Raw genomic sequence first — 115343 nt, forward strand, 5'->3', positions numbered from 1 at the left:
GAACATATCAAAGGGATGGTCGTTCCCGGTACGCTGTTTGAGGAGCTGGGCTTCAACTACATTGGGCCGGTTGACGGGCACGATGTGCTGGGTCTTATCACTACGCTTAAGAATATGCGTGACCTGAAAGGCCCGCAGTTCCTGCACATTATGACCAAAAAAGGCCGGGGCTATGAACCGGCTGAGAAAGACCCGATCACGTTCCACGCAGTGCCAAAATTCGACCCGACCAGCGGTAAGCTGCCGAAAAGCAGCGGCGGCCTGCCAACCTATTCGAAAATCTTTGGCGACTGGCTGTGTGAAACCGCCGCCAAAGACAGCAAATTAATGGCGGTAACACCTGCCATGCGCGAAGGCTCTGGCATGGTAGAGTTTTCGAAAAAATATCCCGATCAGTATTTCGATGTCGCGATTGCCGAACAACATGCGGTGACCTTTGCCGCTGGGCTGGCGATTGGTGGTAACAAGCCGGTAGTGGCGATTTACTCCACCTTCCTGCAACGCGCCTACGATCAGGTTATCCACGATGTGGCTATTCAGAAGCTGCCGGTACTGTTCGCCATTGACCGTGCGGGCATTGTCGGTGCTGATGGGCAGACGCATCAGGGAGCGTTTGATCTCTCGTTCCTGCGTTGCATCCCTGAGATGGTCATCATGACGCCAAGCGATGAAAACGAGTGCCGTCAGATGCTGTACACCGGCTATCACTATGCCGACGGCCCCAGTGCGGTGCGCTATCCGCGCGGCTGCGGTACGGGTGCGGAGCTTCAGCCATTAGAAGCACTGCCATTGGGCAAAGGGGTGGTGAAACGCGAAGGCGAAAAACTGGCTATCCTTAACTTCGGTACACTGCTGGCGGAAGCCGAAATTGTCGCCGAAAAACTCAACGCGACGCTGGTCGATATGCGTTTTGTGAAGCCGCTGGATGAAAGCCTGATTATTGAGCTGGCTGGACGTCATGAATCGCTGGTCACACTGGAAGAAAACGCCATTATGGGCGGCGCGGGTAGCGGTGTGAACGAAGTACTGATGGCGCATCGTAAAGCCGTTCCGGTGCTCAATCTTGGCCTGCCTGATTTCTTCATTCCACAAGGAACGCAGGAAGAGGCGCGCGCCGAACTGGGCCTCGATGCTACCGGCATTGAGGCGAAGATCGCGAACTGGCTGGCCTAACCTCTCTATCCGCTCCTGCTATGCTTAAGGTTATCAGTGACCAGAAGCAGGAGCGGAACCGTGCAATACACTCATTTAGGACACACCAACCTTCGGGTTTCCCGTCTTTGCCTGGGCTGCATGACCTTTGGCGAGCCGGATCGGGGTAACCACGCCTGGACGCTGCCGGAAGACAGCAGCCGACCGATAATCCAACGTGCGCTGGAAGGCGGCATCAACTTTTTCGACACCGCCAACAGCTACTCTGACGGCAGCAGTGAGGAGATTGTGGGCCGTGCGCTGCGTGACTTCGCCCGCCGGGAAGAGGTGGTGGTCGCCACCAAGGTTTACCATCAAGTTGGCGACCTGCAAGAAGGACTTTCCCGCACGCAAATCCTGCGTTCTATTGACGATAGCCTCCGCCGTTTAGGGATGGATTACGTAGACCTGCTGCAAATTCACCGCTGGGACTATCGCACGCCCATAGAAGAGACGCTGGAAGCGCTCGATGAGGTGGTGAAATCAGGTAAGGCGCGCTTTATTGGCGCTTCGTCGATGCACGCTCGACAGTTTGCCCACGCGCTGGCGCTGCAAAAAGCCAATGGCTGGACGCCATTTGTCACCATGCAGGATCACTATAATTTGATCTATCGCGAAGAAGAGCGCGATATGCTGCCGCTGTGCGCTCAGGAAGGGGTGGCGGTGATCCCGTGGAGCCCGCTGGCACGCGGGCGTCTGACGCGCCCGTGGGGAGAAACGACAGCGCGGTTAGTCTCCGACGAGTTTGGCCAAACGCTGTATAGCTCAACGGAAGAAAACGACGCGCAGATTGCCGATCGGCTGGCGCATGTGGCGGATGATATCGGTGCGACACGAGCGCAAACGGCGCTGGCATGGCTGCTGAGTAAACCCGGTATTGCCGCGCCGATTATCGGGGCATCGCGCGAAGATCAATTGGATGAGCTATTGAATGCAGTGGATTTGACGCTGGAACCGGAGCAAGTCGCGGAGATGGAAACACCGTACCAGCAACACCCGGTGGTGGGGTTTAAATAACTCCGCGCGGCAATACCAGAGGTAAGCCGGATAAGGCCATCCGGCTATGTGCAGCGTGTTGCCGGATGGCGGTTTTACCTTATCCGGCCTACTGTGTGGGTCAGAGAATATAGTGCCCGACAACAAACAAAATCCCCGCCGAAATAACCCCAGCGACGATATCATCGACCATAATTCCCATTCCGCCGTGGACATTGCGGTCAAACCAACGGATTGGCCACGGTTTCCACATATCAAAAATACGGAACACCACAAAACCGGCCAGCACCCACTGCCAGGTTATCGCCGGAATCGCCATGAGCGTTATCCACATGCCGATAAACTCATCCCACACGATGCTGCCGTGGTCATGAGTACCCATATCTCGCGCCGTCCGCCGGCAGATATACACGCCGATACAGATGCCGAACATCACCACCAGCGAGTACAACTGCAACGGCAAGAAAGTCAGCAGATACCAGAACGGGATAGAGGCAAGTGAACCCATCGTACCAGGAACAATCGGGCTAAGCCCGCTGCCGAAACCCGTCGCCAGCAGATGCCAGGGGTTGCGCAAATTAAGACGGCTTTTTGCGATATCGTGCTTAGCCAAAGTGATCGTACCCCTTCCAGTCCAGCGTAATCTCTTTTCCGTCCTGCATGAAGTGCAAGCCTTCAATGTCGGCGCTCATTTGCCCGATGCAGGTAAACGGTGTGCCCAATTGCCCTAAGGCCACTTCCAGCGCGCCTCGGTTCAGTTCCGGGACGGTAAAGCATAATTCATAGTCTTCGCCACCGGAAAGCGCCCAGCGGCAGGCTTGTTCTGGTGTTGCGTGGCGACGCAACGCATCGGAATAAGGCAATGCATCGAGATCGATACGCGCACCGACGCCGCTTGCTTTAATAATATGCCCAAGATCGGAAATCAACCCGTCGGAAAGATCGATAGCCGCACTGGCGAGGTCGCGTAGCGCCTGCCCTTGCAGAATCCTCGGTGTCGGGCGCAAATGACGTTGACGCAAATAGGCCTCATCTTCCGCGACATCAACCGTCAGTTGATTGAGCAATATCGCCAGCCCCGCCGCGCTATCGCCTGGCGTACCGGTTACGTAAACCCAGTCGCCCGGCTTTGCGCCATCGCGTTTCAGCGCCCGGCCCATCGGCACGTAGCCATGAATACCCAGCGTCATCGACAACGGCCCTTTAGTGGTATCGCCGCCTATCAACTGCATATCGTAATAATCAAGCTGCTCAAACAGGCTATCGCTGAACGCCGCCAGCCAGGCTTCATCGATCGTCGGCAACGTCAGCGCCAACGTCAGCCATGCAGGGTCGGCTCCCATCGCGGCGAGATCGCTTACGTTAACGGCCAGTGCTTTATAGGCGAGATCCGCCGGATTGATATCAGGTAAGAAGTGAATGCCCGCGACCAGCGTGTCAGTGCTTATCGCCAGAGTCTGTTTTTCAGGAATGTTGAGTAACGCGCAGTCATCGCCGATACCGGTTTCTACATCAAGACGGGCGTTTCGTACTCGGTCAAAATAACGGGCAATCAGGGAAAACTCGCCACATGCCATGCGTTATGCCTCTGTAGAAGGATAAAACAAGGCCGGGGGGATGGCGTGTGCCACCCGCGCGCCGGCCTGGAGATTACTTTTTGCGGGGACGAATTGCAGGAGCGGCTTTATCCAGTACGCCGTTGACGAACTTGTGGCTATCTTCGGCACCGAAGGTTTTCGCCAGCTCGATAGCTTCGTTGATAGCCACTTTGTACGGCACATCATCACGCTTCGACAGCTCGAACAGCGCGATACGCAGCACTGCTTTCTCTACCTGGCCCAGCTCATCGAGCAGACGGGACAGATAAGGTTTCATTAATCCATCGAGGTACGCGCTGTTAGTCGCTACCCCGGACAGCAGTTCACGGAAGTACACGACGTCCACATCTTTAACGTCTTGTTCCGCCAGGAACTGGTATTCAACATCAGAGATGTCGTTCTGGGACAACTGCCAGGAGTAAAGCGCCTGGACGGCACACTCACGGGCACGGCGACGAGCAGCAGGTTTCACGGATTTCCCCTTACAAAAAATCAGGCCTTGATGGCTTTCAATACATTAATCATTTCAATCGCGGTCAGTGCAGCTTCTGCACCTTTGTTACCGGCTTTTGTGCCAGCGCGTTCGATGGCTTGTTCAATACTTTCAGTAGTCAGAACACCAAAGGCTACCGGGATTCCACTGTCCTGAGCGACTTGCGCCAGGCCATTGCTTGCCCCGCCAGCAACATATTCGAAGTGCGCAGTACCGCCACGGATAACTGTACCCAGCGCAATCACCGCATCGTATTTACCGGTTTTCGCCAGCGCGTCAGCCGCCAGTGGCAGTTCATAAGCGCCTGGAACCCAAACAACGGTGATATTTTCATCTTTAACTTGACCAATGCGCTTCAGGGCGTCAATCGCACCTTCCAGCAGGCTATCATTGATAAAGTTGTTGAAACGCGCGATGGTGATGGCGACGCGAGCGTCCGGGGTAGCAACGTTAGCTTCAATAATGTTCATACTCTTCCTTTGGGTTCATTTGCCCCGCAGGGGGGCGGATTTTATCATAATATTCTGGGCGCTGCTTCTTCTAATTCAGAAAGCCTCACGCAGTCGTTAAATGCAGGCAAACATCCGGGCCTACCTGACGTATCTCATTGAATTTGAAATGGGGGGCGTCGGCTAACTTCTCAAGCCCCAGCAGCGAACATAAACCGCGTGCATCACTTCCTAACAGTTTAGGTGCGATATAGACGATAAGCTCGTCCACCAGACCGGCCTGAATCAGCGCGCCCGCAAGCGTTGGCCCCGCCTCAACCCAGATACTGTTAATTTGCTGTTTGCCCAACTGCATCATCAGCAACACCAGATCAAGATGACCATTGTGCTCTGGCACTTTCAGCGTTTGCACACTTTGCGGCCAGTCGCGCGTGTCGTCGATAGTGCGGGCAAACACCGTTTCTCCCGGCTGCTGCACAATGCGATGCTCTGGGGTGACGCGGTTTTGGCTATCAATCACAATACGCAGCGGCTGGCGCAGATTTTCCTGCGGGTATAACTGCTGGGTATCGGCATTCAGCTCATCCCAGCGCACGGTTAGCGCCGGGTTATCTGCCAGCACCGTCGCGCTGCTGGTCAAAATAGCGTGGCTTTCGGCACGCAGACGCTGGACATCGCGGCGAGCCTGCGGCGAGGTAATCCACTGGCTTTCGCCGCTCGCCATTGCTGTGCGCCCGTCCAGCGATGCGCCCAGTTTCAACTGAATATACGGGAAACCTGTACGCATCCGTTTCAGGAAACCTTTATTCAACGCTTCGGCTTCGCTCATCATCAGCCCGTGGCTGACGTCAATACCAGCTTGTTGCAGGCGATACAGACCGCGCCCTGCGACCTGCGGGTTGGGATCTTGCATCGCGGCGACAACGCGCGCTACGCCAGCGGCAATGAGTGCATCGCAGCACGGCGGCGTGCGGCCATGATGGCTGCACGGCTCCAGCGTCACATAGGCGGTTGCGCCTTTGGCTTTGTCTCCGGCCATCCGCAGCGCGTGGACTTCAGCATGAGGTTCACCGGCGCGGTAGTGATAACCTTCGCCGACGATTTCGCCTTGATTGACAATCACGCAGCCCACCCGAGGGTTTGGGTGAGTGGTGAATCGCCCGCGAGCCGCCAGTTTCAGCGCACGCGCCATGTACATTTCATCGTGCATAGCTTAGTCCTGTAAGCGGGCGATCTCTTCGCCAAATTCTTTAATATCTTCAAAGCTGCGATATACCGATGCAAAGCGGATATAAGCCACTTTATCGAGCTTTTTCAACTGTTCCATAACCAAATTGCCCAGCAGTTTGCTCGGCACTTCGCGCTCGCCGGTGGCGCGCAGGTGCGATTTAATATGGTTGATGGCCATTTCTACGTCATCGGCGCTAACCGGGCGCTTTTCCAGCGCTCTCAGCATCCCGCTACGCAGTTTGTCTTCGTTGAACGGTTCACGCACATCATTGCTTTTCACCACGCGCGGCATCACCAGTTCCGCCACTTCAAAGGTGGTGAAACGCTCGTTGCATACCAGGCATTGCCGACGGCGGCGAACGGAGGAACCTTCTCCCACAAGACGGGAGTCAATCACTTTAGTGTCTACGGCGAAACAGAATGGGCAGTGCATACGACGTCCTGACGATGAGGGTTAATGAAATCTATTTTACCCTGAACTGTCGAGACAACAAAGGAACAGCGCTTTTGAGACAATGGATCGATGCCAGATGCCCCATTGAGCGCTACCATTGCGTTATCCCGAAAAGAAGGAAACAGACAGAATGACAAGACGTTACCTAAGAATTGCCCTGCTGGGAAGCCTCGTCAGCCTGACCGCCTGCGCCCCGCAGTCTGAAGTGAAGCAGATGCATCAGAATATCCGCACGCTAAGCAAAGAGATGACGCAGCTAAACAAAGAAACGGTGAAGATCACCCAGCAAAATGCGCTGAATGTGAAATCGACCCACGGCGTTTACCTTCTGCCGGGGGCCAATACGCCCGCGCAGTTAGACAGCCAGGTCGGTACGCTGCGCATGTCTTTGCGCAATATTGCCGCCAACGCGCAGGGCACGGCGCTGACGCTACGAATTCAGAGTGAATCTACCAATCCGCTTCCCGCCTTTACCGGGACGATTGAATGGGGGCAGATTGAGGGCACAACCGAGCAATATCAGGAGGTCAACGTGCAAAATCAGTTGTTCTCCGCCCCCGCGAGCCTGCTGGCTCCCAGCGATGTGGATATTCCGCTACAGCTAAACGGCGTAACGCCAGAGCAGTTGGGCTTTGTGCGCATTCATGATGTCCAGCCTACAGATGTAAACTAGTCTTTTTTTTGCGCCGCAGAACCGCACCTGGCGGCGCATATCTCTTCCTTAATCCTCTCGTTTTCCGTATGTGAAAATTTGCAATAATTCACTCCATGAGTACAATCGCCGCGTCTAAACTGCGCAAACGTGAACGCAATCGATTACGCACTTGAAAAATGTGTGAAGTGTGACTGATTTTCGTGAGCAATGATTCATATAATAGGCGCGCAGAAACACGAAACATTTAGAAAAACTTCGGTGATAAATATCACTCTCTTTCGAATTTCTTTATTAGTGGCATAAATATGAAAAAAACATTACTTGCAGCCGGTGCCGCGCTGGCGCTTTCCGCATCTTTCACCGCGAATGCCGCAGACGATTCGCAACCGCAATACGTTTCCGACTGGTGGCATCAGAGCGTTAACGTGGTAGGCAGCTACCACACGCGCTTCGGGCCACAGATTCGTAACGATACCTATCTGGAGTACGAAGCGTTCGCCAAAAAAGATTGGTTCGATTTCTACGGCTACATGGATGCGCCAGTATTCTTCGGTGGTAACACCGATGCCAAAGGTATCTGGAACCACGGTTCTCCGCTGTTTATGGAAATTGAACCGCGTTTCTCTATCGATAAGCTGACCGGTACTGACCTGAGCTTCGGCCCGTTCAAAGAGTGGTATTTCGCGAATAACTACATCTACGATATGGGTCGCAACGCCGATGGTCGCCAGAGCACCTGGTACATGGGTCTGGGCACGGACATCGACACTGGCCTGCCGATGAGCCTGTCTATGAACGTGTATGCGAAATACCAGTGGCAGAACTATGGCGCAGAAAACGCCAACGAATGGGACGGCTACCGTTTCAAAGTGAAATACTTCGTGCCAATCACCCAACTGTGGGGCGGTAACCTGAGCTATATCGGTTTCACCAACTTTGACTGGGGTTCTGACCTGGGCGATAAAGGCTTCCTCGACCAGAATGGCCGTAAATCGCGTACCAATAACTCTATCGCGTCCAGCCACATCCTGGCGTTGAACTACGATCACTGGCACTACTCTATTGTTGCCCGTTACTGGCATAACGGTGGTCAGTGGAATGATAACGCTGAGCTGAACTTCGGTAACGGTAACTTCAACGTCCGTTCTACCGGTTGGGGTGGTTACCTGGTCGCAGGTTACAACTTCTAAGCCTTCTCTTTGCCGCACGGCGCGACCGTGCGGCAAATATCGATAGTCATTGCGCATAAACCTCCCCTCTCTCCTGAAAATATCGTCAGATATATACGCCATTTATATGCTTTCTCTAAAACATATAAATAAAACAAACATAAAATCACCTCATATCTATATTTTAAAGCCATTAAATTCACCCCATAAATACAATAAAAACACTCAAATACCTGTCGGATCACGCTTTTATTTAAATTATATTAAAAGCCTGTGATCTATTTATCATTGCAGATTAATACAAATAGGAAAACGTTTTCCTTCTCCATATACTAAACCCCGTTCAAGTTTGCAGATAGAAAAATGCCTAAACAAAAAAATAATAGTAAGAGTTTAACAATTAAGGACATTGCTAAAGCTGCTGGGGTTAGCATAAGTACCGTATCAAAAGTAATGAATAGCACCGGCTCAATAAGCCAGAGAACAAGAGAAAGAATTTCTGCTGTTATTAGTGAATTAGATTACAGGCCCAGCGAAATAGCACGTTCGTTACAACAGAAAAAAACGTACACCATCGGTCTGGTATCCACCGACGATTACGGTCGCTTTAGCCTGCCGATTCTGAAAGGCATAGAAAATGCCTTGCTTGAAGCACAAATTTCAGTATTTCTTTGTAATGCGAGCGGTTCATCGCAGGAATTGGAAAGACACGTTAATTCACTACTGGCAAAACGCGTTGACGGCATTATCGTCACAGCAGATAAAACGAATACCCGCACACCGCTTGAACTGTACGGAACGCCCGTGGTGTATGCCTATACCAACGTGGCTGACGAAAATGAGCTGTGCGTGCTGCCAGATGATTACAGCGCCGGAGTTCTGGCCTGTCGCCATCTGCTTGAACAAGGGTGCAGAAATATCGTGCATATTAGTGGCCCAGCCCATTATCTGGCGGTACAGCAGCGCGATGAAGGCTACCGGCAGACATTCGGCAAAGAGAGGTTGCCTGCGGGATTAACCCGATGTGGCCCCTGGACATCAATCCACGGCTACACCGCAATGCAGGCCATGCTGAAGCAGTTTCCTGGCCTTGACGGCGTCATAACCGGCAATGATTTGATTGGTCATGGCGCTTTGCAGGCGCTTTATGAGGGCGGTAAATCCGTTCCCGGCGATGTCGCCGTGGTGAGCTTCGATAACTGGCAGATTATTACCGAGTTATGCCGTCCCACACTGAGTAGTATAGATTTTTGTTTAACTGAATTAGGCCAGATAGCAGGAAAATGCTTAATAAAGAAAATAGATGGAGAGAATCTCAAGGGAAAAATAATAGTCCCTTGTTACTTACAAATCGGAGAGTCAAGTTGTCGCCGTTCTCAAAATTAATGAAACAGAGGTGTTTATGTTTTCCAAATTTATACATACCACCGTGGCTGCTTGTATTATATCCACATTGCTAAGTCAGTTCGCCATAGCTAAAGAAAAAATCACTTTCTGGGGCCGCTCTAATCAAACCTCACTGGAACTATTAGTCGATGCTTACAATAAATCCCAGGATAAGGTTGATATAAAACTCAATATGATCCCCGGTGAGTCGATGATGACCAAACTCAGCGCCTCCATTGCCGCAGACAGCTCCCCAGATCTCGTTTCGCTTGATGTATCTTTTCTCCCTCAGCTTAATGGCGCAGCGCAACTGACCGATCTCACCGATATTCTCGGCGACCGGGACTACGTTAAGCAGCTCAGCGGCTCGCTGAAAACTATCGGCGTCTATAAAGAGCGCCTGTACGGTATTCCTTTCTCCGCTGAATAATCGCTCCTTTTTTATAATAAAAAGGTTTTCCGCCTTGCTGGACTGGACCCAGAAAGACCGCCAGAAACGCTACAGGAACTGCGCGAATACGCGGAGAAAATTACCAAGCTGGGTGACGGATACTACGGCTACGCAATTCCGGGTACCTGCTCTGGATGCCTGGCATTCACCTTCCTGCCTTATATGTGGGCCAACGGTGGCGATCTGTTTGCGCAAGAAGGCGCGGAATCTATCGTCGTTTCAGAGAGCAACAAAAGAACGCTGGAATTCTTCAATAAGATGTACAAAGACGGGTTGATGTCACCGCTCTCCAAAGCCGACAGTTCGCTTAACGATAGCTTTGCTTCGGGCAAAATCGGCATGATAGGGACTGGCGCATTTACATTTAAAGTGTTTAAAGACAACTACCCGAACCTTGAATATGGCGTCGGCTATTATCCCGGCGAGAAAAAAGGCCAATGGGCCTCGTTTGCTGGCGGTGATGCGCTGGCTATCCCGCTAGGCAGCAAGCACTCGAAAGAAGCCATTGCCTTTATCGACTGGGCGATGTCGAAAGAAACCCAGATTGAGCTAATGGCGAAAAATGGCTTTGTTCCTACTCGCCAGGACGCCAGCGATAATCCCTACAACCGTAAAGACAACCGATTCTTGCTGGCGACGAAAGCATTGGCAAACGGTCGTTCTGTCTATCTCCCCGCCTTTAATGAAGCAATTAGCGCACCGAGTAGTCCGTTTCTGACCATGATTCAGAAATCGGTATTTGACGGGGATATCGATAGTGCCCTTAAAACAGCCGATCAGAAGTTCAAGACAATCATCAGGATGTCTCAGGAATAAAGCCCAACGATAGTTCTCCCCTTATTTCCACGTCAATGGCAGATAGCCGGAATAAGGGAAAGATCGATTAATAATATATCTAACATCGAGAGGGATTTATGGTTTCGAAAACAGTACTAGCAACGGCATGCATTGTTGCCATCTCACTCAGCGGTACGCTCCAGGCAAAAGAACTAGTTAACTTTTGGGCCCGTAGCGAACAATCGTCTCTGGCGATGCTGGTTAATGAATATAATCAATCTCAGGATAAAATCACGGTTAAACTGAATGAAATTCCAAATATTCAGATGCTAACCAAGCTCAGCGCTGCGGTGGCGGTAAATAATCCGCCCGATCTGGTGGCCATTGATTTAGTTTACTTTCCTGAACTCAACCGTTCTGAGCAGTTGATTGATCTCACGGATAAAATTGGCAATATGGATTACGTCAGCCAGTTCAGTGACGCGCTAAAAGCTATTGGTAGCTATAACGGAAAATTTTATGCGGTTCCTTTTGCAGCTGAATCTTCGCTGCTTTTTTATAATAAAAAACTGTTTCGTGAGGCAGGATTAGACCCTAATCGTGGGCCAGAAACACTGGCTGAGTTACAGGATTATTCAAAAAAAATCCGCGCCCTGGGTAAAGACTATTATGGCTTTGCGATCCCAGGCACCAGCTCAGGTGGCCTTGCCTTCACCTTCACCCCCTACTTCTGGGCTAACGGTGGAGATATTATTTCTGCCGATGGTAAACGCTCTGTCGTTAATTCCGAAAATAATAAAAAGACGCTCACCTTCTTCCACAATATGTACAAAGATGGGCTAATGTCCCCTCTGTCACGTACCGATTCTGCATTGAACGATGCCTTTACCTCCGGGAAAGTCGCGATGATCGGCACGGGGGCATTCACCTTTAAGATCTTCAAAGATAACTATCCTAATCTCGACTATGGCGTAACCTATTTCCCTGGTGAGAAAAAAGGTGACTGGGCTTCCTTCACCGGCGGTGATGCCTTTGCACTGCCTGTTGGCAGCAAACATCAGGACGCGGCCATCGATTTTATCAACTGGACGTTGTCAAAGCAGACTCAGGTTGAGTTAATGGCGAAAAATGGCTACGTGCCAACACGCATGGATGCCAGCGATAATCCTTATAGCCAGAAGGATCCTAAATATTTGCTGGCCAACAAAGCGCTGGCAAAAGGACATACGCCCTATCTGGTTCCTTATAACGAAACCTTTAATGCGATCAATAGCCCATATTTGACCATGATTCAAAAAGCTATTTTCGAAGGTGATATTGATGGCGCGCTAAAAACCGCCGATCAAAAAATAAACCAGATTATAAAAATGTCAGAAGAGTAAACACCTCTTATTTTTGGATTAACACAGCGATGAAACCGTCTCCTTTCTAACGCAGGAGACGGTTTATAGAGGTACACGGAATGTTTGCCAAAACGCACCACCCGCAAGCACAATGCTTTCAGCATAAGGCGTTACCTGTATTCAGAAAAAATAACCGTAAAGGATATTTAGGATTTCTGTTTATCCTACCGGTATTGGCTATCGTCCTCTTCTTTTTTATCACACCGCTACTCATGACGGTCTGGATGTCATTTTTTAAATGGCCAATGTTTGGCAAGGCCAAATTCATCGGCTGGTTAAATTACACCAATATTTTCCAGGATGATGTTTTCTGGCATGCGCTAAAATTTACCTTTATATATGCGATTATTATTACCCCGCTGATTTTTATCTTTTCTATGATCCTGGCCTCGCTGGTCAAAGACAGTCAAAGGCCTGGCGTATCCATTTTTCGCAGCATCTATTTCCTGCCCACGGTAATTGGCTTCGGTACAGCCAGCATTTTGTGGAAGTGGCTGCTGGATATTCGTTTTGGCCTGCTAAATCATCTTGCCGTCTCACTGAATCTGGTTGACTCCCCCATGATGTATCAGGACTCTCTCAGTCAGGGTTTTATGGTGGTACTCAGCATGGTGCTATGGAAAACGCTGGGGTTTAATATGATTCTGCTGCTAGTCGGGCTACAGGGAATTAGCAAAGATATTTATCAGGCAGCCCAGGTGGACGGCGCAGTCGGCTGGCGACGTTTACGCTATATCACCCTTCCGCTGATGCGACGCACCTTCATGCTGACGCTGATTCTCTCCGTCTCCGGCTCTCTGCTGGCTTTTGACCAGTTCTATATCATCACCAACGGTGGGCCAATGGATCAAACGATTACCAGCGTATTCTATATCTACAACAACTCATTTATTAATGGCCGCCTCGGCTACGGTGCTGCGCTGTCTATTATTCTGCTACTCATTTTAATGGTGATTAGTATTCTGCAAATCTGGTTATTACGTGATAAAGAAGGGCAGGCATAGAATGAGCATAGATGTCGTTTTACAAATAAAGCGAAAAGAAAATAAGTTAATCACATTTCTCTTTTACGCAATTCATGGCTGCATAATCATCGTATTTCTCTATCCTCTGATTTGTGTAGCGCTAGCATCTTTAAAACCGGCAGCAGAACTAGTATTAATGCCACCAAAATGGTGGCCATCAATATTTACCATAGAAAATTTCAACAAGATGCTATTTTCCAACAGCAATATGTCCCGTGCGATTATGCTATCGGGTATAGTATCTTTCCTAACGGTTATCGGAACAGTCATTCTCTCCACTCTCGCCGGGTATGGTTTCTCCCGTTTTACTTTCCGTGGAAAGCACTTTTTCTTTATTCTTATCTTGCTAACAATGATGATTCCATCACAACCGATACTCACGCCGCTCTTTATCATTATTACAAAAATAGGTTTGCAAAATAACATCCTCGGTCTGGTGCTTGTCTATATCACCTTCCAGCTACCGTTCAGCATATTTATGATGCGTAATACTTTTGACAGTATCCCCAAAGAGATCGATGAAGCCGCGCAGCTCGACGGCTGTTCACCGCTAAAAATTCTTTTCCGGGTTATGCCGAGGATGGTTTCACCGGGTATTGTTACCGTTATTGTTACTACATTTATTGCCGCATGGAATGAATTTCTGGTCGCTCTGATATTTATGACCGATTCGGATAACTACACCATGCCAATATTATTACTGATGACCAGCGCCGGTAAATATGGCACCGTCGACTGGGGGCTACTCCAGGCCTGCACCGTATTTGCGATGCTGCCATGCATTATTATTTTCCTGTTTCTACAAAAACATTATGTCAGCGGTTTAACCAGCGGTGCGACGAAAGGTTAATGACTCATGCTTCATATATTAGAAGGAAATACCGCATGAAGTTAAGTACTGTCTCTGCTATTCCGGGCGCGTTATCATTTATCGCCCCAGGGAAAATTACCCCGCAAGGATGGCTAAAACGCCAGCTCACGCTTCAGGCCCAAGGCCTGTCCGGGCAGCTTGAAACAATCTGGCCCGACGTGGGCAGCAACAGCGGCTGGCTTGGCGGTAGCGGCGAAAGCTGGGAGCGAGGGCCATACTATCTCGATGGGCTTGTGCCGCTCGCCTACTGCCTGCAAAACGAAGCTCTGATCCAACAGTCTCAGAAGTGGATTGAGTGGATGCTGAACAGCCAGGATGACGACGGCTGGTTTGGGCCGCAGAACAATCCTGACTGGTGGCCACGAATGGTGGCGTTGAAGGCGCTGACTCAATACGCCGATGCCACTGGAGACCCCCGTGTACTGCCGTTTGTCCAGTGCTACTGTCACTACCAGCTTCAGCATCTACTGCAACGCCCACTGAGCGACTGGGGCAAGGCGCGCGCCGCCGATAACGTACTGTCCGTGCTGTGGGCATGGAAACAGTTGCCGAAGGATGAAAAACTACCACAACTGGCAAAACTGCTGTTAGAGCAAGGAGATAATTGGCCTGAGTTTATTCTGCATCATCTTCCTACTGGCCCAGTAACCTACTTCTCGCACCAGACTCATGTCGTTAACGTAGCGATGGGTATGAAATACGCCGCCATGCTGGATGATACGCAACAACAGCGTAAATGCCTGGATGAGATAAAACGCTGCTTTGCCGAACTGGATACCTATCACGGCCAGCCGCAAGGGATGTTCTCCGGCGATGAGTTTCTTGCCGGAACGGCCCCGGAACAGGGCGTGGAACTATGCGCTATCGTCGAACTCATGTACTCACTGGAAAATATGCTGCGTATTTATGGCGATGCCCAGTTCGCCGAGCGGCTGGAACGTATCGCTTATAATGCACTTCCTGCTGGCATTAGCGCCGACATCATGTCACATCAATACCACCAGCAGCCCAACCAGATTGCCGCCAACATCGCGCCCCGTAACTGGACATACAGCGGCGATGACTGCAACATCTTCGGTCTGGAACCGAACTTTGGCTGCTGCACTGCCAACTTACACCAGGGGTGGCCTAAATACTGCAACAGCCTGTTTATGCAGGATGAGGGGGATAACATGGCCTGTATGGTCTATGCCCCCTGCCGCGTGACGACCAGCACCTGGGATATCGACGTCCAGACCGACTACCCCTTCAATACCGACCTTAAACTGGCCGTACACCATGCTCCCGAAGCGAGTAAAACGCTGTGGCTACGTATTCCACAATGGAGCAACGGAACAACCCTATCCGTTAACGGTGAATCGCTGACCTGCGACGATAAGAAAGGGTATTTTGCGCTAACCCGAGAGTGGCGGGCGGGTGATGTTATCACTCTTACCTTCGGTCGCCATGTTCGCACTGAGCGACGCATTCACAACGCCGTCAGCGTTTACTACGGTCCTTTACTGATGGCGATGACCCCTGGGGAGATCTGGATGCCGATCCCCGGCGGAGCCGCCAGCGGCGACTGGGAAATTCGCCCTAAAAAAGAGTGGAACTACGCGCTGTATATTCATCCACAGCAGGGGCTGGTGGTTCGCGATCGACAAGAGCAGCATTCCGGCGAACAGCCGTTTGCGCTGGAGGAATCTCCTGTCAAGTTGCGCGTCAGCGCTCACCGTCTACCAACGTGGAAGGTGGTCGATAATTCGGCTGGCCCAATGCCCAACAGCCCGGCTCACGATGCCCTGAGCGTACAGTCCTCAGTGCTGCTGGTTCCCTACGGCTGCGCGCGTTTACGTATCGCCCAGTTCCCGTGGCTGGATGGCCGTCAGAAGCAGACGGACACAGAGTAAAGGGCAAAATCATGGCAACAATACGACTGGAGTCCGTCTACAAGGCGTATTCGGCAAAGCAGATAGTGATAAACAACATCAACCTGACTATCAGCCAGGGTGAGTTCTGCGTGATCGTCGGCCCCTCCGGCTGCGGGAAGTCCACGCTGCTGCGAATGATCGCCGGTCTGGAGGAGATCTCCGCCGGTGAGATGTACATTGACGATAAACGCATGACCGAAGTCCCCTCTTCTGAGAGGGGCATCGCGATGGTATTCCAGAACTACGCGCTCTATCCGCATATGACGGTGGAAGAAAACATGGGCTTCGCCCTGAAAATGGCGAAGATGCCGGAAGAGGAAGTGAAGCGCCAGGTTGCGGCGGCAGCAAAATCGCTACAGTTGGAAGAGTTGCTTACCCGCCGCCCTGCCGCCCTCTCCGGCGGTCAGCGGCAGCGCGTAGCGATTGGCCGCGCCATCGTGCGCAAACCAGGCGCTTTCCTGTTTGATGAACCGCTCTCCAACCTTGATGCCGGGCTAAGGGCCCAGATGCGCCTCGAAATTGGCCGCCTGCATCGGGATTTCGAAAATGTCGCTACCGTTTATGTCACTCACGATCAGATTGAAGCGATGACCCTGGCAGACAAAATCGTGCTGCTCAACAGCGGTGAAAGCGTAAATCAGTACGGCAGCGTCGCGCAAATCGGCTCACCGATGGAGCTGTATGACCACCCCAGGAACAAGTTCACCGCCAGTTTTATCGGCTCACCACAGATGAACTTTTTAAGCGCGCAGGTCATCAAAATCGCTCCTGACCATGTCAAAGTCAGGCTTTCGGGCGGTGAAATCCTCGCCATTAACGTCAACGGAGAACAGCTCTCTGTCAGTGAACACGTTACCGTTGGTATCCGCCCAGAGCACCTTGCGCTGGCAGATGACGAAGAAGAAAACACTCTGCAACGGCATATCTACTTTATTGAACAGTTAGGCGACGCCACATGCCTCTATCTGGAAGGGAGTCTGACCAGCAAGCTGAATGGCTACCACCGGCACCAGCGCGGTAGCACCCTCAAACTGCATATCCCGGCACACCGCTGCCACCTGTTCGATCACAATGAACAGGCGTGTCCACGACAGCACTCACAGGAAACAATTAACCGATGAACATTGAGAACCGAGAATTTATTCAACTATGCGGCGACCGGGTGCGGGACCGGATGGATAACCCCGCTATCGCCGCAATGCTGGAACGGGCGCTGGCGAACACACTGGATACCACGCTACAGCCGAGCGATCAGGGAGTTTTCGTGATTACCGGTGATATCCCGGCGATGTGGCTACGAGACTCCGCCTGTCAGATGCGCCCTTATCTGCTTTTTTGCCAGCACCACCGCGAGCTACAGCAGATGATCTCCGGTGTCATCAAGCAGCAGATATTCTTCATTACCCAGGATCCCTACGCCAACGCCTTTAACCGCCAGCCCAACGGCGCTGGACACCAGACTGACCTGACCGATATGCAGCCGCAGGTTTGGGAGCGCAAATACGAGATTGACTCTCTATGCTACCCGCTTCAGTTGGCCTGGCAATTCTGGAAAATTACCGGGGAAACCGACCATTTTACCCCCACCTTTGCCCACGCCTGCACACTGATTTTGCAACTGTGGGAAACCGAACAGCACCACGATGCGCATTCTCACTATCGTTTTCAGCGCCCCAACCCTCCCGCTCCAACCGACACCCTCAGCCACGAGGGTAAAGGTTCGCCGGTCAGATATACCGGAATGACCTAGTCTGGCTTTCGCCCAAGCGACGACGCTTGCGACTGGGGCTATCTGGTTCCCGCTAATTTTTTCGCCACGGTGGTTCTGGGCTATATGGAGGAAATTGCTCGCGATATCTTGCACGACAACCTCCTCTGCCACAGAGCGGCCGCGCTGAGGGCATTCATTCTCGACGGAATAGAAAAATATGCGGTGGTGCATCATCCCGTATACGGTGAAATGTACTGCTATGAAACCGACGGCGCGAAAAACAATCTCCTGATGGATGATGCCAATATGCCTTCCTTGCTCTCGCTCCCGATGCTGGGCGCGATGGCGAACGACGATCCCCGCTATCTAAATACCCGCCGCTTTATTCTGAGCGTCGATAATCCCAGTTTCCGCGCGGGTCGCTTTGCACAGGGCGTCGGCAGTCCACATACGCCGCCAGGATACATCTGGCCTATCGCCCTGGCGGTACAGGGGCTTACAGCCCGCGATTCAAGGGAAAAACTCGCCATGATTCAGATGATGGTTGCCACTGACGCCGACACCGGGCTGATGCATGAATCGTTTGATCCCGATAATCCGGCTAGCTTCACTCGTCCGTGGTTCTCATGGGCCAATGCGATGTTCTGTGAACTTGTACTGGATTACTGCGACATTCGTCTCGCGGATCTCATAACTAATAAGGAATAGGCAATGACCATCACCGTACGTAATCCGCTGGTTGACGGCTGGTATGCCGACCCGGAAATCCGCTTTTATGAAAATCAGTACTGGATTTATGTCACCCGCTCCATTACCGACTATGAACAACAGCGCAATATTGACGCCTTCTCGTCAGCGGATCTTGTGCACTGGCAAAAGCATGAAGGGATTATCCATATGCCTGATTTCCCGTGGATCTGGCGTGCTGTATGGGCTCCAACCATTATCGAGAGAGAGGGCAAATACTATTTGGTTTTTGCTTCAAACGATATTCAGAGCGATGAAGAAGAAGGCGGCCTTGAAATTGCCGTCGCCAACTCGCCTGCTGGCCCATTTCACGCACTGCTTAACAAACCGCTGATCGACCGTTTTATCCACGGCGCCCAGCCCATCGATGCCCACCTGTTTGCCGATGACGACGGCAAGATTTACCTTTACTACGGTGGCTGGAGGCACTGCAACGTTGCGCAGATGAATCCACAGATGGAAGGTTTTATCCCCTTTGATGACGGTGAAACGTTCCGCGAAATTAGCATTCCCGGTTACGTTGAAGCCCCCTGCATGATTAAACGACGCGGGCGCTACCACTTTATGTGGTCGGAAGGTAACTGGACGGATGGCAGTTATCGCGTTGTCACCGCCGACAGCGACTCGCCTTTTATCTTCAACGGCCCGAAGAGAACGATCCTCACCGCACAGCCTTTGGCTGATGGTCCCGGCCACCATAGCTGCATAGCGCTGAACGGCGATGACGAATGGCTGATAGCCTATCACCGACGGATCCCTGGGGATAATGAAGCTGGCCATCGGATGCTGTGCCTGGAAAAAATGGTCTTCGAGGAGGGGCAGATTCAGCCGGTGATGATGACTGAAGTGGCGGTAATTTAGCTCCGTGCAAAAAGGCCAGAGAAAGACCTCTGGCCCGTTTCACCACGTTCTACATGGCCTAAAAATAAAAAAATCCCAACCTTGCGATCGGGATTTCTGTAACGATGTCCGCGTGACAACACACCTGCGCGTCGGTTACTTCTTTTTGTTCAGCATCGCTTTCAGGTCAGCAAACGGATTATAGGTCGCCTCGCCAACGTCTTTCTGTGCATCTTCACCGGCTACCACCGTGGAGCCGTATTGATCCGCTTCGGTGTATTTTGAATGCTCATGATCATGACAGAACAGGCACAGCAACTCCCAGTTGCTGCCGTCTTCCGGGTTATTGGTATGATCGTGATCCATATGGTGAACCGTCAGTTCACGCAGGTTGGAATAGACGAACTCACGCGAGCAGCGCCCGCACACCCAGGGGAACAATTTCAACGCTTTTTCGCGATAGCCGCTTTCCAGCCGCACGTAGTTTTTCGGGATAATGGCCATGATGACTCGGTATTATGTCGTAGTAAGTATAAGGGAATGCCCCCAGTCTAAAGGCGCAATAAAAAAGCCGCAACACCCTACGGCGTTACGGCTTTTATCAGTACCCTGACAGCGTCAGCTTAAGGCAGAATTGACGGCTGATCCGCCCCTTCTTTCTCAACTTTTTGCTGCAACAGGTGCTCGCGTTTCATACCCAGCTTCAGCGCCAGCGCCGAGGCAACGTAGATAGACGATGCCGTACCGATGGAAACACCGATAAGCATGGTCAGCGAGAAGCCTTCCAGCACTGGGCCGCCGAAGAGATACAGCATCAGGATAACGATTAACGTCGTCCCGGAAGTAATCAACGTACGGTGCAGCGTCTGGGTCAACGACACGTTAAAGATCTCATACGGCGTACCGCGACGGATCTTACGGAAGTTTTCACGAATACGGTCAGATACCACGATACTGTCGTTCAGCGAGTACCCAATAACCGACATCAACGAGGCCACAATGGTCAGGTCGATCTCAATCTGGAACAGCGACAGTACGCCCATGGTAATGATGACGTCGTGCGCCAGCGAGATAACAACCCCCGCCGCCAGACGCCATTCAAAGCGGAACCCAACGTAAACGAGGATACACAGCAGCGCGACCATCAGCGCCATTGCCCCTGTTTGTGCAAGGTCTGCCCCTACGCTCGGCCCCACGAACTCGATACGTTTTACCGCCGCGTTCTGGTTGGTCGATTCGTTAATCACATTCAAGACTTTGCTACCCAGTTCCTGACTGCCGTTGGCGTCATGAACGGGCGGCATACGCACCATAATATCGTGGCTGCTGCCGAAGTTTTGCAGCAACGGCTCGACGAAGCCCGCTTTTTCAAGCGCGCCACGCGTCTGGTCCATATCAATCGGTTTTTCCAGCGTGATTTCAATAACCGTACCGCCGGTAAAATCCAGACCCCAGTTAAAGCCGCGCACACCAATAATAATAATGGATACGATCAGCAGAAAACCTGAGATGCCGAAAGCCCAGTAGTCCCAGCGCATAAAGTCGTAGACTTTACGGCCATGGTTCAATTGTTCAACAGTGTATTCCTGTGCCACAACGCACTCCTCAGATAGACAGCTTTTTAACGCGCTTGCCGCCGTACAGCAGGTTCACGATGGCACGGGTGCCGACAATAGCAGTAAACATCGACGTTGCCACACCGATACCGGTAGTGATTGCAAAGCCTTTGATTGCGCCAGTACCCACTGCGTACAGAATCAGAACCTTAATCAGCGTCGTGACGTTCGCATCGAAGATGGAGCTAAATGCGCCCGCATAACCTTCGTTAATCGCCTGTTGGACAGAACGACCATTGCTCAGTTCTTCTTTGATACGTTCGTTAATCAGTACGTTCGCATCCACCGCTACCGCAAGGGTTAACACGATCCCCGCGATACCTGGCATAGTCAGCGTCGCCCCTGGCAGCAGGGACATAATGCCGACAATCAGCACCAGGTTAGCAATCAGCGCACTGGTCGCGATCAGACCGAATTTCTTGTAGAAGAAAATCATGAACAGGATAGAAACCACCAGACCTGCCAGACACGCTTCAAGACCCTGCTGGATGTTCTGCATCCCAAGCGTTGGGCCGATAGTACGTTCTTCAACAATCTGAATTGGCGCAATCAGCGCACCGGCACGCAGCAGCAGAGAAAGCTGACGCGCTTCATTCGGGTTGCCAATACCGGTAATACGGAAGCTGTTGCCCAGACGAGACTGGATGTTAGCGACGTTAATCACTTCTTCCTGTTTCACCAGAACGGCACGGCCATTCGCATCTTTTTTACCGCTGTCTTTATACTCCACGAACAGGGTCGCCATCGGCTTACCGATATTGTCCTTAGTGAAGTTAGACATGATGTTACCACCCGCGCTATCGAGCGAGATATTAACCTGCGGCTGGTTGTATTCATCCTGGCTGGAAGTGGAGTCGGTGATATGGTCACCGGTCAAAATCACACGTTTGTACAGCACAATCGGCTGGCCTCCGCGGGTGTTTTTCACTTCGGAGTCGCCCGGAACACGACCGGATGCCGCAGCAGCCTGGTCAACGTTGGTATTTACCAAACGGAATTCCAGCGTAGCCGTTGCGCCCAGAATCTCTTTCGCACGTGCTGTATCCTGAATACCCGGCAGCTCAACCACAATGCGGTCTGCGCCCTGACGCTGTACCAGAGGTTCGGCGACACCCAGTTGGTTAACACGGTTACGCAGAATGTTGATGTTCTGCTGTACCGCGTACTCACGGGCTTCGCTCAGACGGGCATCGGTCATCACTGCACGCAGAGCATTGCCGCCCTGGCTGGTGATAACCATATCGCGATGACGCGGCGTCAGATAAGCAATCGCCTGATCGCGAGCATTCGCATCGCGGAACACAATGCTCAGGCCATAGTTATCTTCTTTGCGAACGTTTGAATACGGGATATTTTTCTCACGCAGGTCACTGCGCAGACTATCAATATTTTGTTCCTGGAGTTTACCCAGCGCGGTGTCCATATCCACTTCCATCAGGAAGTGAACGCCGCCACGCAGGTCAAGACCGAGCTTCATTGGCTCTGCGTTAATCGCAGCCAGCCAGCGCGGAGTTGCCGGAGCAAGGTTAAGCGCCACGACAAATTTGTCACCCAGTTCGCTCATCAGCACTTCGCGTGCGCGCAACTGGACATCGGTGGTGTCGAAGCGCGCAAGAATCGCGCCCTCTTCCAGTGCCACAGACTTAGCGGTAATTTTTTCTTCTTGTAACGTTTTCTGGACCTGGATCAGCGTTTGCTCACTGGCGGCGACACCGCGCACGCCAGTGATCTGAACAGCCGGATCCTCACCATACAGGTTGGGAAGTGCGTAAAGCAGGCCGACGACAATCACGACGACCAGCATAATGTACTTCCACAAAGGATAACGGTTTAACACGGCAGTTCCCTTTGGGAAAACAGTAAATTACAGCGCCTTCATGGTGCCTTTCGGCAGAACGGCAGCTACGAAATCACGTTTGATAACCACTTCGGTGGTGTCGTTCAGTGCGATAGCAATGTAGCCAGACTCAGCTACTTTGGTCACACGACCTACCAGGCCACCGTTAGTCAGCACTTCGTCACCTTTCGCGATGGAGCTCATCAGGTTTTTGTGCTCTTTGGTACGTTTCTGCTGTGGGCGCAGGATCATGAAGTAGAAAATCAGACCGAATACCACCAGCATCAGAATCAGAGACATCGGGCTGCCCTGCGCCGGAGCACCTGTTGCCGCTACCGCATCAGAAATAAAAAAGCTCATTAAATTTCCCTCATTATTAAAATTAATCAACGTTCAAAGGTGGAACCGTACGCCCTTGACGTTGGTAAAAATCGGTTACGAAGCTCTCTAATTTACCCTCTTCAATAGCCTTGCGTAAACCAGCCATTAAGCGCTGATAGTAGCGAAGATTATGAATGGTATTGAGGCGCGCGCCCAATATTTCGTTGCAACGGTCAAGATGATGCAAGTAAGCACGTGAATAATTGCGACAGGTGTAGCAATCGCACTCTGCATCGAGCGGGCTTGTATCGCTCTTATGCTTGGCATTGCGGATTTTTACCACGCCATCGGTCACAAACAGATGACCGTTACGAGCGTTACGCGTCGGCATGACGCAGTCAAACATATCGATACCGCGACGAACGCCTTCCACCAGATCTTCTGGTTTCCCGACACCCATCAGGTAACGCGGTTTGTCAGCAGGAATTTGCGGACAAACGTGCTCCAGAATACGGTGCATGTCTGCCTTCGGCTCACCCACCGCCAAACCGCCGACAGCGTAGCCATCAAAGCCGATATCTACCAGACCTTTGACGGAGATATCACGTAAATCTTCGTAAACACTGCCCTGAATGATGCCAAAAAGCGCATTTTTGTTGCCCAGACCGTCAAAACGGTCGCGGCTACGCTTGGCCCACCGCAGCGACATCTCCATAGAGCGCTTGGCGTAGTCCCAGTCTGCCGGATATGGCGTACATTCGTCGAAGATCATAACGATATCGGATCCGAGATCGTACTGAATCTCCATCGATTTTTCAGGATCGAGGAAAATCGGATCGCCGTTGATCGGGTTACGGAAGTGCACGCCCTGTTCGGTGATTTTACGGATATCGCCGAGGCTAAAGACCTGGAAGCCGCCGGAATCGGTGAGGATTGGCCCTTTCCACTGCATAAAGTCATGCAGATCGCCGTGCAGTTTCATGATTTCCTGACCCGGGCGCAGCCACAGGTGGAAGGTGTTACCGAGGATAATCTGTGCGCCGGTGGCTTCAACTTCTTCCGGCGTCATGCCTTTAACCGTGCCGTAAGTTCCTACTGGCATAAAGGCTGGCGTTTCAACTACGCCACGATCAAAAACCAGGCGGCCGCGGCGAGCGCGACCGTCTGTGGTGTCCAGTTCAAATTTCATCTTAACTCCTGCGTCAGAAAAACAGTCTGACGTTAAACACTCATGACGGGGACTTATTCCCCGACACGCTCTGAAATAGCCTGCGGATTGTACGTGATAAACATGGCATCGCCGTAACTAAAAAAGCGATATTTTTGTTCTACCGCAGCCTTATAGGCGTTCATGGTGTGCTGATAACCGGCAAAAGCAGAGACCAACATAATCAGCGTCGATTCCGGCAGGTGGAAGTTGGTTACCAAAGCATCAATCACTTGATATTGATAACCGGGGAAAATAAATATTTGCGTATCGCCAAAGAACGGGGCAATCAACTGGTCTTTCGCCGCCTGAGCCGCGCTTTCCAGCGAGCGTACAGAGGTCGTCCCGACAGCAATCACACGGTTACCACGCGCTTTCGCCGCCAGCACCGCATCGACAACCTCCTGCGGCACTTCAGCATATTCGGAGTGCATGATGTGGTCTTCGATGGTGTCTACGCGCACCGGCTGGAAGGTTCCTGCGCCAACGTGCAGCGTAACGAACGCCATTTCAATGCCTTTCTCGCGAAGCTTCGCTAGCAGAGGTTCATCAAAGTGCAGACCCGCCGTCGGCGCCGCTACCGCACCCGGTTTTTCGCTATACACGGTTTGATACAGCTCGCGGTCAGCGTCCTCGTCCGGACGGTCGATGTACGGCGGCAAGGGCATATGGCCGATAGCGTTGAGGATATCCAGCACGCTGCGCTCGTCATCAAACTCGACTTCAAACAGCGCGTCATGGCGCGCAACCATCGTCGCTTTAATGCTTTCATCGTCGCCCAACAGCAGCTCAGCCCCCGGCTTCGGCGCTTTAGACGCGCGAATATGTGCCAGAATACGTTTATCATCCAGCATACGTTCGACCAGCACTTCAATCTTGCCGCCGCTGGCTTTACGGCCAAACAGGCGGGCTGGGATCACGCGGGTATTGTTAAAGACCAGCAGATCGCCAGGGTTGAGCTTGTCGAGCAAATCGGTGAAAGTACCGTGCGTCAGCGCGCCCGTCGGCCCGTCCAATGACAGCAAGCGGCAACTGCTGCGCTCAGCTTGCGGATAGTGGGCAATCAGGGATTCAGGTAGTTCAAAGGAAAAATCGGCAACGCGCATGACTGTGACTCTGGGCTTAATAATGAGGCGGGTAGTCTAGTGCCGGGGCGTCCTCCCTGCAACCCTTACCCCTCTGGATAAACATCAATCAATGAATTTTCTCGCTCACCTGCACCTCGCTCACCTTGCCAACAGCTCGTTGTCAGGGAATTTACTGGCCGATTTTGTGCGCGGCAATCCGCAACAGGACTATCCCGCGACCGTTGTGGATGGTATTCACATGCACCGACGCATCGACGTGATGACCGATAACCTACCGCAGGTTAAAGAAGCCCGAGAGTGGTTTCGCCCTGCAACGCGCCGGGTTGCGCCAATTACGCTCGACGTCATGTGGGATCACTTTTTATCGCGCCACTGGGAGCAGGTTTCCCCGGACATTTCACTGCCTGACTTCGTGCGCTACGCCCATGCGCAAGTTAGCGCCATTCTGCCGAATGCCCCAGCGCGCTTTGTGACCCTCAACGAACATTTATGGTCAGAACGCTGGCTGGAGCGTTATCGCGACATGGAATTTATCCAAAGCGTGTTAAACGGCATGGCGAATCGCCGACCTAAACTCGACGCGCTGCGCGACTCGTGGCATGACCTTGATGAACATTACGCGCCGTTAGAGACGCGCTTCTGGCAGTTTTACCCGCAGATGATGCAGCAGGCAAAAAACAAAGCGCTTTAGCACTTGCGTTGTGCCACGGAATGGCTCTTAATATCCTTTGCTAAAAATAAAACAATCAATAGCCAAAACCTATCTGATTAATTGTCACAGTCTTTTTGTATTATCAGCAATCTCTGCCTATACTTGCCCGCGTTGCGTTCCATTAACCTTATAAATTCAAAGGAGAACCCCATGGTTCTGGTTACTCGTCAAGCGCCTGACTTCACCGCTGCTGCGGTACTGGGCAACGGTGAAATCGTTGAGAAATTCAATTTCAAACAGCACACCCAGGGTAAAGCCACTGTACTGTTCTTCTGGCCGATGGACTTCACTTTCGTTTGCCCATCTGAATTGATCGCTTTCGACAAGCGTTACGAAGAATTCCAGAAGCGCGGCGTTGAAGTGGTTGGCGTTTCTTTTGACTCTGAATTTGTACACAACGCATGGCGTAACACCCCTGTCGATAAAGGCGGCATCGGTGCAGTGAAATACGCGATGGTTGCTGACGTTAAGCGTGAAATCCAGAAAGCTTACGGCATCGAACACCCAGACGAAGGCGTTGCTCTGCGCGGTTCCTTCCTGATCGACGCTAACGGCATCGTTCGCCACCAGGTGGTTAACGACCTGCCGCTGGGCCGTAACATTGATGAAATGCTGCGTATGGTTGATGCGCTGCAATTCCACGAAGAGCACGGCGACGTTTGCCCGGCACAGTGGGAAAAAGGCAAAGAAGGTATGAACGCGTCTCCAGACGGCGTTGCTAAATACCTGAGCGAAAACGTATCTAGCCTGTAATTGGCTCACGTTTAGCAAAAAGGCTCGCATTGGCGTGATGCTTGTCAGTTAAGAGAGTTTCTACTTTAGTCTCGCTGCCAGTTGCGCTCTTTTCTCTCCATGCCCTAAACATGCTCGGGCGCAAAGAGCGCGCAAGGGGCGGCCAGTCGCCGCCGCCCCCTGCCCCCCCCCAGTCTCCGGCGGCAAAATCGTCGCTTCGCGATTCCCTCTGCTTATCTCTTCCGGCTTTCGGGTCGGGCGCGAGGCAACATCCCTGTAAAGCCGCGCCCTCAGCCCACATCCCTGTGGGCTGCCCCGGCCTCCAGAGAACGCTTCGGCGATTTAGACGCCACCCACGTCAGTGCGGTCTTTGAATGAACATCCAGAACCAGAGTTACTGAAACCGATGAGTCCCCGATGGAAATCGGCGAGCCGGAGAAAGGAAGACAAGGTCAGACCGCCAGGGATGGCGGGCTGAGGCGAACCGAGACAGGAAGTCGAGTTTCGCCGTGCCGCAGGCTGGAGTTCGCAGGTGAGCGTAGTGCGAAGCACCGATTTCCCTGCGGGGCCGCAGGGATTGTCAAGGGGGACTCGGCAGTCCCCCTTGACCCGTTCACAGGTACAGCGGCTTCATGTTCTACAAAACATCAGGTGAACGGAATGTGGCGCTTGACTGACAAGCATTATCGCATTGGCGAGTCTTTTTTGTTGCCTGATGGCAGCACAACGCCGGATTAATGGCCGCGCCAGAGGGTTGCAGACAACGCCGGTAGCGTCAGTACATCGTCTTCATAACCGCCAGCGCCCTCCTGCTGCTGCCAGGCTTTCACCTTCAGTAGCGGCGAGTCTTCCAGCACCACTTCGCAGGCGTCGCCACGGTTAATCGCCACCAGCACCCTTTCTGCGCCCAGCACACGCAGGAATACCACCACATCACCTTCGGCGTACAGCACCAGACAGCCGCCCTGGCGCAATGCCGGAGAGGCTTTACGCAACGCCGACAGCCGCTGATACAGCGCTAATAGCTCGCCATCCTGCTGTTGTTCATCCCACGGGAACGGCTTGCGGCAGAACGGGTCGTTGTCACCATCCAGCCCCACTTCATCACCGTAATAAATACACGGTACTCCGGGCCAGCTAAACAGCCAGACCACTGCCAGCGGCAGCCGCGCCACATCGCGCCCCAGCAAAGATTTAAAGCGCGCGGTATCGTGGCTATCCAGTTGGTTGAACATGCGCAACTGCTGCTGATGCGACAATCCGGCGCGATATTCTTCCATCCACGCCATACAGGTGCGGGCGTCAATTTTCTGCGGATCGTACGAAATGTCCGTGTTCGCGAGGAATCCCCACAGTGGGAAGGTAAAACCGCGATAGTTCATCGCCGCATCTTCAGCATCCTGCTGTAGCCACTGGCGCGCATCGCCAAAATGCTCGCCGAGCACGTAAGCATCGGCACGCGCAGCTTTCGCCGCTTGAGTGATCCCTGAGACATGCTTGAGGTTATTTTTCGCGCCCCCCGCTTCCCCCAGCATATGCACCACATCCAGCCGCCAGCCGTCCATATTCCACGGCGCTTTTAGCCAATGGCGCACGATGCTGTCCTCACCGCGATAAATTTCCTCAACCAGCGCATCCGATTGGTAATCCAGCTTGGGCAGGCTGGAGTAGCCTAGCCAGTCCAGCGCTTTGCCTTCTGGCGAGAAGCTGTAGAAATCACGCCACGGCGAATCAGCATGATGGCAAGCCCCCTGGCTCCCGCGATTATGCCGGTCAAACCAGCCGTGGGTATCGCCGCTATGGTTAAACACACCGTCGAGAATCAGGCGCATTCCCTCGCGCTGAGTGTTGTGACGCAGGCGTAATAGCGCCTCGTTGCCACCAAATTGGGGATCGACCTGGCGGTAATCCTCCGTGTCATATTTGTGGACGCTGGGGGCGGTAAATACGGGGTTGAGATACAGCGCGGTCACGCCCAGTTTTTTCAGGTATGGCAGCTTTTCGCTAATCCCGTCAAGACAACCGCCGTAAAACGTCGAACCGCCCGCCTCGCCGGTCAGCGGTTCGTGCCACTCACGGCGCACAATATCGTGCCCGGCGGCATGATGATGATAAACCTTATCCTGCTGCCCCCCGCGAGAGGCGCTACGGGCAAAACGGTCGGGGAAAATCTGGTAGAAAATCTGCTCGCTCACCCACTGTGGGCCGTTATCCGGGCTGTCATAGGCAAACAGTTCCAGCTTCGCCGGGGGATAGGCGCTAAAACCCTGCGGCGCAAACCATAGCTGGCGGTCAGCCCACAGTAGCTTAAAGCCATAACGCCGACGCGGCTGCCCTTCATGCAGGCTAATTTCCCCACGCCATTGCACCACATCGTGCCCCACGGTTTTGCTGCTGCGGCGCATCGGCAGCGCCATCTCTTCGTTATCCACTTCAGCGCGCATTATCACCCGCTGCGGCAGGTCGTCACCGCGCAGCCACAGCGTAATAATTAGTTTGTCCTGCTGCTGCTTAATAAAGGGAGCAACAGGCAAGTGCCAGGCGTTCAACATCATTTATCCCCTAGGTACAAAATGAATCCACCTTGCCATACGTCTATTTTACCCTACTCCTCTTTTTCACTTTTTTATGAGGGGGAGGACGGGGGCGCAGATTGCAGGGATAAAAAAACCCGGCGCGAGGCCGGGTTTAGCAAAAAATGCAGCGTATTAACGGCGGCGGCTTTTAATCGCCCAACCCACCAGCAGCAGCAAGATCCACGCGAAACCAACGTACAGTGAAATACGGGTATCCGGGTGGTAGCCAATCAGGCCGATGATAAAGACGAGGAAAATCAGGCCAATAATGGTGGTTGTTACCCCGCCAGGCACTTTGAATTTCAGCGCTTTGACTTCATCAGCCGACAGACGGCGACGGAAGGCAACCTGCGACAACAGAATCATAATCCACACCCACACGGTGGCAAACGTCGCCAGCGAAGCAATCACCAGGAAGACGTTTTCCGGCATGATGTAGTTAAGATAGACCGCAAACAGCAGGGCGATAGTCATCACCATGACCGTCACCCACGGAATACCACGGCGTGACGTTTTGGCGAACACTTTCGGCGCGCTGCCCTGCTCGGCCATGCCGTGCAGCATACGACCAACGCCGAAAACATCGCTGTTAATCGCAGAAAGCGACGCCGTCAGCACCACAAAGTTGAGGATGCTCGCCGCAAAAGTGATGCCCAGATGTTGGAAGGTCAGGACAAACGGGCTACCGTCAGTGCCTACCTGGTTCCACGGATAGATGGACATAATGACGAACAGCGTCCCGACATAAAACACCAGAATACGCATCGGCACGGAGTTAATCGCGCGCGGAATGGATTTCTCAGGGTCTTTCGCTTCACCGGCGGTAATACCAATAATTTCAATCCCGCCGTAGGCAAACATCACCATTTGCAGCGACATCACCATGCCAAGCCAGCCGTTGCTAAAGAAGCCGCCGTTGCTCCACAGGTTATGAATCCCTGTCGGTTGCCCACCGTTACCAATACCCCAGATGATGATGCCGAAACCAGCAACAATCATCACGATAATGGTAGCGACTTTAAAGAACGAGAACCAAAACTCCAGCTCGCCGAACACCTTCACGCTCATCAGGTTGATAGCGCAGATAATCAGCACCACGCTGAGCACCCAAATCCAGTGCGGAACCGCCGGGAACCAAACCCCCATATAGATGCCGAACGCCGTCACATCGGCTATCGCCACAATCAGGATTTCAAAGCAGTAAGTCCAGCCGGTGATATAGCCCGCCAGTGGCCCCAGGTTATCCTGCGCATAGCGCGAGAAGGAGCTGGCGGAAGGGTTATGCACGGACATTTCGCCCAGCGCACGCATAATGATATAAGCGGCAACGCCGCCGATAATATAGGCCAACAGAACGCTCGGCCCGGCCATTTTGATGGCATCAGCTGAGCCGTAAAACAACCCCGTACCGATTGCCGAACCAAGAGCCATAAAGCGAATGTGTCGGGTACTTAGCCCGCGCTTCAGCTTGTTGTTTTCCATCGTTTCCAATGCCATGTCATACCAAAAATAAAAAACCACGGAACATGATATCCCGTGGTTGAACACCGTTTTTATACACATCAGGCCATAGTTGGCGCAACCTGAATTTCGCGGTGCAAAAACGAATTAGTGCGCGTTAGAGGCCACTTGTCGGCCCGCTGTGCGATCCCAAATCCCCGCCAGCACGGCCATAATAGCCGTTGGCAGCAGCCAGGCCAGCCCTTGCTCAGACATCGGCAGATGAGACGCCCACGCAGGCAGCACATCAGCAATCGCCGACGCTTTAACGCCATCCATAACACCAAAGACCAGGCTAATGAACATCGCTGGAGCCATCACGCGAGAGCTATTATGCCACCAACCGCGCGTAAAACTTAATACCACCAGTACGATACACGGCGGGTAAATTGCCGTCAGCACAGGGATAGAAATCTGAATCAGGTGGCTCAGTCCCAGGTTGGAAACCGCCATTGAGAACAGACCCATGATAAACACTAACGTGCGATAAGACAGTGGCAGATACTGCGCAAAGAACTCTGCACACGCACAGGTCAGGCCAACCGCCGTCACCAGACACGCGATAAAGATAAGCGCTGCCAGCAGGAAACTACCCGCGCCGCCAAAGGTGTGCTGCACATAAGCATGAAGAATTGCCGCACCGTTGGCTTGCTGATCCACCAGCGTCGCGCTATCAGAACCCAGGCGGAACAGCGCCAGATACAGCAGCGTCAGACCGACACCCGCCATTAAACCAGCCCAAATGGTATAGCGCGTCAGCAGACGAGATTCTGTTACCCCGCGAGAGCGCGCGGCATTCACGATAACAATACCAAAGACCATTGCGCCCATGGTGTCCATGGTCAGGTAGCCGTTGACGAAACCGTTAGAGAACGGGGCTGTCTGGTAGGCTTCCAGCGCGTGGCTAATTGGGCCAGCAGGCCACATAACCGCAGCGATAGACAGAATTGCCAGCGCCACGATTTTCATCGGAGCAAGGAAATTCCCGACCGTATCCAGCAGTTTGCCCGGATACAGTGAAACGAAAATCACCAGCGCAAAATAGATAAGGCTGTAGATAAACAGCGGCATAGCCCCATCACCGGTTAACGGCGCAATACCAATTTCAAACGAAACGGTCGCGGTACGCGGCGCAGCAAACAGCGGCCCAACGGCGAGGTAACACACGGTTGCCAGCAGTACACCTGCTACTTTACCAATCGGGGTGCTCAGGCTATCAACGCCGCCGCCCACTTTCGCCAGCGCAACCACGGTCAGCACCGGTAGGCCAACAGCAGTAATCAGAAAGCCAATCGCGGCAATCCAAACGTTGGAGCCAGCCTGGAGGCCAACCATAGGAGGGAAGATGATATTGCCTGCGCCAACAAACAGCGCAAAGGTCATAAAGCCCAGAGCGATGATGTCGCGAGATTTTAATTGATGGGTCATATATAACTACAGCCTATGGATGTGGTGTTGTAAAACAAATTTATCAAGCTGGTTCCTGCGGAATGATGCTGAGGAAACCAACAATAAACTCAGAGGGAAATGCTCCCTTAGCGGCGTTGAGAAGAATAGTTTTTTGATTTACCGCATATATGCAGTCTGATTACGACTGCATAGGGGCCAATTTAAACGCTTATAACGTTTTAAAGCAACACGGGATCGTAAAACCAGATGATTATATCGATAGTGAAATAACAGCTAGATTTATTAACTGGATTTGCGAAAAACATCCGGCTAATCATGCGAACAAATTTTAACCACACGTTCGTTAATCGGGAACGGTTTACTTGACTGCAAAGCAAACAGACCAGCCGAAGCTGGTCTGTGGAAAGTTAATCTGACAAGCAGCAGATCAGGCGCTTTTTTTGGCAATTAAACGTTCCGGCAGGAGAAAACTAAACCGCGAGCCTTTTCCCGGCTCACTGCTGATATCCAGCCGGCTATCGTGATGGCTAATCGCATGTTTGACGATAGCCAGCCCCAGTCCACTGCCGCCGGTTTGCCTTGAGCGCGCTTTATCCACGCGATAAAAACGCTCGGTCAGCCGTGGCAGGTGCTCTGCCGAAATACCCGGCCCGTTATCCTCAACGCTAAACAGCGCACCGTACGGTGTGCGCTGCCAACGCACGGTAATCAACGTGCCTTCCGGGGTATGGTTTACCGCGTTATACACCAGGTTCGACATCGCGCTACGCAGTTGATCTTCATTACCCAGCACCGTAAGCGTGTCGTCAATATCAAACTGGAACTGATGTTTATGCTGGCTGAGGGTCTGCGCTTCCCGCTCCACAACGCGCAGCATCAGCGGCACATCAATGGTTTCGTTTAACGCCAACACCGGTGATGCTTCAATTTTTGAAAGCGTCAGCAGTTGTTTGACCAGCCCTTCCATGCGCTGGGTTTGCTCGCGCATAGTATGCAACGCTTTCTCGCGCACCATCCCTTCCAGCACCTGCTCTTGCATCATCTCCAGATAGCCCTGCAACACCGTTAACGGGGTGCGCAACTCATGGCTTACGTTGGCAAAGAAGTTGCGCCGTGCCCCTTCTAACTGGTGCATTTGCGTGACGTCACGCGCCACCATCAGCAGTTGGCGGTCGGTATACGGCATAATACGAATTTCCAGATGACGCCCATTATTGAGCACTAAATTGAGCGGTTTAAGAAATTCGCGCTTTTTGAGGTGTTGAGTAAATTCGGGATAACGCAGCAGGTTAAGAATATTTTGCCCGCTATCGTCGGGCCAGCGTAGCCCCAGCAACTGCTGGGCTAAACCATTACACCAGAAAATCGCCCCTTCTTCGGTGGTCAGCACCACCGCATCCGGCAGCGACTCGGCGCCGCTACGAAAGCGTTTAATCAGATTGCCCAACTCACGGCGGCGCTTTTTATTGCGCAACTGCATCTGGTTAAGCCCATACAGCAAAGGCTCCCAGCTTCCCCGACCGGGCGGCGGAGTCATACTTCTGTCAACCCACAGCCACCAGGACAAGCGCAGTAAATTCCAGAAATGCCAGATAAGCAGGCCGGTCACCGCCGCCAGTAAAAACCACGGCAAATAACCCAATACCCATCCCAGTATCAGCGCCGGGAGGCAGCACAATAGCAGCTCCAGGGCCAGCCTTTTCCATGACAGCCGTTCCAGCACGCGTCACACTCCTGTCAAAAATTAGAAACGGGCGGAAAAACGATAACCCGTGCCGCGAACGGTTTGCACCATGCGGTCGTGACCACTGTGTTCCAGCGCTTTGCGCAGACGACGAATATGGACATCGACGGTGCGGTCTTCAACGTACACGTTAGTGCCCCAAACGTGGTTCAGCAGTTGCTCACGGCTGTACACGCGCTCCGGGTGAGTCATAAAGAAGTGTAATAATTTAAATTCGGTCGGCCCCATATCCAGCGGGTTTTCGCCGGTCATGACGCGGTGTGATGTAGGGTCAAGGCTCAGCCCCTGCATCTCAATCACCTCTTCAACTGCCATCGGTGAAATTCGACGCATCACGGCTTTAATTCGTGCGACTAACTCTTTCGGTGAGAACGGTTTGGTAATGTAATCATCCGCCCCGGTTTCCAGGCCGCGAACGCGATCTTCTTCTTCGCCGCGCGCGGTGAGCATCACCACGGGAATATCACGGGTTAGCGCTTCCCGCTTGAGATGCTTAATAAATTGCAGCCCAGAACCGCCCGGTAACATCCAGTCAAGCAGAATAAGGTCGGGCCACGGTTCATTCAGTTTGTTGACCGCGCTATCGTAATCTTCGGCTTCGACCGGCTGAAAACCATTTTGTTCCAGCACGAAACAGACCATCTCGCGAATTGGCGCTTCATCTTCAACGACCAGAATACGTCTTGCCATTATTTGCCCTGTTTTAGACATCAGTAAGATATGCGGCGTCATTATGCGTCAGATTTATGACAGATTTATGAAAAACATGACGGTTAGATGATAGCCCCTTTTCATCGATGACAGCCGCTAAATTTCACCCATCCCCACTCACAGGCAGCGTACGGAATGATGATGTGTATAATCACCGTTACGCCATTTGTTACGGAACTACTATGCGCATTCTTCACACTTCGGACTGGCATCTCGGCCAGAACTTCTACAGCAAAAGCCGCGCCGCTGAACATGCCGCCTTTCTGCACTGGCTGCTTGCCACCGCAGAAGCGGAGCGGGTCGATGCCATTATTGTGGCGGGTGATATCTTCGACACCGGCTCGCCGCCGAGCTACGCGCGCGAACTGTACAACCGATTTGTGGTGAATTTGCAACAGACCGGCTGCCATCTGGTGGTGCTGGCGGGCAACCATGACTCGGTCGCCACGCTGAATGAATCGCGGGACATTCTCTCGTTTCTCAACACCACGGTGGTCGCCAACGCTGGTCACGCGCCATTTATCTTAAACCAGCGAGACGGAACCCCCGGCGCGGTATTCTGCCCAGTGCCGTTTTTACGCCCGCGCGACATCATCACCAGCCAGGCGGGGCTTTCCGGCAGCGAAAAACAGCGCCAGGTGCTGGAGAGCATAACTGACTACTACCAGCAGCAATATCAGCAGGCCTGCGCGCTGCGCGCCGACGCCCCACTGCCGATTATCGCCAGCGGTCACCTGACGACCGTCGGAGCCAGCAAAAGTGATGCCGTGCGCGACATTTATATTGGCACACTGGATGCTTTTCCGGCACAAAACTTCCCACCGGCGGACTACATCGCGCTGGGGCATATTCATCGGGCGCAGAAAATTGGCGGCAGCGAGCATATCCGCTACAGCGGCTCGCCTATCGCGCTAAGTTTTGACGAAACCGGCAAAAGCAAAAGCGTCAATCTAGTGACCTTCACCGACGGCAAGCTTGACGAGGTGACGCCGCTCACCGTTCCGGTCACGCAGCCGCTGGCGGTGATTAAAGGGGATTTTGACGGCATCAGCGCCCAGCTTGCCGAATGGCGCGACCGCAACAACGACCCCCCCACCTGGCTGGATATTGAAATCACCAGCGATGAATACCTGCATGACATTCAGCGCAAAATCCAGGCCATCACCGATGACTTACCGGTTGAAGTGCTGTTGGTTCGCCGCAGCCGCGAGCAGCGCCAGCGCATTCTCGCCAGCCTGGAGCGTGAAACGCTAAGTGAGCTGAGCGTTGAAGAAGTTTTCCACCGCCGCCTGGCGCTGGAAACGCTGGAGCCAGAACAGCAGCAGCGCCTGCACACGCTGTTTAACGAAACGCTGAACAGCCTCGGCGAGGAAGAACAAGCATGAAAATACTCAGCCTGCGCCTGAAAAACCTGAACTCACTGAAAGGTGAATGGAAAATCGACTTCACCCAAGAGCCGTTCGCCAGCAACGGTCTGTTTGCCATTACCGGCCCCACCGGCGCGGGGAAAACCACCCTGCTCGACGCCATTTGTCTGGCGCTGTACCACGAAACGCCACGTCTCAATACAGTTTCTCAGTCGCAAAATGATCTGATGACCCGTGACACCGCCGAGTGTCTGGCAGAAGTCGAATTTGAGGTTCAGGGCGTGGCCTACCGCGCCTTCTGGAGCCAAAACCGCGCGCGTAATCAGCCGGACGGTAATCTGCAAGCGCCGCGTGTCGAGCTAGCGCGCTGTGCCGATGGGCAGATTCTGGCGGATAAAGTCAAAGATAAACTTGAGATGACGGCCTCGCTCAGCGGCCTGGACTATGGGCGTTTTACCCGCTCCATGCTGCTCTCCCAGGGGCAATTTGCCGCCTTCCTGAACGCCAAACCGAAAGAACGTGCCGAACTGCTCGAAGAGTTGACCGGCACGGAGATTTACGGCCAGATCTCCGCGCAAGTGTTTGAAAAACACAAACAGGCGCGCGCCACATTAGACACGCTAAACGCACAGGCCAGCGGCGTCAGCCTGTTAAACGACGAGCAACAGCAGGCATTGCAGCAAAGTTTGCAGGCGCTCACTCATGATGAGCGACAGTGGCAACAGCAGCAAACCCACGCGATGCAACATCAACAGTGGCTGGCGCGTCAGGGCGAACTGGAGCAGGAGCGCCAAAAAACACAACGGGCGCTGGTTGATGCCCAACAGGCACTGGAAGCCGCACAGCCGCAGCTTGCCGCGCTGCAACGTGCGCAGCCTGCCGAGGCATTACGCCCTCGCTGGGCGCTAATGCAAGAGCAGACGGCGACGGTAGCAAAAACCCACCAGCAAGCGCGGCAAGTAAATACTCGCTTACATGAAACACTGGCGCTGCGCGACCGCATTCGCAACGCCGCCGAGCGTCAGTTCTCGGCCTTGCAACAGACGCAAAAACAGTTGCATCAATGGTTGCAGGAACATGAATCTATTCAGCACTGGCACGGTGAGCTAACCGGCTGGCGCGGGGCGTTTGCCCAACAGACCAGAGAGCGCACCCAGCTACAAAATCACCAACAGCGCCTGCATGAACTGGAAAAACAGCTTGCTCAGTTGCCGCCCACGGCACTCACGCTCAGTGCTGAAGAGGTTGCCGCTCAGATAACCCAACACGCCGCCGCGCGCCCGCAACGCCAGCAGTTGAACAGCCTGCACGGCCAGTTTCTCCCGCTGCAAACGCGCCGCCAGCAGCTCACCGACGCGCAGTTGCAGCGTCAGCAACAGTTGGAAAAAATCACCGCCGACCTCAACTCACTTCGCCTGGTCTATAAAGATAAAAAGCAGCAGTTGGCGGATGTGAAGGCACTTTGCGAGCTGGAAGCAACGATTGTGCGCCTCGAAGCCGAGCGCGCCCGCTTGCAGCCTGGCGCGGCCTGCCCGCTATGCGGTTCCACTGAGCATCCGGCGCTGGCGGAATATCAGGCGCTGACCCCCGACATCAATAAATCCCGCCGCGACGCGCTGGAAAAAGAGGTCGCAAAACTTGCGGAGGACGGCGCGGCGCTGCGGGGTCAACAAGAAGCGCTGCAAAAACAGCAGCAGCAAGAAAACGACGAGTTACAGTCGCTTTCCCAGCGCGAGCAAGCACTTACCTCACAATGGCAAACGGTCACGGAGAGCCTGGGGATCGCACTGCAACCCACCGACGATATTGGCGGCTGGCTGGCAGCACAGGAAGATGCCGAACAGCAGCGCTATCAGCACAGCCAACGGCTGGCGATTGAAGGGCAAATTCGCGAATTGCAGGGGCAGCACGCGCATCTGCGCGAGGAGCTGGAACAACGCAGCGCTGCACTCAGCCAAACGCTGGCCAATTTTGCTTTAACGCTCCCGGCAGCCGGTGAGGAAAATAGCTGGCTTGCCGCGCGCGAAGCGGAGACTCAACGCTGGCAGCAACAACAGAAACAGAACCAAGATATTCAGCAACAGCTAGCGCTGATCCAGCCATTATTGGACACGCTGCCAGCGGCGAAACATTCTGACGACGTCGAACCGGTTGCTCTCGACGGCTGGCTGAAAGTGCACCACGAATGCGTATCGCTGGAAAGCCAGTGGAAAACGTTGCAACAGCAAGAAACGCTGGAAAATCAGCGCCTACAGCAGGCAGAACAGGCCTTCGACCAGGCGCTTGCCGACTCCCACTTCACCGATCGCCAGGATTTCCTCGCCGCCCTGCTGGACAACACCGAGCGCCAACGCCTGGAGCAGTTGAAACAGTCGCTGGAGTCGCAACATCAGCAAAGCCAGACGCTGGCAACACAGGTGCAGGACGCCATCGCCCGCCATCTGGCGCAGCGTCCGGCAACGCTTACGCCGGAGTTCACGCTTGCCGAGGCACAAACGCAGCTTCAGCAGATTGCCCGCCAGCTTCGTGAAAACAGCGAGCGCCAGGGCGAAATACGCCAGCAGTTGAAACAAGACGAAGAAAACCGCCAGCAACAACAAGCGCTGTTCCTGGAGATAGAAAAAGCCAACGCGGTGCTGGAAGATTGGGCGCATTTAAATGCGCTAATTGGCTCCAAAGAGGGGGATAAATTCCGTAAATTTGCCCAGGGGCTGACGCTGGATAACCTGGTATGGCTGGCTAACGAGCAGCTCAGTCGCCTGCATGGCCGCTATTTACTGCAACGTAAAGCCAGCGATGCGCTGGAACTGGAGGTGGTAGATACCTGGCAGGCCGATGCGGTACGCGATACTCGTACGCTCTCTGGCGGGGAAAGTTTCCTTGTGAGCCTTGCGTTGGCGTTGGCGCTTTCTGATCTGGTCAGCCATAAAACGCGTATCGACTCGCTGTTCCTGGATGAAGGTTTCGGCACGCTGGACAGCGAAACGCTGGATACCGCGCTCGACGCACTGGACACGCTCAATGCCAGCGGCAAAATCATCGGCGTGATAAGTCACGTTGAAGCGATGAAAGAGCGGATCCCGGTGCAGATTAAGGTGAAGAAAATCAACGGGCTGGGGTATAGCCGCCTGGATAAAATGTTTGCCGTGGAGTAAACCGTCCCTTTCTCCCTCAGGGAGAGACGAGGCTCTGGTACTCAAGAAAAGGCCGGATAGCGCTCGCGCTTATCCGGCCTGCTTATCCGCAAAAATTATCGCCCGTTTTATTACTGTTTTCTGAAAAACTCGTTATACAACATATACAAATGCGCAGCACTCCAGGAAAAGTTCGGTGCGCCCTGCTGGGCTCCGGTCAACGGGTTATAGTTTTCCTGAATAGGGCCATCCGAAGTTAAGCCTTTGGCATGTTTAAAGAACGCATCAGCCAGCTCTAGCGCCTCTTCACGATGACCGTAACGCTCCATACCTTTCAGACCAAACCACAGTTGATCAACCCAAACGCGCCCGCGCCAGTAAATATCCGGGCCAAACGCCGGGTTGGTTAACGCCGCCGTCCCCAACGGCACAAAGGTGTTGAACTCTTTGTTATCGAGCATCACAGAAATCACATCGTCGGCATGTTGCTGCGTCGCCGCACCGTTAAACAGAGGCGACCAGCCCTCCGGCCCTTTGCCACGTTCCACAATGGGCTTACCGGCGCAGCCGTTCGCCAGCGGTTGATCTTCAATGCGGATGTCGTAATAGAACTTGCTCTGCGGATCGAACATGCAGGTATTGATGTAATCCGCCAGTTTCTGCGCCAGCGCCTGATAGCGTTTCGCCTCCTCCGGCTTGCCCAAAATGGTCGCCATTTCCGCCAGATAGTGGTTATCGCTGTACATATAGCTCGCCTGGTCAACCGACTCCTGCATCAGCGAGTAACCGAGCAAATTGCCCTGCCGATCGCGGTTTTCAGCAAACTTCACCGTCCAGTCGCTACGCTTGCCGCCGTTGGCGACATATTTATCTAACTGTTCTTTATCGATAAAACCAAAGACCGCCGCATCATCACGCCCCGATTCCCAGGACGCCGCCACCTGCGCGGGGATCTCCAGGCTGTCGTAATCACCTTTCGCCGTTACGCTTTCATAGGTTTTCAGGCCAGAAAGCGTCTGCTGTTGCGCGCCCTTTTTCAGCGTAAACAGCATCTCGCCGCTGGCGGTGTTATGCGCTTTGTCGCGTGTTGCGCCATATTCCGGCACACCGTTGCCGTTATGGTCGCGGTTGCGCAACCACCAGTCGTGATACGCCACCAGCTTCGGATACATCTCCTGGAGCCAGGCTTTATCTTTGGTGACGTTGTACACCTCCATCACCGACCACGCGGCCAGGCTTGGCTTGGTGTTCCGCTCGTTCCAGTTGCTGCCGTCACCGCCGCGTTCCGGGCTGAGGTTCCAGGCAATCAAATCAGGAACAAATCCGGCGTCCTGCGGGCGTACCTTGTCATCAGGCTTAATCTGCCAGGAGAACACGGCGCGAATATTCTCTTTGGCTATTTCTGGGTTGAAATGCGCCATCGCGTAGGCCTGTTTCCAGGTATCCCACGGCCAGGTCTGGTTGCCTGAGAACCAACGCCCCGTCACCGATGGCGTGACGGTGTTGTGCTGCACTGCCCCGCCGGGTGCGCGCCAGTTACCATTCAGCGTTTCAATGGCTTTTACCGCCACGCGCGTCTGTTCGGCGGTGGCATCCGGGTTGGTCAGCCCTTTTTGCAGATACCCTTCCCAACGCTGCGCGGAGGCGTTCAGGTAATAGACCGGACGCGCCAGAATATCGCGAATCTGCGTTTTCTCGTGCAGCACTTGTTCGGCTGTCAGCAGATGCGAATAGGTGGTGTACAGCGTGGTGGAGCCGTTGATGTGCGCGGTGCTGGTAAAACGGTGGCCTTCAATTTTGGTATTGGTCGCCAGCGAGCGATGAATCTGATACTGGGATTCACCGGAGGTCATCAGCGCGGAGTCGGCGCGCACCTTGCCAAAAGTCACCGTCAGGCCGTCATGAGTCGCCTTCAGGCGGCGTTGATAATCAGGAAACGCCGCGTCGATGGTTTTATCCGACAGCGCTTTTCCCTCTTTGGCTGCCAGTTTTTCCAGCAGTTCACCGTCCCACACCAGTTTCAGCGGCGTGTTGCTGGTGATTTTCGTCTCCAGCAGCGAGGTGTGCGGGCTGGCGAAACGCAGCGTCATCGCAATCTGTACGCCAGGCGCGGAGAGTGTCTGGATTAACGCGCCGGGAATGCTGTACGCCTGCATCGTGAAGGCCAGTTTTTTACCGTTCTGGTACACCGTCAGGCGGTCAAAATTGGTCGCCATAAAATTGATGTACTCTTCCGTCAGCAGCGCAGGACCAGGGAAACCGCCCATCGTCGCGGGGCCATCTGGCAGCAAATGGCCATGCCATGCGCCGAGATCAAAGAACGGGTTAAAGCGCTGGTGATCGTCGTAATCAAAGTCCTGCATGTACTGCGGCGCGCCGGTGCGATTGACCACGTTTTTAAATTCGTCAGCCGTGACGGCGTGGGCGGAAAAACTCAGCAGCAGCGCACAGGCGAGCGGCGTCAGGGTGGAAGTCATATTCATGGTTGTTATATCCCTTCTTACCAGTAGAAATATTGCATCAGGAAAATTTTGTCGCTGGGGTCGCCAGAGGCATTCTGCGTGTAAAAGCGGCTATCTGCGGCGGTGGCGAAGCGGCCATTGCCGTACTCGTACCAAATGCCGAACTGCACAAACGCAGTGGTTTCATCGGCAGCGTGATCCGGGCGATGTTTGGCATAACTGTAGGCGGTAGAGAGATAAAAACCGTTAAAGGCTTCATACATGGCGCTGGCCATAAAGCCCGTTTCGGTTCCGGGAGTCCCCAGCCCTTTCGCCCGTCCGGTGTGATGCCAGGCTCGCGCGCCAAAATTCGGTGATAAAAAGCCGGTAAGGTACATTTCACCTGTACCGTCAGTCACTTCCATCCCATTCATCCAGGTAATATCTTTGGCGATATCGTACTGAATGTAGCCATTAACCATCGCAGGGTAGGTATATTTGTCGTCATAACGGTCATATTTGCCAAGATGTAGCCAAGCCTTGCTTTCATTGTGGTGTCCGGCAGGCGTAGCGGTAACGCTATAGCGGAAGTTACCGTCCAGATTCTGCACTTTTAGCGCGTACTGAATATCGCGGGTATTGGGGATCACATAGCCCAGATCCGGGGTAAAATCCGCCCACCACTGCAAATCATCCAGCGAGGAATCCTGGCGCACGCTGAGCATAATTTCGGTGCTGTTATCAGTTTTATAGCCGCCGTAAAGGCGGTTAATTCCGCCTTCAACGCCGCCCCAGCTGTGATCGGGAACCCAGGCATTACCCTGATTATCGGCCTGCACCGTCCAGCCTTCGCCGTAAATTAAGCCAAACCACGGCCCGTGTTTTATCTCCAGGCCGCCTTCAATATAGGTTCCATCGCTATATTTATGTTTATCCTCGTTTTCTAAATCCATATAACCGCCGACGCCTAATTCGCCATAAAAACGGTATGAAGTGGTATTCAGTTGCGGCGTTTTCGTATCATCATGTTCTGCGGGATGTGCAACCTCAGCGGCAAGCACCGGGCGGCAAAAAACCAGGGCAACGAGTGCCCCGTATAAATAATGGCTATTTTTCATCATGTTTTCAGAGAGTATTATTTTTATGGTAAGGAAAGTGCTGCATTAAGAAGAATGCGCAACCGGCGTCGCTTCTATTTTTTTCTCTTCTGGGGTTAGCCCCTTGAGGTATTTACTGTATTTCCACCAGGCAAAACCGAGGAAAATAACAATACCACCGACGTTATAGAAAATAATCGTCAGAATGTTGCCGCCGGTTGGGAAGGTCGAGGCAATAAAACCGATGGCAAAAATCACAATCAGCATGGAGACAATGGCAATACCGGTTCTTTGCGATCCCATTTTGAAATCACGCGGCAGGTGATCGTATTTACGGCGCAGGTTCAGATACGCCAACATGATAAACAGCGGCGGTAGCATCGAGGCGGCGGCGGTCATGTTGATGATGGTGTTCATTAAATCCTGTACGGTGCTGGAGCCGAGCATAGGAATAATCATCAGTGGAATCACAATCAGGAACTGAATCCACGCCGCACGAGCAGGCACACCATTTTTATTCAGCTCAACGGTTTTCTTACCGAAAATACCGCTCGGAATTTCAGAGAAGAAAATTTTAACCGGTGTGGCTGTCCACATCAGTAGAGAACCAAACATCGCAGTGAAAGAAACCAGCCCAACAAAGCGGTTAATCAGGATCTCCGGCAGGCCAAAATAGACCGCCATACCGTGGAATACCTGCACTGAGCCGCCGGTAAATTTCAGCTCTTTGCTACTGACAAAGACGTTAATCAGCACCGACGAAATAGAGTACAGCACGCCAATAAAAATACCGGCCAGGATAATCACTTTAACGAAAGACTTTGAGCCGCCTTTAACGTCATTGACGTAGACCGCGACCGATTCCGCGCCGCCTGCCGCCATGAAAATCCACGTCGTAATGCCGAGGAATGCCCAGTTAAAGTTAGGGATCATCGCATCTACGGTAATCGGATCTGCCGGCTGAATACCGCCCACCAGCGCCGTGCCGGACAGCAAAATATACGACAGCGTCAGCAGCAGCATTAATGATGAAGTGACCGATGTAATCGGCCCCAGCATTTTCGCACCATTGGTAGACACCCACGTAGATAACGCAAACAGCGCCATACTCAGCACCGTGGTGGCTATTGGCGTCAGGATATACTCATAGCCCAGGAACGCATACGACGCATAGGCAATAACGCGTGGCAGTAATGAAGTGAAAAAGAACAGGTTAACAAACCAGTAGGTATACGCCGTAATAAAGGCCCAGCGCCCACCCAGCGCGCTTTTCACCCAGGCATACACCCCTGCTTCTGAGTTTTTATTCAGTGAAACGAACTCCGCGATAATCAGGCAGAACGGAATAAAGTAAACCAGCGTGGCCAGAAAAAACATCGGAGCCGATGCTAACCCAAGTTCGATATTGTTATTAATGACGTTATTAAAACTGTAAACAGCGGAAAATGTCAGCGATAGCAGGCCAAATTTACCGATGGTATTACGTTTAGAATCAGACATAACACATCTCCACACAGTCTCCTTCAGTGGGTAGCGAGAAGGGTCTGCGTTGTTTGTAGGATATACACTTCATCCTTCAAACCACCCGATGGTCGGCGGCCTGAAGGATGAAGTGTACAGAGGCAGTTAATTATCGATGTTTATTTTAGTAAAATATTTAGTAAAACAAAGGATAAAACTCGATTAGCTTTAACTCGATCACGAAAATGGCTGAATGGTACGTAATGATGAAAGGTGCAACGGCTCGCCAGTCGAGAAACGGCTGGCGAGCAGAGGCTGATTATTTCGCTACTTTAGGAATGGAGTTTGAATCAACGTGTTGACTTTTCTTCTGTTTGTTCTCAAATCGGGTGATCCACCACCAGGCAAGCCCCGAGAAAACAGCGGTCATAAAGACGTTAACAAAGAAGGCGTTCACCAGATCTACCCCCGGCGGGAATGCAGAAGCCGTCATGCTGACCACGAAGATAATCATCAGCATCGATACCACGCACATCCCTACCGTTCGCGAGCCCATGCGGAAGTCACGCGGAGTATCATCGTGTTTCCAGCGGAAGACAAAATAGGCCGCCATAATAAATATCGGCGGCAGCATCGCCGTTCCTGCCGTCAGGTTGATGGCGGTATTCATCATCTGCTGAACGCTGGCAGAGCCAAAACCATTGACAATCAGCATCAGCAGCACAAACACAAACTGCCACCAGGCCGCGCGAACCGGCACGCCGTGGGCGTTCAGTTCGGTGGTTTTCTTGCCGTAAATCCCTTCAGGAATTTCAGAGAAGTGAATTTTGACCGGAGCCGCCGTCCACATCATCATGCTGCCGAAAATGGCAATGAACAGGATAATGCCGACAAAACGCCCCATCAGCGCTTCGGAAATATGGAAATAGGCGCCGAGGCCGGTAAAGATTTCCACCATTCCCGCAGCGTAGGTGAGATCTTCGCGCGCCACAAAGACGTTCACCAGTAGCGAGCCGAGCGCATACATGCCGCCAATCAGCACACCGGCGGTAATAATCACTTTAATAAATGATTTCTGCCCGCCTTTGGTGTCATTCAGGTACGCCGCAACGGTTTCCGCACCGCCTGCGGCCTGGAAAATCCAGCACATAATGCCGAGCGTCGCCCAGTTGATGGTTGGCTCCATCGCCGACAGCGTAATCGGCTGCGCCGGAACGTGCCCGCTGCCCAGCGCCGTCAGCGCGCCCACAACATAAATCGCAAACAGCGCGAATACGCCATAAGCCACGCACTCTGAGATTTTACCCAGCCACGTCGCCCCTTTGGTCGAGATGTGAGTCGCCATTGCGAACAGCACAATAGAGATTAGCGACGTCACCATTGGCGAGAACGGAATGGCGTAACCCATAATGGCGTAGGAGGCGTAGGCCACCACATTCGGCAGCAGCGACAGGAAGAAGAACAGGTTCACAAACCAGTACAGGAACGAGCCAAGATAGGCTGCGCGCGTCCCCAGCGGCTGCTTCAGCCATGCGTACATGCCTGATTCAGAATGTTTATTCGCCGAGACAAATTCAGCGATGATAAAGACGAAAGGAATGAAATAAACCACGGTCGCGAACAAGAAAATAGGCGCAGAACTCAGGCCTAGTTCGATGTTGTTATTCACGATATTTCGTACGTTAAATACCGCGGTAAACGCCATCGACAACAGCGCGAACTTACCTATTTTTGCACGAATTGATGCGGACATACGTCCTCCGAAAAATCACATAACCCCTGGTGGGCTGATACAGGTAAAGGCCAGCGGGCAACGCCGCTGGCCGGGTACTGATAACACGTACCGTTATTTATTCAGGAAATAGCCATCTTCAATCGTGACTCTAAGCACCACTTTTTTTACCCGCTCATCGCAGATAAAACGGTAGGCTTCTTCGGTATCACAAATCACCATTTGCCCTTCATGAACCTGCACCGTTTCCCCAATCCCTTTCAGGTATTCGCGGTCGGTTTCATCGCGATAGCAGGCCACGGTTTGCAGTTGCTCTTTCGGCGCAAACTCAATTTTTTGCTGCCCTTGCAGGTAGTAATGCACTTCAAAATAGCGGCGATTGCCGACAAACAGCGCGTCGGTGGTGCTATCGGTCGTCACGCGGTAAGAGAGCGAATCACCAATGGAATGCGCCACACCGGGGCGAATATTGTCGATATTATTGATGGCTTCCACACAGCGCTGCCATTTACGTCCACTGTGATAAATCTGCTTAAACTGTTCTAAATTATCGAGAACTCTCATTGTTCAGCCTCGCTGTGTGAAACGGGAGAAAAGAAATCAGCGCCGAAATCATGATTCGCGAGCGCCTGCGAGGTGCTGCGCCCGCCTTCCAGCGGCAGCAGCGTAAAACCGTAATTGAAGGGTTGGAGCCACACGCGCCAGCTATCCAGCACTTCGCTACCCCACGAGTTGGAGCCGAGGCCAAGCAGTTGCGCGTCGATATTCAGCGTGATGTCATCGCTGCGTTGCAGCTCATTGCAGTGCTGTGCGGCGTGCAGATTTTCAGCGGTGTAGTGCCAGGCGCTGACGTTAATTGGCTTACGCGGAACCACCAGCAGGCCGCTGCCATGACGGTCAGTAAACGACGCCCAGCGCACATGCTGGCGGTTACCGTTGTTCTGCGGGAACGGATAGTTAACGAACATGTCATCAACGGTGGTATGCCAGAGATCGATAATATTGCTCTGCTGGCTGTCGGCGTAGTTCTCGCCTGGGCCACGGCCATAGTAATCAACCTGCTCAAACTGGCCGTTAATCCCCATCATAAAGCCGATGCACGGTACGATATGCGGATAGTCGCCGTAGCGCTCGCCCTGCAATTCAACGTTAATATGCCCCTGTGGGGTAATCTGCCAGCGATAAGTACAACGCATACCGAAGTCGAATACCGGCGGTGCAATAATCGTGCGAGTTGAGATAACCACCGTGTCGCCGTGCATTTCAGCGTTAAACTCGCGCAAATGCTCTTGCATAATCGGCAGGTGCGCGGGTTCCCACAGCCCTTCAAACTCCTGCTTATGGTTATCAATCATCGGCTTAAAGAAGTTAATTTTCGGCTCACGAGTGACCTGATTAACCCCATTCACCTGCCATTCTGTCAGCTTGCCGCTCACTTTTGAGAACACAGCGTGGAAGTTGTGCCCCGTGATGCGATAGCTCAGACGCTCATCGCTAATCTGCAACGGTGTGGCGCTGGTATTTAGCCACGGCGTTTTCGCCGCCGTCTGCGCCTTCAGCGGGAACTGATACACCGCAATGGCGTGATTCGCCTCGCTGTAGAGAGTGCGGGAATCTTTGGTAACACTGATATTGATAAAAGTTTCGCGCTCATCGAGCGTCGGCAGCGCAAGAGTGACCTCGCGGGCGCTGTTGGCGGCCAGCCCTTCTACTTTCAAACGCTGGCTGGAGAGAGTTTCTCCCTCGGCGCGGATTTCTACATTCAGGGTGTAATCATCAAGGTTAGAGAACCACAGTTTGTTTTCAATGCGCAGGATGCCGCGCGCAAGATCGCTCGCCAGCACTTTCACCGGCGCGATCACCTGTTTGTACTCTTGCAGACCCGGCCCCGGAGTTTGATCGGAGAAGATCAGCCCATCAAGACAGAAGTTGTAGTTGTTCGGGTAGTCGCCGTAGTCGCCACCGTACTTGTACCATACTGTGCCGTTTTCATCGGTGGCCTGAATACCGTGATCGCACCACTCCCAGACATAGTGACCCTGAATGCTGTCGTGCTGATAAAAGACATTTTGATATTCGGTCAGGCCGCCAGGGCCGTTGCCCATCGCGTGGGCATATTCACAGATAATGCGCGGCTTGGCGTGCGGGTATTCACCAAACTCATTCATCAACGGCACACGGGTGTACATCGTGGAGATGATATCGACCACTTCCGCATCGCGATCTTCTTCGTAATGCACAAGGCGGGTGTCATCCAGCGCTTTACAGGCATGATACATCGCGCGGATATTGCAGCCGTAGCCGGACTCATTGCCCAGCGACCAGATGATGATTGACGGGTGGTTTTTCTGCGCATGAACATGGCGAACGATACGCTCGACGTAAATATGTTCCCACTCCGGGTCGTCGGTGATGCGGCTCAGGTTGCCGACGTTGGCGAAACCGTGAGATTCCACATCGGTTTCCGCCATCACAAACAGGCCGTAAATATCACACAGTTCATAAAAACGCGGATCGTTCGGGTAGTGGGCGGTACGTACTGAGTTGATATTGTGCTGCTTCATCAATTGCAGATCTTTTTCGACGCGATCCATCCCTACGGCGCGGCCTTTCAGGTGGTCGTTGTCGTGGCGGTTGACGCCGTGCAACATCACATAGTGGTTATTAACGTAGAACAGGCCATCGCGCACTTTAATATCGCGGAAGCCCACGCGCTGCGGGATGATTTCAAGAATTTCGCCTGCGGCGTTTTTCAGCGTCATCACCAGGTGATACAGATATGGGTTTTCTGCCGACCACTGCTGCGGCGCTTTAACGTCAATCGTAAAGCCGGTATTTAGCTGCTGAGCCACGGTTAATCGCTCGCTGGCTCCTTGATACAGCGCGGTTTCGCCATCGAACAGGGTATATTCCAGCGTGATATCACTGGCCTGCGCCGCCAGGTTTTCCAGCACCAGTTGGCAAGAAAGCGTGGCGTCGCGGTAATCATCGTTAAAATCAGTACGCAGCGTGAAATCCTGAACATGCAGCGGGTTTTTACCCACCAGGTACACGTCACGGAAAATCCCCGCCGTCCACCACATATCCTGATCTTCAATATAGGTCGAATCCGCCCACTGCATCACGCGTACCGACAACAGGTTGTCACCGGTTTTCACCGCCGCGCTAATATCAAATTCCGCCGTCAGACGGCTGCCTTTACTAAAGCCGATATACTGACCGTTAACGTAGACTTCAAAGTAGGTTTCTACGCCATCAAATTTGATAATGGTTTGTTTATCCTGCCAATTTTCACCGAGGGTAAACACTCGCTGATACGCGCCAGTCGGGTTATCGGTTGGCACAAACGGCACATCAATCGGGAACGGAAAACCTTCGTCGGTGTACTGCAACTGGCCGTGGCCTTCCATCTGCCACATGCCCGGCACGGTGATTGGCCCCCACCCTTCGATAAGTTCAGAGGTAAATGCTTCCGGCACCAGCAACGGGTTAGTGAAGAAACGGAAATTCCACTGTCCACTAAGGGACAAAAAGCGGCTACTGCTTTCACGAACAAACGAACGCGCCTGCGCCAGCGAATCGTAGGAGAAGAAATACGCGCGCGGCGGCAGCCTGTTTTCATGAGTGAGTTGAAGATTTTCCCAGCGATTCATATCGCCTCCCTGTACGGACTAAGTTATTGCATCTTATTTTAGTAAAAGTTTTACTAAATAAAATGAGCAGGGGCGATTTACTTTAACTCGATCACAAAATGAGCATACGGGAGAGAGTGGAGGGAGGCAGATCACCTTACACCGGATAACCTCATGTCATCCGGCGCGAGGGAGACGTTAGCGGGTAGTCCCGCGCAGTTTAAGGACGCTAGGAACAAAGACATTCAGCGGCAGCGCGCGGCCATCGCGAGCCTTTTCAATCAACAGGTTAACGCCCTGGCTGCCCATCATTTCAGAGTGGATGCGCACGGTAGAAAGCGGCGGAAAAGTAAAGCGCGCGGTGGGAATATCATTGACGCTGATAAGCGAGATATCCTCCGGGATCGACAGCCCGCGCTCATGAATCGCGCGCAGTACGCCGATGGCGATAGAGTCAGACGCCACAAACAGCGCAGAGGGGAAATCGGCTTTGGCGAGCATCGTTTTCGCCAGTTCATACCCCGATGAACTTGAGAAGCCCCCGCGCCAGATATCGTTCTCCGACACCACGCCCTTCAGGCGACCGTACTCGGCAAAGGCCACCTCGCGGATATCCGCCTTGCCCGGCGTATCTTCGCCGCCAATAAAACCGATGCGCGAAACGCCCTGAGCGATAAAGAAGTCGATAACTTCTTTGGCAATACGCACCAGATCGATATCAACGGCGTCATACTGGCTGCCCGCCTCGTGGAAATCGATAAAACAGATGTTGTCGGTCAGCGCGCTCAACGTCTCGCGTGTTGCTGCGGAAGGCTGGCCGACAATCAGCGCGCCGGTAATCTTTTTCAGCTCCGGCAGGCTGTGGTTGAGATAGCAGTTGGTTAGCTCAATGCCCAGCTTTTCACATTGTGTTTCAATACCATGACGGATCGCCAGGTAGTAAGGATCGTTAATTTCCAGATCCTGTTGATAGCTATAGAGCGCCAAAATATGGTGCTGGCCTACGGCGTGAACCAGCGTTTTGCGGGAACTGCTGCTTTTATATTCCAGTTTCTCCGCAATTTCGAGGATACGGCGCTTGGTTTCTTCTTTCACATTCAACGTGGGATCGTCATTGAGTACCCGTGAAACCGTCGCTAGCGAAACGCCCGCCTCGACCGCAATGTCTTTTAATGTTGCCATCTTTTCCCTTATCGGACGCTGCCCTATGTTTGCCCTCACATTGTAAAGCAAGAGAGGGTTCATGCATCTGTTTTCAGTAAATATTCACGATTTATCCCTCTGATGCAACGGGTCTTATTCGCGCATAAAAAGGTGATGAAAGTAACAGTTTTACGACGATCGTCGTGCCATTCAATAAAACATTGCTATATTTTACTAAAAATTTTACTTGAGGTGAAAAATGGATACGATTACTTATAGTGATTTTGCCAAACTGGAAATGCGCACCGGGAAAGTGGTTGATGTTAAGCGCCATGAAAATGCCGATAAACTGTATATTGCACAGATAGATATCGGCGAGTGCACCCTTCAGACGGTCACCAGCCTTGTTCCCTATTATCGGGAAGATGAACTGCTGGGGAAAACGGTGGTGGTACTGTGTAACCTGGCAAAAGCCAAAATGCGCGGCGAAACCTCGGAATGTATGCTGCTATGTGCGGAAACGGACGATGGTAGCGAGAGCGTGCTGCTCACCCCAGAACGGCTGATGCCTGCGGGCGTGAAAATCGTCTAGGTTAGCCCCCTCTCCTTGCCGGAGAGGGCTGCCTGTAACGCGTTTAAAGCGGCCACAACCACGCAGCGCCGCGCACGCCGCTGGAATCGCCGTGCCGCGCTTTACGAATCGGCGTTTCGCACTCACCGCCGAACACCCACGCCTTCACAAGCTGAGGAACGGTGTTATAAAGCCGGTCGATATTGCTCATCCCGCCGCCCAGCACAATCACATCAGGGTCGAGAATATTCACCACATGCGCCAATGATTTTGCTAACCGCAGCTCATAGCGGCTAAGCGCCAGCTCAGCAAGGGCATCGCCCTCTTCCACCCGCCGCATAATTTCACTGCCTTTAACCGCATTACCGCTTAAACGCTGGTAGTCGGTGGCAAACCCCGTACCGGAAATAAAGGTTTCGATACAGCCTTGTTTACCGCAGTAGCACGGTACTTCGACGCGATAACGCAGCTCGTCATCATCCATCCACGGCAACGGGTTATGTCCCCACTCACCCGCCGTGCCGTTACCGCCAATATGCGAGCGGCCATTGATAGCCACGCCCGCGCCGCATCCCGTGCCGATAATCACCGCAAACACGGTTTGAGCACCGGCGGCAGCGCCGTCCACCGCTTCTGATACCGCCAGGCAGTTGGCATCGTTCGCTAATCGCACTTCGCGATTCAGCCGTACGCTTAAATCTTTATCGAACGGCTGGCCGTTAAGCCAGGTGGAATTGGCGTTTTTGACCCCCCCGGTATACGGTGAAATCGAGCCAGGAATACCGACCCCAACCGTCCCGATTTGCCCTGTCGCTTCTTCAGCTAAAGCAACGAGATGCGCAATATTATCAATCGTTTGCTGATACTCGCGTGGCGTCGGTAAACGGTGGCGATACAGTTGCTCTCCCTGGTCACTGAGCGCAATGACCTCCGTTTTTGTACCCCCAAGATCGATACCAATTCGCATTCATGACTCCTGTTTAAAACAATGCAAGGGCCGGGACAATTCGTTATCATGCCCGCTGATTTAACGTCAACACCGTGGAAATTATCATGCTGTGGTTCAAAAATTTAATGGTTTATCGTCTTAGCCGCGACGTCTCTTTGCGTGCGGAAGAGATGGAAAAACAACTCGCTGAGATGACCTTCACCCCATGCGGCAGCCAGGATATGGCAAAAACCGGCTGGGTTCCGCCGATGGGTTCACACAGCGATGCACTGACGCACACAGCGAATGGCCAGATCATTATCTGCGCGCGTAAAGAAGAGAAGATCCTGCCTTCTCCGGTGATTAAACAAGCGCTGGAAGCGAAAATCCAGAAGCTCGAAGCCGATCAAGGTCGCAAGCTGAAGAAAACAGAAAAAGATTCGCTGAAAGATGAAGTGCTGCACTCATTGCTGCCGCGCGCGTTCAGCCGTTTCAGCCAAACCATGATGTGGATCGATACCGTAAACGATCTGATTATGGTGGATTGCGCTAGCGCGAAAAAAGCCGAAGACACGCTGGCTCTGCTGCGTAAAAGCCTCGGTTCACTGCCGGTCGTCCCGCTGACGATGGAAAACCCTATCGAGCTGACGCTGACCGAATGGGTGCGCTCCGGCTCGGCGGCTCAAGGTTTCCAACTGCTTGATGAAGCTGAACTGAAAGCGATTCTCGAAGATGGCGGCGTGATCCGCGCGAAGAAACAAGACCTGGTGTGCGACGAAATTGCCACGCACATTGAAGCCGGTAAGCTGGTGACTAAACTGGCACTCGACTGGCAGCAACGTATTCAGTTTGTGATGTGCGATGACGGCTCTATCAAACGCCTGAAGTTCTGCGACGAACTGCGTGACCAGAACGAAGATATCGACCGCGAAGATTACGCACAGCGTTTCGACGCCGACTTTATCCTGATGACCGGCGAACTCGCCGCGCTGATTAAAAACCTGGTGGAAGGTTTAGGCGGCGAAGCACAGCGTTAAGCGTGAACTCGCCTTCCTGCCACAACAGGAAGGCGACATTTTACAGATAACGGCACAGATAAGAGGTAGGTTCAGCCACTTCCAGGTGGAACTCGCTGTGGCCGGGCACGTTGAAAACTTCACCCGCAGAAAAGACTTTCCACTCCGTTGCGCCTGGCAGCAATACGTTCAGCGCACCGCTGACAACCGTCATCTCCTCAGGCTGTGCAGTACTGAAAGAGTATTCCCCTTCCGCCATCACGCCCACGCTGGCGCGCCCGGTGCTGCTGCTGGTAAAGCCAATGGATTTCACTTTTCCGTCGAAGTAGTCGTTGCTTTGAAGCATAAACAGGCCCTTATTGTTTTCATGTTAAAAAACCAATATAGGGGGGCGAACAGAAGCCTGTCACGCGAATTTATTTGTTAAACCAATAATTCTGCCGCCAACCTGGCGACCAGAACATTTGACAGTAAAACGGGTACATCCAGCGCTTTTTGTAATAAATCACGGTGACGCTGATGATAACCCAGCGAGTCAAGCACCAGCACATCCGCCCCTTGCTCCAGCAGCGAACTGCCCGCCGAGATCAGGTGTTGATCGGTATCGCGGATAGGGTTCGCCAGCGCGTAATAAGGTGAGTTTGGCAGCATCTGCCACTTTTCCTGCTGAGAATCGAGTATCGCTTCTACAGGAACCAATACGCCAACCTGATGCCCTTCCACAATAGAAGCGACTAACGGCGGAATAATACGCTGTGGCTCCAGCAGCATCGCGTTACGCGCCACCATATTTCGTAGCTTAAATGTATTCAGTAACAGAATGACGTCATACGACTGGTTATCCAGCACCTCGATCACCGCTTGTAGGCTGTGCTCGACTTTCAGGCGGGAAACCTCAGCAAACTGGTTATCGCTTAGTAGAACTAGCAGACGCTCTTCGTCTGCCTCCGGTGCATATTCGGCCATCACATCCGCCCGGCTCATTTTGCCGAGTAGGCTCATGTGGGTAATTTGATCTTCCCTGATGTGCTCGGTTAAAAGCGGCAAGACCTCACTGACGGGCACTACCCCTATCGTAAGAATCGCCATCGTTGCACTCATGTTATCTACCTTTTGATGTGCTATGCGCCAGCCCCTTCTGCGTACAGCCTGAAAGACGATGCGTATAATACTTACTTTACAAATAGCCACCTGGATGGATGAAAAATACCGCTCAGAAGCGTAGCAGCTCATCCGGCCGCTGGAGTGTAAAGATTCCAGTTATTTCCAGTATTCTCCTGATACGCTTTGATTTTAACGTTTTAATAACATTAATGATAAGTTAAAAATGTGATTTACGCCCGATATAACCATTAACTAAGAATGGGTACATCAGGCGAATAATTAGCGGGGGAAAAATAATGCGGGGAATAGGCGAAAAGCGCCCGTTAGCTGGCAGCCACCAGGCGCAGAGCGTCAAGAATCTGAGTAACGACAAGGTCTGGCGCGGCAGACGCATCGACGATGTAATGAGCCGTTTCACGATATAACGCATCGCGTTGGGCCAACACTTCAGCCACTTCTTCACTAATCGGTTTACCGGTAAGCGTTGGGCGCTGGGATTCTTCTGGAAACGCTTCCAGACGGCGCGCAAGTTCCGCCACCGAGGCGTTGAGATAAATCACCACCCCATTCTGGCGCATAAATTCACGGTTCACTGGCGCGAGGATAATGCCGCCGCCGGTGGCGACAACCGTTTCAGGCTGAGTCACCGCCATCAACGTAGCGGTTTCTCGGGCGCGAAAACCCGGCCAACCTTCACTGGCCACAATTTCCGCGACGCTCATACCAGACCGCTGCTGTAAGACCTGATCGGTATCAACAAAACGAAAATCGCAGGCATGGGTAAGCGCTTGACCTATTGTCGTTTTTCCGCAGCCTCTGGCTCCGATAAGAAAAATAGGCTGTGTCATTACCTGGAATTCCCCCTGATGACGCGAAATAGCTGAACGTGCACATGAATGGTGAATGATATCATCAAACTAGTACACAAGTAAGTGTAAACTTAATATTACAGAAAGATACACTTTGAGGCCGTTATCCGCTTTACACACTGATAATAACCTGGCTCAAAGCGTAAAAAAAATATGCCACAAGGCGTCTTGCTAAAAGTACACTAAAGTTTCGATCCCTGGCAAGCCGAGCGACGCGGCAAAAGGTAGCATATTTTTGTGACAGATATCACATTAACCGCGTTTTGCTGCCAACAAGTATTTATCTAATTCAGCGGCAAACTGCTGGCGGTCACGCTGCGATAACGCGCTCGGGCCACCGGTTTGAATGCCACTGGAGCGCATGGTGTCCATAAAATCACGCAGGGTTAGACGCTCGCGAATCGTCGCGTTGCTGTAGCGCTCACCGCGCGGGTTCAGCGCCGCTCCGCCCTTTTCCAACACTTCTGCCGCCAGGGGAATATCGGCGGTAATCACTAAATCACCGGGCTGGCAAAGACGGACAATTTCATTGTCGGCGACATCAAAACCTTTCGGCACGACCATGGCACGAATCACGCGTGACGGCGGGACGCGTAAAAACTGGTTTGCCACCAGCACCAGTTCAATTTGCGTGCGTTCAGCCGCGCGAAACAGCACTTCTTTAATTACGTTCGGACACGCATCCGCATCAACCCAAATTGTCATCATTACTCCGGCCTGAGTTTAATCTCAACGTGCGATTATACGGCAAGCGAGGCTGGCGTCGTAATAATCTACAAAAATGCATTACCCATCGCGATGAATCGCCTATAACAGTAAACTATGAAAAAACAGACAGCGGGAGAGAGATGATGGAGAAGAAAATTGGCTTCATTGGTTGCGGTAATATGGGGAAAGCCATTCTTGGAGGCCTGATTGCCAGTGGGCAGGTTCTGCCTGGGCAAATTTGGGTTTACACCCCATCGCCAGACAAAGTGGCGGCACTGCGCGATGAGTACGGTATTAATGCGGCGCAAACCCCGCAGGAAGTGGCGCAAATCGCCGATATCGTCTTTGGCGCAGTGAAGCCGGGCATTATGGTCAAAGTCCTGAGCGAAATCGCCTCCAGCCTCAACAAAGATTCACTGGTTGTATCAATTGCCGCCGGTGTCACGCTTGAACAGTTGGCGCGAGCACTGGGTCACGACCGCAAAATTGTTCGCGCGATGCCGAACACCCCGTCATTGGTTAACGCTGGGATGACCTCCGTCACGCCAAATGCGCTGGTCACGCCAGAAGATGTCGCCGATGTGCTGAATATTTTCCGCTGCTTTGGCGCCGCAGAAGAAATTGCTGAACCGATGATCCACCCGGTAGTCGGCGTCAGCGGCTCCGCACCCGCCTATGTCTTTATGTTTATCGAAGCTATGGCCGATGCTGCCGTGCTGGGCGGGATGCCGCGCGCGCAGGCGTATAAATTTGCTGCACAGGCGGTAATGGGTTCGGCGAAGATGGTGCTGGAAACCGGTAAACATCCTGGCGAATTGAAAGATATGGTGTGCTCACCGGGCGGTACGACGATTGAAGCCGTGCGCGTTCTGGAAGAAAAAGGCTTCCGCTCTGCGGTCATGGAAGCAATGGCGCAGTGTATGGAAAAATCAGAGAAGATGAGTAAATCCTGAGTTTCTGGCCCGGCAATCGCTGCCGGGCCAGGCTAGCTTGCCGTAAAAATAATGCTATTTTTTCTTCAGGCAGGTACTCATAAACGTTTTACGCTCATCGCCTTTTAAGGTCTTTTGAGCCGCCTGCGCATTACAATCCTTCATTTTTTGCTGCTGCGGCGTCAGCGTTTTGCCGTCAGCGGCAGCGCTTTCCCCTTTCAGACAACTGCTCATAAAGGTTTTACGTTCATCGCCCTTCAGGGTTTTTGACGCCGCCTGTTGATTACAGGTGGTCATACGTTGCTGTTGCGGGGTCATGGTTTTATCTGCCGCAGTGGCGGTCGTTGCCGCAGACGCAGCGGTTGCAGCAAACAGACTACACAGTAGGGTAACCCGTAATATTGTTTTCATTGCACCATCCTTTTGTGAGTAGATCACTGTAAGTCTGGTCGGAGATGGCGATATGTCCAACCCAGCGGCGAAATTTGCCGCCGGGCGGAGGGGAAATTACAGCCCGAGAGCCGCTTTCATGGTGTAGTACAAGTCGGTCTGGTCAGTGAGGCCGACTACATTCGCCGCGTGTGGGCCATAGGCAGCGATACGCAGTTGCGTGCCGGTGTGCTCCATCGACTCTCCTTCCGAGTTGCCGTAGCTCATCACCATTACCGCGCCGTCTTTGGTATTCAGCGCCTGAGTCAGGCCAGGCGCTTTGGTTTTTGGCGGGATAATCTGGCTGGAGTGGGCGTGATCGGCGGTCACAATCACCAGTGTGTTGCCGTCTTTTTTGGCAAATTCCAGCGCCTTTTGCACCGCTTCATCCAGATCTACGGTTTCGCCAATCTGGCCGCAAGGGTTTGCAGCGTGATCTTGCTTATCGATAGACGCGCCTTCCACTTGCAGGAAAAAGCCTTTTTCGTTGCTACTGAGCAGCGAAATCGCTTTATCGGTCATCTGCGCCAGCGTTGGCACGCTGGCATCACGTTTCGGGTTCACCGCACAGGTGACCGCAGGCTGGTCGATATTGCCGTGGAAGGTGGCTTTCGGCCCTTCCCAACGCACCGGCATATTGCCGTCGGAGAACAGCCCCAGCAGCGGTTTATCCTGATTAGCCTGGCTAATTGCCGCCAGCGAAGTGGCATCGCTCACCAGTTGATAACCGCGCGCTTGCGCCTGTTCACGCAACGTTTTGCCCTGCCATTCCCCAGCGGTGGCGGTTTCAGCGAAGGTTTTCGCCCCGCCGCCCAGCGTGACATCAGGACGCGCATTCAGCAGTTGCTCGGTAATCGAGCCTTTACCGCCCTTCTCCAGCGCGTTGGTTGGGCATTTTTCGCTGGTGACGCTTGGGCCGTAGCACTTACGTGACGTCACATGCGATACCTGCGCCGCAGGCGTTGCATCCTGCAATTCGGCGGTAGAGACGTTGCCGGTCGCCAGACCCGCCGCTTTAGCCAACTCCAGAATCGTTTGATGATCTTTTTCGTGAATATCGACGCTCAGCGCGCCGTTATAGGTTTTGACGCCGGTGCTCCAGGCCGAGGCAGACGCTGCCGAGTCGGTGACGTAGTCTGGCTTGCCGGTTTTTTTATCCAGCGAGTAGTGGGTGTACTGGCCGGTCAGCGGCAGCGCATCGATGCCTTTAAAATAGCCGCCCGCCCCTTCTGCGTAGTTACGCGCAGCGGTAATTTCAGAGTCGCCCATCCCGTCGCCAATCAGCAGGATGACGTTTTTAGCCGGTTTATTATTGAGCGATGCGCGAATGGCGTCAGTTTGGTCAGCCGATAAACGGCGAGCACCGCCCGGCTGGGTTATATCACCCTGCGCGGCACGGTTATCAAGCACCGTCGTCGTTGAAGTGTCCGCGTGTGCGGCAGGCAGGCCCAGCAGAGGGAATAATGCGGCAAAAATAGCACTGTATTTCACGTTAGATTCTCCATGTATAAATACTTAAAAATGAAACACGGAGACTGTAGGAAAAGAGCGTGACATTTTAATGACAGTGCTCTGCCAACGATAGCCTATCCCAGTAGGCTCTAATTTTCAGATGCCAGAAATAACCGTTTTACATGGTTATATAATATTTCGTCATGATGATTGGCAGCATGTTGGGCAGGCGCTAATTTATTTAGCGTAGCGGCAATATCGTTTTCTAACGTCTGCTGAGATTCCTGCTTCATATGCTGTAAAAGCGTGGTGACGACCACTTCCAGCGCATCAACCTGAATGCGTAATGCGTTTGCTTCATCTTCCTTTTCGGCCAACTTCACCAGCAGTTCTGCAATGAAATTTTTCATCGCGCGGTTTCCTTGTATGACGTCATGTTCAGGACACACTCCCGAAAGCTAAATAGACCGATAAAACATACGGTTCTATTCCCCTTTGGCAACAAAGAATAGAATTACAATATCTTGACAATTCTGCAAGCGAAACAGCTAAAAATATAATCCTTATGAATATCATGGCATTACTTTGCCATAATGAGAGCGAAACGTTTTGCTCGTATATTAATACGATGAGCAATGGGAAATATGACGAACAAAAATGAACAAGGAGAAATAAAACGCTGTGCCATTATTCTCCTCGTCTAAAAATATCACTGGCGCACTGGATTCGTCCGGCGCAGCATCACCGCTAATTGCCACAGATTAATCAGCACAATCACCGCCGTGACAATAAATACCCAGCGGAATCCGGCCATTGCCGAGACTGACGCGCCAATTAGCGGCCCTGCGACGTTTCCGAGATACATAAACGACTGGTTGTAGCCGAAAATACGCCCGGTAACGCGCTCGCTAATATACTTGAGCAGCAGCGTTTGTACCGCAGGCAGCATTGCACCATCGGCAAACCCAAGAATAAAACGCAGAACCCCAAGCTGTAGCGGCGTGGTGACAAATGACATCGCGAAAAAGAGCACAACGGCGAAGATAAGCGTCGCCAACAAAATACGCGCAGTACCAATTCTGTCGCCCAATTTCCCCAAACGCGGAGCCGAAATCAGCGCCGATACACCGGGCACGGAGGCAATCATGCCGCTCAGAAAAGCAATATTGCTGCTATCTGGCGACATCGATTTAATAAACAGCGCCAGAATCGGGCTAATCGAGCCATTACACAGCTGGATAACCATGGTGGTGACAAACAGGCTAATCACAAGGCCGGGATACGGCAGCGACGCAAATACCGCTTTACCGCTCAGACGCTCACCTTTATTAAGCTGCGGACGCGGCCCTTCTTTAATCAAAAACAGCGTCACCAGAAAACTGACCAGCAGCAAAAAGGCGGTGATGAAAAAGACCATCCGCAGGCCAACGTGGTCAGCGAGAAAACCGCCGAGCAGCGGCCCGCCAATAACCCCGGAGATTTGCGCCGTAGACAGCGTACTCAGCGCCCAACCGCTACGTTCACGCGGGACCTGTGAGGCCACCAGCGCCATCGCATTGGGAATATAACCGGAAGTTAAGCCCATCACCGCGCGCAGGATAAACAACTGCCATACGTTGGTGGCAAACGCCTGAAGCAAAATCGCAATCGCCATGCCCAAAGAGGCGCGCAGTAACATCAGTTTGCGCCCTTTGCGGTCAGCAAGGCTGCCCCACATTGGCGACACAATGGCAGAAACCAGGAAGGTGACGCTGAACGTTAACCCAGACCACATAGAGAGTGATTCATGCGAAGTCACCCCCAACTGCGCCACATACAGCGGCAAAAACGGCAGAATTTGGCTGATTGCCAGCCCGGTAAAAAAACACCCCAGCCAAACGGAAATAAGATTAACTTTCCAGGATTCCATCACCACACACATTGCTTCTATTTACGGGAACAAGTGCACAGGTTAGCAAGTTGCCCTTTGCGCGGTATTGTCAGAGATGCTTAATCAATTATTTCAGGTTTTTATCAGTTGATTAGCCGATTTACGTGATACATATCACGCTAAACAACCTGCCTAACAGAGAGTTATACTTTTGATCTGCCGCTAATTTGCGCCATTGACGATGGAAAAGGCAGATGCCCCGCAGCACCCGTGGTATGTTATGTGTTTTGCGTTTGGAATGGATGGAATTAGAAATGGCAAAGTTGCGGGTCGGGATTGTTTTTGGCGGAAAATCAGCAGAGCACGAAGTCTCATTGCAGTCCGCAAAAAATATTGTAGAAGCGATTGATAAAACGCGTTTTGACGTCGTACTGCTGGGCATTGATAAACAGGGGCAATGGCATATTAGCGATGCGCAGAACTATCTGTTAAACGCTCAGGACCCAGCCCGTATCGCCCTGCGCCCTTCCGACATTACGCTGGCGCACATCCCGGGCAAAGAGCAGCAACAGATGATCAATGCCGCCAGCGGCCAGCCGCTGGATGCCATTGACGTAATTTTCCCGATTGTCCACGGCACGCTGGGGGAAGACGGCTCGCTGCAAGGGATGCTGCGCATGGCGAACCTGCCGTTCGTCGGCTCCGACGTATTAGGCTCCGCCGCCTGCATGGACAAAGACGTCACCAAGCGCCTGCTGCGCGACGCCGGGCTTGCCATTGCGCCGTTCGTCACCTTAACGCGTCGCAACCGCGACAGCGTCTCTTTCGAGGAAATCAAAGCGAAGCTGGGTCTGCCGCTGTTCGTCAAACCGGCAAACCAGGGGTCTTCCGTGGGCGTCAGCAAAGTGAACGACGCCGCGCAGTATCAGCAGGCGGTCGCGCTGGCATTTGAATTCGACCATAAAGTTGTGGTTGAACAAGGCATTAAAGGCCGCGAGATCGAGTGTGCCGTGCTGGGGAACGACGATCCGCAGGCCAGCACCTGTGGCGAAATCGTGCTCAACAGCGAGTTCTACGCCTATGACACCAAATATATTGATGATAACGGTGCGCAGGTCATCGTTCCGGCGAAGATCCCCGCCGAGGTGAATGACAAAATCCGTGAGATTGCGATTCAGGCGTACCAAACGCTGGGTTGTAGCGGCATGGCGCGCGTCGATGTGTTCCTGACCGCCGACAACGAAGTGGTGATTAACGAAATCAATACGTTGCCTGGCTTCACCAATATCAGCATGTACCCGAAACTGTGGCAGGCCAGCGGCCTTGATTACACTTCATTGATTAGCCACCTGATTGAGCTGGCGCTGGAGCGCCATCAGGCCGATAAAGCGCTGAAAAGCGTGATGCACAGCTAATTGATACGACGTTCCCGGCATTGCCTGTTGCGATGCCGGGACACTGCGCGTGAAATCGTTTACTCACTTTCCCGACGACGAATAATAAACCCCGCCAGCCAAAAGCTTATCCCCCACGTCACCAGCCCCACGGCATACGTTTGCCAGCCCTTTGCTTCGAAGCCGAGCAGGCCGACCACCCCGTTAAGAATAAAGATAAGACCTATCGCAAACGCGTAGTAATGCCAGTCGCGGCGGATTTTTACAGGCAGGTTCATAGCGGCTCCAACATAAAAAAATGATGATGCCATACGCCGCCGTCGGCGTCTGTGGTGTAAACAGCAATTAGTGAATGTTAAATAAAAGCGAGAGAAAAACTGACCGAAAAGGCGCGATAAACCAGGACTATTCTTGCGCAAAATTTACCATAAATCCGATATTGACAACCCATTGCAACTGCCACACTCAAAGCTGTAACACGACACGGTCTGCATTCACGTTTTTATGGAGGTCTCAATGACAGATTTCACCTTGTCCAGGCACATGTTCAGTGGCAAAAAAAAGGAGTCCTCCACCTCCGGCAACCTTGCTTACGCGCTCTTCGTTTTGCTCTGCTTTTCGATAGGCGCGCAGCTGTTGACGCTGGTGGTACATGCTCCAGGCGTTTATGAACACCTGATGCAAATACAAAACAGCGGCCGACCACGCGTAGAAATAGGTTTAGGCGTGAGTACGTTGTTTGGTCTGATACCGTTTCTGGCAGGCTGCGCCATCCTTGGCGTGCTATCTCTTATTCATCGCATCCGCCGTCGCGACTAGCGGATAGCCATACATTTAGCCCGACGATCATCAACGCGTTTTGCGAACCACGCCGTGGTTAATTTGCGAGTGATTTTCGGGCTATCTAGCTGAATCCCCGGCAACATTTCTCTGGCGAGCGGCTTACCGGCTTTCTGCTCGGCAATTTTATACACGCCTTTATACAGCGCGGTGGTTTCAAACGCCTGGCTATCCCCTTTTTGCAACTGACGGTGGATTTCGCTATCGCTCATCGATAGTTGATTTGCCAGCTTTCTCACCGCTTTTTCGGTGCTACCAGCTTCATCACTGCCGTAAAGAATCACATCGCCATCCAGCGCCAGTTTAACGCCCGTCGCTTTGCTCACCGCATACTGGAAGGCGGCATTACGGCTGGCGTACCAGCCCGCGTTAAAATCTGCGAAGCGGTAAATAGGTGCGCTGTTGTTAGCCGGATAATTCAGCAGGTGATACGTACCAAACCACAGCCCGCCGCGCAGGGTAAACACTTCCTGGCGTACCGTGCCGTCCATCTCCCACGGATAGTTGTCGCGGTGCGCCTCGGCAAACGCGATGCTCACCTGCATCGGCCCACCGGTATGCACCGGATTTAACGAGCCAAACAGCTTCTGCCCCATAGGCACCATGCCGATGAAATCATCAAAAATAGCGCTCAACTGTTTTTCCGTTTTCACGTTATCCAGCCGCTCGCTGTAGCTTTTGCCATTCGGTGAAGGGATTTTCAGGGCGGTATGCACGAGGAACGCCGGGATGTGCATTTTTTCTGCCCGACGGTCAATTTCCTGCCACGCGATTTTGCTCAACCCCGGCACGGCCGGGTCGGCCTGATAGTTCGATTCCTGTTGCGCCACCGCCAGCACCGAACAGATATTTTCTTCCGTCGGTGCCAGCTTCTGGCTGGCGAATGTTTTCGCCAGCGCCTGCGCCCATGCGTCTTTATCCTTGACGCTGGCGGGCATTTTTTGCCGCACCACGCTTGCCACATCTACCGGTTTTTCCCCCGCTTTCATCTGCGGGGCCTGCTGGCTGGTACAGGCGCTTAACAACACGCTACCCAGCAAAGTAAGAGATAAAGAACGGTAACGCGTGGTGGCAATCGCCATGGGCTATCCTTGTAAAAATAATGGCTTTGTCGTTTAACTCTGCGGCTGAACGACCTCATCTTGCAGCTCTTTATTATCCAGTTCGCGCTCAAAACTACGCAGACGTTTATAGATGGACATTAATTCCACCAGCGTGGTCCAGGAGCTAATCAGATACTGGAAAGAGCCGCGTACCTGGCCGAAAACGTTAGTAATTTGCGTCATCAGGCCGAGCGTAATCGTACCGGCAACAATCGACGGAAACAGCAGGAACAAACCGAAAACATTATCTACCTGCAAATACAGAATACGGGCAATATTAAAATACATGTAGTGGAAATAGAGGCGGAAATAGTTACGACGCACCGCGCTAAACAGCTCGCGCACCGTCGGCGGCGTAGCGCGACTTTCGTCATCTTCGCCATACACCAGCTCTTTACGATAAGCCGCTTCAACGCGCTGGTTTTTAAAGTTAAGCCCAGGCAGCTTAATCCCCACAACCGCCAGCATCCCCGTCCCCAGCAGTGACCAGAGAATAGCCGCAATCACCAGGCCGTAAGGAATATGGCCGACAATCGGCAGATCCGGCACGTGCGCGGAAAGCGAAACCAGCACCGGCAGGAAGGCAATCAGAGTCATCACCGCGTTAATAAAGCTGACGCCCATATCTTCCAGCGTCGAGGCAAAGCGCATGGTGTCTTCCTGCACACGCTGCGCTGCACCTTCAATGTGACGCAGGTGCTGCCAGTGCGCCATATAGTGTTCGTTCATCGCCGTGCGCCAGCGGAAAACGTAGTGGCTCACAAAGAAGTTATTCAACACGCCAATGACTACCGCAATCAGTGCGATACCGAGAAAAACACCGATTTCCTCATAGAACTGGTTAATCGACACCTTATGCGGCGAGGCCAGCGCGGTTTGAATCAGGTCGTAGAACGGGGCATACCAGGCGTTGACCGCCACGCCCACTTCGACCAAAAACCAGGTGACAAAGATAATCAGCGCCGTACCGAGAATAGACCAATACTGCCAGCGGTGCGGGCTATAGACAAACCAGAACCCAGCGAACAGCGCTACACAGAGCAGATAATAGGCATAGAACACAAGATAGTTCAGCGACCAAAAACGGGCAGCGCTAATCGGTACATCATTGCTCGCGCCGGTCAGACGCAGCAGCCAGTCGCCGCCGCCAGCCTGCCAGAAAATGACGGCGATAACAGCCCAAATAAACGCTGAGAGAAAAAATGGCCCCGGCTTGGGGAAAAAAGACTTAAACATGAAGCTCTCCTGCTAACTTCTTATGATTCTTCCACGCCAGACGACACGCCAGCGTCAGGCGCGAAGAATGGTGTATACCTTGTGCTGTAACAATAGAATACCGCCACGGATTATTTTTACCGTAAACAGATATTAAGCAATGTAACTGCGCAATCAGACCAAAAAATACGCTTAGAGTTCTCCGGTCGTTACCCGTCAATATCATACGCGCCGGATCACAGAAGTCTGCAATCATCCTGGTGAATAATCATCGCGTTTACTCTCGGTTACGTTTTTCCCACGATCATTGCGCTTAATAGCACTGCGGCTAATGCCGATTCGATCTATTTCTAGTATAAATACCCGATACTTTCCCATTTCAATTCATGGATGCCTCCGTTGAAACGTAGTCTGCTTTTTTCTGCCGCGCTCTGCGTGGCGTCATTGAGCTCGGTGCAGGCCGCTCAACCTATTACCAGCCCGGCGTTTGCGTCCGATATTGTTGACCGTTACGCCAATCATATTTACTACGGCAGCGGCGCAACCGGCATGGCGCTAGTGGTGATTGATGGCAACCAGCGCGTGTTCCGTAGCTTTGGCGAAACCCGCCCAGGCAACAACGTCCACCCGCAGCTCGACTCCGTTATCCGCATCGCGTCACTGAGCAAACTGATGACCAGTGAAATGCTGGTGAAATTGCTCGACCAGGGCGTGGTAAAACTTGACGATCGGCTCAGCAAATATGCACCTGCGGGCGCACGCGTCCCCACTTACAACGGCACACCCATAACTTTGGTGAATCTGGCAACGCACACCAGCGCCCTGCCTCGCGAACAACCCGGCGGCGCGGCGCATCGCCCGGTATTTGTCTGGCCAACGCAATCGCAGCGCTGGAGCTATCTCTCGACGGCAAAACTACACGCCGCCCCCGGTTCACAGGCTAGCTATTCCAACCTGGCGTTCGACCTGCTCGCCGATGCGCTGGGCAATGCGGCAGGCAAACCCTACCCGCAGTTATTTGAAGAACAAATCACCCGCCCGCTGGGGATGAAAGACACCACCTTTACCCCATCGCCAGACCAATGTGGCCGCTTGATGGTGGCCGAGAAAGGCGCGAGTCCGTGCAATAACACCCTGGCGGCAATGGGCAGCGGCGGTGTTTATTCGACGCCGGGCGATATGATGCGCTGGATGCAGCAGTATCTTTCTTCTGATTTCTATCACCGCAGTAACCAGGCCGACCGCATGCAAACGCTGGTATACAAACGCAACCAGTTGACCCGCGTGATAGGAATGGACGTGCCAGGCCATGCGGACGCGCTAGGCCTGGGATGGGTATATATGGCACCGAAAAATGGCCGACCTGGGATTATCCAAAAAACCGGCGGCGGCGGCGGATTCATCACCTATATGGCGATGAACCCGCAGTCTAACGTCGGTGCTTTTGTCGTCATCACACGCTCGCCGCTTACCCGTTTCGTGAATATGAGCGACGGAATAAATGACCTGGTTAGCGAATTGAGCGGCAATAAAGCAGCAATAGTTCCGGCCTCTTAATAGTCATAAGGCAAACGCGTTATCGCCACGAGTTTGCCTTTTTCCATTTCGATATAGCCGCCTTTGCGCAGCGCAGAGAGCACCTCTGCAATCACTGAACGAGAAATACGTGTACGTTGCTGAATGTAATGCAGCACACCAATTCGCGCCCGAATCCCCTCATCCCAATTCATCATCATTAATAACGTTGAACGAATCTGATGATAATTATTAGCGCCAATCAACTGCTTATCACGCAGCTCTAACATGCGTGTTTGCCAGGTCATCCAATAAAAGGCTTCTCGCCATAATTGATAACGTTCCAGGCACTGCAACGCCTCTTTTGCCGGTAAATAATACCCCCGGCACTCCGTTTCCGCTTTCAGGGAATAGTCATTGAGAATAGGGTTCACCGCCGCAGCGAGACCAAATATCGCAGGCCCTGAGACCAAGCCACACAGGACGTCGTGATGCGTACGGTGCAGCATAAGCGCACCTTTTTGTAGCACCACCGTCATCTCTTTAAGCGAACTCTCGGCGGGCAGCACACACTCCCCTGACGACAGTGAAAAACGGACGCCGCAAGAAGAAAGATGCTTATCGAGAGTATAAAACTCACTAAGCGGTTTACTTGAATAGGGCATATATGCAATCCGTGCAACAAGCCCATCTTTATGACGGGTATTATTCCAATAGAAATACAGAGCAACTGCGCCTCTGCGTGTTTAAGATTCACCAAAATCCGTTCTGTATAATAGAAAAAAACAGCCACAAATCCAGTAAAAATCTCACAAAAAACGTGTCAGATGATAAATAAACTTAATATATAAAAAAGATACCTCAATAATATATATATATTCAGAACAAAGAATAAATATTAATTATTCTTCCCAGGAAAAAAGGATTAAGTAAATTCTTATATACACACAATCAGGATTATCTATCTACCCCAGCCATAACCACCACTTTAGTAAAACATCCTCGCTCTGATTCGGTTACAATAGACGTCCTTGTTTCACAAACATCAGGCATACCATGACAGACTTACTCCATCGCCCCCGCCGCCTGCGCAAATCTGCTGCGCTGCGCGCTATGTTTGAAGAGACAACACTAAGCTTAAACGACCTGGTGTTGCCGATCTTTGTTGAAGAAGAAATCAACGATTACAAAGCCATTGAGGCCATGCCGGGCGTGATGCGCATCCCAGAGAAGCATCTGGCGCGTGAAATTGAACGCATCGCCAACGCCGGTATTCGCTCGGTAATGACTTTCGGTATCTCCCACCACACCGATGACACCGGCAGTGATGCCTGGAAAGAAGACGGTCTGGTGGCGCGCATGTCGCGCATCTGCAAGCAAACCGTGCCGGAAATGATTGTCATGTCCGATACCTGCTTCTGCGAATACACCTCTCACGGCCACTGCGGAGTGCTCTGCGAGCACGGCGTTAATAACGATCTGACTCTTGCCAACCTGGGCAAACAGGCTGTCGTGGCTGCCGCTGCGGGCGCTGACTTTATCGCCCCTTCTGCGGCAATGGACGGCCAGGTGCAGGCGATTCGCCAGGCGCTGGACGCGGCAGGTTTCACCGACACCGCCATCATGTCCTACTCCACCAAATTTGCCTCATCGTTCTACGGCCCGTTCCGTGAAGCTGCGGGAACCGCGCTGAAAGGCGATCGTAAAACCTATCAGATGAACCCGATGAACCGCCGCGAGGCAATTCGCGAATCGCTGCTCGACGAAGCCCAGGGCGCAGACTGCCTGATGGTGAAACCAGCGGGCGCGTACCTTGATATTCTGCGCGATCTGCGCGAGCGCACCGAACTCCCGATTGGCGCATATCAGGTCAGCGGTGAGTACGCGATGATCAAATTCGCCGCTCAGGCTGGCGCAATTGACGAAGAAAAAGTGGTTCTGGAAAGTCTTGGCGCGATTAAACGCGCGGGCGCAGACCTTATCTTCAGCTACTTCGCACTCGACTTAGCCGAGAAGAAAATCCTGCGTTAATCTCGCCCCAATGCCCGATGGCGCTCCGCTTATCGGGCCTACAAATACAACATGTAGGCCCGATAAGGCGTTTACGCCGCCATCCGGCAACACTCTGCTCAATGCCCGATGACGCTCCGCTTATCGGGCCTACAAATACAACATGTAGGCCGGATAAGGCGTTTACGCCGCCATCCGGCAACACTCTGCTCAATGCCCGATGGCGCTCCGCTTATCGGGCCTACAAACGCAACATGTAGGCCGGATAAGGCGTTTACGCCGCCATCCGGCAACACTCTGCTCAATGCCCGATGGCGCTTTGCTTATCAGGCCTACGAATGCGCCATTAACCTGCGCGGTAATACGGCTTATCACCCAAAATGGTTGCGCGGTGCATAATGCGCCGCTGCGGCAGGTAATCGGCATTGGCGTAATGCTGGGTGACGCGGTTATCCCAAATCGCCACATCATTTGGTTGCCAGCGCCAACGCACCTGGAACTCCGGCCTGGTCACGTGGGCAAACAGGAAGCTCAACAACGTCTCGCTCTCTTTTTCGCTCACATCAACAATGCGCGTGGTAAACCCTTCGTTAACGAACAGCGCCTGTTTACCCGTCACCGGATGAGTACGTACCACCGGATGCAACAACGGCGGGTTCTTCGCCACCGCATCCAGCCATCGCTGATGCTCCGCCTCGGTTTTACGATACTTATATTCCTGGAATGATTTACGAAAATCATGCTCCGCCCGCAGGCCGCTCAACAGCGCTTTAAACGGCGCAGAAAGCGCCTCATAAGCCGCTACGCCGCTCGTCCACAAGGTATCACCACCGGTCGAGGGCAGCTCTTTTGCTGCCAGAATCGCTCCGGCGGGCGGCGTTTCGATAAAAGTCACATCGGTATGCCAGTTATCGTTATCCGGCGGATTATCGTCGTGGGTATCCAGCACGATAATTTCTTCTACACCCGGCGCATGAGGGTAAACCGGATGGATATGCAGGTCGCCAAAACGCTGCGCCAGCGCGCGCTGTTGTTCTGGGGTGATCTGCTGCTCGCGCAAGAACACCACCTGGTGGCGCAACACCGCGTGATACAACTGTTCAAACTGGTTATCGCTCAACGGGCGGGTTAAATCCGCGCCGCTAATTTGCGCACCGATATACGGCCCCAACGGGGTAATCGCCAGACGTTCACTCATTGTACTTCTCCATGCCACGGGGTCAGACGGCGCTGAAGCGCACGCAGCCCTAATTCCAGACCGAAAGCGATAATCGCAATCACCGCAATGCCTGCCAGCACCACGTCAGTGGCTAAAAATTCCCCGGCGGATTGCACCATAAACCCTAAGCCGCGTGTCGCTGCGATAAGCTCAGCCGCCACCAGCGTTGACCACCCCACTCCCAAACCAATGCGCAGGCCGGTTAAAATTTCCGGCAACGCGCCAGGCAAAATCACCCACCACAATACCTGAGCACGGTTCGCGCCCAACGACTGCGCCGCGCGAATACGCACCTGCTGAGCGCTTTTCACCCCCGCCAGCGCCGACATCGCGACGGGTGCAAAAATAGCCAGATAAATCAGTAATATTTTCGAGGTTTCGCCAATGCCGAACCAAATCACCATCAGCGGCAAATACGCCAGCGGCGGCACGGGGCGATACAGCTCAATCAGCGGGTCGAGAATGCCGCGCACCGTTGGGCTAAGCCCCATCGCAATGCCCACCGGAATACCTATCAGCGTAGCCGCCAGCAGCGCAACCAGAATACGCGCCAGACTCGCCGCCAGGTGTTGCCACAGCGTGGCATCCATAAAGCCCTGCGGGCTGGCGATAGTCAGCAGTTTTTGCAGCACCTGCCCAGGCGAAGGCAGAAACAGCGGGCTTATCAGCGCTAATGCCGTGACCGTCCACCAGATAGCCAGCAGTACCGCCAGCGTGGTCAGGCTCAACGTCAAATGACGCGATAGCGGCCAGCGCAGTTTCAGCGTGCGCTGGCGCGGTTTTTCGTTCACCACCACGCTCATGAGAAGGCCTCCCGTTGTTCAAACACTCGGCTCAGCACGTACTCGCGCTGCGCAATAAAACGCGGGTCGGATTTAATACTGCGGCAGGATTCCCCCGCCACAAACCGGCGGGCGAAATCGAGCGATAGCCGCTCCAGCACGCGCCCCGGCCCCGGCGACAGCAACACCAGCTCGGTCGCCATAAATACCGCTTCTTCAATATCGTGGGTAATCAGCAGCACTTTCTTGCCCGTCTCATGCCACAGGCGCAGCAACAGCGTTTGCATCTGTTCGCGGGTAAAAGCATCGAGCGCGCCAAACGGCTCATCCAACAGCAGCAACTGCGGGTTTGCCGCCAGCGCGCGGGCGATGCCAACGCGCTGTCGCTGGCCGCCGGAAAGTTGCCAGATAAAGCGTTTTTCCGCGCCTTCCAGGCCCACTTTTTTCAGCATCTGCGCAGCAATTTCCCGACGCTCTACTTTATTGACGCCCGCCACCTGCAAACCCAGCGCTACGTTGTCTTGCACGTTGCGCCACGGCAACAGCCCTTCGTTTTGAAATACCACGCCGCGATCGGCTCCCGGCGCACTCACGCGCTGCCCATCCAGAGTGATGCTGCCGTGCTGATACGGTACAAATCCGGCAATCAGGTTCAGCAGCGTGGTTTTGCCGCAGCCGGACGGCCCCAGCACCACCAGTAGTTCACCGCTATCCAGCGTCAGGTTAATATCCGCCAGCGCCGGTTTACCGCCATAATCAGCACTAAGATGCGAAATTTGCAGCATCATCGCCCCCTTATTTCACAAAACGGTCGGTAACGTACTGGCTGTAGTCCGTCGCCACCGCCGGGACTTTGCCCTGCTCTTTGAGGAACTGCGCGGTGTCGATAATCGCTTTATTCACCGGGCCATTCAGCGCCTGCGCCTGTTGCCCGGCGGTAAGATAAGTGTTGCCCTTCACCAGCCCCGGCACGTCGGCCTCCGGGACGCCGCTCAGACGCGCCAGTTTGCGGATATTGTCCGGCTGCGCCAGCCATTTATCAGGGTTATCGATATAACCACGCTGGGCGTCTATGGCGCTTTGGGCAAAGGCTTTCACGACATCAGGATGTTTGTCCGCGAAGTCTTTACGCACAACCCAAACATCAAGCGTTGGAGCGCCCCACTCGCCCACTTTTGAGGAGTCGGTCAGCACTGTGCCGTCTTTTTCGAGTTCATTCACCGCTGGCGCCCATACATATGCACCGTCGATATCTCCGCGCTGCCAGGCGGCAATAATCGCCGGTGGCTGGAGGTTAAGAATCTGGACTTGCCCTGGCTTAATGCTCCAGTGTTTCAGCGCCGCCAGCAGGCTGTAATGGGTGGTGGAGATAAACGGTACGGCGATACGCTTGCCGATTAAGTCTTGCGGTTTGGTTATCGATTTTTTCACCACCAGCGCTTCGGAATTCCCCAATTGAGAAGCCAGCAGGAAAACTTCAATCGGCACTTGTTGGCTTGCCGCAACCGCCAGCGGGCTAGAGCCGAGATTACCGATCTGTACGTCGCCAGACGCCAGCGCCCGCACAATGCTCGCGCCGCTATCAAACTTGCGCCAGTCGGGTTTTGCGCCGCTCAACGTGGCGAAGGTGTTGTCAGCCTGCGCCACTTTGGCCGGTTCTGCGGAGGTTTGGTAAGCGATGGTGACGTCCACCGCCTGTGCCTGAAAAGCCAACAGCGCGAGGGTGGTTATCAAAGTGAAACGCGATGCGATTGCCATAATGTCCTGCTCCCATGTCTTTTTATAGGGGCAGTATTTCCGGCGCGCTGCGTTTGATAAAGGAATTAAAACTTCTTGTTAATTCCAATTCGTTTTTAGAACAAAAGCGGCAAAAGATAGCCAGGAAGTGAAATAAAACGTAGGCCTGATAAACGCAGCCGCGCGGTCATCGTGCCGGATGGCGGCGCAAGCGCCTTATCCGGCCTACAAACCCACGTAAATGTTGGCGTACAAACCCGCGTAGGCCTGATAAGCGCAGCGCCATCAGGCGATGGCGGTAACCGGCGCAAGCGTCTTGTCCGGCCTACGGGTTGCAGTGCGCTTTTAGCGCGGCAATATCTTTAGGCGTGGTGCGACAGCAGCCGCCAATCAGTTTTGCCCCCGCCGCCAGCCACTGCGGCAGATAGCCTTCCAGCGTGGCGCACGCCTCGCCGTGGTGATGCCACGTTTTACTGACCGCATCATAGTGTTCGCCCGAGTTAGGATAAACCACCAGCGGCAGCGGCGTCAGACGGTGTAGATGCTGCAACGCAGTGGTGGTGTTTTCCAGCGCGATACAGTTGATCCCCACCGCCAGCACCTGCGGACATTCAGCAAGATGCGCCACCACCTCACGCAGCGGCGTGCCGTCGCTCAGATGCTCGGCATCACGCAGGGTAAACGACAGCCACGCCTTTGCCGCCGGAAACTCGCCCAACAGTTGCAGCAAGGCGGTTATCTCGGCAAATGACGGCAGCGTTTCACAGGCCAGCAGATCAACCCCTGCCGCCAGCAGCGCCGCCATGCGTGGGCGGTGGAACTCTTTAAATTCCTGCGCGCTGCGCTGATAGTCGCCGCGATATTCAGAGCCATCGGCCAGATAAGCGCCATAAGGCCCGACGGAACCCGCCACCAGCAGCCCTTGCGCCGCCGGATTTTCTGCCTGATACGTCACCCGCGCCTGACGCGCTAGCTCAACGCTTTTTATGATTAACGCCCGCGATTCATCAGCATCCAGCCCGCGCGCCGCGAAGCCTTGCGGCGTGGCCTGATAGCTGGCGGTAATCGCCACCTGTGCGCCAGCGCGGAAGTAATCGAGATGCACGTCATAAATCCGTTGCGGGTTTTCCATCAGCACCTTCGCTGACCACAGGCTATCGGCCAGGTTACAGCCGCGCGCTTCCAGCTCCGTCGCCATTGCCCCATCAAGCAATACGAAAGGCTGCTGCGCCAGAATGGCGGTTAACGGATTATTCTGCGGCATGTTGCGGCTCCTGAATGGGTTGGCGTGAACGCGTTAAATAATAAGCACCGTAGCACAGCGCCACAAAGGGGATCCCGCACCACAGGGCGATACGTTGCGACGGGTCGAAAGCCAGCCCCACACACGCCACCAGACAGAGGACAAAACCCAAAATCGGCACCAGCGGATACCACGGCGCACGATACTGTAGCTCGCTGAGCGTTTTTCCGGCCTGAAGATGACGGCGGCGGAAGACAAAATGCGAAGCGCAGATGCTTATCCACACCGCCACCACCGCAAAACCGGAAATCGCCGACAGCGCAACAAACACCGTATCCGGGGCAACAATGCTTGAAAACAGCGCCAGCAGCCCGCCGAGCATACTCACCGACAGCGCCACCAGCGGCACACCGTTATTGGTCAGTTGGGAGAAGCAGCGCGGTAGCGTGCGTTCATTAGACAGCGACCACAGCATCCGCCCGGAGGCATATAGCCCAGAGTTCGCCGCCGACAGAATCGCCGTCAAAATTACAAAGTTAAAAATATCTGCCGCATAAGGAAGGCCGACTTTTTCAAACACCAGCACAAACGGGCTTTTCTCAACCCCCGCCTGCTGCATTGGAATCAGCGCCGCTAGCACAAACACCGTGCCAATAAAGAAGATAATCAGCCGCGCAATGGTGGTGCGAATCGCCACCGGAATCACTTTATGCGGGTTTTGCGTTTCACCCGCCGCAATCCCGATAAGCTCCGTGCCAGAGAACGCAAAGTTCACCGCCACCATAGTCATCAGAATCGGCAGCCCACCGTGCGGGAACCAGCCTTCGGCGGTGATATTGCTCAACCCCGGCGCAGGCGAACCGTCTTGCATCGGGATAAAGCCAAAGATAGCCGCGCCGCCAAGCACGATAAACGCCACGATGGTGATCACTTTCACCAGCGAGAACCAGAACTCGCCTTCGGCAAAAAAGCGCGTCGAGATAACGTTCAGACCGAAAATCAGCACACAGAACAGCAAGCACCAGATCCACACCGGCACTTGCGGAAACCAGTACTGCATACAGAATCCAGCGGCAGTAAAGCTGGAGCCCAGCGCCACCGTCCAGGTAAGCCAATAAAGCCACGCCACGGTGTAGCCGGTCGCTGGGCCAAGATAGCGCGACGCATACAGATGAAAGGCGCCGGTTTCCGGCATCGCCACCGACAGTTCGCCCAGACATTGCATCACCAGCCACACCACCAGCGCGCCAATCAAATAGGCCAGCAGCGTCCCCGCCGCTCCGGTGGTCGAGATAATATAGCCGGTGTTAAAAAATAGCCCTGTGCCAATAACGCCACCGAGAGAGAGCATGATCAGATGGCGAGTTTTCATGGTGCGCTTGAGTTGCCCACCTTGTTGTTGTGTCGTTGTTTGCATTATTACCTTCTATACGTATGGACATCTAAACATCCAAAACAGAAGGAAGTTATACAATGATTGTTAAAGAATTGCAAAATGAGGGGGAGCGTCGGGCGGCAGAGTGCGCCCGACGTAAAGCAGGATTATTCGTCGAAGAACCAGTAGCCCTGGTTAATTAAATCCGTCAGTTCCTCGATAAACGCGGGGTTGTTCAGCGCGTCACCAAAATGGCGTTTATCCAGCGTGGTATAGCGGCACAGCGCATCGGCGGCCTGTGGCTCGCAGGTTTCCAGACGCTCGCTATTGATAAAGAAACTGTCGCCCACGTTCAGCACCCGCAGGCCGTTCAGGCGGCACAGGGTTTCGCCGTCTTGCAGCGCGGCGGCGACTTCATCGGCTTCATACGGTGGCTCGGCGGGCGCAATGTCCAGCTCATGGCGCGGCGTGGTCACAAAGCTGCCAAACCACTGTTTGAAATCTGTCGGCTGGCGAATCATATCGATCATCATGGTGCGCAGACGATCCAGCTCGTATTCCTCCACGCGACCGGCGTGATCGCGGCTGGTAAGATCAGGGTCGGTGTAATAGTTGCCGCCCAGATCGTTTTCCAGCGCGTAATCCGCGAAGCTGCTGATCAAGTCACGGCCATTTGGCCCACGGAAACCCACCGAGTAATTCAGCGTCGCTTCGTAGGTGTAGCCGTCATGCGGGAATCCCGGTGGAATATAGAGGATATCGCCCGCCGCCATTTCAACATCAATAATCGGCGTGAAAGGTTCGACGTGCAGCAGCGCGGGATGTGGACAAAACTGCTTTAACGGCAGCGCATCGCCCACTCGCCAGCGACGGCGGCCCATGCCCTGAATAATAAACACGTCATACGGGTCGATATGCGGGCCAACGCCGCCACCGGGCACGGAGAAAGAGATCATCAAATCATCCAGACGCCAGTCCGGCAGGACGCGGAACGGGCGCACCAGCTCAGCGGAAGGCTGATGCCAGTGGTTCACTGCCTGCGCCAGCAGCGACCAGTTTTCTTCCCCCAGATGGTCAAAATCCTCAAACGGGCCGTTGCTGGCCTGCCATTTGCCATCAACGTGGCTGACCAGACGGCTGTCAACGTCCATCTCCATCGCCAGGCCCGCCAGTTCGTCTGGCGTAATCGGGTCAACAAAATTTGGGAACGCATTCTTTAAAACCACCGGTTGTTTCTGCCAATATTTTTCCAGAAACTCCGGCCAGTTGATGTTCAGTTGATACGCCATATTTTCATACCATCAGTAGTGGGGTAGGCTCGATTATAAAGAGCCCCCCCAACGTCCTGCTTTGTGATGAATCAAGTGCAAGCGTACACTGATGAACAACATTCAGAACGGCGTGCCGTTCTGAATGGTTATCCATGCAAATAATGAATCTTTCCCGGCACATCTCTTTGAAAAATAATGCCGCTTTCTCTGGCCGCCTTACGCGGTTTCAACGCGATTTCGCCCCTGCTGTTTCGCCCGATATAACGCCGTATCGCTGCGCTGAATAAGCTCTGCGGCAATTTCCATAACACCTTGAATACTGCACACATACTGTGGAGAATCCCAGGTCATGACCCCCAGACTGATCGTCAACAGGCCGCCCAGCGGGCTGGTTTGATGGCGCAGTTTTAACGCCATCACCCGTTCACGCAGACGCTCTGCCACCACTAACGCCCCGTCAGCGCGGGTGTGCGGCAGCATGAGCAGGAACTCCTCGCCGCCGTAGCGAATCACACAGTCGTCCGGGCGCAGGCCACCTTTTAGCGCCCCGGCAACGTCGCGCAACACTTGATCACCGGCCAGATGGCCGTAGGTGTCGTTGTACAGTTTGAAAAAGTCGATATCCACCATACACAGCGAAAGCGGCGCGCCTTCACGCTGGGCGCGGGTTATTTCATAGTTGATCCGTTCGTCCATATAACGCCGGTTGAATAAGCCGGTTAAATGGTCGCGTTCGGCGTACTGCAATAGCATCTGGTTGGCGCTGGCAAGCTGCTGTTCTGCCAGTTTGCGGTCGGTAATGTCCATCCACGCCGAGGAGATTCCCGCCACGTTGCCGCCTGCGTCGTACACCGCTAGGGGCTTGATGTAGAAATAACGCCCATAGTGAAAAACCTCCCGACTGGCAATGGCTTTGCCGTTATCGAGCTGGATAAAATCTTGCTGAAATAGCAGGTGCCATTCCGGCATGATATCGCGAAGCGATTGGCCTATCAGCGCCTCCTCCGGTTGCCCCAACAGCACGCCCATCGCCTTATTCGCTTTGCTCAACCGCCCGCTGCGGTCAATAACACACAGCGCCAGCGGCGTATCCTGATAAATAGATTCAAGCTGCAATACGCGCTCGCCAAGCTGGGAGATATCGCGGTCAGTACCACGATAACCGCTAAATTGCCCGTGGTTGTTAAACAGAGGGATCGCGCTGGTTTCGATAATCACCACCTGCCCATCGGCGCGGCGGTTACGGTTAATTAACCCAGAGAAAGGTTGCCGTGCGGCGACGGCCTCGGCGAAGGTTTTTTCAAGCCGGGTCACTTCGCCTGGCAGCATAAAATCAAACGGCGTGCGCCCCAGTACCTCTTGCGGTTCATAGCCGAGCAGATTTTTTACCATCTCAGAGACCCACACATAGCGCCCCTGAGCGTCCACTTCCCACACCCAGTCCGTATTGTGATGCAAGAGATCCGCCAGCCGGTCTGAATCCGTGCGATTCTTCTGCGCACAGTGCTTATCCATTGCTATCCTGTCCTTATCTATTACCGGGTCACGGCAACGAGTGGTCATTAATTAACCACCACATCAACCAAAGCATAATGACCCGTCATTCAATAACCCTAAATGCTTTGATGAATCAACTTACTGCTCTATTTTATAACAAAAAAGAGGAGTCATCGCTGTGACTTTAATTCAATATTCATGTCCTAAATGTGCAAGCATTACAGAAATATCTGACATCGAAAAAATTAAAAACGCATCGGAAGAATACCCGTTGCAGTGCCATCACTGCGGTGAGAACTTCAGTAAATCCGCGCTGGTCAAGTGCGCGCGGCAAAAGGCGGAAGAGATGATTAATGTCGCGCTGTCACAGCTAAAAAAACGGTAATCGTAGCGCTAATACTATTTCTAATAATATCTTTCTTTTGCTGAAGTCATTATTTCATCGGTTTTACCAAACCGCTTAGTATTATATTTCCGAGCAATAATAAAAACGGGCGGCATACTTTGCCACCCGCTCGGTTTATTTAATCACTTAAGATTTAAGCTAATGCTTCAACTTCCATCATCACCGGATGAAAACGGCGCTGGAAATAAATAAGTCCGTGGCCTTGTTCTTCCGCCAGCGCAATATTCTGGATCTCCACCAGATACACTAAATGGCTGCCGATGGTCTGCACCTGACGAATCTCCCCTTCAAGGCTTGCCAACGCGCCTTTCAGTACCGGCTGCGCCAACACGCCACGCTGCCAGCCAGCAAGGCTAAAGCGTTCATCCATCGCCATACCGGTCATGCCAGCAAAATGGCGCGCCATGATTTCCTGTTCATGATTCAGCACGTTCACGCACAGTTTGCCGTTGCCCTGAAACACCGGATTCATGGCGCTGTTGGCGTTGATACACACCATCACCGACGGCGGCGTGTCCGTCACCGAACAGACGGCGGTGGCGGTTATCCCGCAACGGCCCGCTTCCCCATCGGTAGTAACGACGTTCACCGCTGCCGACAGGCTGGCCATCGCGTCACGAAAACGCAAACGTTGTTCATCTAATTGCATGATAACCCCTTTATTTCAGCAGCTTATCTAACATATTAATATCCGCATTATTGTGCAGATGCGGCACTGTCCAGCCGTGTTGGTCATATTCCGACAGGCAGCGATCAACCATCGACATCATTTTGTCCATGTTGCCCGAGGTCTGCGCCTGACGCAGGCATTGCAGGCGAATCTCATCCTGGCTGCCGGAGTAGTTGATCTCATACAGTTCGTGGCGGCCACCAAACTCGCTGCCGATGGCATCCCACATCAGCTTGAGGATCTTGATACGCTGGACGTGATCCATACCGTTCGATCCACGAACATATTTCGCCAGGTACTGATCTATCTGCGGATTATTCAGATCGCGCGCGCTCGACGGCAGATAGATCAACCCGCTGGTGACGTTACGTTCGATAATGTTTTTGATCTTGGCGTAGGCCATCGGCGCCATCACACGATAGGTTTGCAGCGCGGCGTGATCCGGCAAATACGCACCGTTGACCCACGGCGTGGCTTCCGAGCACATCGAGTCGCTCAGCGCCCAGAACATATTGCGCCACGCCACCACCTCACCGAGATCTGCCTGCACGCCACGGAACTCCAGCGTGCCAGTGCATTCCAGCGATTTTTTCAGCAGCGCGGTGATGAAATCCAGTTTCACCGCCAGGCGCACACAGGCCTGTAGCGGGTACATGCGGGCAAAACCGCCTTCCATTGTCCAGCGGCGACAGCGGTCAAAATCGCGATAAATCAGCACGTTTTCCCACGGGATCAGCACTTTATCCATCACCAGGATCGCGTCGTTTTCATCGAAACGGCTGGAGAGCGGATAGTCATACGGCGAGCCGGTGGCGCCTGCCACCATCTCGTAAGAGGCGCGAGAAATCAGCTTCACGCCTTCAGCATCCATAGGGGCGACAAACATCAGCGCAAAGTCAGGGTTCTCGCCCATCACCTGCGCGGAGCCAAAGCCAATCATGTTGTAATGAGTCAGCGCCGAGTTGGTGGCTACCACTTTTGCGCCGCTGACGATAATCCCGGCATCCGTCTCTTTTTCCAGTTTGATGTAGACATCTTTGACTTCGTCCGCCGGTTTATGGCGGTCGATAGGCGGGTTGACGATGGCGTGGTTAAAGTACAGGCCGGTTTCCTGAATGCGGGTATACCAGTTGCGGGCGTTCTGTTCAAACTGGCCGTAGAACGCGGGATTCGCGCCCAGCGCTGAGCCGAAAGCGGCTTTATAGTCCGGCGTGCGCCCCATCCAGCCATAGCTCAGGCGTGACCATTCGGCGATGGCGTCGCGCTGTTGGCGCAGGTCATCGGCACTTTTCGCCACGCGGAAGAATTTGTGAGTGTAGCCACCGCTGCCGGTATCGGTATTCCAGCACAGGGCGTCCTGCATATCCGGTTTGTGCAGCGCGTCGTATAACTGCGCTACGGAAGCGGCGGCATTGCGAAACGCCGGATGGGTGGTCACATCTTTAACCCGCTCGCCGTAGATGTAGATCTCACGGCCATCCTGTAGGCTTTTCAGGTACTCTTCGCCGGTTAACGGCCGTTTGGCGTCTGCGCGGAAATCTTCAGGTTTCATTGAGGGCCTCTTCAGTATTATCGGAATTTGTTAATCTAATGTTTTGTTATTGTTTCTTAATTGAAGCGTTTAAAGCGCTTTCGGTGAAGAGACTTTTAGGTCAACGGCGGGTACTTTTCAGGCGGGGTTGGGTTTTGTGAGCAAGGTCGCCCTCTCACCTCTGGGGAGAGGGGAATCAGGACACCGGGACTTTCTGCGTGCGAAACGCACTCGGTGAACAGCCCACCAAGCGATTAAAAAAGCGCGCGAAATAGGCCGGATCTTTAAACCCTAATTGCCAGGCAATTTCGTTCACCGCGCGGTCAGAAAACAGCAGCAGCCGTTTGGCCTCGCGCAGTTGGCGGTCAAAAATCAGCCGCTTCGGAGGCCGGTTAGCAAAACGGCGGCAAATATCAGTCAACCGCGACTCGGTTAAATGCAGTTCCGCTGCGTAATCCGGCACGGTCCAGTGGCGATGATAATGGCTGTCGATCATTTGGTTAAAGCGCTGAAATAGCTTCAGTTCACCGCGCACACCGCTGGCGGCGTGGTCATCCAGCGGCGCGTTACGCAATAACAGCGTGAACACCGCTTGCGCTAATAGCACCAACGTATGCTCACGCCCCGGCAACAGCGAGGTGGACTCACGCTGAATCAACGCCCAGTAATGCGCCAGCGCGGCCAACTCATCCGGCTTGTCGGCAAGCGACAGGCACATCCCCGGCAGGCCGAACGCCTCTCGCGTGCCGGGATAGAGTACCTCCAGCAGCGGCCACACCAGATCTTCCCGCACCGTCAGCACATGGCCATCGCTGTCCGACTCAGTAATAAACGCGTGCGGAACCGACGGCGGCGTCAGCACAAACAGCGGCGCCTGCACCGAGTAGCGGTGGTCATCGAGCTGCAATTCAATCTGCCCAGTATCGAGGAAATGCATCTGAAAATACTGGTCGTGACGATGCGCCTGCATATCGCGGCCAAAAAAGGCCGCCATACGCGCAAACGACTGATAATGCACATCTTCAGTCCCTAAACTTTCATCATATTCCTTGTTGATATCAATATTGGCGATTGAATGCTGGCACATACGGCCTCCTTACGGTGTCTTCTGTGCAGCCAAACCGCCCGCATCGCTGACTTCTTCACTCTGGCTCATCGGAATGCGGGTCAACACCAGCGCGCCAACAATCAGCAGCCCGGCGACAAACCACAGCCCGGAGCTAAAGCTGCCGGTGGCATCACGCAAAATACCAATCAACAGCGGGCTAACGGCGGAACCGACGTTACCAATAGCATTGATCACCGCCAGCGCCACCGCGCGCGATTGCAGGCTGATAGCTCTGTCCGGCGTAGTCCAGAAAATGGCCATCGCGGTAAACGATCCCACCGACGCCATAATAATGCCAATCAGTTGTACCGCACTGTGATGGGTTGCTGAGGCCAATAGCCAACCGGCGGCAGCGAACAGATACGGCAAAATGGTGTGCATTTTGCGCTCTTTGCGCCGGTCGGATCGGCGGCTCCACCAGATCATGCCGAAAATCGTACAAAACTGCGGGATCGCCGCCAGCAGGCCAATCATGATGTTGCTACTGCCGGTGTTAAAACTTTGCAGGATCTGCGGCGTCCAGATGTTAATCGCGCTCAGGGTGTTGGTCAGGCAGAAGTAGGCCAGAGTGTACATCAGCACCGCTGGAGTCAGCACTTCACGCAGGGTCGAGCGTGGCGTCGCGACGGCGGGAACCTGATGCTCCCGGTCACGCGCGATCATCGTTTTCAGCGTCCGTTTTTCTTCATCGTCGAGCCAGCCCGCTTTATCCGGCGTGTCGTTAAGGAAGAACCACGTCACCACGCCGAGGAGAACCGACGGCAACCCTTCCAGCAGGAACAACCACTGCCAGCCTTTCAGGTTGCCAACGCCGTCCAGCGCCAGAATATAGCCCGAGAGAATCGACCCCAGCATCATGGTGACCGGCATCGCAATCATAAACAGCGCGTTAGCACGGGCGCGGTAATACGCCGGGAACCACCAGGTCAGATAGACGAGTATCCCCGGCAGGAAACCGGCCTCGGCAATCCCTACCAGCATACGCAGCAGATACAGGGTGTGCGGGCTAGTGGCGAACATGGTGCAGGTAGAAGCAATCCCCCATACCACCATAATTCCCGCTATCCAGCGGCGCGCGCCAATCTTTGCCAGCATGATGTTGCTCGGAATACCGCATATCACGTAAGTGACATAAAACAGCGTCGCCGCCAGGCCAAACATGGTGGACGTCAGGCCAAGATCTTTGCCCATCGTCAGGCCCGCGAACCCAATGTTGATACGGTCTAAAAACGAAAAGACAAACAGCACAAACAGAAACGTAATCAGGCGACGGAATAACTTTTTGATCACGCGATGTTCTATTTCAACAGCATTATTATCGTTATGTTGCAGGGTAGAGGTCGTCATGATGTGCTCCACATCGTACGTTTAGTAGACGGATTTATTATTCTCTGTTGCTGTCACTGCATCGGTTTTAAAACGTGCCGCGAGCGCTTCCGCACTGCGTGCCAGTAGCGTGGTGTCCACGCCGACGGCGACAAACAGCGCCCCTAATTGCAGGTAGCGTTTCGCCAGCAGCTCATTAGCCATCAGAATGCCCGGCGCTTTGCCCGCCTGGCGAATCTGCACAATCGCATTTTCAATGGCTGCCTGAACTTCCGGGTGCTGCGGATTACCGGAAAAACCCATATCGGCACTAAGATCCGCCGGGCCGATAAACACGCCATCGACGCCTTCAACATCGAGGATCTGCGGCAGATTTTGCAGCGCCTCACGGGTTTCTACCTGTACCAACACGCACATTTCGTCGTTGGCGGTTTGCAGGTAATCAGGAATGCGGTTCCAGCGCGAAGCACGCGCCAGTGCGCTACCGACGCCGCGAATCCCTTGCGGCGGATAGCGCGTGGCAGCCACCGCCGCGCGCGCTTCCTCGGCGTTTTGCACCATCGGCAACAGCAGCGTTTGCGCGCCGACATCCAGCAATTGTTTAATCTGCACCGCATCGTTCCACGACGGGCGCACGACTGGTGCGCTAGGGTATGCCGCCATCGCTTGTAGTTGCGTCAGTACCGTTTGCACGTTATTCGGCGCGTGTTCACCGTCAATCAACAGCCAGTCGAAACCCGCTCCGGCAAGCAATTCCGCGCTGTAACTGCTGCTTAACCCCAACCACAGGCCAATCTGTGGGCGCTGGGCTTTCAACGCCGCTTTAAAGCTGTTTTGCATGGTGTTCTCCTTATACAAAGCGGCAGCTAATGGCGCCCATATTGCCGTAGTCAACGTGGAAGGTGTCGCCCTTACGCGCCGCCACTGGGCGAGTGAACGAGCCGCCGAGAATAATTTGCCCGGCTTCAAGCTGAACGTCGTACGGCGCGAGTTTGTTGGCAAGCCACGCCACGCCGTTCGCCGGATGGTTAAGCACCCCCGCCGCGACACCGGTTTCTTCAATGACGCCATTGCGATACAGCAGCGCGGAAATCCAGCGCAGGTCGAGTTCATCCGGGCGAATCGGCCGACCACCGAGGATCACCCCCGCATTGGCGGCGTTATCCGAGATAGTGTCGAACACTTTGCGCGGGCGCTGGCTTTCCGGGTCAACGTTGTGGCAACGCGCGTCAATCAACTCCAGTGCCGGAATCACGTAATCAGTCGCGTTGTAAACATCAAACAGCGTGCAGTTCGGCCCACGCAGCGGTTTTGCCAGCACGAATGCCAGCTCCACTTCGATACGCGGCACGATAAAGCGCTCGGTCGGGATGTCGCAGCCATCATGGAAAAACATGTCGTCGAGCAGCGCACCGTAGTCCGGTTCGCTGATTTGCGAGCTGGCCTGCATCGCCTTCGAGGTCAGGCCGATTTTGTGGCCTTTCAGTACGCGGCCTTCGGCAATTTTCATACGCACCCATTCACGCTGGACGGCGTAGGCATCGTCGATGGTGATGGTCGGGTAATCCAGCGAGACCTGACGGATCTGCTCGCGGGTTTGTTCGGCCTGATGCAGCCGTTGGGCTATCAGGGTATGGGTATGTTTATCGAGCATAATCAGTCCTGTGGTTTTGCCGGATAGCGCCTGGCTTATCCGGCCTACGGGCACATTCACACGTTATTTAAACAGCGCGTGGACGTTGTTTTGTTTGTAGTTAAGCGTGGGATGCAGCTCGTCTAGCTCAAACGACAGCGCCAGATAACGGCTGTCCATCAGCGCGGCGAAATGCGCTTTGATAAGCGCAAACAGCATCTCGCCCACGGACTCGCGGCTTTCCAGGCTGCGGCCTGCGCCAATTTTCAGCGTCATGTGCACAAACGCGTAGTCATGCAGCCCGTCCGCCATTTGCCAGGTATCCAGCCAATGGGCGCGGCTGCGAATCCCCCCTATCGGGAAAATTCCCGTGGCGGCGAGCGCCTCGTTAACTTTGGCGAACAGACCCGCTAAATCAGCCTGATCGCGGATGTTATCGGTACATTCAGCGATAAAATGCGGCATCGTGGTTCCTTACGCGGGCAGTGGGAAAACGGCGTTGACCTGGCCGGTTCCAGAGCTTGGGAACAGGTCGGTGATAAACTCAACCTTGCCGTCATATTTATCCCAGCCCAGCATTCCCAGCAGCATCACGGTGTCGTGCATGTTGCCTTCGCCGTAGCAATAGTCGGCGTACTCCGGCAACATGCTGCAAAACTCTTTGAACTGGCCTTCGCGCCACAGCTTGACCACGCGCTCGTCCATCTGGCGGTCAAACTCGCGGGTGTAGCTGTTCATCCCTTCTTCCGCGCGCTGATCGTCAATAAAGCGGTGCGACAACGAACCGCTGGCAAGCACCGCCACCGTGCCGTCGTATTGCGCGATCGCTTTCACAATCGCCTCGCCCAGGCGGCGGCTGTCAGCAAAATCATGCACCGTACAAAATGCCGAGATAGACACCACTTTGAAGTGCTTGTCCTCATTCATGTAGCGCATCGGCACGAGCGTGCCGTACTCCAGCTTAAGGCTCGGAATGTTGTGCGCTTTGGCGCGCACGCCCAGTTTCACCGCTTCGTCGGCAATCAGCTGCCCAAGCACCGGATTACCTTCGTAGTTGTAGGTCATGTCGCGAATAAAATGCGGCAGCTCGTTACTGGTGTAGACGCCTTCAAAATGGTCAGCGCAGTTGATGTGATAGGCGCTGTTCACCAGCCAATGGGTGTCGAACACAATGAGGGTATCGACGCCCATTTCGCGGCAACGCCTGCCAATCTCTTTATGTCCATCGATAGCCGACTGACGGCAACCGTGGTTTTTCCCCGGTAACTCAGAGAGATACATCGATGGAACGTGGGTAATTTTGGCCGCTAACGCTAATGTGCCCATATCAGACTCCCCATTTCGGAATGGGATGGTCGCCCATAGAAATGCAGACGTTTTTCATTTCCGCGAACACTTCAAAGCTGTATTCGCCGCCCTCGCGCCCAGTGCCAGAAGCCTTCACACCGCCAAACGGCTGGCGCAGGTCACGGACGTTTTGAGTGTTAACAAACACCATGCCCGCTTCGATGCCGCGCGCCAGACGCAGCACTTTGCTGACATCCTGCGTCCAGATGTAAGACGCCAGGCCATATTCGACATCGTTAGCCAAACGCAAACCTTCGGCTTCGTCTTTGAACGGCAGCAGGCAGGCGACCGGCCCGAAGATCTCCTCTTGCGCCACACGCATCCGGTTATCGACATCCGCTAGCACGGTGGGGCGCAGGAAGTTGCCGCCACGCAGGTGCGCGGGCAGGTCAGTCGGTTTGTCCGGCCCGCCCGCCAGCAGGGTTGCACCCTCTTCAATGCCGATACGGATATAACCGGAAACTTTTTCCCAATGTTGCTGGCTAATCAGTGCGCCCACCTGAGTGTTCGGATCCGTTGGGTCGCCCACGCGCAGACGGTTGGCGCGTTCGGCAAAACGCTTCACGAACTCCGGGTAAATGCTTTGTTGAATGAAAATGCGTGAACCGGCGGTGCAGCGTTCGCCGTTGATAGAGAAAATGGTGAACAGCGCGGCGTCGAGCGCCCGTTCAATATCGGCGTCTTCAAAAATCAGCACCGGAGATTTGCCGCCCAGCTCCATCGAATATTTTTTCAGCCCAGCGTTTTTCATGATGTTGCGCCCGGTCGCCGTGCCGCCGGTAAACGACACCGCCCGCACGTCGTGGTGGCGCACCAGCGCATCGCCCGCCGTCGCGCCGTAGCCCTGCACTACGTTGAGCACACCTGCTGGAATTCCCGCTTCCAGCGCCAGCTCCCCCAGACGGTCAGCCGTTAGCGGCGACAGTTCAGACATTTTCAGCACCGCCGTGTTACCCAGCGCCAGGCATGGCGCAACCTTCCAAGTGGCGGTCATAAACGGCACGTTCCACGGCGAAACCAGCGCGCACACCCCCACCGGTTGCACCAGCGTGTAGTTGAGCATCTTGTCATCAACCGGATAAGTTTTGCCGTTCATCTGCTGGCACACTTCAGCGAAAAACTCGAAGTTGTGTGACGCGCGGGGGATCAGCACATTTTGGGTCTGGTGAATCGGCAGGCCGGTGTCGGCGGTTTCCATCGCCGCAATTTCCGGCACGTTTTGGTCGATTAAATCGCCCAGACGACGCATCAGCCGCGCGCGTTCTTTCATTGGCAGACCCGCCCATTTCGGGAAGGCCTCTTTCGCTGCCGCTACCGCCTGGCTCACTTCCGCCTCACCGCCAGAAGCCACTTCCGCCAGCACTTCGCCGGTGGCGGGGTTAGTGGTGTGGAAGTAGTCATTCCCCGCCACATTTTTACCGTTGATCCAATGATTTATGGTTTTCATTTCGCAGTCTCCTCACTGACAATTCGGTTGACCAGGCGGCCCACGCCTTCCACTTCCACCACCACTTCGTCGCCCGGCAGTACATTGGACAAGCCTTTCGGCGTGCCGGTGGCAATCATGTCGCCCGGGCTTAGGGTCATAAATTGGCTTAAGTAGGCAATCAGGAAAGGGACGCTGAAAATAAGGTCGGCGGTCGTGCCCTGCTGGCGCAGTTCGCCGTTGACGAAAGTGCGCAACGTCAGATTGTGCGGGTCGGGAATCGCCGCTTTCGGCACAATCGTTGGCGACATAGGGGTCAGGCCGTCACGGCTTTTCACCCGCAGATTCGGGCGGTAGTAGTTTTCCAGGTAATCGCGGATGGCGTAGTCGTTGCACACGGTGTAACCCGCCACGTAATCCATCGCCTCGGCTTCGCTGACCTTGCGCGCCGTTTTACCGATAACCACCACCAGCTCAGCCTCGTAGTGCATGTACTCGATGTTATTCGGGCGCACCGACGTCTGCCCGTCGCCGGTTAAGGTATTCGGCGCTTTGAGGAATACCAGCGGTTCTTCCGGCGGTTTAAATTCCAGCTCGCTGGCGTGGTCGGCGTAGTTCAGCCCCAGCGCAAACAGCGTGCCGTGCGGGTGCGGCAACAGTGGGAAGGTTTTCGGCGTGGTGATTTGGCGCTCATCGACCACGGGGTTTTCAAGCGGCGGGAAACCTTCTGCCACAATCCGCAACCGGTCGCCGGGATGAATTGCCACGCGCGTTTGTGGCGTCCCCAGCAAGATGGCATCGCCCGGGTTCAGGGTGGCAAATTCGCTCAACGCACTCAGCAGTTGGGCGGCATTGCGTTGCAGGTCGGCGGTGTTCCAGCTATCCACCTGGTGGCCGTTGATTTCAGTCACGATAGTCAGGTTATCGACATTTTTCAGCGCCACCGTTTCGCCCATCGGGCAAAAACCGTCGCGGCATTTCGCCTTAATCGCCGGGCGGTAGAAGCTCTCCTCCGGCAGGCTGATGTCGTTGGCCAGCGCGTAACCGGCGATGTACTGCGCGGCGTTTTCCTCGCTCACTTTGCTCGCGGTTTTTCCAACCACCAGCGCAACCGTTGCCCCGCTTTGCACTGTTTCACCCTGTGGATACGGCACTGGCTCGCCGCCACCAATGACGGTATTGCGCGGTTTAATAAACCACACCGCCGTTTTCGGCGGGGTTTGATAAGGGGCTTGCTCAAACGCTTCACGCCAGGCATCCAACTGGCTGCGGTGGTTAAGCGCCACGGCGAAAACAGTACCTTTCATCTACAGCTCCTTAGAGACAGTGCTTATTTCATTAATATGTTAATGATGTGTTTTATTCCTCCTGTGGTTATTTAGCAAACAGAAGTAGATAATTTGTGACTTGATTAACAATAATTTCACACTTAAAATATTTATTCTTTATTTATCAGGCAATTATTAAAAACGGATTTAGTGAGCAATCTATCCAGGTAAAAAATCACTGTTGATAAAAACAACATTGCTATATTGTTCATATATTAACGATAGGCAGTTTGGGGACGCACAATGCATGATTCTTTAACCATCGCGCTGATGCAGGCGCGCGAGGTGGCGATGGGCTATTTCCGCCCGATTGTGAAGCAGCACAACCTCACGGAGCAGCAGTGGCGTATTGTCCGTGTGCTGGTTGATAACCCGTCGATGGATTTTCACGATTTGGCATTCAGCACCTGTATTCTGCGCCCTAGCCTGACCGGTATTTTGACGCGCATGGAGCGCGATGGCCTGGTGCTTCGCCTGAAGCCGGTAAACGATCAGCGCAAGCTGTATGTTTCGCTCACCAAAGAGGGGTATGCGTTGTACGAACGGGCGCAAGCGCAGGTGGAAGCGGCGTATCAGCAGATTGAAACAAAATTTACGCCGGAGAAGATGCAGCAGTTAACCGCCCTGCTGCACGAATTTATTGCTCTGGAAAAATAACCGACACCGCCTGTTTTACTCACCAATCATCGCCTGATGGCGCTGGTTGTAGGCCGGATAAGGTGCTTGCGCCGCCATCCGGCAATCCGCACCATTCTGCCTGATGGCGCAAGTTTGTAGGCCGGATAAGGCGTTTACGCCGCCATCCGGCAATCCACACCGTTCTTGCCTGATGGCGCTGGTTGTAGGCCGGATAAGGCACTTGTGCCGCCATCCGGCAATCCGCACCGTTCTGCCTGATGGCGCTGGTTGTAGGCCGGATAAGGCACTTGTGCCGCCATCCGGCAATCCGCACCGTTCTGCCTGATGGCGCCGGTTGTAGGCCGGATAAGGCACTTGCGCCGCCATCCGGCAATCCGCACCATTCTGCCTGATGGCGCTGCGCTTATCAGGCCTACGCAGGTTTGTACGCCGCCATTCTCACACTGCACCATGCCACATAACGCCACATACCATCCGTCATAGAGAATAGCTGGCTTATAAATATCGCGATGCCTTTTCTGCACTTTTTTAAATCCACCAAAGACATTTGCCATTTACATTTGCTAATATATGTAAGAAGAAAATCAGGATATCCTCATAAGAAATCATCAATACACCTTAGCCTTTGCTAAACTGGTTGATGTAACGAGAGATTTATTTTTATTTTCATGTAAGTGGCATAAAACAAACTCGAATTACACCAAATATAGAATAATCTTATTAAGGAATGGGCTAAAAAATGCTTAGCCATCGGATTAGAATTAAGCGACGAGGGTACTCCATTGTTGCTAAATTTATTGATTTTGCATCAATGAATTTTTCATCAATATTATTCTTTTACTTATTTTCGCAACAAGATTTTTACAATGGCATCATATTTAGCATTCTGTTTTCCATTGTTTTCCTGTTAATAGGTGAATATACCAGCGTTTATAACTACCGAATCAAAAGTCTCCGCCTGTCAGAATTCCCTCGCTTCGCCGGAACCTGCCTGCTGTCGTTTGTTTTTATGGAAGTTTTAAGAATTTCATTCAATTACTTCAACGACATGCACCTTACTGGCCTTTGGGACTTCCCACTGTTTCCGCCGCCGCTGCTGCCTTACGCAGTGCCGCTGCTAACGGTGTTCATTGTCAGACTAGTTTTGATCAAGCGCTTTAAGCAGAAAAGACTACGTATTGCTATCGTGGGTATGACCCCAGCGGGTTTAGCCGCAGAACAAGAACTATTGAAAGAATATAGCTGGGAAAAGATTGACTTAGCTTATTATGACGACAGATGTGAAAGTCGCTTTGGTTATCTCACCCAAGCCCCTTATCGCGGTAAAGTCAATGACCTGCTGGAACAAGCAAAAAAAGGGGAATTAGACGAGATTTATATTGCTCTGCCAATGGCAGCAGTAGAGCGTATTCGTCATTTTCTCGCCATGATGTCTGACACCACTGTCGATACATTTATTGTTCCTGACCTCTACGCATATAGTTCGCATACCACCGAAGTTCGCATGATAGGTAATATGCAAGCAGTTAGCATTCTCAGTTCGCCCTTTGATGACGGTGGCGCAATAATAAAACGTGCAGAAGATTTGATCCTCGGCACTTTAATAACGCTTCTTATTTCACCATTAATGCTATTTATTGCTATCGGCATCAAGCTCACCTCGCGCGGGCCGGTGATATTTAAGCAAGATCGCTATGGTTTAAGCGGTCAAAAAATCACGGTGTATAAATTCCGCTCAATGCGCGTGATGGAAAACGCCGATGTCGTGGTACAGGCAACCAAGCAAGACCCGCGCGTCACGCGATTTGGTTCATTCCTGCGCCGTAAATCACTGGATGAGCTGCCGCAGTTTATTAACGTTATCCAGGGCCGTATGTCGATTGTCGGGCCACGCCCTCACGCCGTTGCGCACAACGAGGAATATCGCCAGATAGTTAATAACTACATGATTCGCCACAAGGTAAAACCGGGCATCACCGGGCTGGCGCAGGTCAACGGCTACCGTGGCGAAGTGGATACTCTGGATAAGATGGAAAAACGCATCCAGTACGATATCGACTACATTCAAAACTGGTCACTGTGGTTGGATATTAAAATCATCCTGAAAACCATGACGAAAGGTTTTTCCGGTGAAAACGCCTACTAGTGCGCTATTGCTTGCCGGTTTAGCGGCCATGCCTTCGGCGTGGGCGCTTCCGCAGCCGAAATCACATGTCGGCGTGGCTGGCATTGATTTTCAAAGCCAGGTCACCGCCAACTACGGGCAGGTCAGTAATGTGACCTATCAGCCGTGGGCCAAAAACGAAATCAGTTCGTCGTATTATCACGTCAGCCCAATGCTGCGCATGATTGGCGACCGCTATGAAGACCATTATCTGCTGATGTATTCCGGCGATTATCGCCGTTATACCCAGGACAGCGCCGACGACTATAGCAACCACTTTTTACGTTTCACCGGCCAGTGGCGCTACGGGCAGATGCACGGTTTAAGCGTGGATTTGCAAGACACGCTGGGCCATGAAGAGCGCGGTAGAGGCATTAGCGAAGGCTTTCTGCCAGAGCAGTTTAAAGCGTTTGGTATTGATAAGCCGCTGAATACGCGCTTTCTCAGCAGCGAAGTGCGCTACAGCTTTGGCGCGCCGGAAGGCCGGGGCAAAGTTGAAACCGCCCTCCTCTATAAGCAATTGCGCTTTAAAAAGCTCGACGATGTGCGCGCGGCGGATGGCGATTTTTATCAGTACATCCGCGATCAGGAGTGGCATGAGCCAAGCCTGGTGGTCGAGCTGTTTGATATGTACAGCAAAAATAACCGCTTCCGCTATAGCTTTATTACCAACCAGCGGCGCTATGAAACGACATCGCTGAAAGACAGCAACGAGTACTATCTGCTGTACGGTTATAAGGGGCAAATCACCGGTAAAACCCACATAGATGCCAACGTGTCCTGGCTGTACAAGCAGTTTATCACCGCGCCTGATGCACAGGATTTCAACGGTCTGAACTGGAACGTTGAGCTGGTGTGGAAACCCCTTCAGCACTCGGCGTGGACGCTGCACAGCGATCAGCACATTAAGGACCCATCCGAAGTGGGCGGCTATATCCAGGTGATGGAAAACGGCCTGGCCTGGACGCACCATTGGTGGGTTGACCGTTTATCAACCACCATTGATTACACCTACGTGACTGAAACCTATAAAAAGCAGGTTAACCATCGCAAAGACCGTGATGGCCTGCTGACATTGAGCGCAAGCTATGACTTCCGCCCTTCCATCAATTTTGAACTGAAGTATCAGAAAGACACGCTGCGTTCAAACAAGGAGACCGACTCGTTCTTTATTGGGCCAAACTACGAGCGAGAAGTAGATAGAACGCTGGGTTATAACAACCAATTGATTATGTTTACGGCCAGGGTACAAATCTAACGTGAAAAATTTAATCGCGATGTTTCTCCTCCTCTGTTGCAGCCTGGTGACGGCGTGCAGTACGCCAACACCGTTAATGGACACGCCGTCGAAGGATAACCGTTACTGGTTGGGTGAAGGTGACCAGGTCAGTATCACGGTAGCCGGTGAGCCGGATATGACCATGCGCTTTTTGCTCGATAGCAGCGGCACCATCGTCTTCCCCTACATTGGGCAACTCGTGTTATCCGGTAAAACGCCGGAAGAGGTCAGCGCGGAGCTAACCAAACGCCTGCGCGGTGATTATCTGCAAAACCCGATGGTGACCGTTACGGTCACCCAGTTCCGTAATATTTATATTCTCGGCGAAGTGGAAAAACCGGACGGCTACCCCTGGCAGCCGGGCCTGACCGTTGAGAAAGCGCTGGCGCTGGGTGGCGGTTTTACCGACCGCGCGGATAAACACGACCTGAGTATTCGGCTTTCTGGCAGTAATACGCTGCTGGAGAACGTGGATGTCCGTCATTCGCTGCATCCTGGGGACACGGTCATCATTGGTATGAGCTTCTTCTGATATGAAACTATCGATGGTTGAGCAAGGAAAAAAAATGGAAAACGTGGTGGAGTTTTCCCGATACACCCGCCAGATCCGCAGCAAAATCTGGCGTCTTCTGGCGGTTGTTGTCGTCACCGCCGTGGTCGCCTATCCGCTGATTAGGCTTATCCCGTCTAAATATGTCGCCACCTCGGCGGTGATGATTAAGGCGCTGCAAGACGATACCACGCCGCTGCCGCAGCTTAGCCGCTATGACGCCACCCGCAGCGATTTCTACGAAACGCAGTATGCGCTGGTGCAGTCGCGCGTGGTGCTGCAAAAAGCGATTACTCGCCTTCAATTAGACCGTGAGCCAACGTTTAACGGCGGCATTGAAGCCAGCCAGTGTACGGCGGATAACGCCGCGCAGCGTATGGAAAGCACGCTGAAAAACGTGGTCAATAACCTGTCGGTGAGCGGCGTGCGTAACACCCAGTTAATTGACATCAGCTATCAGTCACCGTCGGCGGAAATAGCGGCAAACGTCGCGAACGGCGTAGCGCAGGCGTATATCGATGCCTCGGTTGAGCAAAAGCACAAGGCGACGAAAGAAGCCCAGGCCTGGAACCAGCAGCAGATGGATCGCGTGCAGCAGCAAATGGTGGAGCAGAAAGCCGCCATTGACGATTTTCTGAAAAAAGAGGATCTGCTGACGTTCCGTGGCGTCGATGGCTTTGAAACCGAGCAGTTGGGCATTATCACAAACCGTCTGGCTGACTCCACGCAGCGCCGTATTGCCGCCCAGGCGCAGTACGATGAAGTGCAAAAAGCACTGGCAGACCACGCCCCGGAAGACATTATCTCCCTGCCGCAGTTTTCCGACCATTCACAGATTCAAGACTTGCGCATTGCGCTGACCCAAACGCGGCGCAGCCTGGCGGAGCTACGTAAACGCTATGGGCCGAAGCACGATAAAATTCTTGAAGCGCAGGCACAGGTCAGCGCGGTGAACGGGCAAATTAGCCAGGTCATCAGCGAACTGGCACGCGGCGCACGCCAGCAGTATCAGGCCGCGCTGGACGATGAAAACCACTACAAGGCGATGCTCGACAGCCAAAAAGAGAATTTCCAGCAGTTGGCGGGCAAACGCGACCAGTACAACACCATGATGGCGGCGCTGAATAAAACGCAGGAGCTGTATCAAACCCTGTATCAACGCTCGCACGAGCAGGCGCTGTCGCTGTCGCTCGACCAACCGGACGCGCTGATTTCAGACCCCGCCGTGCCGCCGGAACGCCCAGCCAAACCGAATAAACCAATGCTGTGGATGATTGTCGTGGTACTCGTTAGCCTGCTGTATCTGGTGTGGCTGATTGTTGGTGCGGCGCTCAACAACACCCTGAATAGCATGAGCCAGTTGGCGAAAAGCCTGAATCTGCCCGTCCTCGGTGAGCTGCCGGTGTTCACCGAGTCTGACGACCGTCAGGCGCTGCTGACGCGGCTATTTAACGACCCGCTGCGCGCCGATTTAGTCCATGCGATTCGTACCCAGTTAATGCTGATGACCCCGTCGCCGCAGAGCGTGGCGCTGGCCTCCGCACAGCCGGGCGAAGGCCGTACGCTGGTCGCCCAGGCGCTGGCGCGATCGTTTAGCGTCGATCAAAAAACGCTGCTGATCGATATGGATTATGCCAACGATACAGGCCTGTCAGACGCGAAAACGCCGGGGCTAGCCGAGGTGATTTTAGGCAGCAAAACGCTGGATGAGGTGTTAGTGAAACAGTCTGACCATCTCACCTTCTTACCGCGTGGCCATCTTAGCGGCTCTGCCCTGCTGATGCTGACATCACCGCAGCTTACGGCGCTTCTCGACACTCTGCGCACGCGCTATCAACGCATCATTATCGACACGCCAGCCGCCAGCCAGGCGCAGGACTGCCAACTGATTGGCCGCCTGTCTGACGGAGTGCTGTTGGTGTCGCAGGCCGGACGTTTACAGGCCAGTGAACTGCAAGCGCTGCAAGACACTTTACGCCGCGAGCACTGCACACTGGTTGGCGCGGTGCTCAACAAAGTGAGCGATGACAACCTGGAAAGCAAAGAGGGCGACCGCCTTATCCACCAGCAGGTGGGTGAGTTTATCGCACCGGTGAAATCACGATGAATTTGTTACGCAGCATTACGACCATTGCCAGTTCATCGGTTGTCTCTCAGCTTATTGGCGCACTGTCTATTTGGTTTATTTCGCATAAATACGGCATGGCGGAAGTGGGGATTTACTCACTGATTTACAGCATTGTGCTGGTTGGCGCGCAGGTGTGCACGTTTGCCTCGCAGTTGCTGATCCCCCGCCAGCCAGACGATGAGCAACTGGCGCGGAACGTCGCTTTCTGCGTGATCCAGAGCCTGATTATCGCCATCCCTTACGCGGTGCTGACTTCGTGGTTATTCCACCAGGATGTGCTGTTCCTGTACCTGCTGACGCTGAGCTACGCGCTGGTTCTGGTGGCGGAAAACCTGTCGCTTCGCACGGGGAATTACCGTTTTCTGGTGTTCCAGCGGATGATGGTTTCCGTAGTGGTGATTGTCGCCCTGCTGGTGACTTCTCACGCGGCGGCCTTTTACTGGCTGTGGACAGCAGAAATGTTGCTGCTGATTACCGGCTGTATTATTCACACCTTCCGCCTGCGCACCCTGCGTTGGGCGCACTGGGGAATCAAAAGCAACGTCGCGTTCTTCCGTGAGCATCGCCATCATCTGAGCAAAGTGGGTACGGCTGAAGTGCTGGCGATGGTGAACAACAACTTGCCTATCATGCTGATTAACTTCTGGTTCTCGGCGCTGACGGCGGGTTATTTCTCGGTAGTCATGCGCTTTTGTCTGTCGCCGGTAACTATTGTCGGCAACGCGGTGCGCAACTCCATTTTCTCGAAATGGTCGATGGATTTCCGCCAGCAGACCTTTAACTACCCGGAATATAAAAAGGTACGTTTGTTACTGCTGGTGCTGGCGGTGGTCTGCACTCTCGGCGTGCTGATTTTCTACCCGCTGGTGATGAAACTGGGCTTTAGCGCCGAATGGATAGCCTCTGTGCCGTCTTCCCGCTATATCCTGCCGTACCTGTTCCTGGCGCTGGCGATTAGCCCGTTAACCGTTATTGAACTGATTTTTGGCTCTCACTTTTACTTCCTGCGCATTCAGGTCGAGCAACTGGCGATTACCCTGCTGGCGTTTTTGGTGCTGCCGTATTTCGGCCAGAGCTATCCGGTGGCGGTACTGACGTTCTCACTGTTGACGCTGCTGCGTTATCTGTTCATCTGGCGACAGATGAATAAACGCGCGGCGAAACTCAGCCAGCAAATGGCGCATCCATGATCCTCAATAACGCGCTGTGGCTGCAAATCTACACCCTCGTTACGCTGTTATTTTGCGGTGTGGTGCAGTATTTCACCGGCATTCTGGCGGTGCTGTGGCTGCCGGTTATTATGGCCTTTGCAACTGCCGGGATGCTGCTGATGCAAACCCGGCATACGCCGCTGGCGCTAGATTTGTCCGAGATGATGCTGCTGGTTATCTATCTCTGTTTTCTGCTGCTGGCGCTTATCAGCACCTATTTGCAGGGCGGCGTCACCGTCACCATTATCGGCATCAAAAACGAAATCGGCATGTCGCTGGTGCTGTTTTGCCTGCTGCTGGGGTTTTGTCGCGAGTCGCAAATTTATCGCGTTAGCCGCCTGTTGTACTGGGTGTTTTACGCCCAATTCCCACTGGTGATTTACCAAATTTTGATTGTGCTACCAAAGCGTGTCGCCGCGCGCGGGGAGTATGAAAAATGGGATTCCGTGGTTGGCACTTTCGGCGGCGACCCAATGGGCGGCGGCAACACGGCGGTGATGGGCATGTTTTGCCTGCTGATTATGCTGATGAAGCTGTCCGAGCTAAAACACGGCGTGACCACCTGGCGCTCGGCGGGGGTTCATATTGGCCTTGCGTTTATGCTGTGCGTGATGGGCGAGATAAAATTTATCATTCTGCTGTCGCCGTTTTTGATGGCGCTGGTGTGGAGTATGCCGTCCTGGGTGAAGGGCGTCAGCAAGGTGACGCTCAAAACGCTGCTGATCATTTTTGCGGTGATGGGCGGGCTGATTTCGCTGGCGATTATGGTGCTCTCCGCCGGTTACTCATCGGCGTTTGGCGGCGCAGCGGGGAAAAGCTCGCTGAGCATCTTCCTCGACTCTCTCGACTATATCTTTGATACCAACTACATCATGGCCGCCACCGGTGAGCTGGGGCGTTTGACGACCATTTTCTTCTGGGCGAAACACAGCGACATGTGGGGCATTTCAAGCCAGCTATTTGGCTACGGGCTGAATGCCACCAACAGCGGCAGCGCCGTTTCTGCGGGCTATCTCAACTTGATATTCCACCTGGTGCTCGACTCCACCTCTCTCAGCATGTTGCTGTGGGAAGTCGGCATTATCGGCACGGTGCTGTTTATCGGCCTGCTGCTGTGGATTATCCGCATCACCTGGCCGCGCCCGTCGCTCGATATCAATCAATTAGATAACCAAGATAAACAACTGCTGAGCTACGGCCCGGCGTTTACCGTTTTTATCATCGGCTGTCTGCTTAGCCTGCCTTATAGCCAGACATTGATGATCACGCCTTTATTGCAATTTTTGTTTTATCTGACGAGCGGTTCGGCCCTGGTCATTCGCCGCACCGTTCATCGTTCAAGCCGGAGGGAGTATGAGTAACCTGCCTTTTATCACTGCCAGCATTAAGACCTTTAATGAGGCAAAAGGCATTGAGAAAACCATAGACAGCATCGATAGACAGTTGGCGGCATACCCGCACGAAGTCATCGTCGCCGATAGCCTGTCTACCGACAACACCCGCGAATTGGCCAGTGCCAAAGGCGCGACGGTGGTGTCATTACTTCACCCGGAAGAACGCAGCTGCGGCGTCGGTCACCAGTTGGGTTATTTGCATAGCCACGGCGAGTTTCTGCTGCTGATGGACGGTGATATGGAGCTGGACGAAGGCTTTATTGATGCCGCCGTGGCCTTTTTACAGTCTCATCCTGACTATGCGGGCGTGGCAGGCCGCGTGACGATGGACGAAGGCAGCAACTACGAGTTTAAGTCGCGCAAACAGCGCATCGACCGAATCTATCCGCTGGGCGATTGCGATCACCTGGCGGGCGGTGGCTTGTACCGACGCAGCGCCATTGAGAAAGTGGGCTACCTCACGCATCGTGGGCTGCACGGCTATGAAGAAGCAGAGCTGGGGATTCGCCTGCTTAGCGCAGGTTTTAAACTTCACCGTTTGGATGTGCCCTACTTCAGCCATACCTCGCATACCCTGCCGACTTTCGCCATGCTTCGCTATCGCTGGAAAAACCGTTTCCTGAGCTGTTCTGGCGAGCTGCTGCGCAGTTCATGGGGTAAACCCTGGTTCCGCGATGCCTTAAGCATTGCCCGTAACGAAATCATTTTTACCCTGTATGTGCTGGGGCTGCTGGCGGTGTTGTTCACCGGGCATCCGCTGCTGTGCGCCCTTTCGCTGCTGCCGCTGGTGCTGTTTATTTTGTTAAAAACCGTCAAGAACCGTTCACTGTTCGCTGGTCTGCATAGCGTTCTGAACCTGACGGTGTTTTCTGCCGGGTTGATTCGTGGGCTACTGACCCCGATGCCAGACCCCTTGCAGCCACCGGAAAATACCGTTGTCAGTCATCAGGATGCGGAAAAATGAAAGTCCTGCTCGTTAATAAGTTCTTCTTTATCAAAGGCGGCGCTGAAACCGTCTATTTCCAGGAAAGTGACCAGCTCAAAGCGGCGGGGATCCAGGTGATGGATTTCGCCATGCAGCATAAGAGCAATTTTGCCTCGGCCTATTCCGACTGGTTTGTCAGTAACGTCGATTATCACGGTCGCGATGGCATCATCGGCAAGGTCAAAACGGCCATCAACTTTATCCATAACAGCGAGGCATGTCAGAAATTTAACGACCTGCTGCTGCGTGAAAAACCGGATATTGTGCATTTCCATAATATTTATCATCAGCTTACGCCGTCGATTATTGGCATTGCCAGGCGCTTTGGCTGCAAAACGGTACTGACCGCGCACGACTACAAAATTATCTGCCCGTCTTACACCATGCTGCGCGATGGTCATATCTGCGAAGCCTGTCTGGATGGTTCGGTCTTTAACGCCTTCCGCTACCGTTGCCAGGAAGGATCTGCGGGCAAAAGCCTGCTGCTGTCGCTGGAAGCGCTGTGGCAGGATCTGGCGCGCAACTACCACAAACTGGACGCCATTATTTCGCCGAGCGCATTTTTGCGTGAGAAAGTGATTCGTAAAATCACCGATGTGCCCGTAGAGGTCATCGTCAACGGCATTGATGATAGCCAGCCGATTGGCGACAACCGCGACGAGGGCTACTTCCTGTTTATTGGCCGTCTGAGCCGGGAAAAAGGGGTCGCTACGCTTGCGCAGGCGCATCAGCAGATGAAACACCGTCTGCCGCTAAAAATTGCCGGTGATGGCCCGCTGTATAAAGACCTGGTCGCGCGCTTCCCGGGGGCGGAATTCCTCGGCTATCAGCAGCAAGGCGAAGGGCTGAATAACCTGATTCGCCACGCCCGCGCGGTGATTGTCCCTTCCGAATACTACGAGAACTGCTCGATGTCGGTGCTGGAAGCAATGTCGTTTGGCAAGCCGGTCGTTGGCGGCAACATCGGCGGTATTCCAGAGCAAATTCGTGATGGCGAAGAAGGACGGCTGTTTGAACCCGGCAATGTGACCGAACTGGCCGCGATTCTGGATGAGCTATCCTGCGACCCCGACGGCGCGCGCCAGCTTGGCGAACGCGCCCGCCAGCGCTTAGAGAGCAAATACTCGCTGCGTGTACACATGGAAGCGTTAATCGCGCTGTACCAGAAATTGCTAAATGGAATGCCTAATGACTAAGCGAATCACCGTGCTGGGAACGCGCGGTATCCCTGATGTGCTGGGCGGCGTGGAAACGCATTGCCAGAATCTTTACCCGGCGATTAAAGCGCATAACGATGTCGATATATGCGTGATTGCCCGCTCACCGTATGTGACCTATCGTCGCGGCGTCTATCGGGGGGTAAAAACACGGGCGATTTGGGCACCAAAGAAAAAGTCGCTGGAAGCGATTGTCCATTCAACGCTCGCCGCACTGGCCTCTCGCGTTGACGGCTCTGACGTGGTTCACGTTCATGCCGTCGGTCCTGGTTTGGTGGTTCCCCTGCTGCGCTTGCTGGGTAAAAAAGTGGTGTTTACCCACCACGGGCCAGACTACGTGCGCCAAAAATGGGGCGGCTTCGCACGCAAAATGTTGATGCTTGGCGAGCGCTGGGCGGTGAAATACGCCAATGAAGTTATCGTGATTTCTGAGGTGATTAATACGCTGATTCAGGAACAGTATGGGCGTAATGACGCGCATTTGATTCCAAATGGTGTGCATCTTCGGCCACCGCTGGAGGGCGAAATCGCGCATAACGTGCTGGATGCCTATTCGCTAAAACCGCGTGAATACGTGGTGGCGGTGAGCCGTTTTGTGGAAGAAAAAGGGCTGCATGATCTGATTGCCGCCTGGAAGCAGTCCGATATCCGCTGGCCTTTAGTGCTGGTGGGCGATGCCGACCACCCGACGCAGTACAGCGAAAAGCTCAAACATCTGGCGCGTGAAACGCCAGGGGTTATCCTGACCGGCTTTGTCAGTGGCGATACCTTGCAGGCCATATTCTCACAGGCGCGGCTGTTCGCGATGCCCTCTTACCATGAAGGCCTGCCGATTGCGCTACTGGAGGCGATGTCGTATTCATTGCCGGTCATCATCAGCGATATTCCGGCTAATCTTGAAGTGGGGCTTGAGGCAGAGGCTTATTTTCCGGTGGGCGATGTCGCCGCGCTGGCGGCAAAAATAGCCCAACGAATCGACTTGCCAGGCCAGGATTACCAAAACTATCTGACCCGTTACAACTGGGATACTATTGCCGAGCAAACCATGCAGGTTTACCGACAGTTGCTCAATAACAAAACAGGCTAATTTTTTGGATAAAACGAACAAACAGCCCTATGCGCTGGAGCGTTTTTATCGCTCTCTGGACGAAGAAACCATCAACTCGCTAACGGAAAAACAGAAGCAGGCGCTGGAGAAAGCGGTGCTGAATATCACCCTGACGACCCGTCATCGGATAGATTTTCGCCGTAGCTTTCCCCTGTTTGCTCGCCGCTACTATATGGTGTTTTTGCTGGGCCGCGACCTGCGCCGCAGGCCACGTGAAGAGGTCTCATCGGTACGGCGGCTGGGCGTTTCATTGTTGATGGTATTAGCCATTCTTATCGGACTGGGTTCGGTGTTTATTGCGCTGTATCTGATTAAATCCGCGCTTGGGATCGATATTTTCCAAAACTACCATTTGGGGCTTTGGGATTGGCTAATGAAGCATCGTCAGTAAATGGGTATGAACAAGGAGTGCAACATGCGGTGCCCGACACCGAGTTTAGGCAATATTCTTCCGTTGGCTATCGCCATCGCCGGAATGGCCTTCACCTCTGCGCAGGCGAGCGATAACACGCTTACCGTACACCCTCACCCTCTCACCCGCCCGTTGACCAACCCAGGCAACGGGATTGCCAGTTTCCACGACGGCTATGGTGAACGTTTGCCGGTTTCAAAGTATCCCAATACGGGTATTGAATATCAGCGTTATTACTGGAGCGATCTGGAGCCTCAGGAGGGTAAATACAATTTTGCGCTCGTTGACGGGGCATTCGCCGTTGCGGCGCATCATCATCCTGCGATGAACGTCGGCCTGCGTTTTATGGCTCTGGATGAGCCGGAATCCGGTTCACGCGTTCCCGACTGGTTAATAAAAAAAGGCATTAAAGGCAACTGGACGCCGGATGGCAGAACGTTTGTGCCCGATCTCGATGATCCTGTTTTTCTTCAGTACGCCCAGCGTCTGTTAACGGCATTTGGCCGCCGGTATGACGGCAATCCTGAACTGGCGTATATCGACATCGGAATGGTGGGGTCGTGGGGGGAGTGGCATAACAGTAATTTCCCGACTATCAAGCCGTTGCTCAAACGCTACACGCCAGAACAGCTCGACCGCTACGTTGATCTGCACTTCGATGCCTTCCCTCGCACGCCTAAAATCATGCTGATTAGCGGTGGAGAAACGCTGGCCAGCGCGGTGAAAAAAGGGGCCGGTTGGCGCGCAGACTGCTTGGGTGACTGGCACAATTTTACCCGCGAGTGGAGCCACATGCGCAACGATTACCCGGAGCGTCTGGCAGCGGCAAAGGCATCGTGGAGCGGGTTTGATGACGCGTGGAAAAAAGCTCCTGTGAGCTTTGAGATTTGCGGATATATGGCCGAGTGGAAAAGCATGCAGCACTACACGCGTAAACAGGTGCAAGCCACGTTTGACTGGGCATTGCAACATCACGCCAGCACACTCAACTTGAAATCACGAGAAGTACCGGCGGAGTATCGCGATATTCTGGATAAAGCGCTGACCCGGCTTGGCTATCGTTTTCGCGTTGTTTCTCTGACGCATGACGCCACTCGCCACGCCGGCCAGGCGATTGCCCTGACCAGCCGTTGGTCTAACGATGGTGTTGCGCCTATTTACCTGCATTATCAGCTAGCCTGGCGCTTGCAGGATGCCAACGAACAGACGGTTACGCAGTCAACCGCCAATGATGATATTCGCCAGTGGCTACCCGGCAATCACGCTTCACACTTTGCCCTACCCACGCCTAAAAACCTGAAACCAGGCCGCTATCATCTGGACGTTGCGCTGGTTGATGAGCACCAGAAGGCGCGCATCCAGTTGGCGAACGAAGGCAAACTCGCTGACGGCTGGTATCGCCTGTCATCACTCACCTTTCAGTAAACGCCTCTGGCAAAGGCACGAATACATTAGCGCTGGAACCAAGCAGCCAGTGGGTTCAGCGTGCTACACGGTGGTGAATCATCACCTTTAAAGGGACGGGGCACCCCATTGCAGGGAAATCGCTCCGCCTGACTATCTGGGAAACAAAGAAATAATGGATATGAGAGTAAAGATTATTGCCGCTTTAATAGGCTCGGCAATGATCGTGTCTGCGTTAAATAGCTGTACGGATACGCCAGACAATATTAGCGATAGCAGCCCTCCTGCCGCCGAGCCGCTAGCGGAGAATACGCAGCAAGACGCAGCGCCGGTGATTAGCGGTAACGAGGCGAAGGCTAAAATCGGCGAGTACGCCTTTGATGATTTAACCGACGCCAGCCAATTCCCAAGCCTGAATAAGCAGTTGGGCAAAAAAGGGGTGAAGGACGCGATGGCAGGTTCACGCGCGGCAGCCTATCGTGCAGCGAAAAACGCAGATTGCGATAAGGTAGAAACCGCCGCGCCATCCGATAGTCCAGACCACAAGTTTAAAGACAATCCCCTCTTTTTCGTCAGTTGCAGCAACCTCAAGCAATGGCGTTTCTCAGCAAAAGAGTTGAAAGACAGCCACGGCAAATGGTACACCGCCGACAATGCGCCAGCGGCAGGGTTGAGCGATAGCGAAGTGCGTAAAGCAGAACATGACGCTTTGCAGGCCAGCGCGCCAGGCAGCGTGATGGAATGTAGCGAGGCGCTCAAGCACAACCTGAAATTCCCGGCATCAGCAACGTTGCACGATATTGCTGGTGCATCAATGGACTTCAATGACCGGGACGAGCATTTTGTGAATATCGAGCTAGAAGCCAAAAACGACTATGGCAATGAGCTGACTTATACCGGGCAATGTATTTTTCACCGCGATGGCACGATAACCGTGCAATTCTTTAACCGCTAATCTTGCACCCACGCTAGCTACCCCGTAGCTAGCGTTACGTTGCGGCGGTGTACCGACTCACCACTCGGCATTATGCTCGTTACCGTGACATTGCCCCCGGCTGTTTTTTCAATAAAGCGAGTGCCCTTTAACAGGTTAGCTTGCCTCAAACTGCGGCGGTGGTTTGCGGAAACGACGCGTCAGCCAGCTTAAATACAACAAGCCCAACGCCGCCCAGACCAGACCCAGCGTGAGAGAAGTCGCCTCCAGGTTTATCCACAACACGCCCACCGTTACCGCGCCAATCAGCGGCAGTAGCAGATAATGAAAGCGCTCTTTCCACGTTTTGTTATAGCCTTTGCGCCGCCAGAAGTGATTAAAGACCGACAGATTCACAAAGGTGAAGGCCACCAGTGCGCCAAAATTTATCAGCGCCGTCGCCGTCACCAGGTCAAAAAACAGCGCCGATAGCGCCACCACCCCAACCATGATGACGTTTAATGCTGGCGTGCGCCATTTCGGGTGCACGTAGCCAAAGACGCGCTCCGGGAACACATTATCACGCCCCATCACATACAGCAGGCGCGACACGCTGGCGTGCGAAGCAAGCCCGGAGGCCAGTGTGTTGACGAAAGTGGTGCAGAGGAAAATCGACTGGAATAGCTTGCCGCCGACATACAGCGCGATTTCCGGCAGCGCGGCGTCGGGGTCTTTAAAGCGGCTGATATTCGGGAAAAAGAGCTGCATAAAGAAAGAGGCGATGATGAAAATCAGCCCGCCGTACAGCGCCGTCAGGAAAATCGCTTTCGGGATAACCCGCGCCGCATCCATCGTTTCTTCAGAAAGCGTGGTGACGGCATCAAATCCGAGGAACGAGAAACAGACAATCGTCGCGCCGGTAATTATCGGGATAAGATGCGCGTTCTGGCTAATAAAGGGCTGGAGCGACCACACCGTGCCAACCCCTTCGCCTTTATGCAGGCCGTGTACCACCAGCACCACGAAAACCACCATAATCGACACTTGTACCAGGACAAACAGGGTATTGAAGTTGGCGACCAGGTTGACGCTTTTCAGGTTAGCGAGGGTCAGGATGGAGACAAAGCTCACGACCCAGATCCACGGCGGCACGTCCGGGAACATGGCGGAAAGATAAATTTTCGCCAGTAACACGTTGATCATCGGTAAGAAAAGGTAGTCGAGCAGCGAAGACCAGCCGACCATAAATCCGGCATGTGGCCCAATCGATTTTTGAGTGTAAGTATAGGCCGACCCCGCCTGTGGAAACTGACGCACCAGCTTACCGTAGCTAATCGCCGTAAACAGAACGCCCGCCAGCGCCAGTAAATAAGAGGCCGGAACGTGACCATTGCTGATACCGGAGACAATGCCAAAAGTATCAAACACGGTCATTGGAGTCAGATAAGCCAACCCCATCATGACGACCTGCCAAAGTTTGAGTGATTTACGCAGCCCGGTTTTACCCGTGCTCGATGCAAGATCCAGCGAAGTATTAGCAGACATGGCCGTTCCCCCCCATGCTAACGCGGGTTTGCGGGTACATCGACCTCATTACAAACCTACTTCGCAAGGGGGAAAAACGTAAATAACGGGTGAACATATTTCGGCAATTGACCGAAAGCATCTCTTCACAGCGGCAGCCAATCTGGCCCCCTTCACCCTGCGGGTATTTGAACATCTGCATCATCTCATTTCCTCGTCGTACATTGTGTCGTTAACTGAAACCCGTTGTCGCCAGCGTTCCTTAACGCGACACCCGGGAAATGGCTGGATGACCAGCTAAAAGTCCGGCCAGGCTCCGCGCAGGCCGTATGATGCTACATAAAGAAATATGCCCTTATCGGGCATGACGTCAGGCGTTTTTCAACATCCACTCAATTTCTGTTTCTGTGATAAGACGCTCAAATTGCAGTAATTCATCGTTCTTACACGCGTGATAAACGTGGCAGAAACGCTCGCCCAGATATTCACGCAGCGGATCATTTTGCATAAATTCCCACAGCGCATCACTTTGGCGAATCGGGAACGGCAGGCCATCTTGCTCCAGACCGTTACCTTCAACTTCTTCTTGCAGCGGCAGCGGGTTATCCAGCCCGTGTAAAATCCCGGCAAAAATGGCCGCCATCACCAGATAAGGGTTGGCATCCGCCCCCGCCACGCGATATTCAACGCGGTGGTTTTGATGATCGCCACAAGGAATACGCAGCGCCACGGTGCGGTTGTTATGCCCCCAGGAGGCTTGCGTCGGCACATACATCCCCGGCTGGAAGCGGCGGTATGAGTTAACGTTCGGCGCCAGCAGCGCCATCGACGCAGGCATTAAATCAATCATCCCCGCCAGCGCGCGCTTGAGTAAGGAGGAGTCTTCGCCGTCGGCATCCACCAGCACGTTCTCACCCTTGTTATTTTGCATACTGATATGGATATGCATCCCGCTGCCCGCGTGCTCTTCATAAGGCTTCGCCATAAAGGTGGCGTGCATTTTATGTTTCTCCGCCATTAAACGCACCAGGCGTTTTAACGCCAGCGCATCATCACAGGCATCCAGCACATTTTCGGTGTGGTGCAGGTTGATTTCGAACTGCCCTGGCGAGGCTTCCGCCACGGCGCCATCGGCCGGAATCAGCTGGAGCTGCGCCAGTTCATCGATGTCATTGAGTACATCGGCGAAGTGGTTCAGGTTGTCCACCGAGTAAACCTGGCTTTGAGTATTGCGTACGTCGGTTCCCGGCGCGCAAGGGGGTTGGAGGTCGCCTTCGGCGTCACGTTGACGGTCAAGTAAATAGAACTCCAGCTCTACCGCTACCACCGGGAACAGACCACGTTGGCGCAGTTGCTGCCAGAGGCGGTTAAGGATGTTCCGTGGTTCAACGTCAAAGGGAGCGCCATCTTCATCAATCATGGTGAGCTGCACCTGGCCAATAAACTCTGGGTCGGCGGCGGACGGGGTTAACGTCCCCAGCACCGGCATACAGGTGCAATCCGGCTCGCCCAACTCCTGGCCTAGCCCGGCCTCTTCCACCACATTGCCCAGAATATCCATCGCAAAGACGGAAGCGGGGAAATAACAGCCTTTCTCCAGCTTGCTCAGGCCCGCGACAGGGATACGTTTGCCACGGAAACAGCCGTTAAGGTCGGTGAGCAGGACGTCGATAAATTGCGTTTCGGGGTAACGTTCCAGGTAGCGTTTGACCTCCTGCATGAATGCACTACTTCGTCTTTCTTCCGAATGCTGAACAAAATTCTCAACTTCTACGATATTGGTTTCCATGATTTACCACCGTTGTTTGGGATTGCGTTCTCGGACCACGACTGTCAAATATAATGTCCATACATTCGACTTTGTATGCAAACAAATTGTTTGTCAAATGTTACATAAAAGTTTGCAAACGGCCATTCTCACTGCTAGATTGAAAAAATATTGAACAAAATGGCCGTAAAAACGCCAAGCGCGGTCATAATTTAGTCCACTTTGTGAGGGCGATCATGGAAAATATAATGCACAAGCCAGTTATCGGTATCGTGATGTGTAGGAACAGGCTCAAGGGTCACGAGACCCAGACTCTGCAAGAGAAATACCTGAATGCGATAATCAACGCCGGTGGGCTGCCAATTGCCCTCCCCCATGCGCTGGCGGAACCTGAATTGCTTTCCGTGCTGTTACCCAAACTGGACGGTATTTATTTGCCGGGTAGCCCTAGCAACGTACAGCCACACCTTTATGGTGAAAACGGCGATGAGCCTTACGCCGACCCAGGGCGTGATCTGCTGAGCATGACGCTGATTAACGCGGCACTCGAAAGGCGCATCCCCATTTTCGCCATTTGTCGGGGACTACAGGAACTGGTTGTCGCTACTGGTGGAACGCTGTATCGTCGGCTGTTTGAGCAGCCAAACCTCCTTGAACATCGCGAAGACGCTGAGCTGCCGGTGGAGATGCAATATGCTCCCTCGCATGAAGTTCAGGTTCAAAACGGAGGATTGCTCTCCCGGTTAATACCGGAATGCAGCACATTCTGGGTTAACTCGTTACACGGCCAGGGGGCAAAGACCTTAGGGCCACAGTTGCGTGTTGAAGCCCGTTCTCCAGATGGGTTGGTGGAAGCCGTCAGCGTTAATCACCACCCTTTTGCCCTGGGTGTGCAGTGGCACCCTGAATGGAACAGCAGCGAATATGCCCTGTCTCGCCTGCTGTTTGATGGTTTTATCACCGCCTGTCGGAGCTATGCTGCTGAACACAGCGACTCTGACCGCTACAGTTAAGGAAATGCAAATATGAGCGATGACGGCCTGGCGCTAGGGAAACGTTTGTCAGAGATTCGCCAGTTATTGGGTCTTTCACAACGTCGAGCCGCCGAACTGTCTGGGTTAACACATAGTGCCATCAGTACCATAGAACAGGACAAAGTCAGTCCTGCCATCAGTACGCTACAAAAGTTGCTGAAAGTTTATGGTCTGTCGCTCTCGGAATTCTTTTCTGAACCAGAAAAGCCTGATGAACCGCAGGTGGTTATTAATCAGGACGATCTTATCGAAATGGGTAGTCAGGGTGTTTCGATGAAACTCATTCATAACGGAAATCCGAACCGTACGCTGGCGATGATTTTTGAAACGTATCAGCCAGGAACCACTACTGGGGAGAGAATCAAGCATCAGGGGGAAGAGATCGGGACAATATTAGAAGGTGAAATTATGTTGACCATTAACGGTCAGTTATATCACCTGGTTGCCGGACAAAGTTATGCCATTAATACCGGCATACCGCATAGTTTCAGCAACACCTCGGCGGGTATTTGCCGAATTATTAGTGCCCATACTCCTACCACATTCTGATTTCAGCCCTGCTCCGGCGGTATAACGCCGGAGCATATTAAAAATTATCGATTACGGCATCAAGCCAAAATAATTCGAGCGGCAGCTTGAAGTGTGACGAGTATAAACAGGTTATTTAAACCTGGGACGCCCTGCGCCCTCAATGACCTAAAAATGGCTAATACCTTTATATATCCGATTACGATATCAAGGAGTTAATATGGATTTTCAGCATCTGGCTTATTGGCAGAATAAAGCGAAAAGTCTGCCAATAGAGACTCGCCTTTTTATTAACGGTGAATATTGTTCTGCCGCCGATAATACAACATTTGAAACGATTTCCCCCGCCGAGCAAAAAACGCTGGCACAGGTCGCGCGTGGCAAAAAAGCGGATATCGACCAGGCCGTTCAGGCTGCCCGCAGCGTATTTGAACGCGGAGATTGGTCGCAGGCCTCGCCCGCCCAGCGCAAAGCGGTACTGCTTAAATTTGCCAGCCTGATAGAACAACACCGCGAAGAACTGGCCTTGCTGGAGACACTCGATACCGGCAAACCCATTCGCCACAGCCTGCGTGACGATATCCCGGGCGCGGCGCGCGCTATCCGCTGGTATGCAGAAGCGATTGATAAAATTTACGGTGAAGTGGCCCCGACATCGCATCACGAGCTGGCGCTGATTGTGCGTGAACCTATTGGCGTGGTAGCGGCCGTTGTGCCGTGGAACTTCCCGCTGCTGTTGGCTTGCTGGAAACTTGGCCCAGCGCTGGCGGCGGGCAACAGTATAATCCTTAAACCTTCCGAGAAATCACCACTAACCGCGCTACGCCTTGCCGCACTGGCAAAGGATGCAGGGCTGCCGGACGGTGTGCTGAATGTGGTCAGCGGCTACGGTCACGAAGCCGGACAGGCGTTGGCGCAGCACCCTGACGTAGACACCCTCACCTTTACCGGCTCGACCCGCACCGGAAAGCAACTGCTGAAAGACGCCGGTGACAGCAATATGAAACGCGTCTGGCTGGAAGCGGGCGGCAAAAGCGCCAATATCGTTTTCGCCGACTGCCCAGACCTGCAAAAAGCCGTTAACGCCACCGCAGGCGGTATCTTCTATAACCAGGGCCAGGTATGCATCGCCGGTACTCGCCTGTTGGTAGAGGAGAGTATTGCCGATGAGTTTCTCCGCCGCCTTAAAGAACAGGCACTGAACTGGCAGCCGGGCAACCCACTCGACCCCAATACGACGATGGGAACGCTGATTGATACCGCCCATGCCGACACAGTGCATACCTTTATCCGCGAAGGCGCAGGCAAAGGCACGCTGCTGCTGGATGGCCGTGACACCCCGTGCCCAGCCACCGTTGGCCCGACCATTATTGCCGATGTCGAACCGTCATCCCGCATTAACCAGGAAGAGATCTTTGGCCCGGTGCTGGTTGTCACCCGCTTTAAAACCGAAGACGAGGCCGTACGCCTGGCGAACGACAGCCAGTATGGCCTGGGCGCTGGCGTGTGGACGGGTTCCCTCTCCCGCGCCCATCGTGTAAGCCAGCGCCTGAAAGCCGGTTCTGTTTTCGTCAATAACTACAATGACGGCGACATGACCGTGCCCTTCGGCGGCTATAAGCAAAGCGGCAACGGGCGCGATAAGTCCCTACATGCATTAGAAAAATTCACCGAGCTGAAAACTATCTGGATTTCTCTGGAGCCTTAATCATGAAAGAACATACCCACAGTTATTACGCCGCGAGCGCGAATCAATACTCGCCATTTCCAACGCTGAATGAATCCATCCACTGCGACGTCTGCGTGGTGGGCGGTGGCTATACCGGGCTTTCGTCCGCGCTGCATCTCGCTGAAATGGGCTATGACGTGGTGCTGCTGGAAAGCCAGCGTATCGGTTTTGGCGCCAGCGGGCGCAACGGTGGACAGTTGGTTAACTCCTACAGCCGCGATATCGATGTGATTGAAAAGAGCTACGGCCCGGATACCGCCCGGATGCTTGGCAGCATGATGTTTGAAGGCGGCGAGATTATCCGTGAGCGGATTAAGCGCTACCAGATCCAGTGCGACTACCGCCCTGGCGGCCTGTTTGTCGCGCTCAATAACAAGCAACTGGACACGCTGGAAGAGCAGAAAGCGAACTGGGAACGCTACGGTAATAACCAGTTGGAAATGCTGGATGCTAACGCTATCCGCCGCGAAGTCGATAGCGACCGTTACACCGGCGCACTGCTGGATCACTGCGGTGGTCATATTCATCCACTGAATTTAGCCATTGGGGAAGCCGATGCAATCCGCTTAAACGGCGGTCGGGTTTATGAGCTTTCGCCGGTGACCCACATCCAACATACCAGCCCGGCGGTTGTCAGCACCCAGCACGGCCAGGTGACGGCTCGTTACGTCATTGTCGCGGGTAACGCATATCTCGGCGATAAAGTTGAACCGGAATTAGCAAAACGCAGTATGCCGTGCGGCACACAGGTGATCACCACCGAGCCGCTCTCTGCCGAGCTAGCACAGTCTCTTATCCCGAACAACTACTGCGTGGAAGATTGTAACTACCTGCTGGATTACTACCGTCTGACGGCGGATAACCGCCTGCTGTACGGCGGCGGCGTGGTGTATGGCGCGCGCGACCCGAACGATATTGAACGTTTGGTGATGCCTAACCTGCTGAAAACCTTCCCGCAGTTGCAGGGCGTCAAAATTGATTACCGCTGGACGGGGAATTTCCTGCTGACGCTATCACGTATGCCGCAGTTTGGTCGTCTTGATAACAACATCTATTACATGCAGGGCTACAGCGGACACGGTGTGACCTGTACACACCTCGCCGGACGGCTGATTTCCGAGCTTCTGCGCGGTGACGCCGAGCGTTTTGATGCTTTCGCCAACCTGCCGCACTACCCGTTCCCTGGTGGACGTAGCCTGCGCATTCCATTTACCGCAATGGGTGCGGCCTACTACAGCTTGCGCGATCGTCTTGGGGTTTAATCGTTTTCATACAATGGCTTTTTAATAAGGGTATTGAATATGAGCAATCATGAATTTCATCAACGTCGTCTTGCCGCCACGCCGCGCGGCGTGGGAGTGATGTGTCAGTTTTTTGCCGATTCTGCAGAGAATGCCACGCTGACTGACGTCGAAGGTAATGACTATATCGATTTCGCCGCAGGAATAGCGGTGTTAAATACCGGCCATCGCCACCCAGCGCTGGTTGCCGCCGTGAAAGAGCAGCTTCAGCACTTTACCCATACGGCCTACCAGATTGTTCCTTACGAAAGCTATGTTTCATTAGCCGAGAAGCTCAACGAACTGGCGCCGGTGAAGGGGCAAGCCAAAACGGCCTTCTTCACCACGGGGGCAGAAGCCGTTGAAAACGCGATTAAAATCGCCCGAGCGCACACCGGACGCCCTGGGGTTATCGCCTTTAGCGGTGGCTTCCACGGGCGCACCTACATGACGATGGCGTTAACCGGCAAAGTCGCCCCTTATAAGATTGGCTTTGGCCCGTTCCCTGGTTCCATCTATCACGTTCCGTATCCGTCAGAGCAACAAGGAATTACCACCCGTGATGCCATCACGGCGATTGAGCGTTTGTTCAAATCGGATATCGAGGCCAAACAGGTTGCCGCCATTATTTTTGAACCGGTTCAGGGTGAAGGCGGCTTTAATGTCGCGCCAACTGAGCTGGTTGCCGCGATTCGCCGCATCTGCGACGAGCACGGTATCGTAATGATTGCCGATGAAGTGCAAAGCGGCTTTGCCCGTACCGGCAAGCTGTTTGCTATGGATCACTACGCCGATAAACCTGACCTGATGACGATGGCAAAAAGCCTGGCGGGCGGGATGCCGCTCTCCGGCGTGGTCGGCAATGCTGAAATAATGGACTCTCCTGCGCCGGGCGGTCTGGGCGGAACCTATGCCGGTAACCCGCTGTCTATCGCCGCCGCTCACGCAGTGCTGAATGTCATCGACAGCGAGAATCTTTGCGAACGGGCACAGCGCCTCGGCGAGCAACTAAAAGCCACGCTGGAAGAAGCCAAAGCCTGGTGTCCCTCGCTGGTAGCCGTCCGGGGAATTGGCTCGATGGTCGCCGCCGAATTCGTCACCCCCGACACGCGGGAGCCATCCGCCCAAATTGCCCAGCAAATCCAACAAAAAGCGCTGGCACGCGGGCTGCTGCTACTGACCTGTGGTCAATACGGAAACGTGATTCGTTTCCTGTACCCACTGACGATTCCAGACGCCCAGTTTAAGCAGGCGCTCGATATTCTCAGAGAAGTGACACAGCGGTAATTTCCGTGGCCCTCACGCTATTGGCGTGGGGGTCCCAACTTTCCTGCGCCCCGCCCCCTCGCGCGTCACGAGGCTGGCACAAAGCCCGCCTATTAATGAATCTATCTAATAAACCCTAGCTAATTACCCCACCTAATCGAATAAATCAGTTTGCGTTATGCTTTTCCGCGACAACCGCTGAAGGATAACGCCATGCAAACTGTAAAACTGAACAACGGTATAGAGATGCCCCTGCTGGGCTTTGGTGTGTTTCAGATGTCTGATGCCGCTGAATGCGAAAGAGCCGTGATTGATGCCATTGATACGGGATACCGCCTGATTGATACGGCGGCGTCTTATCAGAATGAAACCCAGGTCGGCAACGCGCTGAAACAGACCGGTATCGCCCGTAACGAACTGTTTGTGACAACCAAACTGTGGCTTCAGGATACTCATTACGAAGGTGCTAAAGCGCAGTTCGAGCGCTCCCTGAATCGACTGCAACTCGATTACGTTGACCTGTATCTGATTCACCAGCCTTACGGCGATGTCCACGGCGCCTGGCGTGCTATGGAAGAATTGCAGCAGGCGGGCAAAATTCGCGCCATTGGCGTTAGCAACTTCCATCCTGACAGGCTGGCCGATCTTATCGCCTTCAACAACGTTACCCCTGCGGTAAACCAGATTGAAGTTAACCCGTTCAACCAGCAACTTCACGCCGTTCCGTGGATGCAAAGCCGTGGCATTCAGCCAGAAGCCTGGGCTCCGTTTGCAGAAGGCAAAAATGGTCTGTTCCAGCATCCTGTATTAACGGCGATAGGTCAGAAGTACGGCAAAAGCGTGGGTCAGGTTGTGCTGCGGTGGATTTTCCAGCGAGGCATCGTTTCGCTGGCGAAATCGGTACGCAAAGAGCGCATGGAAGAGAACATCAACATTCTTGATTTTGAACTCAGTTCTACAGATATGTTGCAGATTACCGCTCTTGATACCGCAACCAGCGCCTTTTTCTCTCACCGCGACCCGGCGATGGTGGAGTGGCTGACTGGCCGCAAACTTGATGTTTAAGCCGTTGTAAACGAGGAATTTATTCAATGCAAAAACGTTATCTGGGCAAATCCAGACTCGAAGTGTCAGCACTTGGGCTAGGTTGCATGGGGCTCAGCCACGGCTACGGCCCGGCCACCGATACCCGTCAGGCAATCGAGCTTATTCGTACCGCTGTTGAACGTGGCGTTACGTTCTTCGACACCGCCGAAGTCTATGGCCCCTTCATTAATGAAGAGGTTGTCGGTGAAGCGTTAAAACCGTTTCGTGACCGTGTGGTCATTGCCACCAAATTTGGTTTTACCTTCGGTGCGGACAACAAGCAGCAGATTTTAAACAGCCGCCCGGAGCATATCCGTCAAGCCGTTGAAGGGTCATTACGCCGTCTTAAGACCGATGTCATTGATCTGCTGTATCAACACCGTGTCGATCCCGATGTCCCGATTGAAGATGTTGCGGGAACGGTGAAAGACCTGATCGCGGAAGGCAAGGTCAAACATTTTGGTTTGTCCGAAGCGGGAGCGCAAACCATTCGTCGCGCCCATGCTGTACAACCGGTTACCGCCCTGCAAAGTGAATACTCCATGTGGTGGCGCGAACCGGAGCAGGAGATCCTGCCGTTACTGGAGGAACTGGACATTGGTTTCGTACCCTTCAGCCCATTAGGCAAAGGCTTCCTGACGGGATCGATTAGGCCGGGAACCACTTTTGGCAAGGATGATTACCGAAGTCAGGTGCCGCGTTTCGCCGAACCGGCGATTGCAGCCAATGAAAAGCTGGTATCTTTGTTAGGTGAACTGGCAGCAGAGAAAGGTGTGACTTCTGCGCAAATCGCGCTGGCATGGCTGCTGGCACAAAAATCATGGATTGTTCCTATCCCTGGGACCACGAAACTGCACCGGCTGGAGGAAAACCTGGGGGCTGCTGATATTATTCTTTCGCAGAATGATTTGCTTCAGATAACCCAGGCGCTTGAAACGATTAAAATCGTCGGCGAACGTTACTCTCCTGAGCACCAGGCTCGCGTAGGCCGTTAATATCGGGGCGGGTCCACAGCATATTGCGGACCCGTTATTCCGCGAAACGCACCG

101 protein-coding genes and 4 pseudogenes (1 of these 105 only partly in view) are annotated in these 115343 nt (G+C 53.5%); 47 read left to right on the forward strand and 58 right to left on the reverse strand.

The window, feature by feature from the left end; translation table 11 throughout:
- Together dxs and AC6I4B_RS17720 are read left to right on the forward strand one after the other, a co-directional pair.
- On the forward strand, positions 1 to 1173 hold the 3' portion of the coding sequence (dxs, locus tag AC6I4B_RS17715; protein WP_497767057.1) for a 1-deoxy-D-xylulose-5-phosphate synthase. 690 nt of this gene lie to the left of the window's left edge; 1173 of the gene's 1863 nt are visible here — the last part of the coding sequence; its start codon lies off the left edge, out of view; it ends in the stop codon at positions 1171 to 1173.
- A 60-nt stretch (positions 1174 to 1233) separates the two neighbouring features.
- Positions 1234 to 2208 (forward strand): aldo/keto reductase, encoded by a 975-nt coding sequence (locus tag AC6I4B_RS17720; protein WP_497767059.1) that lies wholly within the window; start codon positions 1234 to 1236, stop codon positions 2206 to 2208.
- Between the two features lie 100 nt (positions 2209 to 2308).
- Here the strand turns inward: AC6I4B_RS17720 and pgpA are convergent, their stop codons facing one another.
- The 6 genes from pgpA to nrdR all read right to left on the reverse strand — a co-directional run bounded on the left by pgpA (position 2309) and on the right by nrdR (position 6390).
- On the reverse strand, positions 2309 to 2806 hold the full coding sequence (pgpA, locus tag AC6I4B_RS17725; RefSeq protein ID WP_497772224.1) for a phosphatidylglycerophosphatase A: 498 nt from the start codon (positions 2804 to 2806) through the stop codon (positions 2309 to 2311).
- The gene (thiL, locus tag AC6I4B_RS17730; RefSeq protein WP_497767060.1) at positions 2793 to 3764 is read right to left on the reverse strand and encodes a thiamine-phosphate kinase; all 972 of its coding nucleotides are present in this window, start codon (positions 3762 to 3764) and stop codon (positions 2793 to 2795) included. Before thiL ends, pgpA begins: the two co-directional genes overlap by 14 nt.
- A gap of 73 nt (positions 3765 to 3837) precedes the next feature.
- Complete coding sequence (gene nusB / locus AC6I4B_RS17735; RefSeq protein WP_497767062.1) at positions 3838 to 4257, reverse strand: transcription antitermination factor NusB; 420 nt, start codon at positions 4255 to 4257, stop codon at positions 3838 to 3840.
- 20 nt (positions 4258 to 4277) lie between these two features.
- Positions 4278 to 4748, reverse strand: a complete 471-nt coding sequence (ribH, locus tag AC6I4B_RS17740) for a 6,7-dimethyl-8-ribityllumazine synthase (protein WP_062773913.1) — start codon at positions 4746 to 4748, stop codon at positions 4278 to 4280.
- Between the two features lie 85 nt (positions 4749 to 4833).
- The gene (gene ribD / locus AC6I4B_RS17745) at positions 4834 to 5937 is read right to left on the reverse strand and encodes a bifunctional diaminohydroxyphosphoribosylaminopyrimidine deaminase/5-amino-6-(5-phosphoribosylamino)uracil reductase RibD (protein WP_497767063.1); all 1104 of its coding nucleotides are present in this window, start codon (positions 5935 to 5937) and stop codon (positions 4834 to 4836) included.
- A 3-nt stretch (positions 5938 to 5940) separates the two neighbouring features.
- Positions 5941 to 6390: a transcriptional regulator NrdR gene (nrdR, locus tag AC6I4B_RS17750; protein WP_061282153.1), complete on the reverse strand. Its 450-nt coding sequence runs from the start codon at positions 6388 to 6390 to the stop codon at positions 5941 to 5943.
- Positions 6391 to 6541: 151 nt separating this feature from the next.
- On the opposite strand from nrdR, the gene AC6I4B_RS17755 reads away from it, so the two are divergent.
- From AC6I4B_RS17755 to AC6I4B_RS17805, 11 genes and pseudogenes are all read left to right on the forward strand, one after another.
- Positions 6542 to 7084, forward strand: a complete 543-nt coding sequence (locus AC6I4B_RS17755) for a SadB/YajI family lipoprotein (protein ID WP_497767065.1) — start codon at positions 6542 to 6544, stop codon at positions 7082 to 7084.
- 287 nt (positions 7085 to 7371) lie between these two features.
- Positions 7372 to 8256 carry a nucleoside-specific channel-forming protein Tsx gene (locus AC6I4B_RS17760; RefSeq protein WP_497767067.1) on the forward strand — a complete coding sequence of 295 codons (885 nt, stop codon included), beginning with the start codon at positions 7372 to 7374 and terminating at the stop codon, positions 8254 to 8256.
- A 342-nt stretch (positions 8257 to 8598) separates the two neighbouring features.
- Positions 8599 to 9621 carry a LacI family DNA-binding transcriptional regulator gene (locus AC6I4B_RS17765; protein WP_497767069.1) on the forward strand — a complete coding sequence of 341 codons (1023 nt, stop codon included), beginning with the start codon at positions 8599 to 8601 and terminating at the stop codon, positions 9619 to 9621.
- A 43-nt stretch (positions 9622 to 9664) separates the two neighbouring features.
- Positions 9665 to 10888, forward strand: a pseudogene (locus AC6I4B_RS17770) (ABC transporter substrate-binding protein).
- Positions 10889 to 10986: 98 nt separating this feature from the next.
- The gene (locus AC6I4B_RS17775) at positions 10987 to 12231 is read left to right on the forward strand and encodes an ABC transporter substrate-binding protein (RefSeq protein WP_497767070.1); all 1245 of its coding nucleotides are present in this window, start codon (positions 10987 to 10989) and stop codon (positions 12229 to 12231) included.
- 245 nt (positions 12232 to 12476) lie between these two features.
- Complete coding sequence (locus AC6I4B_RS17780; RefSeq protein WP_497767072.1) at positions 12477 to 13256, forward strand: carbohydrate ABC transporter permease; 780 nt, start codon at positions 12477 to 12479, stop codon at positions 13254 to 13256.
- A 1-nt stretch (position 13257) separates the two neighbouring features.
- Positions 13258 to 14127 carry a carbohydrate ABC transporter permease gene (locus AC6I4B_RS17785; RefSeq protein ID WP_497767073.1) on the forward strand — a complete coding sequence of 290 codons (870 nt, stop codon included), beginning with the start codon at positions 13258 to 13260 and terminating at the stop codon, positions 14125 to 14127.
- A 35-nt stretch (positions 14128 to 14162) separates the two neighbouring features.
- Entirely contained in the window at positions 14163 to 16040 is a 1878-nt protein-coding gene (locus tag AC6I4B_RS17790; protein WP_497767075.1) for a beta-L-arabinofuranosidase domain-containing protein, read from the forward strand.
- 11 nt (positions 16041 to 16051) lie between these two features.
- Positions 16052 to 17182 (forward strand): ABC transporter ATP-binding protein, encoded by a 1131-nt coding sequence (locus AC6I4B_RS17795; protein WP_497767076.1) that lies wholly within the window; start codon positions 16052 to 16054, stop codon positions 17180 to 17182.
- Positions 17183 to 17235: 53 nt separating this feature from the next.
- Positions 17236 to 18480 (forward strand): annotated as a pseudogene (locus tag AC6I4B_RS17800) (glycoside hydrolase family 125 protein).
- 3 nt (positions 18481 to 18483) lie between these two features.
- On the forward strand, positions 18484 to 19380 hold the full coding sequence (locus AC6I4B_RS17805; RefSeq protein ID WP_497767078.1) for a glycoside hydrolase family 43 protein: 897 nt from the start codon (positions 18484 to 18486) through the stop codon (positions 19378 to 19380).
- Between the two features lie 135 nt (positions 19381 to 19515).
- Here the strand turns inward: AC6I4B_RS17805 and yajD are convergent, their stop codons facing one another.
- The 6 genes from yajD to queA all read right to left on the reverse strand — a co-directional run bounded on the left by yajD (position 19516) and on the right by queA (position 25446).
- Entirely contained in the window at positions 19516 to 19863 is a 348-nt protein-coding gene (gene yajD, locus AC6I4B_RS17810; protein WP_035895149.1) for an HNH nuclease YajD, read from the reverse strand.
- Between the two features lie 119 nt (positions 19864 to 19982).
- Positions 19983 to 20954 (reverse strand): protein translocase subunit SecF, encoded by a 972-nt coding sequence (secF, locus tag AC6I4B_RS17815; RefSeq protein ID WP_497767079.1) that lies wholly within the window; start codon positions 20952 to 20954, stop codon positions 19983 to 19985.
- 10 nt (positions 20955 to 20964) lie between these two features.
- The gene (secD, locus tag AC6I4B_RS17820) at positions 20965 to 22812 is read right to left on the reverse strand and encodes a protein translocase subunit SecD (protein ID WP_497767081.1); all 1848 of its coding nucleotides are present in this window, start codon (positions 22810 to 22812) and stop codon (positions 20965 to 20967) included.
- Positions 22813 to 22839: 27 nt separating this feature from the next.
- A complete protein-coding gene (yajC, locus tag AC6I4B_RS17825) occupies positions 22840 to 23172 on the reverse strand; it encodes a preprotein translocase subunit YajC (RefSeq protein WP_043015381.1) in 333 nt (110 codons plus the stop codon).
- A 22-nt stretch (positions 23173 to 23194) separates the two neighbouring features.
- Positions 23195 to 24322 carry a tRNA guanosine(34) transglycosylase Tgt gene (gene tgt, locus AC6I4B_RS17830; RefSeq protein ID WP_497767083.1) on the reverse strand — a complete coding sequence of 376 codons (1128 nt, stop codon included), beginning with the start codon at positions 24320 to 24322 and terminating at the stop codon, positions 23195 to 23197.
- 53 nt (positions 24323 to 24375) lie between these two features.
- Positions 24376 to 25446, reverse strand: a complete 1071-nt coding sequence (gene queA / locus AC6I4B_RS17835) for a tRNA preQ1(34) S-adenosylmethionine ribosyltransferase-isomerase QueA (protein ID WP_497767084.1) — start codon at positions 25444 to 25446, stop codon at positions 24376 to 24378.
- A gap of 91 nt (positions 25447 to 25537) precedes the next feature.
- On the opposite strand from queA, the gene acpH reads away from it, so the two are divergent.
- The gene (gene acpH / locus AC6I4B_RS17840; protein WP_497767086.1) at positions 25538 to 26119 is read left to right on the forward strand and encodes an ACP phosphodiesterase; all 582 of its coding nucleotides are present in this window, start codon (positions 25538 to 25540) and stop codon (positions 26117 to 26119) included.
- 171 nt (positions 26120 to 26290) lie between these two features.
- A complete protein-coding gene (locus AC6I4B_RS17845) occupies positions 26291 to 26893 on the forward strand; it encodes a peroxiredoxin (RefSeq protein WP_497767088.1) in 603 nt (200 codons plus the stop codon).
- Positions 26894 to 27606: 713 nt separating this feature from the next.
- Here the strand turns inward: AC6I4B_RS17845 and malZ are convergent.
- The 5 genes from malZ to phoB all read right to left on the reverse strand — a co-directional run bounded on the left by malZ (position 27607) and on the right by phoB (position 34792).
- On the reverse strand, positions 27607 to 29424 hold the full coding sequence (gene malZ / locus AC6I4B_RS17850) for a maltodextrin glucosidase (RefSeq protein ID WP_497772226.1): 1818 nt from the start codon (positions 29422 to 29424) through the stop codon (positions 27607 to 27609).
- A 156-nt stretch (positions 29425 to 29580) separates the two neighbouring features.
- Entirely contained in the window at positions 29581 to 30930 is a 1350-nt protein-coding gene (proY, locus tag AC6I4B_RS17855) for a proline-specific permease ProY (protein WP_497772228.1), read from the reverse strand.
- A 126-nt stretch (positions 30931 to 31056) separates the two neighbouring features.
- On the reverse strand, positions 31057 to 32376 hold the full coding sequence (gene brnQ / locus AC6I4B_RS17860) for a branched-chain amino acid transporter carrier protein BrnQ (protein WP_497767089.1): 1320 nt from the start codon (positions 32374 to 32376) through the stop codon (positions 31057 to 31059).
- Between the two features lie 409 nt (positions 32377 to 32785).
- Positions 32786 to 34081: a phosphate regulon sensor histidine kinase PhoR gene (gene phoR, locus AC6I4B_RS17865; protein ID WP_497767091.1), complete on the reverse strand. Its 1296-nt coding sequence runs from the start codon at positions 34079 to 34081 to the stop codon at positions 32786 to 32788.
- 21 nt (positions 34082 to 34102) lie between these two features.
- Positions 34103 to 34792, reverse strand: a complete 690-nt coding sequence (gene phoB, locus AC6I4B_RS17870) for a phosphate response regulator transcription factor PhoB (RefSeq protein ID WP_497767093.1) — start codon at positions 34790 to 34792, stop codon at positions 34103 to 34105.
- Between the two features lie 203 nt (positions 34793 to 34995).
- On the opposite strand from phoB, the gene sbcD reads away from it, so the two are divergent.
- A complete protein-coding gene (gene sbcD / locus AC6I4B_RS17875) occupies positions 34996 to 36198 on the forward strand; it encodes an exonuclease subunit SbcD (protein WP_497767095.1) in 1203 nt (400 codons plus the stop codon).
- Positions 36195 to 39335: an exonuclease subunit SbcC gene (gene sbcC / locus AC6I4B_RS17880; RefSeq protein ID WP_497767097.1), complete on the forward strand. Its 3141-nt coding sequence runs from the start codon at positions 36195 to 36197 to the stop codon at positions 39333 to 39335. Before sbcD ends, sbcC begins: the two co-directional genes overlap by 4 nt.
- A 110-nt stretch (positions 39336 to 39445) precedes the next feature.
- On the opposite strand, the gene ygjK is transcribed toward sbcC, so the two are convergent.
- The 7 genes from ygjK to ebgR all read right to left on the reverse strand — a co-directional run bounded on the left by ygjK (position 39446) and on the right by ebgR (position 50859).
- On the reverse strand, positions 39446 to 41797 hold the full coding sequence (gene ygjK / locus AC6I4B_RS17885; RefSeq protein WP_497767098.1) for an alpha-glucosidase: 2352 nt from the start codon (positions 41795 to 41797) through the stop codon (positions 39446 to 39448).
- A 17-nt stretch (positions 41798 to 41814) separates the two neighbouring features.
- Positions 41815 to 42873: a protein YgjJ gene (ygjJ, locus tag AC6I4B_RS17890; RefSeq protein WP_497772229.1), complete on the reverse strand. Its 1059-nt coding sequence runs from the start codon at positions 42871 to 42873 to the stop codon at positions 41815 to 41817.
- Positions 42874 to 42918: 45 nt separating this feature from the next.
- Entirely contained in the window at positions 42919 to 44352 is a 1434-nt protein-coding gene (locus AC6I4B_RS17895; protein ID WP_497767100.1) for an amino acid permease, read from the reverse strand.
- A gap of 280 nt (positions 44353 to 44632) precedes the next feature.
- Positions 44633 to 46066 (reverse strand): amino acid permease, encoded by a 1434-nt coding sequence (locus AC6I4B_RS17900; RefSeq protein WP_497767101.1) that lies wholly within the window; start codon positions 46064 to 46066, stop codon positions 44633 to 44635.
- A gap of 93 nt (positions 46067 to 46159) precedes the next feature.
- The gene (locus AC6I4B_RS17905; RefSeq protein ID WP_497767103.1) at positions 46160 to 46609 is read right to left on the reverse strand and encodes a beta-galactosidase subunit beta; all 450 of its coding nucleotides are present in this window, start codon (positions 46607 to 46609) and stop codon (positions 46160 to 46162) included.
- Positions 46606 to 49698 carry a beta-galactosidase subunit alpha gene (ebgA, locus tag AC6I4B_RS17910; protein WP_497767105.1) on the reverse strand — a complete coding sequence of 1031 codons (3093 nt, stop codon included), beginning with the start codon at positions 49696 to 49698 and terminating at the stop codon, positions 46606 to 46608. Before ebgA ends, AC6I4B_RS17905 begins: the two co-directional genes overlap by 4 nt.
- 177 nt (positions 49699 to 49875) lie before the next feature.
- Entirely contained in the window at positions 49876 to 50859 is a 984-nt protein-coding gene (ebgR, locus tag AC6I4B_RS17915) for a transcriptional regulator EbgR (protein ID WP_497767106.1), read from the reverse strand.
- 220 nt (positions 50860 to 51079) lie between these two features.
- On the opposite strand from ebgR, the gene AC6I4B_RS17920 reads away from it, so the two are divergent.
- A complete protein-coding gene (locus AC6I4B_RS17920) occupies positions 51080 to 51412 on the forward strand; it encodes a tRNA-binding protein (protein ID WP_497767108.1) in 333 nt (110 codons plus the stop codon).
- 43 nt (positions 51413 to 51455) lie between these two features.
- On the opposite strand, the gene mak is transcribed toward AC6I4B_RS17920, so the two are convergent.
- On the reverse strand, positions 51456 to 52358 hold the full coding sequence (mak, locus tag AC6I4B_RS17925; RefSeq protein ID WP_497767109.1) for a fructokinase: 903 nt from the start codon (positions 52356 to 52358) through the stop codon (positions 51456 to 51458).
- Positions 52359 to 52444: 86 nt separating this feature from the next.
- On the opposite strand from mak, the gene rdgC reads away from it, so the two are divergent.
- Complete coding sequence (rdgC, locus tag AC6I4B_RS17930) at positions 52445 to 53356, forward strand: recombination-associated protein RdgC (protein ID WP_497767111.1); 912 nt, start codon at positions 52445 to 52447, stop codon at positions 53354 to 53356.
- Positions 53357 to 53396: 40 nt separating this feature from the next.
- On the opposite strand, the gene ppnP is transcribed toward rdgC, so the two are convergent.
- The 4 genes from ppnP to AC6I4B_RS17950 form a co-directional block, all read right to left on the reverse strand.
- Positions 53397 to 53681, reverse strand: coding sequence for a pyrimidine/purine nucleoside phosphorylase (gene ppnP, locus AC6I4B_RS17935; RefSeq protein WP_497767112.1), 285 nt, complete (start codon positions 53679 to 53681; stop codon positions 53397 to 53399).
- Positions 53682 to 53758: 77 nt separating this feature from the next.
- Entirely contained in the window at positions 53759 to 54436 is a 678-nt protein-coding gene (locus AC6I4B_RS17940) for an AroM family protein (RefSeq protein WP_497767114.1), read from the reverse strand.
- A gap of 326 nt (positions 54437 to 54762) precedes the next feature.
- Positions 54763 to 55287, reverse strand: coding sequence for a shikimate kinase AroL (gene aroL / locus AC6I4B_RS17945; protein ID WP_497767116.1), 525 nt, complete (start codon positions 55285 to 55287; stop codon positions 54763 to 54765).
- A 273-nt stretch (positions 55288 to 55560) separates the two neighbouring features.
- On the reverse strand, positions 55561 to 56013 hold the full coding sequence (locus AC6I4B_RS17950) for a YaiI/YqxD family protein (protein ID WP_497772231.1): 453 nt from the start codon (positions 56011 to 56013) through the stop codon (positions 55561 to 55563).
- Between the two features lie 146 nt (positions 56014 to 56159).
- Here AC6I4B_RS17950 and proC point away from each other — a divergent pair, with 146 nt between their 5' ends.
- Positions 56160 to 56969 carry a pyrroline-5-carboxylate reductase gene (gene proC, locus AC6I4B_RS17955; protein ID WP_497772232.1) on the forward strand — a complete coding sequence of 270 codons (810 nt, stop codon included), beginning with the start codon at positions 56160 to 56162 and terminating at the stop codon, positions 56967 to 56969.
- 54 nt (positions 56970 to 57023) lie between these two features.
- Here the strand turns inward: proC and AC6I4B_RS17960 are convergent, their stop codons facing one another.
- The 4 genes from AC6I4B_RS17960 to AC6I4B_RS17975 all read right to left on the reverse strand — a co-directional run bounded on the left by AC6I4B_RS17960 (position 57024) and on the right by AC6I4B_RS17975 (position 60738).
- Positions 57024 to 57359, reverse strand: coding sequence for a PsiF family protein (locus AC6I4B_RS17960; RefSeq protein ID WP_497767118.1), 336 nt, complete (start codon positions 57357 to 57359; stop codon positions 57024 to 57026).
- A gap of 96 nt (positions 57360 to 57455) precedes the next feature.
- The gene (gene phoA, locus AC6I4B_RS17965; protein WP_497767120.1) at positions 57456 to 58868 is read right to left on the reverse strand and encodes an alkaline phosphatase; all 1413 of its coding nucleotides are present in this window, start codon (positions 58866 to 58868) and stop codon (positions 57456 to 57458) included.
- A gap of 110 nt (positions 58869 to 58978) precedes the next feature.
- A complete protein-coding gene (locus AC6I4B_RS17970; protein WP_497767122.1) occupies positions 58979 to 59239 on the reverse strand; it encodes a sigma-S stabilization anti-adapter protein IraP in 261 nt (86 codons plus the stop codon).
- A gap of 299 nt (positions 59240 to 59538) precedes the next feature.
- Positions 59539 to 60738 (reverse strand): multidrug efflux MFS transporter, encoded by a 1200-nt coding sequence (locus AC6I4B_RS17975; RefSeq protein ID WP_497767123.1) that lies wholly within the window; start codon positions 60736 to 60738, stop codon positions 59539 to 59541.
- 275 nt (positions 60739 to 61013) lie between these two features.
- On the opposite strand from AC6I4B_RS17975, the gene ddlA reads away from it, so the two are divergent.
- Positions 61014 to 62114 carry a D-alanine--D-alanine ligase gene (ddlA, locus tag AC6I4B_RS17980; RefSeq protein WP_497767125.1) on the forward strand — a complete coding sequence of 367 codons (1101 nt, stop codon included), beginning with the start codon at positions 61014 to 61016 and terminating at the stop codon, positions 62112 to 62114.
- Between the two features lie 59 nt (positions 62115 to 62173).
- Here ddlA and AC6I4B_RS17985 read toward each other — a convergent pair whose 3' ends face one another.
- Positions 62174 to 62371 carry a DUF2754 family protein gene (locus AC6I4B_RS17985; RefSeq protein WP_497767126.1) on the reverse strand — a complete coding sequence of 66 codons (198 nt, stop codon included), beginning with the start codon at positions 62369 to 62371 and terminating at the stop codon, positions 62174 to 62176.
- A 238-nt stretch (positions 62372 to 62609) separates the two neighbouring features.
- Here AC6I4B_RS17985 and AC6I4B_RS17990 point away from each other — a divergent pair, with 238 nt between their 5' ends.
- The gene (locus AC6I4B_RS17990; RefSeq protein ID WP_497767128.1) at positions 62610 to 62912 is read left to right on the forward strand and encodes a DUF2755 family protein; all 303 of its coding nucleotides are present in this window, start codon (positions 62610 to 62612) and stop codon (positions 62910 to 62912) included.
- On the opposite strand, the gene AC6I4B_RS17995 is transcribed toward AC6I4B_RS17990, so the two are convergent.
- Entirely contained in the window at positions 62909 to 64015 is a 1107-nt protein-coding gene (locus tag AC6I4B_RS17995; protein ID WP_497767129.1) for a DUF1615 domain-containing protein, read from the reverse strand. The genes AC6I4B_RS17990 and AC6I4B_RS17995 overlap by 4 nt on opposite strands.
- 33 nt (positions 64016 to 64048) lie before the next feature.
- Positions 64049 to 65272 (reverse strand): peptide antibiotic transporter SbmA, encoded by a 1224-nt coding sequence (sbmA, locus tag AC6I4B_RS18000; protein ID WP_497767131.1) that lies wholly within the window; start codon positions 65270 to 65272, stop codon positions 64049 to 64051.
- A 378-nt stretch (positions 65273 to 65650) separates the two neighbouring features.
- Between sbmA and ampH the strand changes: the two genes are divergently transcribed.
- Entirely contained in the window at positions 65651 to 66808 is a 1158-nt protein-coding gene (ampH, locus tag AC6I4B_RS18005; RefSeq protein WP_497767132.1) for a D-alanyl-D-alanine-carboxypeptidase/endopeptidase AmpH, read from the forward strand.
- Here ampH and AC6I4B_RS18010 read toward each other — a convergent pair.
- On the reverse strand, positions 66805 to 67431 hold the full coding sequence (locus AC6I4B_RS18010) for a helix-turn-helix domain-containing protein (protein WP_497767134.1): 627 nt from the start codon (positions 67429 to 67431) through the stop codon (positions 66805 to 66807). The genes ampH and AC6I4B_RS18010 overlap by 4 nt on opposite strands.
- A 391-nt stretch (positions 67432 to 67822) precedes the next feature.
- On the opposite strand from AC6I4B_RS18010, the gene hemB reads away from it, so the two are divergent.
- The 3 genes and pseudogenes from hemB to AC6I4B_RS18025 all read left to right on the forward strand — a co-directional run.
- A complete protein-coding gene (gene hemB / locus AC6I4B_RS18015) occupies positions 67823 to 68797 on the forward strand; it encodes a porphobilinogen synthase (RefSeq protein ID WP_497767135.1) in 975 nt (324 codons plus the stop codon).
- A 10-nt stretch (positions 68798 to 68807) separates the two neighbouring features.
- A pseudogene (locus AC6I4B_RS18020) lies at positions 68808 to 68909 on the forward strand (hypothetical protein); the annotation flags it as partial.
- A 47-nt stretch (positions 68910 to 68956) separates the two neighbouring features.
- Positions 68957 to 69175 (forward strand): annotated as a pseudogene (locus tag AC6I4B_RS18025) (hypothetical protein); the annotation flags it as partial.
- Here the strand turns inward: AC6I4B_RS18025 and tauD are convergent.
- From tauD to AC6I4B_RS18065, 8 genes are all read right to left on the reverse strand, one after another.
- Entirely contained in the window at positions 69123 to 69974 is an 852-nt protein-coding gene (gene tauD, locus AC6I4B_RS18030) for a taurine dioxygenase (RefSeq protein WP_497767137.1), read from the reverse strand. The pseudogene AC6I4B_RS18025 and the gene tauD sit on opposite strands and share 53 nt — an antisense overlap.
- Positions 69971 to 70798 (reverse strand): taurine ABC transporter permease TauC, encoded by an 828-nt coding sequence (gene tauC, locus AC6I4B_RS18035; protein ID WP_497767139.1) that lies wholly within the window; start codon positions 70796 to 70798, stop codon positions 69971 to 69973. Before tauC ends, tauD begins: the two co-directional genes overlap by 4 nt.
- Entirely contained in the window at positions 70795 to 71562 is a 768-nt protein-coding gene (gene tauB, locus AC6I4B_RS18040; RefSeq protein WP_497772234.1) for a taurine ABC transporter ATP-binding subunit, read from the reverse strand. Before tauB ends, tauC begins: the two co-directional genes overlap by 4 nt.
- Positions 71563 to 71572: 10 nt before the next feature.
- Complete coding sequence (gene tauA / locus AC6I4B_RS18045) at positions 71573 to 72535, reverse strand: taurine ABC transporter substrate-binding protein (protein WP_497767141.1); 963 nt, start codon at positions 72533 to 72535, stop codon at positions 71573 to 71575.
- 304 nt (positions 72536 to 72839) lie between these two features.
- Positions 72840 to 73778, reverse strand: coding sequence for a homocysteine S-methyltransferase (gene mmuM / locus AC6I4B_RS18050; protein WP_497767143.1), 939 nt, complete (start codon positions 73776 to 73778; stop codon positions 72840 to 72842).
- Positions 73765 to 75174: an S-methylmethionine permease gene (gene mmuP / locus AC6I4B_RS18055; protein WP_497767144.1), complete on the reverse strand. Its 1410-nt coding sequence runs from the start codon at positions 75172 to 75174 to the stop codon at positions 73765 to 73767. Before mmuP ends, mmuM begins: the two co-directional genes overlap by 14 nt.
- Positions 75175 to 75299: 125 nt before the next feature.
- Positions 75300 to 76421, reverse strand: coding sequence for a ribosomal protein uL16 3-hydroxylase (locus AC6I4B_RS18060; RefSeq protein ID WP_497767146.1), 1122 nt, complete (start codon positions 76419 to 76421; stop codon positions 75300 to 75302).
- A gap of 198 nt (positions 76422 to 76619) precedes the next feature.
- A complete protein-coding gene (locus tag AC6I4B_RS18065) occupies positions 76620 to 77918 on the reverse strand; it encodes a sensor domain-containing diguanylate cyclase (RefSeq protein WP_497767148.1) in 1299 nt (432 codons plus the stop codon).
- Between the two features lie 160 nt (positions 77919 to 78078).
- Between AC6I4B_RS18065 and AC6I4B_RS18070 the strand changes: the two genes are divergently transcribed.
- On the forward strand, positions 78079 to 78285 hold the full coding sequence (locus tag AC6I4B_RS18070) for an ECs_2282 family putative zinc-binding protein (RefSeq protein ID WP_497767150.1): 207 nt from the start codon (positions 78079 to 78081) through the stop codon (positions 78283 to 78285).
- Between the two features lie 154 nt (positions 78286 to 78439).
- On the opposite strand, the gene AC6I4B_RS18075 is transcribed toward AC6I4B_RS18070, so the two are convergent.
- From AC6I4B_RS18075 to hpaG, 10 genes are all read right to left on the reverse strand, one after another.
- On the reverse strand, positions 78440 to 78955 hold the full coding sequence (locus tag AC6I4B_RS18075; protein WP_497767152.1) for a 4-hydroxyphenylacetate 3-monooxygenase reductase subunit: 516 nt from the start codon (positions 78953 to 78955) through the stop codon (positions 78440 to 78442).
- Positions 78956 to 78965: 10 nt separating this feature from the next.
- A complete protein-coding gene (hpaB, locus tag AC6I4B_RS18080) occupies positions 78966 to 80528 on the reverse strand; it encodes a 4-hydroxyphenylacetate 3-monooxygenase, oxygenase component (RefSeq protein ID WP_497767154.1) in 1563 nt (520 codons plus the stop codon).
- 175 nt (positions 80529 to 80703) lie between these two features.
- On the reverse strand, positions 80704 to 81594 hold the full coding sequence (gene hpaA, locus AC6I4B_RS18085) for a 4-hydroxyphenylacetate catabolism regulatory protein HpaA (protein WP_497767156.1): 891 nt from the start codon (positions 81592 to 81594) through the stop codon (positions 80704 to 80706).
- Positions 81595 to 81603: 9 nt separating this feature from the next.
- On the reverse strand, positions 81604 to 82962 hold the full coding sequence (hpaX, locus tag AC6I4B_RS18090) for a 4-hydroxyphenylacetate permease (protein WP_497767158.1): 1359 nt from the start codon (positions 82960 to 82962) through the stop codon (positions 81604 to 81606).
- Between the two features lie 21 nt (positions 82963 to 82983).
- On the reverse strand, positions 82984 to 83781 hold the full coding sequence (gene hpaI / locus AC6I4B_RS18095; RefSeq protein WP_497767159.1) for a 4-hydroxy-2-oxoheptanedioate aldolase: 798 nt from the start codon (positions 83779 to 83781) through the stop codon (positions 82984 to 82986).
- Positions 83782 to 83791: 10 nt separating this feature from the next.
- Positions 83792 to 84595 (reverse strand): 2-oxo-hept-4-ene-1,7-dioate hydratase, encoded by an 804-nt coding sequence (gene hpaH, locus AC6I4B_RS18100; RefSeq protein WP_497767161.1) that lies wholly within the window; start codon positions 84593 to 84595, stop codon positions 83792 to 83794.
- A gap of 63 nt (positions 84596 to 84658) precedes the next feature.
- The gene (locus AC6I4B_RS18105; RefSeq protein ID WP_497767163.1) at positions 84659 to 85039 is read right to left on the reverse strand and encodes a 5-carboxymethyl-2-hydroxymuconate Delta-isomerase; all 381 of its coding nucleotides are present in this window, start codon (positions 85037 to 85039) and stop codon (positions 84659 to 84661) included.
- Positions 85040 to 85048: 9 nt separating this feature from the next.
- Positions 85049 to 85900 carry a 3,4-dihydroxyphenylacetate 2,3-dioxygenase gene (gene hpaD / locus AC6I4B_RS18110; RefSeq protein WP_497767165.1) on the reverse strand — a complete coding sequence of 284 codons (852 nt, stop codon included), beginning with the start codon at positions 85898 to 85900 and terminating at the stop codon, positions 85049 to 85051.
- Between the two features lies 1 nt (position 85901).
- On the reverse strand, positions 85902 to 87368 hold the full coding sequence (hpaE, locus tag AC6I4B_RS18115) for a 5-carboxymethyl-2-hydroxymuconate semialdehyde dehydrogenase (RefSeq protein WP_497767166.1): 1467 nt from the start codon (positions 87366 to 87368) through the stop codon (positions 85902 to 85904).
- The gene (gene hpaG / locus AC6I4B_RS18120; RefSeq protein ID WP_497767168.1) at positions 87365 to 88654 is read right to left on the reverse strand and encodes a 4-hydroxyphenylacetate degradation bifunctional isomerase/decarboxylase; all 1290 of its coding nucleotides are present in this window, start codon (positions 88652 to 88654) and stop codon (positions 87365 to 87367) included. The genes hpaE and hpaG overlap by 4 nt, the downstream gene beginning before the upstream one ends.
- Positions 88655 to 88918: 264 nt before the next feature.
- On the opposite strand from hpaG, the gene hpaR reads away from it, so the two are divergent.
- Positions 88919 to 89332, forward strand: coding sequence for a homoprotocatechuate degradation operon regulator HpaR (gene hpaR / locus AC6I4B_RS18125; protein WP_497767170.1), 414 nt, complete (start codon positions 88919 to 88921; stop codon positions 89330 to 89332).
- 134 nt (positions 89333 to 89466) lie between these two features.
- On the opposite strand, the gene AC6I4B_RS18130 is transcribed toward hpaR, so the two are convergent.
- Positions 89467 to 89868, reverse strand: a complete 402-nt coding sequence (locus AC6I4B_RS18130) for a hypothetical protein (RefSeq protein ID WP_497767171.1) — start codon at positions 89866 to 89868, stop codon at positions 89467 to 89469.
- Positions 89869 to 90053: 185 nt separating this feature from the next.
- On the opposite strand from AC6I4B_RS18130, the gene AC6I4B_RS18135 reads away from it, so the two are divergent.
- The 12 genes from AC6I4B_RS18135 to AC6I4B_RS18190 all read left to right on the forward strand — a co-directional run bounded on the left by AC6I4B_RS18135 (position 90054) and on the right by AC6I4B_RS18190 (position 104121).
- Complete coding sequence (locus AC6I4B_RS18135) at positions 90054 to 91460, forward strand: undecaprenyl-phosphate glucose phosphotransferase (protein ID WP_497767173.1); 1407 nt, start codon at positions 90054 to 90056, stop codon at positions 91458 to 91460.
- A gap of 28 nt (positions 91461 to 91488) precedes the next feature.
- The gene (locus AC6I4B_RS18140; RefSeq protein WP_497772235.1) at positions 91489 to 92736 is read left to right on the forward strand and encodes an outer membrane beta-barrel protein; all 1248 of its coding nucleotides are present in this window, start codon (positions 91489 to 91491) and stop codon (positions 92734 to 92736) included.
- A 19-nt stretch (positions 92737 to 92755) separates the two neighbouring features.
- Positions 92756 to 93289 carry a polysaccharide biosynthesis/export family protein gene (locus tag AC6I4B_RS18145; protein WP_497772237.1) on the forward strand — a complete coding sequence of 178 codons (534 nt, stop codon included), beginning with the start codon at positions 92756 to 92758 and terminating at the stop codon, positions 93287 to 93289.
- A 34-nt stretch (positions 93290 to 93323) separates the two neighbouring features.
- Positions 93324 to 95414 (forward strand): GumC family protein, encoded by a 2091-nt coding sequence (locus AC6I4B_RS18150; RefSeq protein ID WP_497767175.1) that lies wholly within the window; start codon positions 93324 to 93326, stop codon positions 95412 to 95414.
- Positions 95411 to 96625, forward strand: coding sequence for a lipopolysaccharide biosynthesis protein (locus AC6I4B_RS18155; RefSeq protein WP_497767177.1), 1215 nt, complete (start codon positions 95411 to 95413; stop codon positions 96623 to 96625). Before AC6I4B_RS18150 ends, AC6I4B_RS18155 begins: the two co-directional genes overlap by 4 nt.
- Positions 96622 to 98007, forward strand: coding sequence for a capsular biosynthesis protein (locus AC6I4B_RS18160; RefSeq protein WP_497767179.1), 1386 nt, complete (start codon positions 96622 to 96624; stop codon positions 98005 to 98007). Before AC6I4B_RS18155 ends, AC6I4B_RS18160 begins: the two co-directional genes overlap by 4 nt.
- Positions 98000 to 99004: a glycosyltransferase family 2 protein gene (locus AC6I4B_RS18165; RefSeq protein ID WP_497767180.1), complete on the forward strand. Its 1005-nt coding sequence runs from the start codon at positions 98000 to 98002 to the stop codon at positions 99002 to 99004. Before AC6I4B_RS18160 ends, AC6I4B_RS18165 begins: the two co-directional genes overlap by 8 nt.
- A complete protein-coding gene (locus AC6I4B_RS18170) occupies positions 99001 to 100221 on the forward strand; it encodes a glycosyltransferase family 4 protein (protein ID WP_497767182.1) in 1221 nt (406 codons plus the stop codon). Before AC6I4B_RS18165 ends, AC6I4B_RS18170 begins: the two co-directional genes overlap by 4 nt.
- Entirely contained in the window at positions 100214 to 101329 is a 1116-nt protein-coding gene (locus AC6I4B_RS18175; protein ID WP_497767184.1) for a glycosyltransferase family 4 protein, read from the forward strand. The genes AC6I4B_RS18170 and AC6I4B_RS18175 overlap by 8 nt, the downstream gene beginning before the upstream one ends.
- A gap of 4 nt (positions 101330 to 101333) precedes the next feature.
- Positions 101334 to 101741, forward strand: a complete 408-nt coding sequence (locus tag AC6I4B_RS18180) for a hypothetical protein (RefSeq protein WP_497767186.1) — start codon at positions 101334 to 101336, stop codon at positions 101739 to 101741.
- A 24-nt stretch (positions 101742 to 101765) separates the two neighbouring features.
- Positions 101766 to 103187 (forward strand): DUF4832 domain-containing protein, encoded by a 1422-nt coding sequence (locus AC6I4B_RS18185; RefSeq protein WP_497767187.1) that lies wholly within the window; start codon positions 101766 to 101768, stop codon positions 103185 to 103187.
- 154 nt (positions 103188 to 103341) lie between these two features.
- Entirely contained in the window at positions 103342 to 104121 is a 780-nt protein-coding gene (locus AC6I4B_RS18190; protein WP_497767189.1) for a hypothetical protein, read from the forward strand.
- Between the two features lie 135 nt (positions 104122 to 104256).
- On the opposite strand, the gene AC6I4B_RS18195 is transcribed toward AC6I4B_RS18190, so the two are convergent.
- Together AC6I4B_RS18195 and AC6I4B_RS18200 are read right to left on the reverse strand one after the other, a co-directional pair.
- Positions 104257 to 105624, reverse strand: a complete 1368-nt coding sequence (locus AC6I4B_RS18195) for an APC family permease (RefSeq protein ID WP_497767190.1) — start codon at positions 105622 to 105624, stop codon at positions 104257 to 104259.
- A gap of 349 nt (positions 105625 to 105973) precedes the next feature.
- Complete coding sequence (locus AC6I4B_RS18200; RefSeq protein ID WP_497767191.1) at positions 105974 to 107392, reverse strand: glutamine synthetase family protein; 1419 nt, start codon at positions 107390 to 107392, stop codon at positions 105974 to 105976.
- Between the two features lie 227 nt (positions 107393 to 107619).
- Here AC6I4B_RS18200 and puuD point away from each other — a divergent pair, with 227 nt between their 5' ends.
- The 7 genes from puuD (at position 107620) to AC6I4B_RS18235 (ending at position 115289) form a co-directional block, all read left to right on the forward strand.
- Positions 107620 to 108384, forward strand: coding sequence for a gamma-glutamyl-gamma-aminobutyrate hydrolase (gene puuD / locus AC6I4B_RS18205; protein WP_497767193.1), 765 nt, complete (start codon positions 107620 to 107622; stop codon positions 108382 to 108384).
- A 12-nt stretch (positions 108385 to 108396) separates the two neighbouring features.
- On the forward strand, positions 108397 to 108954 hold the full coding sequence (gene puuR / locus AC6I4B_RS18210; RefSeq protein WP_497767195.1) for an HTH-type transcriptional regulator PuuR: 558 nt from the start codon (positions 108397 to 108399) through the stop codon (positions 108952 to 108954).
- A gap of 199 nt (positions 108955 to 109153) precedes the next feature.
- Positions 109154 to 110641 carry an aldehyde dehydrogenase PuuC gene (puuC, locus tag AC6I4B_RS18215; protein WP_497767196.1) on the forward strand — a complete coding sequence of 496 codons (1488 nt, stop codon included), beginning with the start codon at positions 109154 to 109156 and terminating at the stop codon, positions 110639 to 110641.
- A gap of 2 nt (positions 110642 to 110643) precedes the next feature.
- Positions 110644 to 111924 (forward strand): NAD(P)/FAD-dependent oxidoreductase, encoded by a 1281-nt coding sequence (locus AC6I4B_RS18220; protein ID WP_497767198.1) that lies wholly within the window; start codon positions 110644 to 110646, stop codon positions 111922 to 111924.
- Positions 111925 to 111963: 39 nt separating this feature from the next.
- On the forward strand, positions 111964 to 113229 hold the full coding sequence (puuE, locus tag AC6I4B_RS18225; RefSeq protein ID WP_497767199.1) for a 4-aminobutyrate transaminase: 1266 nt from the start codon (positions 111964 to 111966) through the stop codon (positions 113227 to 113229).
- Positions 113230 to 113421: 192 nt separating this feature from the next.
- The gene (locus tag AC6I4B_RS18230) at positions 113422 to 114273 is read left to right on the forward strand and encodes an aldo/keto reductase (RefSeq protein ID WP_497767201.1); all 852 of its coding nucleotides are present in this window, start codon (positions 113422 to 113424) and stop codon (positions 114271 to 114273) included.
- A gap of 26 nt (positions 114274 to 114299) precedes the next feature.
- Positions 114300 to 115289, forward strand: a complete 990-nt coding sequence (locus AC6I4B_RS18235) for an aldo/keto reductase (protein ID WP_497767202.1) — start codon at positions 114300 to 114302, stop codon at positions 115287 to 115289.
- The last annotated feature ends 54 nt before the right edge of the window (positions 115290 to 115343 follow it).

Source organism: Kluyvera fluvialis (assembly GCF_059725275.1).

Excerpts from the sequence above, each read along its gene's own strand:
- tauA (WP_497767141.1), bottom strand. The coding sequence starts at position 72,535 with ATGGCAATCGCATCGCGTTTCACTTTGATAACCACCCTCGCGCTGTTG.
- AC6I4B_RS18165 (WP_497767180.1), top strand. The coding sequence starts at position 98,000 with ATGAGTAACCTGCCTTTTATCACTGCCAGCATTAAGACCTTTAATGAG.
- AC6I4B_RS18060 (WP_497767146.1), bottom strand. The coding sequence starts at position 76,421 with ATGGCGTATCAACTGAACATCAACTGGCCGGAGTTTCTGGAAAAATAT.
- AC6I4B_RS17990 (WP_497767128.1), top strand. The coding sequence starts at position 62,610 with ATGACAGATTTCACCTTGTCCAGGCACATGTTCAGTGGCAAAAAAAAG.
- hpaX (WP_497767158.1), bottom strand. The coding sequence starts at position 82,962 with ATGACGACCTCTACCCTGCAACATAACGATAATAATGCTGTTGAAATA.
- AC6I4B_RS18155 (WP_497767177.1), top strand. The coding sequence starts at position 95,411 with ATGAATTTGTTACGCAGCATTACGACCATTGCCAGTTCATCGGTTGTC.
- malZ (WP_497772226.1), bottom strand. The coding sequence starts at position 29,424 with ATGTTGAACGCCTGGCACTTGCCTGTTGCTCCCTTTATTAAGCAGCAG.
- ribD (WP_497767063.1), bottom strand. The coding sequence starts at position 5,937 with ATGCACGATGAAATGTACATGGCGCGTGCGCTGAAACTGGCGGCTCGC.
- AC6I4B_RS18075 (WP_497767152.1), bottom strand. The coding sequence starts at position 78,955 with ATGCAATTAGATGAACAACGTTTGCGTTTTCGTGACGCGATGGCCAGC.
- AC6I4B_RS18065 (WP_497767148.1), bottom strand. The coding sequence starts at position 77,918 with ATGGATAAGCACTGTGCGCAGAAGAATCGCACGGATTCAGACCGGCTG.
- AC6I4B_RS17765 (WP_497767069.1), top strand. The coding sequence starts at position 8,599 with ATGCCTAAACAAAAAAATAATAGTAAGAGTTTAACAATTAAGGACATT.
- AC6I4B_RS17905 (WP_497767103.1), bottom strand. The coding sequence starts at position 46,609 with ATGAGAGTTCTCGATAATTTAGAACAGTTTAAGCAGATTTATCACAGT.
- mak (WP_497767109.1), bottom strand. The coding sequence starts at position 52,358 with ATGCGAATTGGTATCGATCTTGGGGGTACAAAAACGGAGGTCATTGCG.
- AC6I4B_RS18170 (WP_497767182.1), top strand. The coding sequence starts at position 99,001 with ATGAAAGTCCTGCTCGTTAATAAGTTCTTCTTTATCAAAGGCGGCGCT.
- AC6I4B_RS18230 (WP_497767201.1), top strand. The coding sequence starts at position 113,422 with ATGCAAACTGTAAAACTGAACAACGGTATAGAGATGCCCCTGCTGGGC.
- AC6I4B_RS17970 (WP_497767122.1), bottom strand. The coding sequence starts at position 59,239 with ATGAAAAATTTCATTGCAGAACTGCTGGTGAAGTTGGCCGAAAAGGAA.
- hpaB (WP_497767154.1), bottom strand. The coding sequence starts at position 80,528 with ATGAAACCTGAAGATTTCCGCGCAGACGCCAAACGGCCGTTAACCGGC.
- hpaI (WP_497767159.1), bottom strand. The coding sequence starts at position 83,781 with ATGCAAAACAGCTTTAAAGCGGCGTTGAAAGCCCAGCGCCCACAGATT.
- AC6I4B_RS17805 (WP_497767078.1), top strand. The coding sequence starts at position 18,484 with ATGACCATCACCGTACGTAATCCGCTGGTTGACGGCTGGTATGCCGAC.
- ygjK (WP_497767098.1), bottom strand. The coding sequence starts at position 41,797 with ATGAATATGACTTCCACCCTGACGCCGCTCGCCTGTGCGCTGCTGCTG.
- puuD (WP_497767193.1), top strand. The coding sequence starts at position 107,620 with ATGCACAAGCCAGTTATCGGTATCGTGATGTGTAGGAACAGGCTCAAG.
- brnQ (WP_497767089.1), bottom strand. The coding sequence starts at position 32,376 with ATGACCCATCAATTAAAATCTCGCGACATCATCGCTCTGGGCTTTATG.
- tauD (WP_497767137.1), bottom strand. The coding sequence starts at position 69,974 with ATGAGTGAACGTCTGGCGATTACCCCGTTGGGGCCGTATATCGGTGCG.
- proY (WP_497772228.1), bottom strand. The coding sequence starts at position 30,930 with ATGGAAAACAACAAGCTGAAGCGCGGGCTAAGTACCCGACACATTCGC.
- AC6I4B_RS17785 (WP_497767073.1), top strand. The coding sequence starts at position 13,258 with ATGAGCATAGATGTCGTTTTACAAATAAAGCGAAAAGAAAATAAGTTA.
- AC6I4B_RS17920 (WP_497767108.1), top strand. The coding sequence starts at position 51,080 with ATGGATACGATTACTTATAGTGATTTTGCCAAACTGGAAATGCGCACC.
- ppnP (WP_497767112.1), bottom strand. The coding sequence starts at position 53,681 with ATGCTTCAAAGCAACGACTACTTCGACGGAAAAGTGAAATCCATTGGC.
- AC6I4B_RS17760 (WP_497767067.1), top strand. The coding sequence starts at position 7,372 with ATGAAAAAAACATTACTTGCAGCCGGTGCCGCGCTGGCGCTTTCCGCA.
- ygjJ (WP_497772229.1), bottom strand. The coding sequence starts at position 42,873 with ATGAAAAATAGCCATTATTTATACGGGGCACTCGTTGCCCTGGTTTTT.
- puuC (WP_497767196.1), top strand. The coding sequence starts at position 109,154 with ATGGATTTTCAGCATCTGGCTTATTGGCAGAATAAAGCGAAAAGTCTG.
- AC6I4B_RS18190 (WP_497767189.1), top strand. The coding sequence starts at position 103,342 with ATGGATATGAGAGTAAAGATTATTGCCGCTTTAATAGGCTCGGCAATG.
- AC6I4B_RS17755 (WP_497767065.1), top strand. The coding sequence starts at position 6,542 with ATGACAAGACGTTACCTAAGAATTGCCCTGCTGGGAAGCCTCGTCAGC.
- yajC (WP_043015381.1), bottom strand. The coding sequence starts at position 23,172 with ATGAGCTTTTTTATTTCTGATGCGGTAGCGGCAACAGGTGCTCCGGCG.
- puuR (WP_497767195.1), top strand. The coding sequence starts at position 108,397 with ATGAGCGATGACGGCCTGGCGCTAGGGAAACGTTTGTCAGAGATTCGC.
- queA (WP_497767084.1), bottom strand. The coding sequence starts at position 25,446 with ATGCGCGTTGCCGATTTTTCCTTTGAACTACCTGAATCCCTGATTGCC.
- AC6I4B_RS18010 (WP_497767134.1), bottom strand. The coding sequence starts at position 67,431 with ATGCCCTATTCAAGTAAACCGCTTAGTGAGTTTTATACTCTCGATAAG.
- AC6I4B_RS18140 (WP_497772235.1), top strand. The coding sequence starts at position 91,489 with ATGCCTTCGGCGTGGGCGCTTCCGCAGCCGAAATCACATGTCGGCGTG.
- AC6I4B_RS18175 (WP_497767184.1), top strand. The coding sequence starts at position 100,214 with ATGACTAAGCGAATCACCGTGCTGGGAACGCGCGGTATCCCTGATGTG.
- AC6I4B_RS17900 (WP_497767101.1), bottom strand. The coding sequence starts at position 46,066 with ATGTCCGCATCAATTCGTGCAAAAATAGGTAAGTTCGCGCTGTTGTCG.
- AC6I4B_RS17960 (WP_497767118.1), bottom strand. The coding sequence starts at position 57,359 with ATGAAAACAATATTACGGGTTACCCTACTGTGTAGTCTGTTTGCTGCA.
- AC6I4B_RS18195 (WP_497767190.1), bottom strand. The coding sequence starts at position 105,624 with ATGTCTGCTAATACTTCGCTGGATCTTGCATCGAGCACGGGTAAAACC.
- hpaH (WP_497767161.1), bottom strand. The coding sequence starts at position 84,595 with ATGCTCGATAAACATACCCATACCCTGATAGCCCAACGGCTGCATCAG.
- aroL (WP_497767116.1), bottom strand. The coding sequence starts at position 55,287 with ATGACACAGCCTATTTTTCTTATCGGAGCCAGAGGCTGCGGAAAAACG.
- phoB (WP_497767093.1), bottom strand. The coding sequence starts at position 34,792 with ATGGCAAGACGTATTCTGGTCGTTGAAGATGAAGCGCCAATTCGCGAG.
- hemB (WP_497767135.1), top strand. The coding sequence starts at position 67,823 with ATGACAGACTTACTCCATCGCCCCCGCCGCCTGCGCAAATCTGCTGCG.
- tauC (WP_497767139.1), bottom strand. The coding sequence starts at position 70,798 with ATGAGCGTGGTGGTGAACGAAAAACCGCGCCAGCGCACGCTGAAACTG.
- AC6I4B_RS17780 (WP_497767072.1), top strand. The coding sequence starts at position 12,477 with ATGTCATTTTTTAAATGGCCAATGTTTGGCAAGGCCAAATTCATCGGC.
- AC6I4B_RS17995 (WP_497767129.1), bottom strand. The coding sequence starts at position 64,015 with ATGGCGATTGCCACCACGCGTTACCGTTCTTTATCTCTTACTTTGCTG.
- AC6I4B_RS18200 (WP_497767191.1), bottom strand. The coding sequence starts at position 107,392 with ATGGAAACCAATATCGTAGAAGTTGAGAATTTTGTTCAGCATTCGGAA.
- AC6I4B_RS17985 (WP_497767126.1), bottom strand. The coding sequence starts at position 62,371 with ATGAACCTGCCTGTAAAAATCCGCCGCGACTGGCATTACTACGCGTTT.
- thiL (WP_497767060.1), bottom strand. The coding sequence starts at position 3,764 with ATGGCATGTGGCGAGTTTTCCCTGATTGCCCGTTATTTTGACCGAGTA.
- proC (WP_497772232.1), top strand. The coding sequence starts at position 56,160 with ATGGAGAAGAAAATTGGCTTCATTGGTTGCGGTAATATGGGGAAAGCC.
- AC6I4B_RS17845 (WP_497767088.1), top strand. The coding sequence starts at position 26,291 with ATGGTTCTGGTTACTCGTCAAGCGCCTGACTTCACCGCTGCTGCGGTA.
- sbcC (WP_497767097.1), top strand. The coding sequence starts at position 36,195 with ATGAAAATACTCAGCCTGCGCCTGAAAAACCTGAACTCACTGAAAGGT.
- AC6I4B_RS17940 (WP_497767114.1), bottom strand. The coding sequence starts at position 54,436 with ATGAGTGCAACGATGGCGATTCTTACGATAGGGGTAGTGCCCGTCAGT.
- hpaR (WP_497767170.1), top strand. The coding sequence starts at position 88,919 with ATGCATGATTCTTTAACCATCGCGCTGATGCAGGCGCGCGAGGTGGCG.
- AC6I4B_RS17790 (WP_497767075.1), top strand. The coding sequence starts at position 14,163 with ATGAAGTTAAGTACTGTCTCTGCTATTCCGGGCGCGTTATCATTTATC.
- AC6I4B_RS18160 (WP_497767179.1), top strand. The coding sequence starts at position 96,622 with ATGATCCTCAATAACGCGCTGTGGCTGCAAATCTACACCCTCGTTACG.
- nrdR (WP_061282153.1), bottom strand. The coding sequence starts at position 6,390 with ATGCACTGCCCATTCTGTTTCGCCGTAGACACTAAAGTGATTGACTCC.
- hpaA (WP_497767156.1), bottom strand. The coding sequence starts at position 81,594 with ATGTGCCAGCATTCAATCGCCAATATTGATATCAACAAGGAATATGAT.
- AC6I4B_RS18105 (WP_497767163.1), bottom strand. The coding sequence starts at position 85,039 with ATGCCGCATTTTATCGCTGAATGTACCGATAACATCCGCGATCAGGCT.
- AC6I4B_RS17895 (WP_497767100.1), bottom strand. The coding sequence starts at position 44,352 with ATGTCTGATTCTAAACGTAATACCATCGGTAAATTTGGCCTGCTATCG.
- AC6I4B_RS18145 (WP_497772237.1), top strand. The coding sequence starts at position 92,756 with ATGTTTCTCCTCCTCTGTTGCAGCCTGGTGACGGCGTGCAGTACGCCA.
- rdgC (WP_497767111.1), top strand. The coding sequence starts at position 52,445 with ATGCTGTGGTTCAAAAATTTAATGGTTTATCGTCTTAGCCGCGACGTC.
- hpaE (WP_497767166.1), bottom strand. The coding sequence starts at position 87,368 with ATGAAAACCATAAATCATTGGATCAACGGTAAAAATGTGGCGGGGAAT.
- hpaD (WP_497767165.1), bottom strand. The coding sequence starts at position 85,900 with ATGGGCACATTAGCGTTAGCGGCCAAAATTACCCACGTTCCATCGATG.
- puuE (WP_497767199.1), top strand. The coding sequence starts at position 111,964 with ATGAGCAATCATGAATTTCATCAACGTCGTCTTGCCGCCACGCCGCGC.
- yajD (WP_035895149.1), bottom strand. The coding sequence starts at position 19,863 with ATGGCCATTATCCCGAAAAACTACGTGCGGCTGGAAAGCGGCTATCGC.
- AC6I4B_RS18130 (WP_497767171.1), bottom strand. The coding sequence starts at position 89,868 with ATGGCAAATGTCTTTGGTGGATTTAAAAAAGTGCAGAAAAGGCATCGC.
- sbcD (WP_497767095.1), top strand. The coding sequence starts at position 34,996 with ATGCGCATTCTTCACACTTCGGACTGGCATCTCGGCCAGAACTTCTAC.
- AC6I4B_RS17975 (WP_497767123.1), bottom strand. The coding sequence starts at position 60,738 with ATGGAATCCTGGAAAGTTAATCTTATTTCCGTTTGGCTGGGGTGTTTT.
- tauB (WP_497772234.1), bottom strand. The coding sequence starts at position 71,562 with ATGCTGCAAATTTCGCATCTTAGTGCTGATTATGGCGGTAAACCGGCG.
- AC6I4B_RS17795 (WP_497767076.1), top strand. The coding sequence starts at position 16,052 with ATGGCAACAATACGACTGGAGTCCGTCTACAAGGCGTATTCGGCAAAG.
- ebgA (WP_497767105.1), bottom strand. The coding sequence starts at position 49,698 with ATGAATCGCTGGGAAAATCTTCAACTCACTCATGAAAACAGGCTGCCG.
- AC6I4B_RS18235 (WP_497767202.1), top strand. The coding sequence starts at position 114,300 with ATGCAAAAACGTTATCTGGGCAAATCCAGACTCGAAGTGTCAGCACTT.
- acpH (WP_497767086.1), top strand. The coding sequence starts at position 25,538 with ATGAATTTTCTCGCTCACCTGCACCTCGCTCACCTTGCCAACAGCTCG.
- AC6I4B_RS18135 (WP_497767173.1), top strand. The coding sequence starts at position 90,054 with ATGCTTAGCCATCGGATTAGAATTAAGCGACGAGGGTACTCCATTGTT.
- ddlA (WP_497767125.1), top strand. The coding sequence starts at position 61,014 with ATGGCAAAGTTGCGGGTCGGGATTGTTTTTGGCGGAAAATCAGCAGAG.
- AC6I4B_RS18185 (WP_497767187.1), top strand. The coding sequence starts at position 101,766 with ATGCGGTGCCCGACACCGAGTTTAGGCAATATTCTTCCGTTGGCTATC.
- mmuM (WP_497767143.1), bottom strand. The coding sequence starts at position 73,778 with ATGCCGCAGAATAATCCGTTAACCGCCATTCTGGCGCAGCAGCCTTTC.
- tgt (WP_497767083.1), bottom strand. The coding sequence starts at position 24,322 with ATGAAATTTGAACTGGACACCACAGACGGTCGCGCTCGCCGCGGCCGC.
- ebgR (WP_497767106.1), bottom strand. The coding sequence starts at position 50,859 with ATGGCAACATTAAAAGACATTGCGGTCGAGGCGGGCGTTTCGCTAGCG.
- AC6I4B_RS17775 (WP_497767070.1), top strand. The coding sequence starts at position 10,987 with ATGGTTTCGAAAACAGTACTAGCAACGGCATGCATTGTTGCCATCTCA.
- sbmA (WP_497767131.1), bottom strand. The coding sequence starts at position 65,272 with ATGTTTAAGTCTTTTTTCCCCAAGCCGGGGCCATTTTTTCTCTCAGCG.
- AC6I4B_RS17950 (WP_497772231.1), bottom strand. The coding sequence starts at position 56,013 with ATGACAATTTGGGTTGATGCGGATGCGTGTCCGAACGTAATTAAAGAA.
- mmuP (WP_497767144.1), bottom strand. The coding sequence starts at position 75,174 with ATGCAAACAACGACACAACAACAAGGTGGGCAACTCAAGCGCACCATG.
- hpaG (WP_497767168.1), bottom strand. The coding sequence starts at position 88,654 with ATGAAAGGTACTGTTTTCGCCGTGGCGCTTAACCACCGCAGCCAGTTG.
- AC6I4B_RS18150 (WP_497767175.1), top strand. The coding sequence starts at position 93,324 with ATGGAAAACGTGGTGGAGTTTTCCCGATACACCCGCCAGATCCGCAGC.
- AC6I4B_RS18220 (WP_497767198.1), top strand. The coding sequence starts at position 110,644 with ATGAAAGAACATACCCACAGTTATTACGCCGCGAGCGCGAATCAATAC.
- ribH (WP_062773913.1), bottom strand. The coding sequence starts at position 4,748 with ATGAACATTATTGAAGCTAACGTTGCTACCCCGGACGCTCGCGTCGCC.